Below are 115343 nucleotides of genomic sequence, written 5' to 3' on the forward strand. Positions count from 1 at the left end.
CAACAATCGATGCCAGATTTATGTGATAATACTCGCCAATTCCCTCAAGACAAGGTTATAATAGCGCTTTTTTTAAAGCGTCAGATCAAATAATGCCTAAAAAACTTTTTATCAAAACCAATGGTTGCCAGATGAATGAGTACGATTCATCGAAAATGGCGGAAGTTTTACTGCAGTCTCATGGATTGGAAAAAACCGATCAGGTTGAAGAGGCGGATGTTATTCTGTTGAATACCTGCTCGATTCGAGAAAAAGCTCAGGAGAAAGTTTTCTCCCAATTAGGGCAATGGCGTGAGTTCAAGAAAAAAAATCCCCACGTCGTAATTGGCGTTGGCGGCTGTGTTGCCAGCCAGGAAGGCGGCGATATCATCAAACGCGCCCCCTATGTCGATCTCGTATTTGGTCCGCAAACCCTGCACCGCTTGCCAGCGATGCTTGAGGAGCGTTTCAAGTCGCAAAAACCGGTTGTTGATATCAGCTTCCCCGAAATTGAAAAATTTGATCATTTACCGGCTCCGCGTGCGGAAGGCCCGGTGGCCTTTGTTTCAATTATGGAAGGATGCAGCAAATATTGCAGCTACTGCGTGGTTCCGTATACCCGCGGTGAGGAAATCAGCCGTCCTTTCGATGATGTACTGGTTGAATGTTATCAGCTTGCGGCGCAAGGCGTGCGCGAAATTAATCTGCTTGGCCAGAATGTTAATGACTACCGCGGCCAGATGGAAAACGGCGATATTGCCGATCTTGCATTGTTAATTCACTATATTGCCGCTATTGAAGGCATAGGCCGGATTCGCTTTACCACGTCGCATCCGCTTGCCTTTTCCGATAACCTGATTAATGCCTTTGCCGAAGTGCCTGAATTAGCCAATCATTTGCATTTGCCGATACAAAGCGGCTGTGATCGTGTTTTGGCAATGATGAAACGTGGCTATACTGCGCTGGAATACAAATCAAAAATCCGTAAACTCCGCAAGGTGCGTCCTGACATTCGTCTGTCTACAGATATTATTGTCGGTTTTCCAGGCGAAACCGATAAGGACTTTCAGGATACAATGGATTTGGTTCACGAAATCGGTTTTGATACCTCATTCAGTTTTATCTATAGCCCGCGCCCAGGCACGCCTGCCGCCAATCTGGCTGATGATACCCCGATGGAGGTCAAAAAACAGCGCCTGCAGATTTTACAAAACCGTCTGACGGCCAATGCCGCCCGTTATAGCGAATCAATGATCGGCAGTCAGCAACGAATTCTGGTGACTGGTAAATCAAAGAAAAACCCAAATCAATTGGCTGGACGTACTGAATGTAACCGCGTTGTTAATTTTGACGGTCCGGAAAATCTGGTTGGCCAGTTCGTTACGGTACAGATTAACGAGGCCCTGCCTAATTCATTGCGCGGCCGGCTCGCCGAAGAGTGTCAGGTTACTGTTTAAGATGACTGCTCCCGATAAAGAAATTACTGTTCCGCGCGAATTGCACGGTCAACGAATCGATGCGGTATTAGCCCAGCTGATACCGGATTATTCTCGTTCCCAGCTTACAAATTGGCTTAAGCAGCAAAAAATTACCGTTAATAATCGCTTGCTGAAACCCAAAGACAAGGTAAATGGCGGTGAAACTATCCAATTTGCCGTTGATTTTGGCAATCTGGATAATAAAATGGAGTCTTGCCAACCAGAAGATATCCCGCTTGATATTGTTTATGAAGATGAATTTCTTCTGGTAATTAATAAACCAGCCGGCCTGATTGTACATCCTGGCGCTGGCAATCCCGCGCATACACTGGTAAATGCCTTGCTCCATCACAGCCCTTCCCTGCAACAGATTCCCCGTGCCGGCATCATCCATCGTCTTGACAAAGATACAACTGGTTTGCTGGTTATCGCCAAAACACTGGCAACACACACCAGTCTTGTCCGCCAGATGCATGATCGGGAGATACAACGGCGTTATATTACTCTGGTACAAGGTCATCTTGTTTCCAGCGGCACTATTGATACTTTTTACGGCAGACACCCGCGTAACCGCTTGAAAATGGCTGTCTGCGAACATGGCCGGGAAGCAATTACCCATTATTTCATCAAAAAGCATTATCAGGCATTCACTTTATTAGATGTTCAGCTGGAAACCGGACGTACTCATCAAATCCGAGTACACATGGCCCATATTAATCACCCGGTAATTGGCGATCCACTCTATGGCAGAGTTCGTTTTCCTCGTGAAGCGGCTCCTGAACTGATCAATGCTTTGCAAAATTTCCGAAGACAGGCTCTACACGCTCATACCCTGGCGCTGGTTCATCCCGAGACCGCCGAGCACTTGACTTTTGAGGGCGCTTTACCGGATGATTTCCAGACCTTGTTAACTTGTCTGGATACCTATCTTGTTTGATTTACCTGCGAACTGGCCTGCTCCGGCCAACGTCAGAGCTTTGACGACCACTCGGCAGCATGGCGTTAGTCAGGGCAATTATGCCAGTAATAACCTTGGGCTGCATGTTAATGATAATGCAGAACACGTATTCGCTAACCGTGCTTCAGTGATTCAGCGGTTAACATTGCCATCGCCGCCTGCCTGGCTTGATCAGATTCATTCAACCAAATGTGTTTTGCTTGAACAGGACAATGAGCGGCAGGCAGATGCAGCCATCACGCGAAGCGCCGGAAATGTCATTGCTATTATGACTGCAGATTGTCTGCCCATTCTATTATGCAATCGGCAAGGCACTGAAATTGCTGGTATACATGCCGGCTGGCGCGGTTTGGTCAATGGCATTATTGAAAATACCCTGACCCGGCTCTACAGTAATGCAAGTGATATGATCGCCTGGATTGGTCCATCTATTTGCGGAAAATGCTACGAAGTGGGTGATGATGTGCGCAATGCCTGTCTCAACCATTATGCTTTCGCCGCTGATTATTTTATGCCGCATGGTAATAAATGGCTTGCGAATATGCCTGCAATTGCTGAAGCCGTACTTAAGCAAAATGGCATTGGATCGGTATACCAGTCAGGCGCCTGCACATTTGAAGAGATTAATCACTTTTATTCCTACCGCCGCGACCAACAAACAGGTAGAATGGTATCGCTGATTTGGTTTAATTAAAAACAGGATTTACCTATGCAGACAAATTTACGTTCACTATTCAGCGGCGCTCTATTAGCCTTATGCTCTGTGTCATTCGCAGCTGAGACGCCGCAAGCCCAGCCTACCCTGGCCCCTATTCTGAAACAAGCCATGCCTGCTATTGTTAATATTGCAGTCCAGGGCGTTATCCAGGCTCCTGCTATTGCTCCGCAATCAGAAGAGGATGAAGGAGAAGAAGCGCAGGATCACTCGCAACTTGTTCCTGAGAAACCTCGCAAATTTCAAAGCATCGGCTCAGGTGTTATTATCGACCCCAAAAATGGCATTGTTATTACTAATGATCATGTCATCCGAAATGCAACATCCATTACTGTGACTCTCAATGATGGCCGACGGTTAAAAGCCAAAATGATCGGCAGCGACAGTGAAACTGACCTGGCAGTCTTGAAAGTCGAAGCCAAAAATCTGAAAAGTCTGCCTATTGGCGATTCTGATAAAGCAGAAGTCGGTGATTTTGTTGTGGCAATTGGTAACCCGTTTGGTCTGAACAGCTTTGGTAACAGCCAATCTGCTACCTTCGGAATTATCAGTGCCATGCAACGCAGCGATTTAAATATCGAAGGCGTAGAAAACTTCATCCAGACTGATGCCGCGATTAATCCCGGCAACTCAGGCGGCGCTCTGGTTAATACCAAGGGCGAACTGATTGGAATTAACACTGCCATCATTTCCCCTTATGGCGGAAATGTGGGTATCGGCTTTGCTATTCCTATTAATATGGCTAAAGAAGTTGTCGTACAATTAATTAAATATGGCTCTATTCACCGCGGCCTGATGGGAATCTATGTTCAACACCTCACCCCTGAACTTGCTCAGGCCATGGGTTACAATGAGAACACACAAGGCGCATTAGTTTCACAGGTTAATGAAAACTCCCCGGCAGAACGCGCTGGTCTGAAACCTGGCGATATTATTACCCAGATTAACAATACTAAAATTACCCAGGCAACGCAGGTAAAAACAACTATTGGCCTGTTACGCGCCGGCAGCGATGTCAAACTTGTTGCCCTTCGGGATGGTAAAACCCTGACATTAAATTCGGTAGTTACTGATCTTAAAAAACACGAGCAGCAATTACAGGCGCTTAACCCCTTCCTTTACGGTCTGGCATTGAAAAATTTCGAGCAAGATTCGCCGCTCCATGGCCATATCACTGGCGTACAAGTAGTCGGCGCTTCTGAAAACAGCGCAGGCTGGAGAGCCGGTTTACGTCCGGGCGATGTGATTATCAGCGCGAATAAACAATCTACCTCCAATGTGAAATCATTGCAGACAATCGCGCAGCAGAAAAAACCTCAGCTTTTACTGCAGGTTCTGCGAGGAACTGGTGCACTGTATATATTGGTGATCTAGGATGAATGAATGTTGGGTCTAACGACCCATATCCGTTCGGCCTGAGGAAAATGCGAAGCATTTGTCTCGAAGGCTTGGCACCGTGCCACAGGCTTCGAGACAGCGCTAAAGCGCTTCCTCAGCCCGAACGGTTTTTTGAAACGGGTACATTAATTCCTTTTAAACATTAACCATCTTCTGCCGAACACTTGGCAAACATTCCGGATAATTTTTCACTATAAAATTAACCAGCTTTTCACGTACTTCACAACGGAGATCCCAAGCTACTGAAGGACTTTTGGCGCTGCATAAAATACGTAACTCCATGACTTCCGCTTTTAAATCGCTAACCTGAATTGTGCTTACGTTCCCATCCCATAATTGAGTATTTTGTAATATATTTTTAAATTCATTACGAAGTTCATTAACTGGTAACGTGTAATCTGCATAAAGATAAACCACCCCAATCAGATTAGAAGATTGCTCACGGCTCCAGTTTTGAAACGATTTTTCCAGAAAGTAATTTGTGGGCAATACCAGGCGGCGCCAATCCCAAAGCTTGACAATAACATGGCGAAAATTGATTTCCTCTACGGTACCGAATTCATTTTCTACTACCACAGCATCACCAATTTTAATTGGCTGGGTCAAAGCAATTTCAAGGCCGGAAAACAAGCTGGTTAATGAGCGTTGCGCAGTAAAAGTCAGTAGTAAACCGATAACACCTGCTGTAGTTAATACGCTAGCGCCCAGCGCACGGACATTATCAAATAACATCAGGATGGCGCCCAAAGTCAAAATCACAAGCAGCGCATAAGCAATACGTTTTAAAATCAGTATTTGGGTATACATTTTCCGGGCTGTCAGCTCGCCCGCTGTTTTGGCTGTGTAGTAGTGCAAAATCAACTGCTCGGCAATATTAATCAACTTAAACAAAATCCAGGATATTGCACTGATAATTAAGATCCCACTGGCTTTCTCCAATAAAAATGACAGTTCTTCCGGGAGTCCGAGATAAGGTAAAACTGCGTTAATAATAATTAACAGTAAAACGGTTTTAATAACAGTCGAAATGAATGGTAAAATAATATTTGTGATCTCATGATGACTGAAATAAGAAGTGCGCATTAAATAATTAGTGGATTTATTGATTATACGAATAAACAGCCAGTAAATACTCAACGCAAATCCAAACCATGATACAAAATTAACCAGCAAATTTAGCCTCGGTTTATTTTCAAAATGGTAAAGATAAATAAGATAATTATTATAAAAATAATTTGCTGAAATTATTATTAATAACCCCATTAATGGCGGTAAAATTAATTTTATAGCCTGATTATTTAATGCCGGACTTGTTTTAAACACCATAATTGTACCTCTTTGATGATAATAAGAGCATCAATTATAGTGAAATAATGAGACATCCATTGTCAATAATATTGTGACAAATAGTTTTATTAAAGGAGTGTTGGGCTTCACAGCCAACACTCCTTTTAAAACGATAATTCCACAGGTACCGCATCAAAATAGCATTTAATCATCGTTTCACTGATGTCTTCCAATCTCTTAGGCTGCCAGCGCGGTGATTTGTCTTTGTCTACCAGCAAGGCGCGTATCCCTTCATAAAAATCATGTCCAGCCATAAAATGGTTAACCAGACGATAATCCATGATCAGACACTCAGCCAGCGAGAGTTTTTTTGCCCGCTGAAGCTGTTCGCAGGTCACTGCCATACTGAGCGGCGACTTTTGCTGTATGGTCCGGCTTATGTTAATTGCCCATTCATCCTTACTGGCAGCCAGCTTCTCCGCAATCGTCCTGGCGTTGCTTTCAGAAAAATAATGATTAATATTATCCATTGCATTCAATATCGGCGCCTGTTGTGCCGGTTGAGAAAACTGATTCAAAAATTCGCTGACGCGCTTATGGGCATCACTGGTTAAATCCAGTGCGACCAGACCAGTAACTACCTCAGCCAGGCTTTCTGAATCAATGCAATGTCTGACCAACCCAAGGGCTAATGCATCCTGATTATTTAATCGATTTCCGGTCAACCCGAGATAATTCCCGCTTGCGCCAGGGCAGCGAACCAAGTGATAACTCGCGCCAATATCAGGAAACAGACCGATCCCCGTTTCAGGCATGGCAAAAACAAAGTTCTGCGTTGCAACCGGATGCGAACCATGGAGAGAGATTCCAACCCCTCCCCCCATAGTAATGCCGTCCATTAAAGCAATATAAGGCTTGTTATAATGATGAATACAAAGATTCAAACGGTACTCATGCCAGAAAAATTGCAACTGTTGCGGATCTTTTGCCTGTCCAGCATCGTATATTCGCCGGACATCGCCGCCGGCACAAAAAGCCTTGCCAGGCTCAGCCTGAATAATTACTGCATGAACAGTTGAGTCATCCTGCCATTGCAGCAATTGCGCCTGCATGGCCTGAATCATTGCAAGCGTCAATGCGTTCAAAGCCTGTGGACGCGCCAGCGTAATGATTCCCAGATGATGTCTTCGTTCAAAAACTATATCCATCAATCAGGCTCCTTTAAATTGCGCTTTACGCTTATTTAAAAAAGCGTCTACCCCTTCATTTTTGTCAGCGGTAGCGCAGGCCATTGAAAAATGAACCGCTTCCAGATGCAAGGCATCAGGCAACGTCAGATCGTAACCGCGATCTATCACTTCCATGGTGCTGGCAATCGCAATGGGCGCCATATCAAGAATTGTTTGTAAAATATTTTCTCCCTGCTCGATTAAAGCCTCGGGTTCGAACACTTGCGTGACTAATCCCCAATTTAAAGCGGTTTCAGCGTTAATGAAACGTCCGGTCAGGCATAGATCAAGCGCCCTTCCCTTACCAACAAGCCTTGCGAGCCGCTGTGTGCCGCCATAACCGGGAAGTACGCCCAGTTTTACCTCTGGTTGACCAAACTGTGCTGTTGTTGCAGCAATCCGAATCGTTGCCGCCATTGCCAATTCACAACCGCCGCCAAAAGCAAAACCATTAATCGCAGCCAGCGATGGTTTGCCTAATGTTTCCAGTTTACGGAAAATCCCCTGGCCCTGACGAGCAAACTCATAGCCAGTCTGGGCATTGCATTCCGCCAGGCGTGAGATATCAGCGCCGGCACAAAATGCTTTACCCGCACCTGTTAAGAGAATTGCCTTGATTTTGTTATCGCTAGCCGCCTGGGTAAAAATTTGATCCAGGCCATTTAATACATCATTGTTCAGTGCATTTAATTTATCTGGCCGACTTAAAGTAACCCGTAAAATTCCCAGGCTGTTAAGATCTTGTTCTATTACACTCATTCTTTTGCTCCTGCTAGTCGATTAAATATTCACTGTCCAATGCGGTTTTAGCGATAATTTCACGCATAATCTCATTTGTGCCTTCCAGAATCTGATGGACCCTGAGATCACGAAACAAACGTTCAATCTGGTAATCATGCAGATAACCATAACCGCCATGCAACTGCATTGCTTTATCGCTGATTTTGAATGCAGTATCAGTAGCCAGGCGTTTTGCCATGGCGCAGTACATAGGCGCTTTGCTATCATTTTTATCCAATGCATCGGCAGCGCGGTACACCATTAAACGGGCTGCTTCGAATTCGGTTAGCATATCTGCAAAATAAAAACGCAAAGCCTGCATTTGCGTCAGCGGCTTGCCGAATTGTTCTCGTTCACGCATGTAGTTGCTGGTCAGGCGTAAACAGGCCAGCGCTCCGCCTAATGAACAAGAGGCAATATTAACTCGTCCGCCGTTTAATGCGGTTAACGCAATTTTAAAACCAGTTCCCTCATCACCGACTCGATTGCTGACTGGAACCCGGCAATTTTCAAAAAACAGCATTGCCGTAGGCTGGCTGCGCCATCCCATTTTCTTTTCCAATTTCCCAAAACTGAGTCCAGGGGTGTTTTTTTCAACCAATAGGCAGGAAATACCATGATGAGTCTCATCGCCAGTTCTTACCATACATAAATAAGCATCGCTTACCGGTGCGCCAGAAATAAAAGCTTTGGTACCATTGATGACATAATGATCACCGTCCACGACCGCCCGGGTTTTTAACGCAGCGGCATCTGATCCTGACCAAGGTTCAGTCAGACAGTAACTTGCAAGCGCCTGCATTGAAGTCAGGCGCGGCCCCCATGCCGCTCGCAAGCCCTCATCAGCGAAGCGGTCAATCAGTGTGGCCACCATGTTATGAATTGAAAGATAAGCGCTGGTTGTAATACAGCCTGTGGACAGTTGCTCAAAAATCAGGGCTGCATCTAATCGTGACAAGCCGGCACCGCCAATATCCTCGGCAGCCACTATCCCTGCCATACCTAATTGCGCAGCTTCCTTAAGCGTCTCAACAGGAAAATGGCTCTGTTCATCCCATTTTTCCGCATTCGGCGCTAATCTGTTACGGGCGAATTCAGCGGCCATTTCCTGGAAAGCCAAATGTTCCTCATTTATTTTAAAATCCATAATTCTTTCCTTAGCGTCTTGCCATTGAAAATATATTATTGCCAATTTTTAGCGTTCATGAAATACAAAAAGCAAAAAACTCATGGAAACGGCACTGAACACACTATTTATTGAATCATGCAAACCGGCAGGATTGCATCTTCCACGACCGGCAGCTGCTTAACCTTAATTTGCCAGTGTTCTGCTAGCTCGCTTTTGATTCTATTAATTTCTCTTTCCCCAAAGCCATGGGTTATAAAATATGCTTTTCTCAAAAGTTCCTTAATAATGTATTGCTCACGCTCGTTAAGATCATGGTTTGATGCATGGTAATTTAGAATGGCGCCAACAATGTCGCGGATAGACTTGGCACCGGCAATCGCCGACCTTAAGTCTTGCGTTGATTGCTGTAAGGGGAACGTACTGGTTTTATAAGAAAATATACAATCATAGCCCCCTTTTAAATAGATGTAATTAAAAGCCATGGCCATTTCACTTTTAAAATTTTTCAAGTGAACCGCAACGCGTGTTAGCGTAGCTTGATGTATTCGTTCGCGCTGGTTATCATGCAGCTGCTCAGGCTCATCTAATTTAATAGAGACATAGCCAAGATAAGTTTCACTTCGGATTTTTAATTCCCATAAAACTGCATCATACAGAGACATAAATCGATTCTTATACTCTCCAAACGGAAGAGGAATAGCGTTATAAAAGCGCCAGGCCTCTGTTGCCAGAACATCAGAAAAATAGTTACATTTCAGCAGCATCACTAACAAATGACCTTCTGAAGTGCGGGATGCTACTAAGCAATCGCATAGAACCGCGTTTTGATCCGGCATTACACGAAACACCGCTTTTAAATCCGGTACATTTGGGTAGGATTTGTTTACAGCATCTCTTACACAAGCGGTAAGCCCATCCACCCAATCTTTGGAGGAACCGCGTTTAAATAAATATTGTTCAGAATCTGTTAATTGCAGGCGTGGCGTTAAACAGTAAATCATTACCTTTGAGCCTTTATCGATTATTAAGCTGTTCACTGTTGTTTTTAACGAAGTAAAGGCAGTATAAAACCCTGCACCAATATCAAAATTATTCCCAGCCAAATCAAGTATTTCTAATACAGGCTGTTTTAAACCGGCTAATAAGTCGCTGAACTGCGAGGGGGTAAGCTTTTCCAGTTGATTATTAGCCAATGACAGTTTACGGATGTCAGGGTGTAAAGAGGGAATGGCATTGATAAAATCCGGTTCCTCGCCAAGCTGGTTATGTGCCAGATCAACATCAGTTACCCACTCAGGCACAGCTCCAAACACCTGAACTATTGCCTCTGGGGGGTTAAATTTACAGTTATTGATAATTAAAGATTTAATACGTTTATGCAAGCTCGGTAAACCAGTAATTAAATTTCTGGTTTCGTCCGGGTTTAAATCATAACCATCAAGTATGAGCGCTGTGATCCGATGAGGTATGTTTTCAACCAGTTCTTTAAACGATACTTGCGGATGGGAAAAAACATCGCCAGTTAAATTCAGGGAGTTCGCTGGTGTTTTCAGGGAACGAAGATGCTCAAGAATAACTTCTTTACTCCATAACCCGTTAACAATAAATTGTCCGTTTGACATTAATATTCCTTTGTTATTATATCACGGGCTATTATTATAGATAATGACATTTATATCAACATATTAAGCAGATGATAGCCAATTACCCAGGCAGAATTTATAATTCTTTCCTTAGCGTCTTGCCGATGAAAATGATATTATTGCCAATTTTTAGCGTTCGTGAAATACAAAAAGAAAAAACACATGGAAACCGTCGCAAAACCCGCTATTTTAGGTAAACAACCCGCACAGGCATTAAAGAAATTTTTTGGTTATGATGCTTTTCGCGGCCTGCAGGAAGGCATTATCAATGATGTGATTGCCGGTGAAGATTTATTAGTGCTGATGCCCACCGGCGGCGGAAAATCGCTTTGCTACCAGATACCTGCTTTAATCAGACCCGGCGTTGCCATTGTGGTATCGCCCCTGATCGCCTTAATGGAAGATCAGGTTGCTGCCTTGAAATTGCAGGGTATCCGTGCCGCCTATTACAACTCTACCCTGTCCAGTGAAGAATCAAGACACGTTCTGGCGCAATTACATAATGAACAGCTGGATTTGCTCTATATTGCCCCGGAAAGGCTGGTCAACCCGGCGTTTATTGAACGCCTTAACGAATGCCGGATAAGTCTTTTCGCCATTGATGAAGCACATTGTATTTCCCAGTGGGGGCACGATTTCAGGCCGGAATACGCTGAGCTTGGCCGTTTAAAACAGGCGTTTCCTGACACGCCGGTTATTGCCCTGACTGCAACGGCTGACAAGCAGACCCGGGTTGATATAGTCGCCAAATTAAATTATCAGCCCAAAGTATATCTGGCATCTTTTAACCGCCCCAATATTCACTATCAGGTAGTTGCCAAAAACAATCCGTTCAAACAACTGCTGCGGTTTTTACAAAATCAGAATGGTCAGGCAGGCATTGTTTATTGTGGAACCCGCAATACGGTCGATACCGTTGCCGAACGGCTGCGGAATGAAGGCATCAATGCACGAGCCTATCATGCCGGACTGCCTCATACTGAACGCAAGGAAGTACAATCATTATTTCGTTATGATCGGGTTGAGATTGTAGTCGCTACTATCGCGTTTGGAATGGGTATTGATAAGCCTAATGTCCGCTTTGTCGTTCATTATGATTTGCCAAAGACAATCGAAAGTTATTATCAGGAAACCGGCCGAGCCGGCCGTGATGGACTGCCGGCACGGGCGTTATTGCTTTATGATCCTGCAGACAGCGCCCGTTTACGCAGCTGGGTTAATGATATCAATGATTTAACAAAACAACGCATAGAATCAAGCAAGCTTAACCATATGGTTGCATTTGCCGAAGCAAGCCATTGCCGCCGCCAGATTCTGTTGAATTACTTTGATGAGTCCAGTGAAACAGCCTGTTCTTATTGCGATATATGCGACAGTCCGCCGGTTACTCATGATGCGACCGAAGACGCTCAGAAATTTTTATCCTGTATTTATCGCCTAAAACAAAATTATGGTTTTGCTTACACTATTGATGTTTTACGCGGCTCAAACGCAGACAAAATCAAACAGGCTGGCCATGATAAGTTAAGCACTTACGGCATCGGTAAAAACCAGTCAGCGGCCTATTGGAAACAATTAGGCTGGCAATTAATTCATCGTGAGTATTGTTATCAGGATTTAAATCATTTTAATGTTTTGCGGTTATCAGAAAAAGCAATTATGGTCTTAAAAGGTCAAGAGACCGTAATGCTAGCCATACCAAAAACTGAACTGTTAGAAAAGCCGGTCAAGGTTAAAGAAAAAGGCAAGCCGACACCAACTGATGATCCGTTATTTAATGAATTAAGGATTTTACGGCGAAAAATTGCTGACGAGGAGAATAAACCGCCGTTTATGATTTTCAGCGACAGCACGCTTTATGATATGGTTTATAAAAAGCCGCGAACACTGGATGAAATGCTTGATGTCTCCGGGGTTGGGCAGCATAAGCTCAGTCATTATGGTCAGCAGTTTTTAGACGTGTTGTTACGGCAAAAAGCGGATGTTTGACGTGAGATTGTGTGTTGGGCTTTTCAGCCCATAGCCGTCAAGCTAAGCCCCGATTCCTACGTGCCGCGGCTTGTCCGCGGCATCCATTGGATACTAAATTACGCACTCTGCATCATGGATACCGCGGACAAGCCGCGGTACGTAGGGAATTAGTTTAGTATAAAAATGTACAAAATTCCTTAGCTTGACGGCCATGGGCTTTACAGCCCAATCTACGCTGGTTTTAATTTTAACAGTTCAAATTATGGTAGAGATTCCTGGGCTTTGGCAATTGCCTTGCTAATCGACTTTGCCTCTTTACTGTCTGGCGGAAGCTGGATTAATAATCTGCGCCAATACTCCACTGCTTCGGAAAAATCCTTTCTGTCGTAAGCATCCATAGCCAGCATGGCCAGGGCATCAGGTTGCTTCTGATTAGCCTGCAGTATTTTTTTAATAATGCTTCTTATTTCATCATTAAATTGCTGCTGGTTAAGCTGCCACAGGCTTTGGGCATAATTGACTGCCGTTGCCTCATCTTCGGGTTTCAATCGCATCGATGTAGCAAAGGCTTCGCTTGCCTGTTGCCATTTACCTTCACCGGCATAAAGACGGCCAAGCAAGTACCATCCTTTAGCGCTAGCCGGAGTATTGTCCAGGCGTTGGCGTAATCGATTGATTAACTCATCAGGCGATTTCATGTTCGCCATAATCGCTCGCGCTTTCTCCCGCTGTGCCAATACGGTCTGATACTTCATCCAGGCTGGCCAGGAACCCCATTGGGCGTAGGCTGCAATGAGGAAGGCTGTCAACAATGGCATTACCCAAAGCGCTTTAGCAATTTTCCGCCTGAATGGATACAGGATAAGCGTACCGGCAATAATCCCCAGGCAACCCAAACCGGCTGGTAATAATAAATAAGTCATGTTTTAACCCGCTTCTGACATGTCCGCCAGAAAATTAACAGCCCAAGCAGTAAAAATACCCCAGGCCCAAACCATAACAAGCCAGTTAATGCCTTCACCGGCGGCTTGAAAAGAATAAAATCACCGTAACGCGCGGTCAGATATTGGATAATTTCCGTATCACTCTGGCCTTCCTTAACCATGCTATATACCTGGGCACGCAGATCTTTGGCCAAGCCAGCATTAGAGTCCGCCAGATCCTGATTTTGACAGACCAGACAACGAAGTTCTTTCAGTAAATGATCAAACTGTGCCTGCTGTTTTGCCGTATCGAGAGGATAAAGGCTTTCGGTCCAGCCTGGCTGAATAAAAAACATTGTCAGTAACAGCAATAAAACTCTCATGACCGCTCCTGTAACTCTTTGATTCTGGGCGCAAAGTCTCTTTGCCAGACGTCTTTGCTCAAAATACCGACATGGCGGAACCGGATCACACCCTGTTTGTCGATTAAAAATGTTTCCGGCGTTACATAAACACCCAGGTCAATCGCGGCGTTGCCCTTGCTATCTTCGCCTATTGCCCGATAGGGGTTTCCCCACTCTTGCAACCATTGTAAGGCATTATTTCTATCATCTTTATAATTTAACCCAAACACCGGCATGCCGCTTTTTGACAGCTGTAACAGAAAAGCCTGCTCTTCGATGCAGGCTTCACACCAGCTTGCCCAGACATTGAGTATGCTGATTTCACCCCGCAGTGATTCTGAGGTGAAAATCTGTTTGGGGCCTGTTAACACTGGCAAGCGAAACTCTGGTAAACGGTGACCTAGTTGAGTTGAAGGCAGCTTTTGCGGATCAAGCGATAACCCACGCCAGAACAGAGCTGCCAGAATGACCAACATGACTACCGGTATTGCACGCCAGAGATATTGTTTCATGTACTCACCCTGGTTCTATAATAACGGCGATCAGTCAAGGCTAATAATCCACCGGCAAGAATCAAAAAACCGCCGCCCCAAATCCAGCGAATAAACGGCTTATAGTACAGACGTACTGACCACGCAGTTTGCTGAAGCGGCTCACCGAGCGCGATATAAATATCACGCCAGGGATTTACATCGATTGCTGATTCAGTCATTGCCATCTTGCCGACATTATAAACCCGTTTTTCAGGATAAACAGTTTTGGTTGTATTGCCACGAGTAATAGTGAACACTGTCTGCGCGCCATCGTAATTAGGCCCTTGCAAAGACTGTTCTTTAACAAATTGTATCGTGTAACCTGCAAGCGCGGTTTTGTTACCCGGCGCCAGTTTTACATCGTCCTGAATACCGTATCCGTTTGAAACAGTAATACCAATTACGGTAACAGCAACCCCGCAATGCGCCACAACCATGCCGAACATGGACTGGCTTAAACTGCTCCATCCGCCCTGCCGTACTTTTACGAAGATAAACATCAGCATGGACAGCAACAACCAGGCAGCCAGCGTTAAACCCAGCACCGTATACCAGTTTATTGCGTTAGCAGAAACCACAACAATAATGACTGGTAAAATAATGCTTACAGCAATCAGGGGCATCAAACGTTTAATAACTCGCCCCAGATTATCGCTTCGCCATTTCAGATGAATACCAAGACCCATCATAATCAAAACTGGAATCATCAACGGCACAAACACTGTATTAAAATAGGGCGCCCCAACGGAAAGCTTGCCCAAACCAAGCCCATCAATCAGCAGCGGATAAACAGTCCCCATTAATACTGTCAGCATAATGACGGTCAAAAATACATTATTCAGCAGCAAAGCGCTCTCGCGCGAAATCAAGCCTGGATTTTCCTGTTGCTGCAGATTATGAGCGCGAGCAGCAAAAAGCAGCAACGATCCGCCGATAACGGTTAATAAGTATGCCAATATGTAACTGCCGCGCAGCGGATCAACAGCGAAAGCATGAACCGAAGTCAAAACCCCGGAGCGAACCAGAAAAGTTCCAATCAAACTCAGTGAAAAAGCGGTAATTGCCAGGAGTACAGTCCAGGCCAGAAACTGACGGCGTTTTTCACTCACCGCCAGCGAATGGATAAGTGCAGTACCGACGAGCCAGGGCATAAAAGAAGCATTTTCTACCGGGTCCCAATACCACCAGCCGCCCCAGCCCAGTTCACGATATGCCCACCAGCTACCGAGAGTAATACCTGCGGTAAGGCAACACCAGGCAGCAAGCGTCCACGGCCTTGTCCATTTTGCCCAGGCCGGTTCAAGCCGGCCTAGCCATAATGCAGCAATAGCAAAAGCAAAAGCGACTGCAAAGCCGACATAGCCCATATAAAGCATAGGCGGATGAAATAAAAATCCAAGATCCTGCAGTAACGGGTTAAGATCGCGCCCTTGAGTATCCAGTACTTCAAACTGCCTCGCAAACGGGTTTGAAGTCGCAAGCAAAAACAGGATAAACCCTATACTCAATGCCCCCAATATAATCAGAACCCGTGTTTTGAATGACTGCTCAATATTGGAGCTTAAAAAGCACACTGCCAGCATCCAGGCACTCAATATAGCAACCCAAAGCAACATCGAGCCTTCATGCCCGCCCCATACCGCGCATATTTTATAAAACCAGGGTAAAGAGATACTGGAATTGGTTAACACGTAAATGACGCTGAAATCGTTAGTAATAAAACATACGGTCAGACAAAGCCAGGCTATCGCAATAAAGACAAACTGACCGACGACATACACAGGCGCCGCCTGAATCAGGGTTTGGCTATTTTTTTTCAAACCAACCATTGGTACCACCACTAACAGGCAGGAAAACACCAAAGCGGCAATTAATGAAAATAACCCAAGTTCCGCAATCATGATATTTTTCCTGTCTTGCGTAAGGCATCTTTAACCTGCGGCGGCATGTAATCGGCATCATGCTTGGCCAGTACTTCACTGGCTTTAAAATGGCCGTTATCTGTCATTTGCCCGGTCGCTACTATTCCCTGCCCTTCCCGAAACAAGTCCGGCAAGATACCGTTATAATTCACGATTAAAGTATGATCAAAATCGGTCAATGCAAATTGCACCGCCAAACTGTCCGCACTACGCTGAACACTGTTTTTGACAACCATTCCGCCTAAACGGATAGTCTGATTGTTTTGAACTTCACCCTTGGCAATCTGGGTCGGGGTATAAAACAGGCTGATGTTCTGGCGCAAGGCATACATTACCAGTCCACTGGCTAATCCAAGAACAGTCAGAATAAACAGCAGTAAACTCAATTTGCGTCTGCGAACCGGATTCATCATTGTTTTTTAAACCATTGTTGCAATCGTTTTATTGTACTCTGGCGTTGAAGCCTGATTCCCAGTAAATTCATAACCAGCACTACCGCTACTAACCCATATGCCGGCCAAATGTAAATTGAATAACCACCCATAGCAAGACAGTTTAAAATTTTGGTCACAATTGTCCCCCTTCATATATTTTTCTTACCCAGTTTTGCTTTTTCTCTCGAATTAACAAAGTGTTGCCAGCCCGGTGCAAAATCAGCCAGAAGCAATATAAAGCAAAGCCTGTGAGCGTAAGAAGCAAAGGATAAAGCATCGGTAAAGCAATTTTGGGTTTGGCAAAGGCAGTGAGGGTTGCGCCCTGATGCAAGGTATTCCACCAGTAAACTGAATAATGGATTATCGGCAAATCAATAACACCAACCAATGTCAGTAAAGCGACAGCTTTATCTGACTGATTACGGCCCTGAAAAGCGCTGTTGACAGCCATAATTGCGGCATATAAAAGCAAAAGCACTAATTCCGATGTCAATCTGGCATCCCAAACCCACCAGGTTCCCCACATTGGTTTACCCCACATACTGCCTGTTAGCAGTGCAATAAACGCCATACTCGCCCCTATCGGCGCACTGGCACTCAATATCAATCCGGCAATTTTAATTTGCCATACAATAAGCAATAAGGCGCAAAAAGTCATTAGCGAGTAGATTGCCATCGACATAAACGCCGCTGGAACATGAATATAAATTATCCGAAAGGCATCACCCTGCTGGTAATCAGGCGGGGCAAAAAATAATCCCCAAACCATACCAGTCAGCAATAACGCTATTGCAGCTATCCCTAAACAGCGTAACCAGGACTGGGTAAGCCTGAAAAATGATTTTGGCGATGCCATTTGATATAAAAATTTCCACATCGGAAAGATAACTACCAGAAAAAAAACGGTGATTTTACCATGCATTAATCCGCAAGGCCAATGCGAATAATACCCGTGATGGCAAATGGTAAAAAAGCCGTTGCAATTAATGAAAAAGCCGCAAGCAGGCAAAGATAACCGGAAACGATCCCCCCCTGCAACTGGATACTGATTACCCCGCTGCCAAAAATCAGAACCGGCAGCGATAACGGCAACAGAATTAACGCCATAAATACGCCGCGTTGCTGAACGCCCGTTCCAAAAGCCGCCGCCAGTGCGCATAATGAAAATAACGCCGGCGTTCCAAGCAATAAAGCGGCAATCAACACTAATGTAGTCTGCCAATTGAAATGAAACAGAATTGCAAATAGCGGACAAAACAGGATAAGCGGAATAATTGTCATCACCCACTGCGCGAGAATTTTGGCGCTGATGACAAGATTCAGCGACGGGGCTGAAACCAGCCATTGTTCAATGATACCATCATCATAATCCTGCTGAAACAAACGTTCGGAAGCCAGTAAAATAGCCAGCAGAACAGCCATCCAGATTAGCCCGGGCGCAAAATATTGCAATAAACTGTTATTTGCCGGGATAGTCAGCGGAAAAAAAACAATAACCATAATAAAAAACAGAATCGCATTAACAAGCAGACGCGGTTGTCTTATCTGAGTGAGAAACTCTCTATGCAACTGGCGCACAAAGCACTGACGGGCAGTGATCATAATACATACTCCATACAATCAGCCAATTCCTCTGGCAGATCCTGATGTGATGTCATTACGATCAATCCCCCCTTTTGCAAATGATTTAACAGACATCCGCTGAGCAGTGTTACCGACTGCTGATCGAGGGCAACCAGCGGCTCATCCAGCAGCCATATTAAAGCATCAGTCATTGCAATCCGTAACAATGCCGCCCGCCGCCTCTGGCCTGCCGAAAGCTGGTAACAAGGTTTATCAGCCAAGGGCAGCAGATTGAAATTAATCAACCAACGCTCGATATATTGCCTGTCAGTACAGTGCCAATCGAAATAGCAATTTTCTCTTATGGTCAGGTGCAGATTAAGTCCTGGTCTATGACCTACATAACAAACCAGTTTTTGATACGCAGGCAAATTATCCCTGATCACCTGCTGACGCCATACAATTTCACCGCCTGCAGGTTCCAGCAATCCAGCCAACAGCCGAAGCAAAGTAGTTTTCCCTGCTCCGTTTCCACCGCGCAAGTGTAATAATTGGCCTGCATTGATGCTGAATGAAATATTACTCAGCATTGTTTGCTCAGGATAATCAAATGACAGGTTGCGGACTTCAAGCATTGCGATGAATTTGTAATAAAAATGCGAGCCTATAGCGATTTTATCTGATTGGCAAGCTTTAATATTAAGCTTCGTTTCGTAAAAAATTCAATATGGGTTGATCTAATGATAATACTAATATTGAAATATATAATACATAGTACTATACTACAGTGTAACAAATGTAATGGAAATTGATTTGAAACATTATAAAATAAAAAAATTTACACGCGAGGCAAAAAAGGAATTGGTTAACGATGCTCTTTTAATAGATACCATAAACGATTTTTTGAATTTGGATACACAGAACCAAAATCAATATTCGTTAGGTTCAGGACTATATAAGCTTAGACTTGCAACTAAGGAAGGGAGAGGAAAAAGCGGCGGCTCAAGAACCATTCTTGCCTATAAAGCAAATAATAAAATAATTTGGCTACATTTGTTCTCAAAAAATGAAAAAGGTAACGTCACTGCAAGTGAGCTAAAAAAACTAAAATTATTGTCCACTATTTTACTAAACCTTTCTGAAACTGATATTCAGAGCATGATTAATATGGGCGAGCTGTTGGAGGTAGATAAAAATGTCTAATTTACAAGATACCATTAATTCCATTGCTGAAGGATTACACCGGGCAGAGCTTATAGATATAAAAACGTTGCGGGAATTGAGCGTTCATGACTTGCCAGAATTAATTGAGTACACAGGCGAAGAAATTCAGCAAATACGCAAAAGACAAAAAGTAAGCCAGGCCGTTTTTGCCAAGTACCTCAACGTAAGCGCAGCCATGGTTCGTAGTCTGGAACAAGGTAAGCGCCATGCTCATGGGGCTATTTTAAAATTACTCAATATTGTTGATCGGCACGGAATTGAAGCATTAATTTAGCATGGGCTATAAAGTATAAAATGAAAAAAATGTTATAAATTTTCACCTGTTAAATTGGTAAATAATCAATTTAATTAAATCATCATCGCAAGGTGTTGCTCAATAAATCAAAGGGCTAAAAATTCAGATTTTCCCCATCATCAGGAATTCATCTTGTTTCGTTGAAAAAGTTGCATATATAAAACGCGTGAATCAGGCGGTGCGAGCAAGCCTTGACTCGTCCGCAGCCTCACAGACGATGTTTTACTCCACGCTTGGCGCACGGTTTGATCATGCCTTCCAGCCCAGCGATAATCTTGCGTTTAATCAAAAACTGCTGCTAGGCTGGCGTCATGCCTATCAGGCGATTACGCCGCAGCAATCGACCATGGCCTTCAGCAGCGGCAGTCTGGCTTTTCTGATTAGCGGCACCCCGGTTGCCAAAGATGCCCTGTTGCTTAATGGCAGTCTTGAAGTCACTCAGTTAGCCCGACATCTGCAATTAAGCCTTGCTTATGTCGGCGAATTCGCGCCCGATGTCAATGACAATGGTTTTATGGCTAAACTGGCCTGGCAGTTTCATTAAATAAGCAGGGTCTGTTGACATTTGAAGGCACGAGCATAAAATCACGATGCATTTCTATTTTGAGGATCCAGGATGAATTTTTTAAGCCAATATGGTTTATTTGCTTTAGAGGTATTTACGCTGGTTATCGCTGTCTTGCTATTGGTTGCCGGCATTCTGGCCATGGGTAAGAAGCCCCGCCCCAAGCTCGAAGTTGTTTCATTGAATAAAGATCTGGAAGCGATCAAGGAAAGGATGTGGGAAGAAATAAAAGGAAAAAAGCCTGAAAAAACCAAATTAAGCAAACAGGAAAAGAAAAAGGAAAAAGAAAAACCTTCACTTTATGTTATTGATTTCAATGGTGATATTAAAGCTTCACAAGTCGAGCAATTACGTGACTCAATCACTGCGGCATTGACAATTGCCAAACCGGAAGATGAAATTGTAATCCGGCTTGAAAGCCCTGGCGGTTCGGTTAATGGCTATGGCCTTGCCGCATCGCAATTGCAGCGTATCCGGGATCGCAATATCCCTTTAACGGTTTGTATTGATAAGGTTGCAGCAAGCGGCGGCTATTTAATGGCCTGCGTTGCCAACCAGATTGTCGCAGCCCCTTTCGCTTACATTGGTTCAATTGGCGTTGTAGCGCAATTACCCAATTTTCATCGTTGGTTAAAGAAAAACAATATTGATATTGAAATGTTAACTGCGGGTGAATACAAGCGCACCTTGACTATGTTTGGTGAAAACACTGATAAAGGCCGTGAAAAATTCCAGGAAGATCTGGAAAAAATTCATACGGCATTCAAGGATTATGTTCTAAAGTATCGTAAAGACATTGATATTAATGCTATTTCTACCGGCGAACATTGGCTGGCAATTGATGCTCATAATATGAAGTTGATTGATCTGATAAAAACCAGTGACGATTATCTCGCAGACAAAATGGCGGATTATAATGCGTTTGGAATTACCAGACATGTTAAACAATCTTTGGCAGATCGTTTATTGAAACCGGCTGCCAACATGCTGCAATCGCTACGTGCGGTTTGATTTTGTTGGGTCAAAATGACCCAACCTACGCTTTTTCCGCAACAACGATTAATTCTGAACCTTCATCGTCATTCAATTTCTCATTCACTACTTTGGCAACACAGGAATCAGACCAGACATTCAATGCCGTCTCCAGCATGTCGATTAAGGTATAAAATGGCAAGATAATTCCCATCAGAGTAATAGGTATATTCATGCTGGCTAACAGGCTCGCACTGAGGAAAAAACAGCCCATAGGCACACCGGCGTTACCGATGGCGGCAATAGTAGCTATGATCACCCACAATCCCATCATTGGCAGTGAAACAGCTATGCCATGGTTTTGCATTAAATAAATAACTGTGGCAAAAATAAACGCCGCGCAGCCATTCATATTAAGACTTGTGCAGAGCGGAAGGACAAAACGGCTGATTTCAGGCCTTACATTAAGATTTCTCTCAGCCGTTTCCATCGTCACGGGTAAAGTTCCAACTGAGGATTTTGAAAAGAAAGCAACCGATAATGCCGGTAACATGCCCTTCATTGCTGCAAACGGCCTGATGCCCTGGGTTTTCAGCCATAGCGGCAAGACGACAAAGCCCTGAATAAGGTTAGCCAGAACAATAATTAACAGATACTCCCCTATTCCCTTAATGGCCATTCCATGTTGCAGCTGTACCACTGTCGCAGTGATAAAACCGTAAAGACCTATTGGAATAATTGCAATTACCCAACCGGTAATTACCATTAACAGACTGTGCAATCCCTTAAAGAAAGCAGTAACTGCCTGTCGTGAGTCCGGATCAGGGATAAAGCGGATAGCAATACCAAAGACAATACCAATTAACAGAACGCCCATTACCTGATTTTCAATAAAGGGAGAAAGCATGGTTGTAGGAATCAGGCTGCTAATATGCTCAAAATAACTGAACTGCCCGGCTTTAGGCGCTTCCACATGCCGGTTAATCACCTCAACCATGCTGGGATGAATAAAGATATATAAAAGACAGCTAATCATCGCCGCAACCATGGTTGTTCCCAGCGTATAAGTCATAGACCGCCGCCAGACAGTACCCATAGTACCGTCAGTCTTATAGTTAGATAAGGTCACAATGATTGATAAAGCGATAATCGGCAAACTGATGCATTTGAAAATACGGATAAACAAATCAGAAATAAAAAGCCCGAAAGCCTGAATGAATCCTATGTTAGATAAACCGCTGGCAATACCTAGCAGGATCATTACTGAATATAAAAAGAAAGGATTAAGCCATAGCCTTGGTTGCCGCCTGGTTTGTGCGCACATAATTTTATACCTGTAAAATATGGATATTTGCAATTAAATCAAAGGGAAATGAAAAAGATTAGCAGCAACAACAGCGAGAACAATAATTAATGGAGGGAATAACGAAACTGTTGGCAGGATAATACGCACTATTCATTAGATATGCCTAATTATTGTTCAATGGGATATATATTTTATCATACAGGGATTTAAAAGCAAGCCAAAAAAATTTGTCGTCCCCGCGAATACGGGGAAGCTCTCGAAGGCCAAACCTACGCCAATTCGCTTTGTGTCTGCTTCAATCTGGCAATACGCGCAAACGCCTGCTCTATCCTGCTGACCGTAATCACGCCATCATTGACCAAATCAACGATTGTGTCAATCACTTCCGGAGCGCTAATCTCTCCCAGTTGATTGGCAATAATGACCATATCAGCGCCGGCATTAATAGTCATTGCCAATGCTTCTTTCAGCGGGTAATGATCACTTATAGCCTTCATTTGCAAGTCATCGCTGATAATGACGCCATCAAAACCCAATTGCTGACGTAGCAGACCTGATAAAATCGGTTTGGATAACGTTGCCGGCAGCCCGTCTGGATCAAGATTACGGTTAATGACATGCGCCGTCATTATCATGGCGGTAGCCTCATCAGACTGTGATAATGCCGTATAGGGAACCAGTTCATCTGCATCAAACGTATCGGTGACATCGACAAATCCAAGATGCGTGTCCCCGCTGGCGCTGCCATGGCCAGGGAAATGTTTATAGCAGCAGGTAATACCGAGATCAGCGAAAATTTTTACAAACTCGTTGGCATTTTTCACCACTTCCTGGCTGCCAGCGCCAAAACTTCTTCCTAAACGGCCAATAATGCCAGACTCGGTGGTTAAATTAAGATCGACAACTGGTGCAAAATTCAGGTTAAAACCAAGAAACTTTAAGGTTTCGGCCATTTCCAGCCAATACGCATGTTTTTGGCCTGAAGGCAGGTTAGCAGCTTGTTCCGGTGATTTGGTCTGCATGCAACCTTCAATTTTGGCGAGGCGATCAACCGCGCCGCCTTCATAGTCGATGGCAATAAAAAGCGGCAGTTGTTTACCTGTTGCAGAATTGTGGGAAAAGTGATTCAACATGCGGTTAAGATGAATAATTTGCATCTGATTTACCAGATTTTTTCCTTGCCGAGCATTAGCAAGATCATAATCAAAAAGAATGACGCCGCCTAATCCATCGTTGAGCAACCATTGGCTTACAGGACTGGACTCATTAATTTCAGTACCATTAAAGCCAATAAGAAGCATCTGCGCAATTTTTTGTCGTAAACTAATCACCTTAACACCCACATCTTGTTGCTTTCCTCAAGCATACACCCTTTTGCCGTTAAATCATAATGGAGGAACAGGTGGAATTGCCTTGAAGTCGCAGGTACAAGAGCTGATTGCCGTAGGCGGTAAAGGAACCTGGCCAAAATCACTTGCGAAACAGATAGGAACCACCCATGCAGAAATGGGACCTTTGATTTTATCGGGCAATGACCAGAATTGGAGTCCAGTATATTTCATATCCTCCTGCCCCTGCCAGATAGTTGGAGAGAAGGTTGCAGTAAACTTTATCTTCTGTGAAGGTTCGCAATCGAATGCCTGCCTGTTCCATTGCTTGCCTTTAGGAATCTGGATAGTCGCTAATATATCATCCGTTTCAGCATCGCTGGCAACAACCGTCACTTGATAATTAGTCCAGCAATTATCCTTTGCCAAAGTAAAAAAACACTGGAAAGCCATGACAGATGTAGTGAATACAACCAGAGTAAACAATAATAGTATGCGCTTAAACATCGTCCATCTCCTTTGGGCTTGATTATACAATTATATACACACTGGATAAATTGTGCGAGCCGTGGCCCGCATTTAAAGTTTTGCATCAATAAAAGATTGATTTTTTTATATCAACCCGTTATCCTTGCGGCGCTGGAGAGGTGGCCGAGCGGTCGAAGGCGCACGCCTGGAAAGTGTGTATACGGCAACGTATCGAGGGTTCGAATCCCTCTCTCTCCGCCAGCATCTATTTAATTCCCCCGTTGATTATTATACGAATATCCAGTTTAGGTAGTAGCCTTGATGGAGCGAAGTGAAATCAAGGTTTTCCCCTCTTCCCTGGGGGAGTAAGAACCAGTACCAATCTCTCCAGTAATCCCTTTCCTTTAAAAGCTCTTTGCACACCCTCTGATGCCAGGGATAGCATCTGGTAGCGTCAGGATGATTTCATGCGTGTTTGCAAAAAGCCTATACCTTGATTACGCTTCGCTGCATCAAGGCTACTCCCTATTTTTCATTAAAGTAGGCTTGAACTCAACCTACTGGTTTTGAGTACGCTTTTCATTGTACACTCATGCCACTCTTTGCCAACATTGATTTATTGTGGAAATTCAATCTGCTCAACCAAATTACCTTACTGTTTCGCAACTCAATCGCCAGATTCGGTCTTTGCTTGAATATGATGTGGGTGAGGTACAGGTTGCCGGGGAATTGTCGAATCTGGCGAAACCGGCTTCGGGGCATCTGTATTTTACTTTAAAGGATGATCAGGCTCAGATACGTTGTGTCTTCTTTCGTAACCATCATACCCGGGAAACGCGCCAGTTTGATAATGGACAGCAAGTAATCGCCAGAGGGAGATTGAGCCTGTATGAAGCACGTGGGGATTATCAATTAATTGTTCAGGAATTAACCTCGGCAGGTTTAGGCGAATTGTATCGGCAATTTGAATTGCTGAAAGCCAGACTTGAACAACAGGGCCTGTTTGCTCAGGCGCGTAAACGCCCTATCCCTCGTCTTCCTTCAGCCATCGCCGTTGTTACCTCGGCAACCGGCGCGGCAATTAAAGATATCCTTAGTACACTCGCCCGCCGTTTTCCAATAGCCCATGTTTATGTATATCCCACTGAGGTACAGGGCAAAGATGCAGCCGTGCGGATTGCCAAAGCAATTAATCAGGCTAATATCGATGGCCTGGCAGAGGTGATGATTCTGGCACGCGGCGGTGGCAGTATTGAAGACTTGTGGGCTTTTAATGATGAACAATTGGCATTAACCATTGCGAACAGCCGAATACCGATAGTATCGGGCGTTGGCCATGAAACTGATTTTACCATTGCCGATTTTGTGGCTGATTTACGGGCAGCTACTCCAACAGCTGCAGCCGAAACAGTAACGCCGGATAAAATTGAGCTGCATGATTGCTTTTCCGGGTTGATAAATCGTATTCAGACTGCCATGGCGAGCAAAATCAGGCACCAACAATTTATTTTATCGCATCAGCTAGCCAAACTCACATCACCTGAGCATATCATTTCAAGCCACTGGCAAACACTTGATTATCTTGAACGGCGCCTGCATCAGCAATTACAGGCTCAAATTAACCGCAATCGCCACCGTCTGCATCTGGGCAATGCTGCTTTACATGCCAAAAATCCAATTGTCTGTCTTCATCAGGCTCAGGCCCGGATTATTCTGCAACAGCAACAACTGGTTCAGGCAATCAGACACCATTACGAAACCGCCTCCCATCATTTCCAGAAGCAACTTGCCAAACTCCATACTGTCAGCCCGTTAGCCACGCTTCAACGCGGATACAGCATTGCAACACATAATGACAGTGTCCTTTTTGCAGCAGATCAGGTTGAATTGAGCGACACTATTGATTTACGATTAGCCAAAGGCCGTTTGAGCTGTAAAATAATTGGTAAAGGAGTATAAAATTTATGATTACGCTGGATGAATTAAATTCAAGTATGGTTGAAATCATTCATCATACCCGAGAAAACTACCCGGTTCTGGCTGGTATACTTATTGTACTCTGGGGCGCTTTTTTTCTGGAAGCGTTATCGGGCTATCGCCTGCTTTATCTTGGTATACGCCCGCGACATTTATCAGGTTTACCGGGAATTGTGTTTGCGCCCTTGCTCCACGCTAATTTTAATCACCTGTTTTTCAATACCATTCCGCTTATCGTTTTAAGTAATTTTTTGCTGATTGATGGTTTAAACTATTTTCTGGCAGTAACTGCGGTGATCACTTTAATCAGCGGAGTTTTAATCTGGTGTTTTGCCAAACCCGGCGTTCATGTTGGTGCAAGCGCGGTTATTACCGGGTATTGGGGATTGCTGGTAACGGATGTTTACAATCAGGGAACACTTACCGCCCTTATTCTCGGCGCAATTTGCATTTACTACTTTGCCGGTATTTTTCTGGGGATTTTTCCACGGGCAAAAGGTGTGTCCTGGGAAGGCCATTTGTTTGGTCTTGCGGCAGGAATAGCAGCAAGTTTTATCGTTACCGGGAATAGTTTACCGTTTTAAGAAGATAGAGAGTGCCGGGCTTTACAGCCCAGCCTGCACCTATTATGCGAAATAATCTATCATGCCGTTGCCTGATTTAGGCAAGCTTGTTTCGCCCAGGACATGGTCATCATCACCAATCTGGAACGCGCTCTGGCTGTTATTACCGCCATTGCCGCTTTCCTGCTGCTGTGAAGCCATCTGGCGTTGGTTAGCATTGGACTCGACATTTACGTTTGCGAGGTTTACCCCCTGATCGTTCATCATATCTTTTAGACGAGGGATAGCTTGCTCAATCATATCACGCACCTGATGGGTATGGGCGGTTATATTCAGTTGGGCATTATTATCCGCATTAACATGAATTTTGACCTCAATAGGCCCCAGATCCTGTGGATTGAGCTTAATTACGGCACTGTCAATTTTCTGTTGCCCCATCCAGACAATCTTCTGGTTAAATTTGTCGCTCCAGTCGCGTGAGGAAACATTGGTTGGGATTTCAAGCTTTTTAGGCTCTGACGCTTGTACAGGCGCTGTTTCCTGACGATTCACCGTTGGTGCGGCAACCACTGGCTGGCTGGATGTCTGGGTATCAAGCGACAATTTTTTGTCGCCTTTATCAGCGCTCGCCATTGCAATCTCATCAGCGACTACAACATTCTCAACCACTGTTTTTTGAGCAGCTTGAGTTACGGGCTCTTTCAATATTTCTGCTTTGGCATCCGCCGTCTTTGGCAAAGCAGCATCCACAGCCTCTTCAAGCGAACTCGCCTGACTATTATTCTGGCTCAAAGTTAAATCGGCATCTGTATTTGAATTAGCCTTTGAATTTAACTTGTTCAAAAGTGGGTTGACTGTTGTTTGTGCCGGCAGCTCCTCAATAACCTGCTGCTGTTCGGTGTTGACCTGAGCAACAGATTGTTGCTGTACCGGCTGTTGTTCATAATGGCTCATTAGCCATACCAGAGAAGCGCTTTCCTGCGGGGTAAGCTCTAAATCCTTGCCGTCATCCTCAGTCGCCAACCCGGCCTGATCACTGACTAACTGAATAGCTTCATCCACCAGGTTTTCTTCGCCTGACAGGGTTAATTGTTCGTCAGCCGTTGTTGTACCGAGCAAATTTTCACCCTCTTTACCTGATTCTTCCTGCAGCAACTTATTCATTACGCCTTTAAAAGGTAATGCATCAGTTCCGGCTGCCTCAGCATCCGAACCTGAGATTACCGATGCATTTTCGGCGGTTAGTTTAGTTATTGCAGCTTGGATCAGATTAATCATAGTCACACTCCTTTAGTATCACCAATGCACAGCAAGAAGTGTGCCAGGTTGGCGATAGCAAAATCGCGCCAATACAAAAACAGGCATAATCTTTAAAGTCTAGCAAAGGTTTTAAATTTTGCTTAATTTTTTACCAAAAAAAATAATTTTCTTTAAATTGCCCATTGAAGCCCATGAATATTTACTGATTTTAGGCTATGATAAATCTTTTGATTCCAGGAGTCGGTTATGAAAGTAGGTCAAGACAGCCTGTCAACTCAATGCCAATTACAAGTGGATGGCAAGACATATCATTATTACAGTCTGCCAGAGGCTGAGAAAAAACATTTTAAAGGGATTTCACGCCTGCCTTATTCACTCAAGGTGCTTTTTGAAAACCTGCTTCGTTTTGAAGACGGCAATACAGTTACAACAACTGATATTAAAGCGATTGCTCATTGGCTCGAGACCAAAACCTCACAACACGAAATTGCCTACCGCCCTGCCCGTGTTCTGATGCAGGATTTTACCGGTGTTCCGGCAGTGGTTGATTTGGCGGCCATGCGTACTGCACTGGAAAAAATGGGCGGCGATGCCCGAAAAATTTCTCCTCTGTCGCCTGTTGATCTGGTCATTGACCATTCAGTAATGGTTGATAAATTTGGTACTGCTGACTCCATGCAAATCAATACCGAAATCGAGATTGAACGCAACAAGGAACGTTATGAGTTTCTGCGGTGGGGACAGAAATCATTCGCCAATTTCCGCGTAGTACCGCCCGGAACAGGAATCTGTCACCAGGTTAACCTTGAATATCTGGCCCAAACCGTCTGGAGCAACGAAGAAGACGGCAAACATTATGCTTATCCCGATACACTGGTTGGAACTGACTCGCATACAACGATGGTGAACGGACTTGGCGTATTGGGCTGGGGAGTCGGCGGTATTGAAGCAGAAGCTGCCATGCTTGGCCAACCGGTATCCATGCTGATTCCAGAAGTCATTGGTTTTAAACTGACCGGCCAACTGCGTGAGGGCATAACGGCGACTGACCTGGTATTGACTGTTACCCAAATGCTCAGAAAAAAAGGAGTGGTTGGTAAATTTGTCGAATTCTATGGCCCCGGTCTGGCTTCTCTGCCGTTGGCTGATCGCGCAACTATTTCCAATATGGCGCCTGAATATGGCGCAACCTGTGGATTTTTCCCGGTTGATGGTGAAACCTTACGCTATCTGCAATTAACCGGACGTGATGAGCACACTGTCGCGTTAGTTGAAGCGTATTGCAAAGCACAGGGCATGTGGTATGACGCGCATTCCGAAGAGCCGGTATTTACCGATACGCTTGCGCTTGATCTCAATACTGTCGAACCCTCTCTGGCTGGCCCAAAACGCCCGCAGGATAAGGTAAATCTTGCTACACTGACTCAGGAATTTACAAATTTCCTGAAGGAGAGCGGCAAAGAAAATGAAAGCGATCGTAATTTCCCGGTCAAAGGCCACGATTATGACCTGCGCCATGGCCATGTTGTTATTGCAGCGATTACCAGCTGTACCAATACCTCCAATCCAAGCGTATTGATGGCTGCCGGTCTGGTCGCCAAAAAGGCCGTTGAAAAAGGCTTAACCCGTAAACCGTGGGTAAAATCGTCCTTGGCTCCCGGTTCAAAAGTAGTGACTGACTATTTGAAAAATGCCGGCCTCCAGACTTATCTCGACAAACTCGGCTTTAATCTGGTTGGTTACGGTTGTACAACCTGTATTGGTAACTCTGGCCCATTGCCTGACGCAATTGCCGCGGCAATTAATGAACACGATCTCGTTGTCAGTTCGGTATTATCAGGCAACCGTAATTTTGAAGGCCGGGTACATCCGCAAGTTCGGGCTAACTGGCTGGCTTCTCCGCCACTGGTTGTTGCTTACGCCTTATGCGGTACGACAACTATCGATCTCGGTAAAGAGGCAATTGGCAACGATCAGGACGGCCACCCGGTTTATCTGAAAGATATCTGGCCCACTAATGCCGAAGTAGCAGCCGAAGTGGCAAAAGTAACGGGTTCAATGTTCAGAAAAGAATATGCCGAAGTTTTCAAAGGGGATGAGCAATGGCAGGCTATTAAAGTCGGTACCGGGACTACTTATGAGTGGAATCCGAATTCGACTTATATCCAGCATCCGCCCTTTTTTGAAAATCTGCCGGAGCAACCGGAGGCTATCAAGCCCATCAAGGATGCCTTTATTCTTGCCCTGCTTGGCGATTCCATTACTACTGACCATATTTCACCAGCGGGTTCAATCAAAGCGAATTCACCCGCGGGCCTTTACTTGAAATCGAAAGGCGTCAGCGAAGCAGACTTTAACTCTTATGGATCACGCCGCGGCAACCATGAAGTGATGATGCGAGGCACGTTTGCCAATATCCGTATTCGTAACGAAATGACGCCAGGCGTTGAAGGCGGCGTCACACGCTATGTACCAACTGATGAAGTCATGTCTATTTATGATGCTGCCATGCGCTACCAGGCCGATCGCCAGCAATTGGTAATCATTGCCGGTAAGGAATATGGCACTGGCTCCTCACGCGACTGGGCCGCCAAAGGTACTAACCTGTTAGGCGTCAAGGCAGTAATTACTGAAAGCTTCGAACGTATCCACCGCTCTAACCTGATTGGTATGGGTATTCTGCCATTGCAGTTTGAAGACGGCACAACCCGTAAAACATTGCAATTGGACGGCAGCGAGCGAATTAGCATTCCGGTTAGCGATCAGTTAAAACCAGGCGCGAAGATTCCACTGGTGATTACGCGTCAGAATGGCGATCGGCTGGAAATCAATGTGTTATGCCGCATTGATACTGCCAATGAGCTAGAGTACTACCGTAATGGTGGAATATTACAATATGTGTTGCGTAATCTGGCATAATCTATAAAATACAGCCTTTCAGGTTCTACGAAAGTAGACTCGAATACCCTGATAAATAATATTGTTGGGTCGAAACGACCCAACTTATGTTGGGCTGTATTTCCTTTTGTTTATCCGTGCAGTCCCTGAATTTAGTTACATAAGGATTTTTAATGCAGCCTTCGAAAAAAGTTCTGTCAGTCTTTTCTCTGGTTATGATTAATGTCATAGCTGTAGATAGCCTGCGCACCTTGCCTATCAGTGCAAAGCTCGGTTTGCCGCTTATTTCGTATTATATTATTGCTGCACTTGCTTTTTTTATTCCGGTTGCGCTGGTAGCCGCTGAACTTGCCACCGCCTATCCCAATACCGGCGGGCTTTATGTCTGGGTAAGAGAAGCATTTGGCCGGCGTGCCGGTTTTATTACCATCTGGTTACAATGGATATATAATGTTGTCTGGTATCCCACGATTCTGGCTTTTATCGCCGCTACCCTCTCTTATCTGTTTGCACCGGAACTGGCCAACAATAAATTCTATCTGCTATTCACTGTGATCAGTTTATTCTGGATTTTCACTGTAGTTAACTGTTTTGGTATGAGATTATCAAGCCTGGTCAGTATAGTTGGCGCCATTATAGGTACTATTTTACCCATGCTGGGTATTATCGTGCTTGGCATTACCTGGATTAGCCAAGGTTATCCTTTGGCAATAGATACCACAACAAGCTGGCTTCCTGATTTTAGTTCCTTTGCAAATCTGTCGCTGTTTTCGGTGGTCCTGTTTGGGCTTATCGGTATGGAAATGTCGGCTGTGCACGCTGAAGAGGTAAAGAATCCGCAACGTGATTATCCACGCGCCATTCTTTATTCAATTATCCTGATTTTCGCAACGCTGGTATTCAGTTCGCTTGCGATTGTTATTGTTGTACCCAATAGTCAGTTAAGTGTCGTATCTGGTCTTGTTGACGCTTTTGCCGTATTTTTTAATGCCTATCACATGCCCTGGATGACCAAAGTGATTGCCGTTTTAATTATTTTAGGTGGTTTAAGCGGCGTTTCCGCCTGGATAATTGGCCCGACTAAAGGCTTGCTGGTTTCAGCGCGTGATGGTTCCCTGCCTCCTCGTCTTGGTCAGGTGAATAAACATGGCGCACCTGTTGCCATTCTTGTGTTGCAAGGCATTATCTTTACCCTGCTAAGCACTTTATTTATTTTATTTGATTCAATTAACGCAGCCTATTTGCTATTAAGTGATTTGTGCGCGCAAATGGCATTGCTGGTGTATGTCTTTATGTTTGCTGCTGCAATCAAATTACGTTACAGCCAACCCGACCAGCCTCGTGCTTACCGTATTCCAGGCGGCAACTTTATGATGTGGCTGGTTGCAGGTACCGGATTGATCTGTTGCCTTGTTGCGATGATAATCGGTTTTGTTCCGCCTGCTCAGATCCCTGTAGGCAATGTAACTATTTATGAGCTGTTTTTAGCGGGTGGTTTAATAGTATTTGCCGTTATTCCCTGGTTTCTGGCCAAGAAGCATTAATGGTAATGGTTAGGCGAGTTATTGCAACTCGCCTGTTAGATCAGCTCGAACAATAAATACTACTGGACAATGGCACAACTGATATCGTCAGAAACATGCTCCAGAAGTCTTAGCCCAATACCGAGATTCCCTATGACCATTTGCGCAATGTCATAAACATTACCATCGTTGTTTCCAATACCCAATTGACCAGCAACATTTTCTCCCCAACATTGCATCTGACCGCTACTGAGTAATGCGCAGGCATGGACAAGACCCGAACTGACCCCGATGGCACCGGTAATGGTACTGCCGTCAAGCCCAACAACGAAAGTCGGCGTTGAATTATCGTTTGGAGCATCACCGTTACCCAATTGGCCCACACCATTTATTCCCCAGCATTTGATTGTTCCGTCATTTATCAGACCACACACATGATCACCACGACCACTAATAGCCTTAACATTAGAAAGAGCAATTACATCGACTGGTACATTGCTTGAAGCTCCGGGTACAGGAACGCCATTACCAAGCTGGCCCTGAGCATTGTAGCCCCAGCACTTCACAGTTCCAGTGCTTAACAGTGCACATGAGGTATTTGACGCTGAGGTAACAGCAATCGCATTGTCAATTCCTGTAACCTGTACAGGCACCAAACTGGGATTATTAGAACCGTCGCCAAGTTGACCCTCGGTATTTAGTCCCCAGCAATTAACCTGGCCGGTAGCCAAAACAGCGCATGTATGCCCTTGACCAGCACTAACATCGATAGCATTCGTTATATTGGAAACAGTCACTGGGAAAGCGCTGGTAATTGTCGAATTATTACCTAACTGCCCGTCAGTATTTTGTCCCCAACACTGGACCTGACCACTCGCCAGAACCACACAGGCGTGGTTTTCGCCCGCACTGATCTGAGTAGCGGTCGTCACACCCAGCACTGAAACTGGCGATGCACTGTCTGTACCTTGTTTATTATCTCCTAATTGACCAACGTTATTAGCTCCCCAACATACGCTGGTACCTGATGTAGCCAATGCACAAGCGTAACCTGTTCCTGCACTAATTTCAGCAGCGTTTGTTAAATTAACAACCGCGATATCGGGCGCGTAAAGCGGGGACGCTGGCGGTGTTAGACTACCTATTCCCAACTGGCCAACGGTATTACTTCCCCAACATTTTACGGAACCAGATTGTCGTTGATAGGTCACATTCAATACGCCAGACACTGCCGGTTGCGAACAAAGGAATGGATCAGGCTGACTATTTCCCGAGCCGAAAGTCTTACATACAACTGGCCCCCCATTAATATTGCCAGTCATTTGACTGCCATTGATCCGTAGACTTAATGTGCAGCTTTGATGTGGAGCTAATGTGAAAGGACTACTGCAATTCCCTCCGCCAGTTATCTGAGCAACGCCGGTAATTGGCTGAATAGTCAATTGTCTGGTTATTTGCGTGTTATTGGTTACCTGATAATTAACCACTGCTATATCACTCTGAGATACCCTTAGGGTAGTAGATGTTAGCGGGGTAATCGTAAATTTTGGTGTTGCCGTTGCATAAGAACCGCAGCTTAGCATCACCGCTGAAAATCCTGTTATTATTCTGATCAAGTGCATTACATCATCCTTAAGTAAGTGTAAAATTGCCTGATTATCTTATAATATTTTTTCTGATATGCCTAACAAGTATTATCAATCGTGGCGCTGCATGGAGGCTCTAAAGGTTATATTGACAATCGTTTTTTAATTGTGTGATAGTTTTAACTATAAACCTGTTTAATACATACGATGCCTATGAAACATAAACCATTATCGTTTTATACTCATGTCCTGCGCAATACCTTGATTGGATTTGGTATGATCGCCGGCGCCTTATTTATTGGCATGCTTGGTTATCATGTATTTGAACATATGTCCTGGGTGGATTCATTTCTCAATGCATCGATGATTCTATCAGGCATGGGCCCAGCAGATTCAATGGCAACTACCGCAGGAAAAATTTTCGCCGGATCATATGCTCTGTTTAGCGGCCTTGCATTTATCGCCATTGTTGTTATTTTACTTTCACCAGCTATCCATAAATTTTTTCGCAGGATTCATCTTGAAACGAGGAAAGATGAGCGTGATTCCAGGTAGAATAATGAGTTTTGGGCTTTACAGCCCATAGCCGTCAAGTTAGGAATTAAATTTCTACATTACACAACATCGTTCGGACGGAAGGAAGCTGTCATTCCCGCGAAGGCGGGAATCCATCTCTCAAGTTGAGTCTTTCCCTTGTTTGATGGATGGATCCCCGCCTTCGCGGGGATGACAAGTTAGCATAGTAAATGTACAAAATTCCTTAACTTGACGGCTATGGGCTGTAAAGCCCAACACTCCTTCGACCCGCAAAAAAAAATTTTAATTCTTATTTGTAATTTTTTGTTTTGATAGTCTATCTTTAATTGACCGTTATTCGAAAAAGGATTTTCAAAATGCGATCAACTGTCAAATTCTGTTTAAAAATCATTCCATTAGTTGCTTATTTAGCAATATCAATTGTTTATAGCAGTATGCTGGTTTTATAAGAATGAGTACCGCGGCAAGCCGCGGTACGTGGGATTTTGTTCAGATATTATTTCAGATAATTAAATGCGGTCAGACCTTGAATTCGGGCAAAACTTTGCTGTGCCGCCTGCAGATAGATAATTTGCAGGTTTAATTTTACTGCGGCATCTGCCAGATCAGTATCTTGCAGTGAACTTAAGATAGTTTTACTGGTTTCAGTAACATCTTCATTAATATTTGTCGCAACATCAAGCTGATTCATGCGTGCGCCGACACCTGCCTGGAAGGTCAGCAAGTTATCAAGAGCGCTATCAAGTTGAGCCAGAATCTGATTATTTTCGGTAGTAACAGCTGCACGTTCAGTAGCAGAATCAAATGGTTGCCTTAAGTTCTGAACCATTCTGGAAACGGTTGAGAAAATTGACTCATTAGTCGAAGGTTTGATTGAAAATGAATCGCCAGGTTGCGGATCGCCATTAATGGTCAGCTGAATACCATTAAAATTAACCCCTGCCCCAGCCTGATAAACAGGCGCATCGTCCGGGTTGCCGGAAGGCGGCAGCACAGAACCGCTGTTTACCCCAGTAACCATAACCACAACCTGGTTAGAGGTATTAAGAGTAAAGCTTAAGGTATAATCATCTTCAACATAAGCGGATTCATCATAAACGCTGCCGGTTGTCAAAGCAGCGCTGCCCACATTGGGTGTCGCTGTCTGGCTGATCGTGAAACGGCCATTACCATTAGGAATGCGCATAAACAAATCAGAACCAGTGTCGCTGGTTGCAACGGTTAAACCGCTGGTTACAATCTGATAACGCTGAGTATCATCACCGTTATAGATATAATTTCCCGCATTATCTTTGGTGATGGCTTCCACACCAGTCTTGCTGCCGCTAAACAGGTAAAAACCATTGCTATCCTGAGTATTTGCCAAGCCCTGTAACTGATTTAACAGTTCAGCAGCCTCTTTACCTATTGCCTCTCTGTTTTCCTGCGACAATGCGCTATTGCCAGCATTAACTTGTAATTCACGAAGACGCTGAACAGTCAATACCAGATTGCTGAGCGCACTTTCCTCAAATTTCAAAGCGCTTTCAGAAGCATCAGTATTTGCCTGCAGACGTTCTGAGGAGGAAATGCGCTGCTTCATTAAATTAATTTTTGAAGCGGCAATCGGATCATCAGAGGGCAAACTGATTTTTTTACCAGATGATAATTGCTGCTGCAATTTTAAGACTTGCCCCTGCTGAGACTGCATGCCTTGCAATCCACGTAAATAAATCTGTTGGCTTGAAATACGCATTATGCCCCCATTGCTGAATATAAGAATTGCATTATCTGGTTAGATACAGCCAGTAATTGCCCTGCAGCCTGGTACGCTTGCTGGTAGCGTAACAGATTTGCAGCTTCCTCATCCAGGTTGACTCCGCTCTTGCTTTCCCGGTAGTCCACAGCCTGATTATTTAGTATATCGGCAGCATCGCTGCGAATTTTAGCCTGATTTGTCTGACTTCCCACCTCTCCAATCAAATTGGAATAACGATCAAAGACTGTTTCTGATCCACCGGCAAAAAATCTGCTTCGTTGCAGGTTTTCCAAAGCTAATCCGTTCCTGTTATCGCCAAAACCGCCATTGTTATAGGCGGAGGTGAAAACGTCGCCCGTTTTAGGAATACCGGATAATACAATCGAATAGGATGGAGTAGCCGAATCGGGGATCATTACTTCATTATCAGCATTGGGTGTAAATGTCATAGGCCCGGTCGTTGTGGAATCAGTCACATTGACCAGGTTATATTGCGTATCAGAAATAAATTCTATCCGATATTCTTTATTCACCCCGCTGGTATCAAATATCGAGCCTAATGCAATTGCTCCTGTACCTTTATTGGCAATATCAGCCTGCGTACGAACCGGGGATGCAAAAGCAATCTCGCGCGGATCTGTGAGCTTCACCTGCAGCTTATTGGCAGCGTCACGGAAAGGATCAACAGTGAATTTATCACCGTCAGCAAGGTTTGCGATGTTATCCACGTCAATGGTCAGACCATCAAAGGATATCCTTCCTGCAGGCGGCGCAGGAGGCGTATCAGCCCAGTTCATCATGGTGACCTGGCCATCTGATTTTCGCGTTACTCTGATCTGATTGGTTGCAGTATCTGTTACAGTGATATCGTAATCGCTTAACTGAGTCTGGCCTATATCAGAAATTTCCACTGACAGCACGCCGGTTCCGATATTATCAAGCGCTCCAAACGAACGGGATAATTTCATGCTGGCGCTGTTATAATCCGTAAAAAAATTCTTGCCGATCTGATTATTCATATCCAGACCAGTAGTATGCTGAGCATTAAAAGTCAGCGCAAACCCTGCCGCCATCTGGCCCAGGACTTTACCAGCCTGTTGCAACACCACCTTGTCATAATCGATCATACCGCCAATCATGCCGGACTTCATGCTACTGGTAATATCAATACTGCCTGAGTCTGTTTTAATAACAATCTGTGGACTGTTTGAACCATCAGGATTAACCGTGACGCCCAGATCGCGTTGACGGCCGCCGCTTACCAGCACCTCGCCGCTTCCTACACCAACGCTGACTGTACCATCACCCTGATCAACCACAGTCACTGCCGTATATTCAGAAAGCTGTCGCAGTAATTCATCCCGGCGGTCAAGCAGTTCGGGCGAATTTCGTTGCTGCGTGATCTGTTGATTCAATTCAGCAATATTTTTGGTAATCGCATTAACCTGAGCAACAGCCTGCCCGATTTGATTAACGTTATTTTGCTGGTAATCATTAAGTCGGGTTTGCATGGTTTTAAACTGTTCTGTCATCAGCTGACTTTGCTTTAACAACAGATCGCGTGAAGTAATGCTGTCTGGCGATTCATTAAGCTGGCTCATGGAGCTGAAAAACTTTTGCAGACTTACTGCAACACTGGTTCCGTCCTGAGAAAGTAAACTGTCGACCTGAGTTGCCTGATTATAAAACACGTTATATTGTGCTTTTACTGTTGTTGTTTCCCTGACTTTCTGGTTTGCGAACTCATCGACATTGCGGTAAATAGCGCCAACCAAAACCCCGCTGCCAATAAAGCTGCCAGCATAACGTTGCGATGTGCGCGGACTGAAATCGATAGATTGGCGAGAATAGCCAGAGCTATTCACATTAGTAATATTATTACCGGTCACTTCAAGTGCCCGCTGGAATGCATTTAAACCTGATGACGCAATACTTAATATACCTGCCATACACCTACTCCTTATTTAAGGGCTTGGGTGGTTGAGTCATTTGACCCAACATTCCTGTGGTTTATTAACCTTTTATTGAGCCGAAACGACCCGGCCTACAATTTGGTTTAATTCATCGCCATTATAAATCGACATAATTTTGCTGGCGTAGTCTGGATCAGTCGCATAACCTGCCTCATGCAGAGCTTCAACATAGCGTTTTGGATTATCTGCATTCGTCAAAGCATCCTCATAACGGCTGTTTCCTTTTATTAAAGACACGTAATCGTTAAAACTGTGTCCAATTGTTGGATATTTTTTAAAAAACGCCGACAACTTGATAGGTGTATCGGCAATAAACTCCGTTGTCTTAATTTTAACCGAATTATTTTTTTCCTGATCGGTCGCTTTAATATTAAAAAAGTTATTACTGGTGCTGCCATCACTGTCTTTAGCAACGTATTTACCCCAGCCAGTCTCAAGGGCCGCCTGGGCAACCAGCAATTTAGGATCAAGTCCAAGCATACTGGCAGCCTGTTTGGCATAAGGCCAGATTGATTTAACAAAGTCAGTAATTGTCTGACTCACCTCAACCGGCGCTACCTGAGCCGCATCTGTTGCAACTTTATTCACAGCAGGAACTGCTGGTTGCGATGCAAAAGTTATGCCAGTTTTTTCCGGCATAGCGATTTTATGACTAATTTCAGTCTCAGCCGCTTTTTGCGTACTCTCAACCTGACGCGTCAATTGTTTTACCAGGGCAGAAGCAAAACCAATGCCTTTGCCGGAAGCAATATTACTGGCATAATTATCATCAAGCATGTCCTGAAATGTTTCGGCATGTTTACCGCGAAAAGGACTGCTTTGATCAATAAAATGTTGCCCCATCCTCATGCTTTTCATCATCGATTGTAAAAAAATCGTCTCAAACTGTTTGGCAACCTCGGGTAAAGCCTTTTTTGCATCCACCTGAGCCTGCCGCTTTAAATCATGCAACCCGCTAAAGTCACCTACGGCAATTCCATTAATAGCCATAATCGCCCCTGTTATTCTTATTATATAACCATTAGTGAAGCATTGATTGCACCAGCTTGTTTCAATGCCTCAAGAATAGCAATCACATCCCCAGGCGTCGCGCCAATAGAGTTTAAAGCCTTTACAATCTCCTGTAGCGTTGGACCCGGATCAAACACAAAGTTACGCGCATTGGTCTGGTTTAACTCAATATCAGTCTGCGGCGCCATTACTGTTTCTCCGCCGCCAAAAGAATTTGGCTGACTGATTAACGGATTCTGGCTAATAGTCACCACCAGATTACCATGGGATACCGCAGCAGGTTTAACTCTGACAAGCCGGTTAATAACCACTGTTCCGGTACGCGCGTTAACAACAATTTTAGCTTCTGCTTCAGCAGGCGTAAATTCAATATTTTCCAGTACCGAAACATAATCAACGCGTTGTGATACCACCCTTGGAGCGGTAATTTCTACGGAGGCGGCATCAACTGCATGGGCAGTTCCAGGCCCCATAGTCTGGTTGATCGCATCGCTCATTCTGCGCGCAGTGGTGAAATCCGGTGTATGGAGGTTATAAGTTAATTGTTTTGAAAAATAAAAAGGATTGGGAATATCAGCCTCAACGGTCGCACCATTTGCAATTCGTCCTCCGCTGGGCACGTTAACCGTAATATTATTACCATCACTGCTGACGCTTAAACCAACAACTACAATATTGCCCTGCGCCATGGCATAAACTCGGCCGTCGCTTCCTTTCAAGGGAGTAAGTAGCAATGTGCCGCCACGCAAGCTCTGCGAATCGCCGATTGATGAAACATTAACATCAATATTCTGGCCTTTTTTCATAAAACTGGTCAGTTCGGCTGTTACCATCACTGCGGCAATGTTTTTTGAGTTTAATTTGGTTCCGGGTGGAATATTAATTCCAAGCTGAACAAGCATATTGCGGAAACTTTGTTCAGTAAACGCGGTTCCGGCACGGTCGCCAGAACCATCAAGGCCGACAACAAGGCCGTATCCTACCAGCTGGTTGACGCGAACGCCGGCAAGCGTCGCAACATCTTTAATCCGCTCGGCATTCGCCTGAACTGCAAACAGGCCAAAGCACACAGCAATTATTACTACCAGCCTATTCATTTTGCAACCCTGCCTTTGTTCTCATATTTATACTATATCAGATAACTATTCCAACACCATATATAACTACCGTCAAATTCTGTTTTGTTGGGTCAAACGACCCAGCCTGCTTAACTGAAATATAATGGTCCCCACAGGAAACGGGATAGCCAGCCCTGCGCGTTGGTATTATTAAGCTGACCAGTTCCGCCATAATAAATCCGTGCGTTGGCAACCCGATCTGAAGTAATGGAATTATCTGGTTTAAGATCCTGGGGTCTGATAATACCGGATAACCGAACAAATTCTTTACCCTGGTTAATCTGAATCCATTTTTCGCCCTGAATCACCATATTGCCGTTAGCCAGAACTTTTGAAACGATTACAGAAATGCTTCCGGCCAATTTATTGTTCTGTACTGATTGCCCGTCACTATCAAACTGACGGCGGGCATTAATATTCATATCCAGACCATAGCCGCCGCCCAGCTCAACGGGTTTACTGAGAATAGTCGGAACAGTGACATTAATGGTGTCATTTTTACGGCTACGGTTAGTCGCCTGTTTCTTGGCATCGGTTTTTTCAACCAGTACCACAGTCACTATATCACCAGGATGTCGTGCACGCGGTGTTTCAAACAGAGGCAAAGCAGTTTCCGCATTATAAATGGCGCCATTAACAAAGCGCGACTCACGCGTATCGGGCATGACAGGATAAGTTGGTGCGAAACTGGGATCCTTATCAGGTGCAGGCGGATGAAGCGCCTCACACCCGATAAGTAAACTGATCAGACTACAGCCTATAGCCAGACGAAATAAAGTCATTTCAGTCTCTCATTATGTGTTTTGGATCAGGAACTGTATCATGGAATCCGCGGTTTCAATACCACGAGCATTAAGTTCGTAACTGCGCTGCGCCTGAATCATATCCACAAGCTCTTCAACCACATTAACGTTTGAAGCCTCGAGTGAACCCTGAAGCAATATCCCCATACCTGCGTTGCCCGGGTTATCGGTTTGCGGAGGCCCGCTTGCCTGGGTTTCAAGGTAGAGGTTCTGACCAATCGGCTGTAAACCGCCGTTGTTGATAAAGTCAGTCAGCTGGATGGTTCCAATCTGCGCCGGGATTGCACTGCCGGAAAGCACAACCGATACAGTACCGTCATTACCAATAGTCAAGCTTTGAGCCTGCTGGGGCACAATAATGGGCGGCTGGAGCACATAACCATTAGAGGTAACAAACTGGCCCTGGGAATCAAGCTGGAAAGTACCATCGCGAGAATAAGCCAAATCGCCGTTTGGCAATAATACCTGGAAAAAACCCCTTCCACTGATTGCCACGTCAAACGGATTTGATGTGTTCTCGATGTTACCCTGGGTAAAAATTTTCTGAGTAGAGGCTAACCGCACACCGGTACCGAAATAAATACCTGTTGGAATTTGAGTATTCTGCGTAGATTGAGCACCAGCCTGACGAACATTCTGATAAATCAAATCTTCAAAATTGGCTCGCCCCTGCTTATACGCTGTCGTATTGACGTTTGCCAGGTTATTGGCAATCACATCAATATTCTGCTCCTGCGCGTCAAGCCCGGTTTTGCTAACCCATAACGATGCTAACATGCTTATTCCTTAATCTTGGTTAACTTCTCAAAAACTACTCTTGCAATATTTGTGCCAATTGTTGCGCGTTATCATCGGCAGTCTGCATGACTTTGATTTGTCCTTCAAATTCACGGTTAGCAGCAATCATATCGATCATTTGTTCAACGGCATTGACATTACTGCCCTCAAGCGCACCTGAAACCACGGTAAGATTGGGATCAGGGGGTACATTGCCGCCCTGCTTGGTCTGCATTAAACCAGCCGCGTTCTTATAAACCTGATTAGGTTGCAGGCTGACGAGTTTAAGGCGATCAATAATAACCACCTCAAGCGGAGTGCCTCCCAGCGGAACAATAGAAATAGTTCCATCGGTACCTATATCAACTTTCTGAGCGGGAGGAATAGAGATAGGGCCGCCATCGCCAAGAACAGGCAAATCGTCCGTTGTAGTCAACAGGCCATTTGCATTAAGTTTAAATGAACCATTACGGGTGTATGCCTCTGTACCATTGCCGGTGCCGACCGCGAACCAGCCATTAACCTGGCCAACGGCAACATCAAGATCACGCCCGGTAGTCATAATGGGTCCCGGAGAAACACTGGTATTATTAGGTTCTTCAACAACCAGCGCAACGCCAGTATCAAGTCCTTCAGTATTGGTGAGATAGACAGATTCAGCAGCGAAGATATCTTCTTTAAACCCTGGCGTATTAACATTAGCCATGTTATTGGAAGATATCATTTGGCGGCTCAAATCTGTTTGCGCACCATTCATTGCTGTATAAAGCATTGGCTCCATAGTTGTACCCTGTTTTTAGTCAAGCCCTTGTGCAGGGCTATTTTATTATTTTATATTAATATTTATTACCTGATATTAATAATAGTCTGGGTAACAGCATCCGCTGTCTTAATCGTTTGAGCATTAGCCTGGAAGTTGCGTTGCGCCCCAATCAGTTTGACAAGCTCTGACGTTAAGTCAACGTTGGAATCCTCAAGTGCGCCAGACTGAATTTTACCCAGACTGCCAGTAGCAGGATTACCAACAATCGCCGCACCTGAAGCGCCTGTTTCAGCCCAGTTGGTATCTGTCAGGTTCTGCAGACCAGCCAGGTTGGCAAAAGTTGCAATCTGAACCTGTCCCATCAGACGTGATTCACCATTGGTATACCGTCCAAATAAACCGCCCGTCTCATCAATTTCAAGGCTGTCCAGGCGGCCGGTTGTGTAGCCATTAGGATTATTGGACTGCACGGCAAAAGGGCTGCCAAACTGGGTAGATGGCGACAAATCAACATTAAAATTAAGCGGGTTTGAACCATTATTCAGCGTTACTGCAAAAGGCATCAGATTATTGGTAAGCGGATTGCCAGCCACATCTTCTGCCCCGGCAAATGATCCGTCCGGGTTGAAATTAACCCGATAAAGGTTATCGCTATTGGTTGCACCAACGTTCGCCGGTAAGTTCTGATTATCCAGCTGAAAAGCAATATACCATTGATTTTCTGTTCCTGGAGGAGCAGAAGCATTAGGAGCGCCAGCTGCTGCAGTAGAGTCTGCCTTAATAAAATACATTGATAAAACGTGTGAGTTACCCAGACTGTCATAAACAGTGGAAGAAGTCACATTGTTGTAGGTATTGGTTGCAGGAGTAGCGCCGCCTGTCCATGCTATGCCTGGCGGTACCGCGTTGGCAAACATGTTCAATCCCATTTCAACATTGGTTGTAGCAAGCGGCGGAATGTTGGCAGTGCTTACACGCATATCACCGCTGATACTGCCTAATGTACCGCTGGCATCTGCCTGCAAGCCGACCAGGCGCTGATTGGAACTGTTTACAATATAACCTTCATTATCGATGCCAAAAGCGCCGGAGCGGGTATAGATACGCGATCCCTGACTGTTAAGGACAAAAAATCCTGAGCCGCTGATTGCCAGATCGAGGCTATTATTGGTATAGGTAAAGTTACCTTGCGAATACAATTGTTGTACGCGGGACAGACGCACCCCGGTACCAACCGACGTCTGCCCGCCGCCTGTGGCATACACGTCGGAAAATTGGGAACGTGAACCTTTAAACCCGGAAGTGGAAGCGTTAGAGATGTTATTTCCTATGACTTCCAAATCTTTTGTTGCAGCCTGAATACCGCTAACCGCTGTTCCAAAAACCATAATAACCTCCAGAATTATCTAGCAGCCATTTATTAAAACCATGCACTATGCACTAATCTGTCTGACCTGATCCAATGACACCGAGCCAACGCCCGCTACATTGAGCTTAATACCATCACCATTCTGACCAAGACTTACGCTATCAACATTTGCTGCGACCAATGTTTTAAGTGCAACTTCCTGACCGCCATAATTTCCACTGACTTTTACTGTGTAATTACCAGCGGGTACACGCACACCGCTTTGGTTTGTTCCATCCCAGCTAAATTCAAACAGCCCGGCATTTTGAGCGCCTAATGGAATCTTGTTAATCAGCTCACCAGTTGAAGAATAAATTGAAGCAGATAAATTACCGACTGCAACCGGCAAATCAGCCGTTGCCTTAACACTGCCTTCTGCACCCAACTGCATAGTATTGCTGCTTACCAATACTTTGCGTCCAACTAACGCAGAGGCCTGTAGTGCCTGATTAGATTGCAGTGAAGTTGCCAATGCATCCAGGGATTGCTGCATTTTGGTAATACCGTCTGTCGCACTGAATTGAGCCATTTGAGATAAAAATTCGCCGTTTTCACTGGGTTGCATGGGATCCTGATTTTGTATTTGTGCCACCATCAGGCGCATAAAATCCTCTTGCCCCAATGTTTTTTTCGTTCCGGAATTGGAAGGAGCCGAAATATAATTGCTGGATGATGTAGCACTATTAACCGGATTCATTACCATTTCCTATGCCTCCTACTGACCTAATTGTAATGTACGTTGTATCAGTTGTTTTGCTGATGAAATTATTTGCAAATCCATCTGATAAGAACGTGAAGCGGAAATCATATTTGCCATTTCCTCAACATAACTGATATTCGGTACGTAAACATAACCATCTTTATCCGCGACAGGATTATTCGGATCGTATCGCATAATAGGCTGAGCATCGCTTTCATAGATGCCTGATACCACTACCCCTGCTTCAAGCTTGGTATTGATCCATTTGTTCGCATCTTCCTGAACAGCCTGAAAAACAGGATATTGCGCCCTGTAGGTATCACCTGCATTGCTGCTTTCCACATTGGCATTAGCCATGTTGCTTGCGCTGGTAGACATTCGCCTTGACTCAGCAGTTAATCCTGAACCGGCAATATCAAGTACAGTATTTAAAGACATGCTTATTCTCCTTTTATTGCCGAACGCATCTGCAGAATTTTGCTATTGAGAAACGACAGAGTGGCCTGGTAAGCCAGGCTGTTATCCACATATTGTGTTGTCTCAACATCTTTATCCACTGTATTACCATCTAGCGAAACCTGCTGCGGCACACGAAATTTTAAAGGAACTGTCATTGGTGCCGATATCCTAATATGATCGGGATCAGTTGTGACCAATCGCTCGGTAGGCCCTGTGACTACTTCGCGTAAAGCTTCTTTAAACTCAACGTCCTGGGCTTTGTAGTTTGGGGTATCAGCATTGGCAATATTATTCGCCAATTGCGAGGCGCGTTGATCTCTAATGATCAGCGCCTTGGCGTGTATGCCAAAATAACTGTCCAAATTTACTGCCATGTTAACTCCTGTTACTTTACTCGCTTTAAGTTAAGCAAGTCTCGTGCCAGTTTTTGCAAATAATTTTAAATTTATCAATTTATTAGGTTGCGGTTAAATACAGAAAAAATCTTACAGTGTTAAAATCTTTATTGATTTAATTGTTGATTAACGCTGCTGCTTTCAAAACAGTATAGTAGAATATTTGAAATTTGCTAATTTTATAGTATAAAATATGAACTATTTAAACAATAATATGCCTGAAAATGCAGTTGAAATGGTAAAAAGCTATTTGCTAAACCTGCAACAGGAAATATGCGGCGCCCTCGAACTAATTGATTCAAAAGAAAAATTTATCATAGACTCGTGGATTCGAAAAGAAGGCGGCGGCGGAATTTCACGCGTACTGGCTAATGGTAAAATTTTTGCAAAGGCCGGGGTAAATTTTTCACATGTTACCGGGAAACAACTACCGCCGTCCGCAAGCGCTCATCGTCCTGAACTTGCCGGAAGAGACTTTAATGCCCTTGGCGTATCTTTGGTTATTCATCCTGAGAACCCTTATATTCCGACTACGCATGCGAATGTACGGTTTTTTGTCGCTGAAAAAGAAAATTGTGACCCCGTATGGTGGTTTGGCGGCGGTTTTGACTTAACGCCCTATTACGGCTTTGAAGAGGATTGCCGTCATTGGCATCGAACCGCTTTTGACGCCTGTCAGCCTTTTGGCAGTGACGTTTATCCACGGTTGAAAAAATGGTGTGATGATTATTTTTTTCTCAAACATCGCCAGGAAGCGCGCGGGATAGGCGGCGTGTTTTTTGATGATCTCAATCAGCAAGGTTTTGACCGCAGCTTCGCATTAACCCGGAGTATAGGCGATCATTTTCTGAAGGCTTACTTGCCTATTGTTGAAAAGCGCCAATACACCGTTTACGGCGAGCGGGAAAAAACGTTTCAACGTTACCGCCGCGGCCGCTATGTTGAATTTAATCTTGTTTATGATCGCGGTACGTTATTTGGCCTGCAATCGGGCGGACGCACCGAATCCATTTTAATGTCGCTGCCGCCGGAAGTTGAATGGCATTATAATTGGCATCCCGAGCCAGGCAGCGCTGAAGCCAGACTTTATACTGACTTCCTGCCGGCACGGGAATGGATTTAAGCAGTCTTTGCCGGCCTCAGCGTCAAAAGCCATAGAGCTACAGACGCGATAGTATTCGATATCGCCATAACCAGAAATACCACTGCGATGCTCAATTTTAATTTGAGCATCAGCATCACTAACAGACTGCCAATAACCATAGCCAGCGCATTGCAAATATTATTAGCCGCGATGGTGCGTGCCCGTTTATTCTCTTCGCAACTGATCTGCAAATAGGTATACAGTGGAACAACAAACAAGCCGCCGCAAACTGAAAATAGAAAAAAATCCATGGTAATTCTGAGATTATCCAGATTGAACAGAAACTTTGGCAGGCTGAGCAAGGGTTCTGTTATAGGTTGTACCGCAGGCGTTGCCCAGAATAAATCCATGGCAAATACTGAGAGCAGCAACATGGTAAAGGGTACATAAGTAATGGTTATCCGCCCTTTCAATAGCAGACTGATTGCCAGCGACCCGCCAGCGATGCCGATAGAAAAAAGCGCCAGGAATAATGCAAACACCGTAGTATCAGCCTGTAGAACATAGTGGGTATAATCAGGCAGTTTGGTCAGCATAATTGCCCCTATAAGCCAAAACCAGGAGATGGCAAATACTGCTGGATACACCTGACGGTTTTTAATTACATTATCAAGCATATTGCGGGTTGCGTGCCACAGATGCCAATCAACCTGATGCTCACTGGGCTGTGGATTGGTTCCGGGAATGAACCAACTGGCGACAAACCCAATCAAAGCCGCACTATTAATCAATAATACAGCCACGCCAACACTGGCTTGCTTACTACCTACAGCCAAAGTTCCTAAAATAGTGCCTAAAAGGATTGCCAGAAAGGTACTCGCCTCAATTAAAGCGGTTGCGTTTAATAATTCCGAGCGTTGCAGATGATCAGGCAGGATGGCATATTTAATCGGGCCAAAAAATGTTGAATGCACACCCATACCGGTTAAAGTCAACAGCATCAGTACAATGCTTCCCTTATATAAAGCCAGACTTCCTAGCAGCATTAACAGGATTTCGGCAAACTTGACCAGGCGGGTTAAAAGCGCTTTGTCGTATTTATCGGCAAGCTGCCCTGCTGTCGCAGAAAACAGAAAAAATGGTAAAGTAAAGAGCGCACCGGCCACAGCCTGATAATGCTCTGATTGCGATTGAGTTTTGCTTAAGTGATAACTAATCAAAGTTAACATAGCCAATTTAAAGGCGTTATCGTTGAATGCGCCAAAAAACTGGGTAAGAAACAGCGGTAAAAACGTTCTTTTTTTCAAAAGATTATACATTGACTCGTTTTGTTTCATTAAAATGGAATCTCGCCCGGAATCATCAAATGGCAAACGTTAATCAGAAATTGAGCTATTGTCAAACCAGGAATACTGTTATTTAGCCAAATCAGCGCTATATACATGATTTTTTTCGCAAACTGATTTAACTGAAATCATTTTTATGATTTACTACCCATCTTTAAATGCCAGGGCGCGAGACATTGTTATGGGAAGAACGCAAGGTTTATCAATGGATGTGGATGGTTGTTTTCTTGGACCCTCTTATATAAATAATAAGCCGCTAAATGTTATCAAAGCAAACCAGCGGATACTAAATGAAATCAAAGCCAGAAGCAGTCAATATAAAGTAACTGAACTCTATGTCGGCTCCAATCGGCAATCAACGGTTTCTGATCATGGTCAGGCCTATAAAAACAAAAATGGCTGTGCCTATAGCGCTCTTCAAAAAATAGCTGACTATCTGGGAGCAAAGCTTAAAAAAATGCTGCTCTCAGATGTTTTCCATGATCAACCGGATGGCTCCGCATTTTTCAAGGCATTCGAGTGGCTGGAAGAAACTCAATATAATTATGATGATAACAAAGTTCCACCCAAGTCCCAGCAAAAGGAGTGGCTGCATGACGACAGCAAGCTACTTATCCTGTATGCCCAGATTCATCAAATGGCCTGCCAGTATCCCGACGATGAGATAGATTTTTATTTTTATGATGATAACGTGGAAATTCTGAATAATTTATACAATTATTTTAAAAAATATCCGCAATTACTACCGCACAATGTTAGTCTCCATTTAGTGCATTATCAGAGTGAATGTAACGAAGACGGTAAACTTATAGAGCCTTTAACCACTAATTATCCAGTTATCAGAGGTACAAGCCCTGCCCCGGATAGAGACTATCGTTATACGGTTAAAACAATGGCCGCAGTCGCAATTGAATCGCCTGAATATCAGAAAACAGAGCCGATGTATCAGAATGGCTCACAACGGGTATTAAACTATATCGATGCAAAAAATAACCTGTTTGATCTTAATCCACTGAAATGTATTAGAGATTATAGGCCTGGGATGTTACCGAAGGTTATGCCTCCCCGGCCTCAGGCGGCTCCCGGTTTTTTTGCAACATTAGCTGCCAGTACCTTTAATAGTTTATATAACCTGTTTAATCCGCCGCCAGTTGACGTGGATGTCAGCGAACTGGTCTCATCAAGCAGCTCTTCTTCCAGTAGTAGCAGCAGCTCCAACCTTCAAAAGTATGGCTCATGGCGTATCTCGTCTGCCAGAAACACCCCAAGTGGAAATAATCTCGTCAGCCAACATCGTAAACCGTCTTCTGACTCGCCTCCGGTTGTGTCTGAGATATCGACGCAAGGCCCATAACTCTTAGAAGAGATTTCAGGTATGAAACAAACCGTTCGAGCTCATGAAAAATCTTTAAGCTAACCTGCTGTGCAAGGCTTCGAGACGGCGTAAACGCCTCCTCAGCCCGAACGTTTCTTTTAAACCTAAAAATTTCTATATTATCCGGTCAGGCACAATCCGTAACAGAGGCTCGCCGGCTCAATGATGCCACAATTTTCTCCAGGCTATGCTGATGAGGCTCTGTCTGTTCAACAATAGCCTGACTGCGGCTGGCGCAGTAGTCTTTTACTTCCTTATCAGGCAAGATATAAAAATTGTTTTTTTCGACTTCGGCAATAATATGGCTGGCTACATCCTCAGCCGGCCTGCTCCTGCCAATCAGCTCACTTAACATGCTATGTAAACTGCTATTGTGTAATGGTGTGGAATTAGCCAGTAAGTTGGTGTTTACAAAAGAGGGGCAGACCACTGAAACATTTACCGGTTTCTCCAGGCGGCGTAAATCAAAATACAATGATTCAGATAGTGCAACCAGAGCGTGTTTAGACATACTGTAAGCGGACATCATTGAGCCGCTGCATAAGCCATAAAAACTGGATATATTGATAATATGAGAGTGATGAGTCTGCTTAAACATAAACGGCAGAAATGACTGAATGCAGTATATTGCTCCGTACAGGTTGATTTCCATCACCTTATGGATATGTTCGCTGGTTAGCTCCCATAAAGGAGCCAGATGGCCGCTGATACCGGCATTATTAAACAGCCAGTCAATACGGTTAAAGCGTTCTATTGTCTGTTTTGTCAGCTGTTTGACACTGTCTGGCCTGGACACGTCCGTGACGACGCCCAAAACTTCAACATCGTATTCGGCGCTTAGTATTTCGACCTGATCACACAGGTCTGTAACAGCATGATCTGCCATTACTACGTTGATGCCAAGTTCCAGACATCGTTTCGATAATGCTAATCCTATCCCGCTCGCTGCGCCTGTTATGACAGCTACTCGACCCATAAAATCCATTCTTGCCCCTCCTACAGGTTATTTATTCAGGAACCAGCAGAATAAATTGTTTCGCCATGATATCGAGTAACGTCAAATCAGGTCAAGCCTTCTGATAATTATGTGCGCTCTTCTATAAGCACAACATCATGAGCTTTATAGCCTTTCGGTCCTTTATCAACCCGAAAAGCAACCTTGTCATTCTCATGCAGGGTTTTAAAACCGGTGCCTTGAATATCTTTATAGTGCACGAAAATATCATCGCCCCTTTCGTTAACAATAAATCCAAATCCTTTTCTATCATTGAACCATTTTACCTGGCCAATCTCTCTCTCAGACATTCAAATTCCCCTTTAATTCAAACATACCTCATTTGCCTTGCATGGCAAATTTAACACGATTAATATTCAGCTTAACCAAGATTTGATCTTGAACGTTCAAATTCCGGTTAAAGTGAACAAGTTCTTATGCTGTAAGTACAGAACAGTAAGATTAGAATAACAGTTTTTTATTGATTGTTAAGGATTTTTTTTATTTTTCAGGAGTTTTTTGTGCAAACCAACATTCAAGAATCTTCGATTCAATATTCGAGCGATGCGTTTATTGAGCTCGCCATGAGTTGCGGCGTTTTACGTTTTGGCAGCTTTACTTTAAAATCAGGCCGGCAAAGTCCTTATTTTTTTAATGCCGGGCTTTTTTATCAGGGTAGGTCCTTAATGGAACTTGGCCGCTTTTATGCCAACGCCTTGATTGCGTCCGGCATTCAGTTTGAGCATTTATTCGGACCTGCCTATAAAGGACTCCCGTTAGCAACAACAACGGCCGTAGCCCTGGCTGAACGTGGCGTTGATGTTACCGTTACCTTTAACCGCAAAGAAGCCAAAGACCATGGCGAGGGCGGTCAGTTAATCGGTGCGCCCTTATCTGGAAACACTGTTATTATTGATGATGTGATTACAGCAGGAACCGCGTTTCGCGAAGCGCAATCGCTTATCAAAGAGAATGGCGGACAACTAACGACTGCTGTTATTGCTTTAAACCGTTGTGAACGGGGGTTAGGTGAAAAATCGGCGATCAACGAGATCGAAGCTCAGGGTATCCAGGTGTTATCGATTATCAGCTTATATGACCTGATTGAGTGGTTGGAAAAAAATAACCGGCAGCAGGAACTTGAGAGTGTTCGCAGCTACCAGCGTGAATATGGTGTTTAATGCTAGCTGGATCCCCGCCTGCGCGGGGATGACAAGGGGATTTTCTTTAATAAGCAGCAATATCAATTGTTTTCATTTTATAATTAATTTGCTTGCCATTTCTCTTAATAGTAACCGTAATCTGTTCGCCAACTTTAATATCGGTTAACAGATTATAGAGAACATCATAGTTTTCAACCGGGTGGCCATTAATCGCGACAATAATATCACCTAACAGAATCCGACCCCATTGATCACGATGCGTACCTCTCAAACCGACCGTTGCTGCGGGTGTTTTTGGAATAACGTTGGCAATCAGAATACCGCTCTTTACTCCAAGACTTGCAGCACTACTGGGATCAACCCGTTGAATTCCGATACCAGCGAGGATTATCCGGCCGTTTTTAATAAGCTGGGGTACAATCCGCTCGATATCATCAGCAGGAACAGCGAAGCCTATACCGGCAGAGGAACCTGAGTTCGAATAAATCGCTGTATTCAAACCAATTAAGCGGCCTTTGCTATCCAGTAACGGTCCACCGGAATTACCGGGATTAATTGATGCGTCAGTCTGAATCATTTCACGGATAGTTACTCCACCAACTCCTGGTACCTGCCGCCCTAACGCGGAAATAATACCGACTGTAAGGCTATGATCGAGACCGAAAGGATTACCGATTGCGATTGTTTTCTGGCCAACCAGCAAATCTTTAGTATGTATCAGTTGGAAGGGCACAAAAGACTTTAATTGTTCAAGGGCTTTGGGATCAGTAATAGCCAACACAGCCAGATCCTTACGCGGCTCTGCTCCGACAACACGGGCAGGAACAGTAATTTTACCGATGCTTACCGCAAGCTCTTCAGCGCCATTGATAACATGGAAGTTGGTAACGATATGTCCTTTGTCATCCCAGATGATACCTGAACCGGCCCCTGCCGTAACATGCATCTTGTTATACTGCCTGACAACAGTGGCCAGCCGGTGGACATATACTACCTTGGGCGAGAACTTCTGAAAAATTTCTACCGTATTTCTTTCATTAGGCAACAACTCATCAAGATTTGCCGCTAAAGCCGGTAAACTTATCAAACAGGCAAAAACGCTTGCCAATAATCTCATTTTCATTCAAAACTCCACATCTGATAAACCAGATAACAACCGATTGCAGGCCAAGATACTTAGCCTGCAATCAGCCCACTTTCACATACAAAGTGAGCATATTCTACCCTGTTTACTATTTTATATATATATCTAAATCTCACAGCTGTGAAAATGTTTGTGCAAATTATTGCCTCAAGGCTTAATTATTTAAGCGTTCAGCAACCAGCACTGATTCTTTTATCAAAGTTACATTTTTCTACTGCAAACTGATAAAAACTAAAATTCAGGGTACTTCGTTATTACTTCAGGTGAATCAACTGCGTGTGTATTTCAACGGTAAAATATTGGTTAAATGCCTGATATGAATCCAGTTTTGGCCAAAACTCCGCCTTATCGCACATCCGGGCCATCTCAGCTTCATAAAGCGGCTGGTAGTGTGCCTGGACAAACTCGTCGATAGCAGCAATCTGATCAAAATTTTTAATAATCACCGTTGCATTGTCTGCCAGGTGCGAAACATCAATTTTTTCCAGCACACTGTCAATGCTTGCCTGTTCTTCAACAGCGGCCCTTATTCGCTTTAGCAGTACTGAACGCGGCTTTATCCGGAGTAATTGTTTTCCCTGGTTAAAACTCTGTTCCAGCACAGCGACATGAGAATGCAATTCAAATTTAAAGCAGCATAGAAAATCCAGAAAACTGCCTTCAATCCTGTTATAGGCATTTTTTCCAACTGCGCGATGAATTTCATTTTTGAACATAAAAGCAAAATGCCGTTCTATTTCATTTAACGTTTCCTCATCGTTCACTTGCTTTTTGATGGCATAAGCAGTGTTATCGATTTGTAACTGTTTTAATGACGGTATTTTTACTTCTGGTAATTGTGATGCCAGAAAAGTTATAAATGCCCGGGTGGGCTTTAAAATTATAATCTCCCATTCATGTGGTTGCATGACGCTCTCCTGTGATTTATTCGACTCATCCTGAGTACAGCTATAAAGCTAAATCAACGTCTTGATACACCCTTTTACAGCTCCCTTTTTTCTAAGGGAAGACTATCAGGTTAACTCCCTCTGCAACCAAGATCAATAGATTAATTCATAATTTTTTATAAAGCTTGACACAAGTACAAGAAACGTTATGCTTGTACTTTTATCCAGCAAACTGCAGTATGAAAATTATAAAAAAGTTAATTGTTTGCCTGCTCGTTCTCTTTTTAGCATTTACTACTTTTTTAGGGATTCTTTCAAAAACAATAAGCCCTGAAATTGTTCGGAAATATGTCAATACCGAACTGACTGCCCTTACCTCACAGCCAGCGCAGATTAACGGCGATATTAGCTGGCAGTTGCTCCCCCTGCCTGGAATCAGACTTTCAGGAATAGAAATCGGCAATACCAACAATAGTAAAAATTATTCTGTTGCTATTGAAAAACTGTTATTTAATTTAAAAATCGCTCCTTTATTACGCGGCAAGCTGGTTTTTAGCGAGATTAAGGCGAATGGTTTTAAGATTGAAATTAATTCCGACCTGCCCTGGTCTTCAATTCCCCCACTGAAACCGGAAGAAGAACCAAAACCGGCAGGAATCAGGCAACGATTTGATATCGAAAGGCTGATTCTCAGTCGCGGTCAATTTGTTTTTATTGAAAACGGCAAGACCGTTAATCTGTCAGGAATCCAATTGTCTGCGGAAAACATTAATCTGAATCAGGACTCGGTTCAACTGCACCTGAAAACCAGGCTTCATTATCTTAATCCCGGTCAACATCAGGCGCATGGCAGCCTGCTCTTCAAAGGTTGTGCCAGCCTGAGTAAAGGCGTACTTGACAATCCAAAAAGCTTTTTACATTTAACCTCGCTTGATGGTCAGCTTACAGTCCGGGATTTGATTATTGACAAGGTAAGGATTAACAAGGCGAAGGCCGTCACTTCCTTTAAACACGGAATTCTACAGCTCAACCCGGTCACTATAGGGTTTTATCAAGGCGAGGCGATTGGTGATCTGCGTTACGAACCGACAGATAAGAACCTGCAATTAAACTTCGCCGCCAGCAACTTAAATAGTGGTTTGTTAACAAGCGATTTGTTTGACAGTGCCCTGTTAAAAGGAAAGCTTGATTTTTCACTGCACACCCAAAGCGTGTTGCATAAGGGATCCTGGCTAAACCGCACTGCGGGCAATGGTAAAATCAGTATTCGTGATGGTGCGCTAAGCACAGTTAATCTGCATAGTATTATGCAAAACGCCAGCAATACGCTTGGTCAGATTACCGGTTTAACAAAACCTGAACAAAGAAATATTAGTCAGGCGTTGTTAAACGTTTCAGCTGCAAATCAGGGCGAAACCCCGTTTGAGATCGCGAGCATGCAGTATCAGTTAAATAATAACGTTTTGCGCAGCGATAACCTGTTTTTAAAAACCGCCATCCTCAAATTGAAAGGAAACGGCCAGCTTCGGCTTGACTCTTATAACCTGTCAGGCGCTATTCTGGCTTATGTAATAGCGCCAGATGCCAACATGAATCAAATCCAGCAACTGCTTGGCGGTTATTTTCCTCTCACTGTCAGCGGAACGTTAACTCAACCGGTTATTTTGCCTGATTTAAAAAAAATTAACCCGACGCTGACTCAAATGTGGTTAAAGGAGAGGTTAACCAAACCGGTTATTAAATTGAAGGAACAATTAAAGGCACTGTTTTAAATGACGAATACCCCACTTTCTTTTAGCAACAGATTGCTCGACTGGTTTGATCTCCACGGCCGCAAAAACCTGCCCTGGCAACATCCGCGCAGCGCTTACCGGGTATGGATTTCAGAAATTATGCTCCAACAAACCCAGGTGCAGACTGTCATCCCCTATTTTGAACGCTTCATGGCGCGCTTTCCAACTCTGCAAGTACTGGCTGACAGTGATGAAGATCAGGTTCTGGCTTATTGGTCAGGGTTGGGGTATTACAGCCGGGCCCGTAATATTCATAAAACCGCACAATTAATCTGCCAGCAATGGCAAGGAATTTTTCCTGAAACCATTACAGGATTAACAAACCTGCCCGGAATTGGCGAAACTACCGCAGCAGCTATTCTCTCGCAGGCATTTAATAAACCTGCCGCGATTCTTGACGGCAATGTCAAACGGGTTTTAAGCCGTCATTTTATGGTAGACGGTTTTCCCGAGCAAAGTGCGGTGAAAAAACGGTTATGGCAGTTGGCCAGAGAATCGATGCCAGAGCAACGTTGTGCCGATTACACTCAGGCCATTATGGATCTTGGCGCGACTTGCTGTACTAAAAAACCTGACTGCGCCAGCTGTCCGTTGAACCAGACCTGTCTGGCATACCGGGAGCAAAAAGCCCATCTTTACCCTTATAAAAAAGCTCGTAAGGCTCTTCCTGAAAAGCACGAACAGTTTTTACTGCTCTACAACGACCAGCAGCAAATTTATCTTGAAAAAAGGCCGCCAAGCGGAATCTGGGGCGGGTTATGGTGTCTGCCTGCAATCGATCAAAGGCAGAATGCAACTGAGTTCGTTCAAACACAATATGGCTTGTCAGCAACTAACACCATTGCCCTGACCGAAATCAAACATACCTTCAGCCATTTTCACCTGTATATCAAAGCAATGGCGTTGAAAATTACATCCAACGCCACTGACAGAGTTTGCGAGAGTAAAGGCAAATGGCTGGAAATAACGGAACTCGAAAATCTCGGACTCGCCAAACCGGTAAACGACGTTATCACCTGTTTTTATCAAAATATTTCAAAATGATACTGATGCAGCAGGGAGCTGATCCGGTGACACTGCCATTACCAAAAACTGCTGGCTATCTGGCGGGTTTTACAGTAGTTTATTGCTCTTAAGCAATTTTCTTCTATTTTCATGGCACTGTTAATTTTATTATTAAGCCTGATTGCCTTGATTTGGGCATCGCATCAACTCATCAATGGCGCGGCGGGGATCGCGAATTATTATAATCTGTCGCCTATGCTAACCGGCTTTACTCTGGTGGCGCTTGGAACCTCCACGCCGGAGATCATGATTGCGATTAATGCGGCTATGGATGGGGTTAATGATATTGCGCTGGGTAATGCCATTGGTACCAATATTGCCAATATTGGCCTGATTCTTGGAATAATTGCCTTGCTTCGGCCGTTGAATATGCAGTCATCGTTTTTACGCCGTGAATTCCCGCTCTTGTTTATTGCGATGTTGTTTACGTATTCGTTAATGCTGGATGGTTATCTGGGGGTTGTGGACAGTTGCCTTTCATTAGCAGCCTGTGTCGTGTTTATCGGCTATATTCTTTATATCTCTGCCCCTAACCAACTACAAAAAAAGGTAACCGAGAGCATTCGCCAGGCCGTGATGAGCAGACATAGCCTGAAAAGTTATGTGTTGAGCTTTGTAACAGGAATTATCGTGTTATCGCTCAGCGCTGATTTGTTAATTAAAAAAACAATGCTGATTGCCCATACCCTTGGCCTTGACGAACTGTTTGTAAGCCTGACGGTTATTGCATTGGGTAGCAGCCTGCCGGAGCTCGCCACTGCGCTAATCGCTGCCCGTAAAGGCGCTGATGATATTGCGATTGGTACTATTCTTGGTGCAAATTTATTTAATCTGATCGCCGTGATGGCGTTTCCAGGCATTATCCATCCCTCAGCGATAAGCCATGCGATTTTATGGCGCGATATGCCGGTTATGTTTATTACAACGTTTATTCTGTTCTGGATTAATGCCCGCCGTGCGCGCAAAATCACACGTTGGCATGGCGGCTTGCTGATTCTGGTTTATATTTGCTATATGATTTCACTCGTTGTGTGCGCGATTCATTAATTGCCCTGGATATTCCGGGGTTCTTTTTAATATTTTTAGTGCCTGGATTGCCTCAGGTTGGCCTGCTTTGGCTGCCTTGCAAATCCAGAACCAGGCTTTTTTGCGGTTTTCTACCACCCCTTGCCCGTAATAATACATATACCCTATTGCATATTGCGCATCCGGCTGCCCTTTTACCGCTTCAGGTTTTAACAGGACGAATGCGCTGCGATACTGCTGGGCCCGGAAGCAATTAATCCCCTCGACAAAATTATGTTGTTTGACGCAACCTGTCATTATGGCAAGAAAAACAATCAAAAAAGTTATTCTCAGCACGCTTTTCATAAACTCAGTCTCCATTTAATGGCTGTGCAGGCCTGTCGAAAATCAATTCGTTTTTGGGCAGGCTCAGGCTTTCAAGCGCACCATTGTGTAAAACAACGATACCGTTTTCGGTAATCCGCTTAATCACAGCTCCACCAGGTACTGTATCGCCAATAACATAGGTTTTTTCCTCGCCCTGCGCTGCTTTCAGCAGAACCTGGCTCTCGTCTTCTTTTTCAGAATACATAATCCCCAGCACGCTTAGATCGAGCCTGGATTGTTTAATATCAGCATTATTAATGTCAGGCACATAGTTACCGAACAGAGGGTTAGTAAAAACAGGCGAGTTCGCGGAAAGAGCCGCCTCCTGTTTGCTAACGGTTACCGGACTTGGCGTTATCGGCACGCTGCTATCCTGCCTGACAAGCTCAAATAACTGGATTATAAACAAAATCCCTGCAACGACAATAACCGCCAGCGCAATCATTTTGCCGGGATCATTGATTGAGGTTAATAATAATTTATTGGCTTTCATCAAACTATTCGTTATAAATTAGCAGTTAACGTTAACACGATTTGGCATTATTAGGTATATCATAAATAAGGATTGTTAAAATGCAAAACCCGATGGAACAACCGCATATTCAGCTGGCAATCATGTCGCGCTGGTATGTCGTCTCGCGCGCCATACACACTGTAGCTCAGTTAGGGGTTGCCAATCATATGGCAGATACGCCTGTTGCAAGCGAAGCGATTGCCAGGCTGGTTAATGCCAATCCGCAAATGCTTGATCGGCTGTTACGTTTTTTAAGCGCTTACGGTATTTTTAGCAGGCACGGCAATAGCTACGCGCTAACCGCATTATCAAAACCATTACGGGATGATGCGCCGAATTCTGTTCGAGATGTTATCCGGATGGTGGATGACAGCTGGTGGCAGGCTTTTTCACAATTGGATAAAGGTCTGCAACAGGGAGAGTCTGCTTTCAGCTTACAACACCATGAAGATTTTTTCAGTTTTCTGGCTAATCACCCTGAAAAGCAAAATAACTTTGATCGTGGAATGGCGAAATTATCGACTTTTGATGATAGCGCAGTCAGTAAAGCAGTTGATTTTTCCCAATGTGAAACCATTGTTGATATGGGCGGCGGCCGCGGCGGTTTAAGTAAAGCACTTGCCCAACATTATCCCTCGCTGCAAGTTACCCTGTTTGACAGCCCGGCAGTAATCAACCAGTTGTCTGCCAGTGATTTTCCGGCTCAAGTCACCTTACAGGCCGGGAACTTTTTTGAGGCTATTCCACAGGCTCAGGCTTATATTTTTAAAGGGGTATTGCATGATTTCAGTGATGAACTGATGCATAAAATATTATCCAACTGCGCAGCCCGCATGCCTGCCGATGCCCGGTTATTTATTGCGGAGCAAGTTATGCCTGATGATGATAAACCGCACCCGAATAAAACGATGGATATTGTAATGATGGCATTACTTAACGGCCGGCAGCGAACTCTGACTGAATGGCAGCAAATTATTGAGCCATCGGGGTTTCAGTTTAAGGCGGCTTATGTGACAGATACATTGTTTACGGTTATGGAATTTCTGCGGGCGTAAAAGAGGGCGACTTTACTCCAGGTCGTCTCCGCAATGTGAAGTATCTCAATAATAGTGAAGGTCTTCAGGCACTAGAGATACTTCTGCCTCGATTGAAAAAGCTCTTATAACACTATTGGCATTAATTAGTCAAGTAACCAGCCAACGTCCCTGAAGTTTTTTTAAACATCATTTAATCTGAATTGAGCATAGATTTTTCGATTTCACTTCGATCTGCCCCCTCTCCCGCGAAAGGAACTTGAATAATTTACTGATGATCCTTCGCGGGAGAGGGTTGGGGAGAGGGAATGTCACGAATGGTAATAGATGATGCGCTTTGGACAAATTTAAAAGAATTATTACCAAAGCCTAAAGGGAGGTATGGGACAGATGATCGCTTATTTGGAAGCTGTTTGCTGGCTCCTTCGAACAGGGGCTGCCTGGCGTGACTTACCATTAGACTATGGCATTGGAAAAGTGTTTACAATCGATATAACAATTGGTCTAGAGTAATCGGCTAAACCCAATAGAGCATGATTCACATATCTATAAAAGGTAATACCATAGATGCTGCTCTGTAAGGGTGCTTTGCCTACGTAACTTCTTTGCGCGTTGCCTCAGTATCAATTTGTCCACTTCCCTCTCCCCAACCCTCTCCCGCGAAGAACCATCAGTATACTATTCAAGTTCCTTTCGCGGGAGAGGGAGCAGATCGGGATAAATTTAAAAATCTGTGCTTTAAATAAACAAAAAATAACTCTAGGAACGTCACCTAGTAAAACACTAAATTTACGTTTTTTTATTGTGTAATAATGAACAGAATATCCCTTGCGGATCTAATTCTTTTTTTAATTCAATCCACTGTTGATATCGACTGCCGAAATGGCGTTGCCAGTACTCTTCCGATAGTTTGTCGCCGAGATAGCCGGACAAATAGCGTTTTCCGCCGGCATCGAGAAAACGGTTGTCCAATAGTTTTATCGCGTCGAGGCTGCCGGGTATTAATGCTTCGGTAAGGCCTGGGGTCAAGATCATGAGGGAGTAACAGTCACTGCCATCAGGCAGCATAAAAAAATTGCTGTGCTTTAAATCGGCGACTGGAACAACTTGTACTACAGTCGCATAGTAAAGCGGAAGGCTGTTCAGTACCTCATCGAGATTGTCTCCCAATTGCCGGCGGCTGATAAAGCACTCATACCAAGGGTGGGCCTGTTCCCATTGGCCAGTCATTTTCATCGCGGCAAAACGGGAATCGTGTCGATGCATATAGGATTCTATTGTTTCATCCTGAGTATACAGAATTTTCCATGGCTCAGGGTTGGTATTAAATTCAGCAAATTCTGGTGGATTTTTATCAAACTCTATAGAAACATGCAGAGCATAAAACCACTGTGCAAAAGGCAACCGTCTATCGCCGGCAAGTTTTGCCCCTTGTACCGCCGGTGAGCAGAAGGACTCCATATAGTCAGCTTTTCCTTTAAACTGCTCAATTGCATTAAGCCAATTGTCTTTATCCAGATAGAGTAGAAAAAAAGTCCTGACATGGGATTTACAGGCTCTAAGAGCAATATTGGCTTTGGTAATGATTCCAAACCGCCCCTGACCGCCAAGACAGGCCTGCATAAGCGGAGAGGTTTCGTTAACTTGCTGCAGTTCGCCGCTGGCAGTCATTACTTCCAGCTCATTGACATTGGCAACCGCACTGCCATAACGAAATGATGCCGCCCCTACTCCACCGGCTGACAGTACGCCTGCAACAGACAGATTGCAATTATATGGTACCACCTTTGGCACCAGCTTCTGCTGCATGGTTTTAGCCAGCAGATCGGCCCATGATGCATTGGCATCAACCCAGACAGATTGCTGTGCAGGCTCATCGACCCGGTTAAAATTGCTCATGCCGATTACCAGACCATTTGGCAAAGGCAAAGATTGTCCGCATTGACTCATACCATTGCCGCGGATAGTAACCGGTAGTCCGTGCTGGTTGGCGTAGAGAATAATCTGCTTGAGTTCTGCCGCATCGGAAGGAATAAAAACGGCAGCCGGCTGGCTGCTTTTTAAATGGCCGAAATCATGCTGGAATGAAACAGGCAAATGCTCGCCATTGAGCATTGCCTGATTCAACAGTTGATTACACTGCCTGATCTGCGACGTATTCCACTGCGTTTGCTGCATCTTTTTGTTTCCTTAATCGAGCCAGTTCCAATCGTCTGTTGCATGCAATCAGTAAACCATCAAACATTTTGCTGAATGCATCATAACAGCGCTCTATCATTTTCAATGCTTCACGTCTAACGTCAACCGGCACATGACGCTCAAACAATTTCTTTTCCATCTCGTCTTCAAACAGCGCATGCGCCATTTCCACTTCCAGATGTGAGCTTGAGAAATATTTCAAATTATGATCTTCACCGGTTTTCTTCACTTGTTTTACCACTTTTTCAAAGAAAACATGACCTGAAGATTCAAGGGTTAATAACAGGGCAATATTTAACAACTCATTTTCCGCTTTGTATATTTCTGACATGATAGAGTAAGCGGCATCGCGAGTAATCTGTGTTTCCTTGCTATAAAGCGAGGCAACATCATCATTATTGCATGAACTATCGCCGCTGGCAGCGCCCATATATTTTTTATCATGTAAAAACCACTTTTCATGACCGGCATCTTCCAGTCTGTGGTGCCTTGCTACTTTTTTAAGGTAGGGATCTGTAACCCGCTCTTCGTTGATCCGTAAAATATCCTGAAAAGTCATAGCCCAGAATGTTAGTTCAGGCACAAAATAACTTATTTCTTCCAGGCTTTCCAACCCTTCTAATACTGCAAAGAAAGGATGATTCATAAACTCGTTTTGTTTAGAATCAATGTAGTCTTGTATAGCTTTCATGGCTGCCTCCGTGGCAAAATCATTCGTCAGATAGAATCTTGCAGAAGGTATGCCAACTTTTTTCACCAAATGAAGCCTAAAAAGCTATTTTGAAGGTGTTTCGGACTGCAATATTAAATTAAAGGCAGCATAAAACCTCAGAAAGCGACAAAAAAATGCCTCTGATGACAAAAATACGGCAAAAAATTAATCATTTACGTACTTGTTTTTCTTAAAAAAAGCTCATGTTGCTGATAAATTCGCCAATTTTTTGTCGTAATTTTTAATAAAACTTGTTACTGTATTCCAATTAATCTCCGTTATAGAGTTGGTTGTCTCACATATTTGGTTTAATAATTGTTCCTGTATTTCTCCTATTGCTTCTGCTTCTGCATACGGGGTGTTAGTAAACATGACTAAAACGTGCTTTGAGATATAAGTTTCGGGATAGCGCTTCATTAACTCCATATTGAGGCGTTTTTTAAAATTAAATTGCTCGTTTCTGATATTACTTTGAATTTCATGGTAATTATCCATGGACATCTTCGCTACCGCTTCGGTATTTTTCTTCCGGAGCTCAAAAAATGCCGGCATCACTTTTTGCCAATCATCGTGATACTGATCAAGTAAGCCATTTAAAACTCTGCAATCTTCAAAAGCGCAATTCATCCCCTGGCCAAAAAACGGCACAATCCCATGCGCCGCATCGCCAATGAGCAGACAGTTATCCTGATAGTACCAGCGGGAGCAGTTAATTGTGCTCATGGTACCGGTTGGATTGTTCAGGAATTCGTGGGTTAAATCTGGCATGGAATCATAGACATCGGCAAAAGCCTGACTAAAAAAACGAGTGACCGCCAACTCATTATCAAGCTCGGCAAAACTGTTTTTCCCTTTATGCGGCAGGAATAACGATCCGGTAACCGAGTGATCGCAATTAGGATTACCCAATAATAAAAACGAATCCCGCGGCCACAGATGCAAATGTTCATGCGCCAGCCCATGCGGTGATGCGCCGCTGATTGATAGTTCTTTATAGCCGTGCGGCATATATGTTCGGGTTGCAGTAATCAGATTTTCTTTACACAGCGTCTCTCTGACAAAGGAATTGGAACCATCCGCGCCAATGAGCCGTTCATATTGCCTGACTAACGGCTCACCGTTATTCTGGCTGAAATAGAGTGTTTTATTATGGACGTCAAGCTTTGTAAGCCGGGTATCAAAATATAAATTGACAGCAGGATTTAATTCCAGCTCATTGAGTAATAAGGCATTTAAGTCATTGCGCTGAACCGCGTTAATATACTCATCATTATGCCGGCCAAAGGGTTGATATTTAATCTCCCCGCTTTCTTCATGAATGGCGCGTGCACGCATCGGAGCTAAAATATCAGTCACTTTGGCGCGCAATCCAATTTCCGTTAATCCTGTCAGACCACGGCAAGACATTGCCAGATTAATTGAGCGGCCAGCATCGATTGCGGCTTTTCGCAAATCCGGACGAGATTCATATAATTCAATATGATAGCCCCGGCGCGCCAAATATAAAGCGAGCAGGCTTCCAGCCAGACCAGAGCCGATTATAGTTACGCCTTTCATTTAAGCTCCTTTTTTAAGGCAAAATAAAACCTGGGGTAAGCCTTTACCCTTTTGATTTAAAGATGTGATTTGCATAATTTATACCAGGAATGGAGGTAAGAACCATTACCAATCTCTCCAGTAATCCCTTTCCTTTAAAAGCTTTTTGCAAACCCTCAGATGCCAGGGATGGCATGGGAGCGTCAGGATGACTTCATGCGTGTTTGCAAAAAGCTTTTAAAGGAAAGGGATTACCCCGCTCTGAACTTGCAAGGCATAAGTGTCTAAACGCGTGACAGAAACCTTGATTACGCTTCGCTGCATCAAGGCTACTCTTTATTCAACAAAGTTAAATTAATGCCTAATCATTACTCATCATCAAATCCATTAAACCATTTGTATGGTTAATAGCTTCCATATAAGCGTCAGAATAATCATCCAGCTCAAGCTCGGGAATCATCAGTTGATCAAATTGCGCCTGCTCATAATAAATAACTGCCTGTAACAGCTCGCCAAGCCATCCTTTCCTCTCAAGAAGAGCAACATTGATTTCTTCACTCAGCGCAATACGGGCTAATAATATTTCTAACGGTTGGCTGAAGATATCGCTTAATGAAGAAAACAACCCGACAGTATACGCCTGATGAGAATGTTTGGGCTTGATCCGGTAGGATAATATTTCACACATTTTAGCGCGAATCAGGCATCGCTCTAACAATTCGATTGAAAGATCATCAAAACCCGAGATTAACAAAATGCTTATCCAATTGCGGATTTCGAACAAGCCAAGATGGATTATTGCCTCAACAACAGAATCATATTTTCTACCGCGATATAACAAAGCCGAATTGGCAATGCGCAAGATTTTATAACTCATTCTGGGCATATACCGGATAGAATCGGCAATATCGTCAATTGTGCTTTTGGGATTATTGAATTTATCAAGCAGATTAAGCAAATTGGTTCTGTTTTCCAGAAGCATCTCGCCATGAACATCATGCGGCCGGTGTAAAAAGAACCCCTGGAATAAATGAAAACCTTTCTCGACGCAGAACTGGAATTTTTCGTAGTTCTCTACTTTTTCAGCCAATAGCTTGCCTTTGAAAGATTTTAAAAATCCTAACTGCTGCTCAATCACCTCATTACTCAACGCCAACACATCAAGTTTGATGATATCAGCTGCATCAACCAACGCCTTTAAATCATCCCGATAAATAAAATCATCCAGAGCAATCTGATAACCGGCTTTTTTAAAATCCTTAATGCATTGTATTAAGTTTGAATCGACTTTTACACTTTCAAGAATCTCGATAATAACTTTATCTTTAGGCAATAATTTGGGAACCTTACTGATCAAAAGATTACGGGGAAAATTGATAAAAGCGCGGTAGCGCCCGACTACGGCTTCGAGATCAAGATCAGTAAATAAATTGGCTAATACCCGCGAAGTCGCAATATCGTTTGATAAGGCGTCGTTTCCGTTAAATTGGAAATTTGACCCAAGATTATTGCGATATAATAACTCATAACCATATAGGTTGAAATTTTTATCAAATATTCTTTGTCTGGCCAATAATGTTTTCATTTAAATGCTTTTTCACTGAACCCGTTGTTAGACCACGAACACAAAGCGCCTTATTCTTTAAATCTAGCCTAAATCTGATTAACTGTCATGCTAACATGGAAAAAAATGTGTTATTTTTCTGAATAATAATTTGCCAGGAAATCTTCCAGAACATCAGGTTTTGCCGGCGGACTATAAAAATATCCCTGAGCAAAATCGCAATTATGATTGAGCATAAAATCGCGCTGGACTTCAGTTTCAACGCCCTCGGCAAGCACCTCAAGATTTAAACTGTGGCCAAGATTAATAATTGCCTTGGCAATCGCCGCTTCATTCGCATCATTAATCAATTCAGTCACAAAAGAACGATCAATTTTCAACTTATCAACCGGAAACTGCTTTAAATAAGATAAGCTCGAATAACCGGTTCCAAAATCATCAATAACAAGTTTTAACCCCATATCCTTCAGTTGATACATAGTATCAAGCGCATGTTGAACACCCTCTACCAGCATGCTTTCCGTTAATTCAAGCTCCAGATATTTGGCTGAAAGATTATTTTGCTTCAATGTATCAGCAACCTGATCCGCCAGTTTTCCCTGCCGGAACTGCCGGCCAGAGATATTGACTGCCATCGTCAGATCGGGGTAACCCTGCTCATGCCAACGCTTTATCTGAGCGCATGCTTCATGCAGCACCCATTCTCCTATTTCAACAATCAGACCATTTTCTTCAGCAATGCCAATAAAATCAACCGGTGAAACGGGGCCCAGCACGTGGCTATGCCAACGCAATAGCGCCTCAAAACCTGTAATCCGGTTTTGCTTCATGTCAATCAGCGGTTGGTATACCAGATAAAATTCATTTTTTCTCAACGCATCCCGTAACGCATTATCAAGCTGCATGCGATTAATGATCCGTTTATTCATTTCCTGATCAAAAACCTTAAAGTTATTACGGCCGCTATCTTTGGCATGGTACATAGACAGGTCAGCGTTTTTCATTAATGACTCATAATCCATCCCATCTTTAGGGTAATAACTTATTCCTATACTGCCGGTTATTTTAAGGCTGTGCTGGTCAATCTGAATGGGCCGTTCTATCAGCCGCAGAATTTCTTCCGCGATTGTCTGAGCTTGCCGTTCACTTGTAATATCCTGCAGTAAAATAACAAATTCATCGCCGCCCAAACGAGTAACCGTATCAAAATCACTGGTTGCAATCAGCAGGCGATTGGATACAGCCCGGAGTAACTTATCGCCTACGCTATGCCCCAGAGTATCATTGGTCATTTTGAAACGATCGAGATCAAGGAATAAAAAGGCAAGCATGGAACCTTTTTTCCTCGCCAGCAGTATGGCCTGATCAACCCGATCCATCAACAGAACGCGATTGGGTAATTCTGTGAGCGAATCATGCGTTGCCTGCCTTACCAATTGCTCCTCCATTTCATGCCGTTGAGTTACATCGTTCATAATGCAGACATAATGCCTGACATTACCAAACGAATCGCTTACTGGCGCCACGCTCATTTCACACCAGAACCGCTCGCCGTTACGGCGGAAGCTCTGCATTTCCACAATTTCTTCACGCTGCTCACGAATCGCCAGGGTAATGCGGTGCCTGTTCGCATCCGATTCGTTTTCTCCCTGAATAAAAGCCATGTCTTTACCCAAAACCTGTTTTTCACTATAGCCGGTAATTCGCTCGAAAGCCCGGTTAACATAAATAATCGGCATGCCGGGTTTGGTAATATCAATTATTATCACACCGTGCGTACTGGCTTCTATCGCACGCTCACGAATTCTTAATTCGTCATCAGCCATTTTTTTCTGGGTAACATCACGAAAACTGTAGACGCGGCCTACAATTTCATTACCCACACGTTGCGGTTGGGTAAAGCGTTCAAAAATACGGCCGTCTTTAAAATGCAATACCGGTAACTCACCTTGCCACTCAGGATTTTGATATAAATACTCAACGTCTTTCACAACTGATTCGGGATTGCTTAATTGCGCTAAAATATATTCAAAACCGATGCTTTCTGTGCCAGACTCAAGCATATGAGAAGGAATGCGCCACATTTCGACAAATTTCTGGTTCCAGTCAACCACTTGCCCTTTGCCGTTTACCATCATAATTCCGTCAGCGGTAGACTCAAGGGTTGCACGTAGCAATGACAGTGATTTTTCAAGTTCAATATTTTTTTCAAGGATATTGGTGGTTTCAATTTTAATATTATCTGAGAGCGGTACATTGATTGAGCGTTGGAATTCAGGTTGTGAGTGATACCATTTCTCAAGGAGCGAGGGTAATTCTGGCGTTAAGGCGGGGATACCCAAGACTTCGCAAATGTTGGTTAAAGAGGGATCTTTGCCCTCTTTTTTAACTTTCTCAGCCGCCCAGGCAACCTTGAGATAGTCTATTTCTTGCCTATGCATCGATCCCTCACTAAAATATCCTGTCTTGAGTTACAACTTTCCAAAACCTTAAACTGAGGTTACGCAAGAAAAGTAGTGTCACTTAAATTATATACATAAATTGCGCTTTTTGCTTAATTTATGATTTGAGTGGCTTTTAGGGGTGTTTTTAATTTGTTGGGTCAAAACGACCCAACCTGTGAAAGGGATTTTTATTATGAATAAACTGCATTTTGATACCAGAGCAATTCACGCCGGCCAGCATGCCGATCCGTCAACCGGTGCGGTAATGACGCCTATTTACACCACATCGACTTATAAGCAAACCGCTCCCGGCATACATCAGGGATATGAGTATTCCCGAACCCACAACCCTACCCGTACTGCTTATGAGCAATGCCTGGCAAGTCTGGAATCCGGCCAGCGCGGATTTGCCTTCGCTTCCGGGATGGCAGCAATCAATACCGTTGTTGATCTGCTGAATCATGGCGATCACGTTATTGCCATGAATGATCTGTATGGCGGCACATTCAGATTGTTTGACAAGGTAAAAACCCGCACCTCGGGATTGTCTTTTTCGTTTATCGACATGACTGATATTAATCATCTTGAAGCAGCGCTTACCCCAAAAACAAAAATGATCTGGCTGGAAACGCCTTCCAACCCCATGCTCAGGCTGGTTGATATCGCAGCAGTAGCCAAATTTGCCAGACAGCATAATTTAATCACGGTTGTCGACAATACCTTTGCCACACCCTGGATTCAAAAACCTTTAGAGTCAGGAATTGATATCGTTGTTCATTCTGCGACCAAGTATTTAAACGGTCATTCTGATATAATCAATGGCGCAGTCGTTGTCGGCGATAATGAGGAGCTAATTGAAAAAGTGGCTTTTTTGCAGAACTCCTGCGGAGCGATTGCAGCGCCTTTTGACAGTTTTATGGTATTAAGAAGTTTAAAAACCCTGCCATTACGTATGGAAAGACATTGCAGCAATGCGTTGGCCCTTGCACAATGGCTTGAAAAGCATCCGAAAGTGGACAAGGTGATCTATCCGGGTCTTGAAAGCCACCCGCAGCATCAACTGGCCAGGAAGCAAATGCATGAGTTTGGTGGTATGATCTCGCTGGTTTTAAAAGGCGATCTTGAGTATTCCAAACGGTTTTTATCCCGTTGTGAATTATTTACTCTGGCTGAAAGTCTGGGGGGAGTAGAAAGCCTGATTGAACATCCGGCGATTATGACCCATGCTTCAGTACCTGCTGAAACGCGCAGACAGCTGGGGATAGTTGATGGTTTTGTACGTTTGTCTGTCGGGATTGAATATATTGATGATTTGATTGCCGATCTTGACCACGCGCTTGAATAAATTTGGAGTTTGGAGTTTTCATGAGTAATCAAAAAAAGAGTGGCGGTGAAATCAAAGCAGCGTTGGCGCTTTTGCTGCTGATTGTATCAACCGTGATATTTTTTATTCCTGTTCTGTGCCTTGGGTTATTGAAACTGATTCCGGTAACCCGCTGGCGTGTCGGCTTAACCAGAGCTATTGATAATGTTGTTGAATATTGGGCGGAGGTCAATAATATTGCGATCCGCAAAACCCAGAAGGTATCCTGGCAGGTTAATGGCCTTGAGCATTTAAAGCCAAATGATTGGCATTTAATTATTGCCAATCATCAGAGCTGGCTTGATATTGTCGTTTTACAATATATTTTTAACGGCAAAATACCCATGCTCAAGTTTTTTATTAAAAACTCACTCAAATGGGTGCCTTTATTGGGCTTTGCATGGTGGGCCATGGGTTGCCCGTTTATGAAACGCTATTCTCGAGAATATCTCAGAAAAAATCCATCCCGGCGCGGCAAAGATCTCGAGGCAACCCGTAAGGCAATGGCGTTATTTAAGTATAGCCCTGCCAGTATTACCAATTTCGTAGAAGGAACCCGTTTTACGGCCAGCAAAAAAGAACTACAGCAATCGCCATATCGCTATTTGCTAAAACCTCGAGCTGGCGGTATCAGCTTTGTTATTGGCGCTTTAAATAATTCGATTAACCGTCTGATTGACGTCTCTATTGTTTATTCTGAAGAAAATCATTCCCTGTGGGATTTTCTGTGCCACCGTATTGACGTTATAGCTGTTGATATTCGCGAAGTTGCTATCCCGGCAGAGTTTTCCAACCCGGATCTGGTTAATGACGAAGAAACACAGTTGCAGTTCAGGCTTTGGCTGAATAACTTATGGCTTGAAAAAGACAATATTATTCATGAACTTAAAAAAACCTGCGCGCTGGCGGCAAATAAACAGTCTATTGATAATACTGTCGATACCATGCGACAAAACGAGCAATGCCTTCCTGAAAATTGATAGATGGCTGATAAGCCATCTCTTCCTTCATTCGAGTTGTATCGGCATGCGTTGACAAGGGATCGGTTCCTTGCAGGGGTAAAAATTCCTTAACTGCTTTTTTACCCAGCGCCAATTCAAGCGCGGCAATATAATCCATCAGGTTTACCGGTGAGCTGCAACCTATATTATATACGCGATAAGGCGCTTTGCTGCTTGCCGGATCAGGCTCCATACCATTCCATTCAGGATCAGGAGCGGCTATTTTATCAACCGCCGCAGACAGGCCTGTTACAATATCGTCTATATAAGTAAAGTCCCTTTCCATTTTGCCATGGTTATATATTTGAATTGGTTTGCCAGCAAGAATATCCCGGGTAAAGGAGAAAAATGCCATATCAGGCCGCCCCCAGGGACCATACACGGTAAAAAACCGTAAACCGGTCGTTGGCAATTGGTATAAATGACTATAGGAATGGGCAATCAACTCGTTAGCTTTTTTGCTGGCAGCATACAGGCTCATTGGATGATTAGTCATATGATGCTCGCTATTGGGCTTTTGAGTATTGGCGCCGTAAACAGAACTGGTAGACGCATAAACCAGATGTTCAACCTGATGATTACGGCAGGCTTCAATAATATTGGTAAAGCCGACAACATTTGACTGAATATAAAGATGGGGATTAATTAATGAATAACGCACGCCAGCCTGAGCAGCAAGATTAACCACACGTTTGGGCTGGTGTTTTTGAAACAGATCATTCATCTGTGCAGCATCGATAATATCTGCCTGATAAAAACTGAATCGGGGATATTGTTTCAATAATTCCAGCCGAGCAAGTTTAAGATTCACATCGTAATAGTCATTCAGGTTATCAACTCCAATGACAGCATCTCCCTGTTCCAGCCGTTTTCTAGCCAGATGAAAGCCAATAAAACCTGCTGCTCCGGTTATCAGTAAACACATGCGCCATTCCCCCTTTTTTGGTTGCGATTATATCTGATCAGCCTTGCTAATTCATCACTTAAAGACTATAAGTTCAGTAATTGCTCAACAATTAAATTAATGGCATAATATGCCCATTATTTAGACCGGGAAAAGTAAAATGGTGCAAAAAGTACTGCTTACAGAAGCAAACGGCCATCGCGAATTTCTTCAGCAAAAACAAGCTCAGTATGAAGAATTTAAAACACCGCTACTGCTGGTTATCCAACAACCGGTTACGCCACCGGTACTTTCCGAAATTAGCGAATATTACCGGCAATTAAACGATAATTCCGTATTTAAGCGAATTCAGCTCAAACTGACTCCGGAAATTGTCAAAACACAGGAATTTGCGGCATTTATAAAACAACTGAATCAGGCAAAAATGATTGCCGTTGATTTGATATTTGATCAAAAAGACTTTGAGAACAATGATTTTCTAACCTTAGCCGATCAAAGTATTGCCGATGCGGCGCTCTTCCCGATAACCCTTAACTACCTTGATCCAAATGGTAAACTCAAACGGGATGAGAATGAAAAGCTACACCTTTTCGCTGAAAAAATGATGAAGAAATTGCTGGAAGCAAGCAACAGTATAGCCTCTGTGGATAGCGAACCACATCCTGAGATGCAACTCGTCAGCCCTGATGATGACTACGCCTCAGCGCCGATTAAACTAAAAGAATTAATCTCCCGCAGCCCAAATTCTACCATTAATTATCATGACCACCTGAAACTTGAAGTCCAGTACACTGAAAATGAAGACGTCGAGGAGGCTGTTAACGAAGAAGTGGACGAAACTACAGACGTTCAGATTGAAGCCCATATTGATTCAAATGTGCAGGATATCACTGTTTATCAAGGCGAGCTGGTTGACTACGACAAATTTGCGCAGCTGGCTGCCAATAAACCCCAAAAATTACTTACCCTGCTGCAAACCGAATGTTTTGCCAATTTGCCTAACGCCATCAAATTCATGACGCCCGATGCGGCAAATATGGTTAAAGAGCATCTTGAAGCTTTAGTTACTCTCAATATCAAGAGTTTGCCCCAAGGATTTACATTAAGAAAAACGGTCAACGGCGAATTAATTCTTGATTATGATGAGTTTGCCGATTTAACCCCGTTTAATCCGTTTACGCCAACCCTGGCTGTTACCAATTTCAACAACGATGAGCCGCCGCTGTATTTTCCTGGCTCACTAATCCATGCAGATGTTAATTCACGCAATATTAATCTGGGCATCAGGCATGGCGAAAGCAAAACCGTTACTTTTCACCAGCAGATTGAACAATTAAACCAGAAAAATCCCATTCTTGGCGTTATAGTCACTGATTATCTGGACAACTTCAGCCATCTTGATCATCTGGCTGATAACACGCTATTTGCAGACACATTGAACAAATTGAAGGATTATAATCAGGATAAATCAAAATGCCTCAGCAAGTTCTTAGAAAATACCGGCAGTTCGCTCTATGATTTACCCGCTACTATTGTTGCATTTGAGGCATTCTGGTTTGAATTAAGTGTTTTATGCGATAAAAACCGTGTTGATATAGCCAAAATTAATTCTGATTGGACAACGCCTGAAGGCGGACACCCTGCCGTGTATATGGAGCGCCTGCTGACTATCCTTAAAAATGCCAGAAACCTGGATGAGCAATTAGTCTGTTTAAAGGGGTTAAAATTAAGCAATTATGGCGCTTACTATGCATCAGAATTTGGCCACTATAAAACCGTATCGAAAACAATGCGGCATGGATATAATCCAGCGCACTCAAATGCAAGGGAATTTGATATTAACCAGAAATATCATCATGTTTCCCTTGAGCAACTGAGCGAGTATTCCAAAACAAGTCATTATAGCGAATATTTTATTAAAAATTGCCTGTTTATTGAAACAGATAAAATTAAATTAACACTCGAGGAATTTCAACAATTATCAGAGCAAGGCAAGGTACATCCCTACAGTAAAAAACGATATGAAGAATTTAAAGAAAATAAATCAAAATATCTTCCTTTTTACCGTCATGACGGCAAAAATGCCGCAGTTCGGACTTTTGAACCTTTAGGGCATCGCTTTGATGAAAACTCATATACCCGTTTTATGCCAGGACAACAAATCAGTCGCGCTGATCTGCTGGCGATTGCATATCGCTTCCTGGGATTGCAGCAATCCTCGATAAGAGTAGATGCATTTGAAAAATTATTAGAAAAGCTAAATGATGAATATCAATTTTACAATGGCATCATTTACCCGGAAAAACTGTTCGCGCTTCTGTTTGCTGTATGTCACGAGAACTACGATCCTAAAGCAGATCTGCTGGAACTGTTTAGCCAGATTATGTCTATGCAACAGGATGATTTGGCATATTTAAACACGACTCTTGTAAAACTATATAGCCGCGACATTAAATTTAAAACCGATGATCTGTACACTCTGGTCAGAATGATTGGCGGAATGAATTCAGCCGAATATGAGGGTTTTGAAGGAAGGCATAACAAATCGGATTTTACCGCCAAACATATTATTGATCGGGTTGCGCAGGCAACATTGAAAAATAAATATGCTGTGTTTCGAACCCTGGAATGGCGGCGGAAGTATGGCTCATTAAAATGGCCGCTTAATTTCGCCATGGATAGCGCAGACTCCCTTGTCCAAAATCCCGTGATTGCAGCCAATTACCGTGATGACTTATTGTTGTTCTGCACATTAATTAATGGCAATAATGGCGTTTACTATCAAGGTGATCGTCGAGGTTTTGACTTCATCCCTCTTGAAAAAACTGAAGGCTATCTAAAAAAAATCAGTGATTTTTTATGCTCGGCAGCCCAGCAAAATAAACCGAATAATTTTGATTATTGTTTCAGGTTATTATTGCAATCAAATGATTTTATTAGAATTGATAGTCTGACTGAAGTCATTGATGAAGTTTCTCAATTAACAGAATTTTCAACTCAAAAGGTCGAGGCAATTCTTCGCAAGCATCACATCGACTACAACGCCGCTGTAATGGATTTTGTCTGTTACGACAATTACCAGGTCAAAGCTGAGCTGATTAATCTGTTGTTGGCGTTAGATGTCTATCAACAACAGGGAGCGGCCGCTTTTCTCCAGTTTGTTATGACAGACTCCGAGGGCAATCCTGATGCCAACCGGTTACATCAGCTGTCGATTGCTGAACTACAAACTCAATTAAATACCAAATGGCAAGAGTCAGGCGCGCTTATTGTTGCACTTGGTTCGACCTTTGTAAAAGATACTATAAATCGTTTAAAAGACTACCATATCCAGTCTACATTTTCTGGCGACAACCCAGTAATTGAAGTCATTGGTAAAAATATCAGAAAACTGCCTGATTTTGCGGATATTGATGATTTTGCCAAACTAAATCATATCATGGCAGAAGTAGAACAACTGGCAAATATGCTGCGTGAAATTGTGGACCACAGTCATGTTACCGCCAATATTCAAGAGTACGCGAAGGCGTTCGCCAGACTGAATTTTGCCGATCTAACGTATGAAACTACCGCGCCGCTGTTCCAACTGTTGCTTCAGATGCCCCAACGAAACGCCCTGGGTATCATTAACGGGTTAATAGACAGTCATATTATCGGGGATAAAGAGCGTTGGCTCTCGGCAATTGGCCATATTAGCCGTTTAAATAGCCACAATTTACCAACAGCGATGATTGAGCAGTGCGTCAAAATAATTAACAAGGGTTCTGCTGATGAATATGCTTTATTTATAACTAACGTGATCGATATGTATCTGCAGGATAGTAAAAATCCTGCCCTGACCTTTATTTTATCTTGTACGAATTTACCTTTGGCGACATCGGTACAGCTCATGCAACACATCAAACTGGCAGGTACGCATTATCAATCGCTTGCCCAGATTTTAGACCGGCTTTCTTCCGAGCAAAAACTGACGCCTTTTGCAGATAAACTTGGTCGGCACCAGGAAAAAAGCACTTTGATTTTACACATATTATCACGGGCAAACGCCAATAATACCAGCACAGCAGATGACTATCTTGCCTTGACTGATGCATTGTTAACTATGCCTCTTGCACAACTCGAACAGCTCAATCAATTTTATGATAGCTCGATTATTAATGCGCCTATCCTGCTGAATGCGCTAAAGTACCGTCCTGCAAATGCCACTTTCGAACAATTTTTAACGGATCTTGAAAAACAGCCATTCGGCAAACGTAATATCAGTGAACAATTTGATACCAGCCAGCTCAAACGTGTAGTCAATAATCTACGTGATTTATCTAATGGCAGCACCTATACTTTTGAGTACCGGCAACAGTTAATGGAAGCATTTCAGTTTATCAATGAAGCTGGCCAGAAATTGGCTGTATATCAAGGAAAACCGGCGTGTGGGTTAACCAACCAAACCATTCGCGAAGAATTTAAAGCAATTAAAGACGGCAAGTATAACCACCTTAACCAATTCCAGCGTCAACTTTATACCCTGGGATTGGTTCGAGAAGCAATGTTCCGTGCAACCGGCCAATTTCCAACATCTACCCAGATGATAGCGGTAATTGACTCCATGATGCACCAGGGTGATGTTATTTCCAATATTGCTACTGGCCAGGGGAAAAGCCTGATTGATATGATGAAGGCAATTGTGCTTTGGATAGACAGCGACCGGGTTGATGTCATCACTTCATCGCAGGCCGATTCAAACCGTGATATTGAAAAATATGGTCCATTACTGAAATTCCTGGAAATTCCACATTCAGAACAAGCCATCACTTCCCAATCGCCTTTTGATCGTTTTAAAGCGACCGGGATTAATTTCAGCACTCCGCAGCTGGCGTTATTTTTTGCCCGGGCAGAAGCGCAGGGTATTGAACTTGAAAACGGTCATCAAAAAATATCTGCCGTGTTAAATGAATCTGACCATATTATTCTTGATGATAAAACCGTTTATCGCAGCGCACGGACAAGCAATCTGGGTATAAGTCCAGAGAAAGAATGGATATATGATGCGATTAACCAGTTTGTGACTTCCTCTGACTTTGTCAATAGTGCAAATGGCCAAAAAACATCTCAGAAAGAAGATATTGAGAAACTGCGCAACTACCTTATTGAGAAAGCTAAAATCCATAAAGTTTCACCGCGGTTTATCGCACGATTTGATAATCAGCAGCTGTTAACCTGGATTCAATCAGCCATTCTTGTTAATTACAAGCTTAAAGAAAAAATTGATTATGTGGTTAGCCCTGAAACAGAAATGGTCAGGGTTAATAATATCGCTCATCAGAGCCATTTAATTAAAATTTTAATGAAGGATGGCAAAGTCAGCGAGGATTCAGAATACGGTGATGGCGCCCATCAATTATTATGCGCTAAATTAAATGCAGAAAGTAATGGCAAACGGTTTGTTATCAAACCTGAAACAAAAACCATTACGTCCAGCATCAACCTGAATTTCATAAACTATTATCGCAGCAAAGACGGCATCATTTGGGGCTCAACAGGAACACCCGGCTCAGAAAATGAATTGAAAACCCAATTTGCCATCTACGGTATAGAGTTTTCAGAAATCCCGACTCATCAGGAAAGAAAGGCGGTTGAACATCAAGCTGTCGCTTATTTCGATCGGAACCAGCAGCAAGCCAATATTCTGGATTTATTACAGAAAAAAGCGGCAGCCAACTCGCAACGTCCTATTGTGATTTTTTGCAAAGATATTCCTGACGCAGAAAACCTGTTCAGAGAACTTTCGGCAAAGGGGGTTGCTCACATTCAATTATATACTGGAGTCGGCGATGAAAAAGAGGTTGTCGCAAAAGCAGCAGCTCCCGGCTGTGTAACCATTACAACCCCGGCATTAGGCAGAAATACCGATATCACTTATGATCGCGCTATTGGTATGGATATTGTACATACAACGGTCGACAGTGTCCGTAAACAACAACAAAAAAGCGGACGTACTGGCAGACAAGGCTCACCAGGCGATATTTATTATTTTCTTAATGCACAAGAGCTGGGCGGAAAAGAAATTAAAGATGTTGTTCTGGAAATTGAGACAGCCAGTAATAAGGAACGGGCATATAATGAAGAATTGTTTGCTTTTCTTGGCTATTGCTATAATCAAATACGTCAGACGCCTACCTGCCGGTTTACAATCGATAAAGCTGCATTCATTAAAAATCATTGGTCAGATTTAAGCCGAAATATTGAAAACCTGTATCGCCAGCAGCGTAGCAATAATGATTATAATCAGGCCCGATTTGCTGACATGATAACAGCGCAGTTTAATCGGGTAATGACAGCTTACGTTAATGGCTGGCAATCCCTTAATGCGCAAACCATGCTCAATACTATAACAGGCAGGCATCAGCAGCCTGAAACGTACAGTCCTTATTCAGCCGAAGTGACTACGGCAGATTGCATTCCACCAGGTGTTATTGCTTATCACTTTACCGGTACAGCGCAAGCGCCGGTTGATGCGCAGTCAGTTAAACAGGCGGTTAAAGCGCAATTAACCAGTTTGTTTGCTAAAACGGATACTAAAAAAGTCGGGGAAAATACCTTGACTTATGTTAATTATCTGTTGCAAAACCCCCAGCAGCAACAGCTTATCCGCGAAGCGCATCAGGAATTTATCAGTGAGAAACTTAAAACAGCAGAAAAAGCACGAGGATTTTTTGATCGCCGGAGCCAGTTAGGTCAAATTGCTCAGGACAGCAATTATCTGCTGTTATTTAAAGCCATGCACGATGCCAGTGGAAATGAGTCCATGGTGGATGCCGCGCAATTAAAAACCGCTGTTACAAAACTGCTGGAAGACTATTTACGTCATAGCTGGTTTATCAGCGGCCGCCGGCGCAAGGAAGCAGTGTGCTTACAACGGCAGCTCCAGCGTACAGAAACAATTGGTGAAATGATCAACCTTTTGTCTAAAGCACAGACTACAATTGCCGCCAAAGACATTAACCAAACCAAAGAAAGTTTCCTGAACTGGCCTGCGCTTAACGCCCGCGGCAGCAGACTGCAGAAAACCTTATCAGCGGCTTTGAACCTGACTGGCAGCCTGACGACAGTAGACAATCAAAAATTAGTGGAATCGCTATTGACTGTCTTGCCAGACACCCTAAAGAATAAAATTGATTTAAAAAAGGAGAAGGTTACTCCGGATGTTGTCAATAAAATTTTAAAAGAAGCGCAAGTTAAGGATAAAAATAATTTTCAGGTACTCAAAAATAGCCTTGAAAGCCTGTTAGGAATCCGAACTACAAAACCCGCTTCAGTAATGATAGGAAGACATAATTTGTTTAAGAAGGAAGAAAGCAGGCCGGACGAGACAAGAAGCCATAATAACCAACCAGGACAACCGTAGGTAAATTTATTGCCGTTAAGTTAAGGATACGGTCATTCCCGCGAAGGCGGGAATCCATTTTTCAGGTTGGCACTTACCTTGTTTGATAGATGGATCCCCGCCTCCGCGGGGATGACAATTTTCTTAAATCAATGGCAAGTGCCTCTGGACCAATGGTATGAGTAATAGATTATTTTAATAGATTGAGTATACTGAATACTTATTTTAACAAACCGGTTACATCATACCATGCATCCATTACAAACCGTTATAGAACAAGCATTTGAAAACCGCTTGCAAATCACTCCTGCTACTGTTGATCGAAATTTGCTTGACGCAATTGAAGAAGTATTGCATAGCCTTGATCAAGGGCAACTGCGAGTTGCTGAAGAACTTAATGGCGAATGGGTAGTCCATCAATGGTTGAAAAAAGCCGTGCTATTATCGTTCAGAGTCTACGACAACCAGAGCATCGATGCCGGTTTCAGCCAGTTTTATGACAAAGTACCTTTAAAATACAGCCATTATAGCAACAGCGACTGGCAAAGTGCCGGTGTCCGGGTTGTTCCCCATGCCATTGTTCGCCGCGGCGCTTTCATTGGTAAAAATACGGTGTTAATGCCGTCTTATGTCAATATCGGCGCTTATGTCGATGAAGGCGTTATGGTTGATACCTGGGCTACTGTCGGCTCCTGCGCCCAGATTGGCAAGAATGTCCACTTGTCTGGCGGTGTCGGGATAGGCGGTGTTTTAGAGCCACTGCAGGCCAATCCAACAATTATTGAGGACAACTGCTTTATCGGAGCACGCTCAGAAGTGGTCGAAGGCGTTATTGTTGAACGCGATTCCGTATTATCCATGGGCGTTTACCTAGGCCAAAGCACTAAAATTTACAATCGCCTGACTGGAACAGTAAGTTATGGCCGAATTCCAGCCGGCTCTGTAGTCGTACCGGGTAACTTACCCAGTGATGACGGCTGCTACAGCTTGTATTGCGCGGTTATTGTAAAACAGGTAGACGAAAAAACCCGCGCCAAAGTCAGTATTAATGAATTGCTGCGGGATATTAAATAATATGGCCGCCATCAAGGACTTGTTAGCAAGGCTGGTTGAGTTTCAATCGATTACCCCGCATGATGCCGGGTGTCAGGAATACATGATTGACTTTTTTGAGCAGCATGGTTTTATTTGCCAGCGTTTTAATCACAAACCAGTGGCCAATTTTTTTGCCCGTTATGGCAATAAAGGTCCCCTACTGGTTTTTGCCGGTCATACCGATGTTGTTCCGGTGGGCGATCGCCTTAAATGGCGCTCTGATCCATTTCAACTCACCGAGCAAGATGGTCTGGTATATGGTCGCGGCGTTGCCGACATGAAAGGCAGTCTTGCCGCTATGATGCAGATGGCCGCACGCTTTGTTTCTGATTATCCGGATTTTGACGGCAGCCTTGGCTTTTTAATAACCAGCGGTGAAGAAGGCGACGAGTTTGATCTGGGCACGCCTTTGGTGATGGCGGCCTTAAAACAGCAAGGAATAGTGCCTGACTATTGTATCGTTGGCGAACCATCAAGCAGCGCCAGGCTTGCTGATGTCATCAAAACAGGCCGCCGCGGTTCATTATCCGGCAAACTGACTCTGCAAGGCAAACAAGGACACGTCGCCTATCCTCATCTGGCCGTCAATCCTATTCACCTTATTAGTCCGGCACTGGCTGAATTGACAGCAATGATTTGGGATAATGGTAATGCGCACTTCCCCCCTACTTCGCTGCAAATCACCCATATTAACAGCGGCGGTCATGCCGGCAATATTATTCCCGGCGAACTGGAGCTGGCATTCAATTTCAGGTATTCAACCGAACAGACAGCAGCAGGTTTGCAGCAATCAGTCACTGAATTATTCAATCGTCATCAGCTATACCCTGAAATAGTCTGGCGTGTAAACGGCGAGCCTTTCCTGACCGCTCAGGGTAAACTGCTTGACAGTTGCATAACCGCAATCACGGAAACGATGGGATGCCAACCTGAATTATCCACCAGCGGCGGCACATCAGATGGGCGATTCATTGCCCCCTATGGGGTCGAAGTGATTGAATTAGGGCCGATTAACGCCACGATACATCAGGTTAATGAGTGCGTCAGTATGGTGGATCTTGAAAAACTTGGCGAGCTTTATTATCAGATTTGCCGTTTGTTACTCTTGGCATCCCGTTGATGGAGTGTTGGGCTGTAAAGCCCAACACTCAACCAGTTATTTTATTTCACATATCTAAGCTTCTACTGACATATCATCATGTCGCGAGATATTTTTTCTGCTTTTACCAGCGGCTTTTACTTTCTGGCAATGCAGCTCCTCATCGCTGAAATCGTCAACGGCAATGATGTTCTGTCTTGCAATCTCGGCTTCTGTCATTTGCTGAGCTTCAGCCTCCGTCACAATACCAGCCTCTTGCGCTTCAATTATTTGCTCAAGCAGAGTCAGGGAATGGATTTTATCCTCACGCACCGCTTTGGCAATCTTACGCTCAATTGGATCAGCAGCATGCAGTTTTTTAAAGGCTTCTTCCACCCGTCCAAGCGGACAATTAGGCAGTGCTTCGGCAAATACAACGTGAGTCAGGCGATCGCGGACTTCACCTGGCTCAGTCATTAATTTTGCCAGCTTCTGGCCTAATTTGTCAGAAGGCGTAGCGCGTTGGCCGCCGAAAGGCTGTAATAACAGTTTTAACACAATGCCGCCCCAACGATACGGGAAATTGGAAATAACCGCGCGAAACGCCAATTCACTCTGGTGAAATAACTCCTGACAGCACCATTCCACAATTGGCAATTCCTCATCCGGCTCCCCTTCCGCATGGAAGCGTTTTAATACTGCCGAGGCAAGATATAAGTAGCTTAAAATATCGCCCAGACGAGCGGATATTTTTTCTTTACGCTTCAACTCACCGCCAAGCACCGCCATACAAAAATCAGAAGTAAAGGCCAGATTCGCACTATAACGGTTAATCAGCTGATAATAGCGTTTGACTTTGCTATCCGGCGCTTTGGTAAAATGGGCATCCGTCAATGCATAAATCAGGGTTTTGGAAAAATTAGCCAATACAAAGCTGATATGGCCCCAGAAAGCGCTGTCAAATGCCTCCAGGTTATTGGAGCGCACACTTTCCAATTCTTTATAAACATAAGGATGGCAACGGATAGCGCCCTGGCCGAAAATAATCAGGCTGCGGGTCAAAATATTTGCCCCTTCTACAGTAATTCCAATGGGTGCGCTCTGGTAGCCGCGAGCCAGATAATTGTTAGGCCCAAGACAGATTCCTTTACCGCCGTGAATATCCATAGCGTCCAGACCAGTCTGGCGTGCGCGCTCTGTCGTGTGGTATTTCAGAATCGCGCCAGCTACAGAAGGTTTTGCTCCGTTATCAATAGCTGAAGAAGCCATTGAAAGACCAGCACCGATTATATAGCTGTTACCAGCAATGCGGGCTAATGGTTCTTCAATCCCCTCAAAATTACCGATATATTGATTAAACTGCTTACGCACACGTGAATAAGCGCCGCAAGCTAGCGCAGCTGCCTGCGTACCGCCTAATGCACTGGATGGCAGAGAAATAGCTCTGCCCGCGCTTAGGCATTCCATCAGCATACGCCAGCCACTACCAGCCATATTCGCGCCGCCAATGAGGTAATCAATGGGAACAAACACATCTTCACCCTGGGTAGGGCCATTCATGAAAGGAATATTTAACGGATAATGCCGGCGGCCTTTAATAACCCCCGGAGTATCAGCCGGAATCAAAGCGCAACTGATTCCAACATCATAGCCTTTACCTAACAGATTATCCGGATCAAACATGCGAAACGCCAGGCCAATCACTGTTGCCACCGGGCATAAGGTAATATAGCGTTTGTTCCAGGTCAGGCTAATTCCCAAAACCGATTTGCCGTTAATCTCTTTCCGGCAGACAATTCCCTTGTCAGGAATTGAAGCCGCATCTGAACCGGCATTGGGACCTGTCAAGGCAAAACACGGAACTTCGCGGCCATCAGCCAGACGCGGCAAATAATAATTTTTTTGCTCTTCAGTACCGTATTTTAACAGCAACTCGCCTGGGCCAAGTGAATTGGGTACAGAAATCGTGGTGGCAGCAGTCACCGAACGGCTGTATACCCGTCCTAGAATCTGAGTTTGAGCTGTTGCTGAAAAATCAAGGCCGCCATACTCTTTAGGAATAATCATTCCCAAAAAGCCTTTTTCTTTAATAAATTGCCAGATTTCCTGCGGCATATCCAGGCGGTTATGAGTAATATCCCAATCATCCAGCATACGGCAAAGTTCATTGACTGGCCCGTCAATAAATGCCTGCTCTTCTGACGATAACTCGGTCACAGGTAACGAAAGCAATTTTTCAAAGTCTGGCGAACCACTGAAAATATCGCCTTCCCAGCTGATAGTACCAGCTTCAAGCGCCTCTTTTTCAGTTTGAGACATCGCCGGCATAGTCTTGCTGATTATCTTAAACAAATGACTGGAAATTAAACGGCTGCGCAAAGGCTTGATTGTGCAGACTGCGAGTGCCGCAAACACAGCCAGCATAATAACTTCAGTAACGATTGACGGTGAACCATATTGTAATACCAATAAGCCAAATATTGCATAGCTAATCGTCCAGACCGCTATTGATGCCTGTCTGCTGAACAGGAATAACGTTGCTGCCAGAAACGCAATGATTATGATACCTGATGACACAATCCTCTCCTTTTCATAATAAATCCGTTTAAACGAAAGAGCACAAACCTTATAATACACTATTGCCAGATTCTGTGAACGAATTTATTGTGAGCTCCTGGCTTTTGACCCCACACTAAAGTATAGCATCTAAAGCAGTAAAAATTTGTTGGGCTGTGCCTTGCGGGTCCTCCATTGGCAGCAAATGCGTACCTGGCATTTTAAAACATTTAATCTGGTATTTTTTAGTCATATAACGTACATCAAAACCATCTACCACATCACTATGATCACCATAAATTAAAGCGGCGGGCAGATCGAGTTTGCCCTCATATTTTGGTAAATGGTGCGGTACGGTACGATAAATCATGTATTCAATCGAACGTTCAAAGCGCAATGAGTAGCCATTTTCATCTTTTTTGCAGCCATATTCGATATAATCTTTCAAACAGGCATCGGAAAATGTTTTGAATAACGGCCTGTCGCGCAAATAAGCCTCCAGCTGCTCATACGTTGCCCAAGTCTGCCGCCGTCCACGGGTACGGTAAGCCGGTGTTATACGGTCAATAAATCCCAGTTTTTTTGCAAGCCGCACGATCCGCGATTTAAACCGGTTCAGTAATGGCGAGTCAATCATAACCACTGCCTGAAACAATTCGGGTTGTTTAAGCGCAGCAAGGTAATTCAGTGCCCCGCCCAGTGAATGCCCTAACCCAATAACCGGTTCATTATATTTCTGCCGGATGCTGTCAATCAGTTCATCGACCAGGTGATGCCAGTTTTCAGTAACCGGATAGCGGGGGTTATGCCCTACCCGGTCAATGTAACCAACCTGATAACGCTCTTCAAGCGCTAAAAAAAGCTGACGGTAGCAAGGCGAGGGAAACCCGTTGCCATGAGCAAAATGAATATTTGGTTTCATTTAAACACCAATTTGTTGCTCGCCCTTTTCAAGGAAATAATTGCATAGCATAGATACACTGCTACCAACGCTGTCAGCAGGAAGCCAATACCGGTAAACAGAATCATCCAGGTCAATACGATCTGCAAGGCAAAGGCATGCGGCGTTGACGATACAATCAACAGACGGCATGCCTGTTTATAGGTAATTTTAAACTTGAAAAACAGCATCGCTATTAACTGCGCCATCATGGCAAAAACTAATGACAATATCAGATGAATAACGAAAAACATCATTGCAATCATGGGGTAAATGATAGCCACTGAAACAAGTTTTAAACGGCTAAAACCATTATTAGCCACCCATTTGCTGCCATTAAAAACCTCATTGGTCGCCGGGCTTAGCTCTTGAACATAAATTGCACTATGAGAACTATCAGTAATTTTTTTGGTAAAAAAGAAATTAGGTGACGGCAGTCTGAAAATAAACTTGTTTTTGGTGATTAGGGTTGTCATTTGAGGATATTGATTACTCATGGCATTAATACTGCCAGTGGTATCAATAGCCGCAACAACTTGTCCCTGATCGTTTTTCACCAGATAAGGCATGGGCTTATCGAAGCTTACTTCACCATTCTGGACATAAAAAGTCGGCATTTTTTGCAAAGGTTGAATAATCTGCTGATCAAAAAAGGTATTAAAATCATGCGCAATTCTGATACTCAGCGGAATAGCGACAATAAACATAAGCAACAGCAGATAAATAATAGCCAATCCCCTCCAGCGTTTACCCACATCGACATATAAGCGCTGGCTGAAAAAAGACATAATTATTGCTTGCAAATAGCCATAATGCGGCGTATCGATATCCGTTAATACTGTGTTTTTTCTAGCCACACCACCCTCCCAGGCGTAATCCGGTTTTCTGATGATATAAATTTGCTTTATCCAGACTCAATTGCACTGCCAGATTGTGTTCGCTGATTTCCTCATCAGCGGCGACCCGTACAGAAAGCTGCTGGCGTCCGCAAAGACTTTGAACATGAATTAATTTATCCGCACCCATGTCGTCAATAAAACGAATCTTTACTGACAAGGATTGCGGCTGGTTTGTTGTTGTCAGCTTTAAATGCTCAGGGCGAATCCCAAGCATAACGCCATCCTGATTCGCTACCTCGCCGGATAACTCAGGCAAGGGAATTGCCAACCCCCATTCGGTAACCATTGTTTTCTGCGTCAAATCAAGCCGCGCAGGAATAAAATTGATTGGATAATGCCCGGTAAAGCCGGCAACAAACAGCGAGGCTGGCTGTTGATATAAGGTTTGTGGTGTACCCACCTGCTCTATTTTACCTTTATTCAATACTAATACGCGCGACGCCATAGTCATTGCTTCAGTCTGATCGTGAGTCACGTATAGGCAAGTGGTATTGAGTTCCTGATGCAATCGTTTAATTTCATGCCGCATTTCGGTGCGCAGCTTGGCATCCAGATTTGACAAGGGCTCATCAAATAAAAATACTGCAGGCGAGCGGGCAATTGCTCTGCCCATGGCTACCCGTTGGCGCTGACCGCCAGACAGGTCTTTAGGCTTGCGTTGCAGATACTCGGACAATTGAAGCATTTCAGCCACTTCTGTTACTTTTTTAGTGATGGCCGATTTTTTAAAGCCGCGCATTTTTAAACCATAAGCCATATTATCAAAAACAGACATATGGGGATATAACGCGTAGCTTTGGAAAACCATGGCCATATCCCGGTCGGCTGCAGGAATTTTATTGACGCACTGATTATTGATTAATATATCGCCGGAACTGACTTTATCCAGTCCGGCGACAAGTCGCAGTAAAGTGGACTTACCGCAACCCGAAGGACCAACAACTGCAACGAATTCACCTGCCTCAATAGCCAGGCTGACCTGATCAAGGATGATGTGTTCGCCGTAATATTTACTTACGTTAACAATATTAACCGCAGCCATTAATTGATTAACCCCTTCTCGAACCAGCGTTGCATAGTAATTACCATAATACAGGGCGGCAACATTGCCAATAGCGCCACACACATTATAAGATGCCATTGCGGAACCTGATCAGCAACCCCTGCCAGATAACGTATGCCCATTACAATAGTTGTCATACTGCTGTCTGTGGTAATAATAAGCGGCCATAAGTATTGATTCCAGCCATATATAAAAAGAATAATAAACAGCGCCGCAATCTGCGTTTTGCTTAATGGCAACAGAATATCACGGAAAAAACGCCAGGGGCCGGCACCATCAAGCTTTGCGGCATCAACCAGTTCGCCAGGAATAGTCTTAAAGAACTGGCGGAATAGAAAAGTAGCGGTTGCAGAAACCATTAGCGGCAATGTCAGGCCGCTAAATGTATTCAGCCAGCCTAATGACGCAACAACCTGGAAAGTCGGCACAATACGTACTTCGACCGGCAGCATCATAGTTGAAAAAATGAGTGCGAAAATCGTTTTTTTAAAGGGCAACTCAAAATATATCAGCGCAAACGCCGATGAAATCGCCAGCACTATTTTGCCAATCGCAATCAATGCCGCCATCACAAAACTGTTTACCAGCATTCGCCACACCGGCTGTCCGCCCGTAGCGGCAATACCCTCAGTCAGAACCGTTTTGATATTATACCATAAATAACCGCCCGGGATTCTCGGTAAAGGCGATTGCATCATCGCGGCGCCATCATGGCTGGCAGCAACAAAAGCCAGATAAAGCGGCAAAAACAGGATGGCAAGCATTATCAGCAACAGCGTGTGATCAACAACTCGTTTGAAAAGGTTCATGTGTAGTGCACCCGGCGTTCGACATATCGGAACTGCAACAAGGTTAACGTACCGACCAGGATCATTAATATCACTGACTGGGCAGCAGAACCGCCGGGATCCATGCCAATGAATCCATCCTTGTAAATTTTATAAATCATGGTTGCCGTACTGCTGGCCGGTCCGCCGCCGGTCAGCACATCAATCACGCCAAAAGTATCAAAAAAGGAATAAATAAAATTAATGATTAACAGAAAAAAACTGATTGGCGACAGTAACGGAAAAATTATCTGCCAAAACCGCTGCCATACCGACGCGCCATCAAGTGTCGCCGCTTCAAGCAATGACTGTGGTATTGCTTTTAATGCAGCAAAAAAGAATAAAAAATTATAGCTTAACTGCTGCCAGCTGGCGGCAATAATAACAACAATAAGAGCCTGTTTCGGATTATTCAGATAATTAAATTCATACCCGAAACTACGGCAAAACTCCGCGAGCCAACCAATAGAGGGTTGACACAAAAATCGCCACAACAAGGCCGCGACTGCAGGCGCTACTGCATAAGGCCATAGTAACAGGGTTTTATAAACGGGCTGGCTTTTTTTACGGTTATTTACCAGCGCAGCTAACAATAACCCCACAGCCATTGTGATAAGCGTGATAAAAAAAGCCATAATGAAGGTCACTTGTACGGCTTTGAAAAAACCGGGATCCTGAGCCAGATCGATAAAATTGCCCAAGCCGGCAAAATGCCGGTGCAGGCCAAAAGCATCCGCGTAATAAAATGACTGGAGCAAAGCGCCGCAGGCAGGCCAGATAAATAAAACAAGCGTAATAATCAACTGGGGCGCAATAAAAGCGTACGCTATTTTTTTATTATGGGTAAATTTAGACATCCAGATTACCGTATAGCAGTTTACGAAAGTATCTCTCCAATCTGAGTATATCTCTAACCTGTCTGATTAAGCGAGAGTTTTCAGGAAAATTCTGATTGTGCTACTCTACTCAGATAGTCTGAACCGGAATTTAAACTATGCGAGCCGTTTATATTAATAACCCAGGGCCAGATAGCGAATTACAATTTGTTGAACAACCAATGCCAGAAATCTCAGCAGATGAAATTTTGATTAAAGTCGCCGCAACAGCGGTTAACCGTGCTGATCTGATGCAGCGAGCCGGCAAATACCCGCCGCCTGCAGGCGCAAGCGCCATACCGGGTTTGGAGGTAGCTGGCGAAGTCGTTAAAATCGGGCATCTGGTAACTGATTTTCAAACGGGTGATCGTGTTTATGGTCTGGTTAGCGGCGGCGGTTATGCCGAATATTGCCCGATTAACCAGCATCTGGCCTGCAAAATTCCCAACGATTGGAGTTTTGTTTATGCCGCAGCGATTCCCGAAGCGTTGACCACTGTTCATGCGGCCATATTTATGCTCGGCAACCTGCAATCAGGACAAAATCTATTAGTCCACGCCGCAGGCAGCGGGATTTCGTGCATGGCTATTCAAATGGCAGTTTATTGCGGTGCATTTGTTTATACCACAGCCAGCAACCAGCAGAAAATTGCAAAAGCGGAAGCACTTGGCGCCGGCAAAGTTATTAATTATAAAGAAGATGATTTTGAATCGATTATTGGCGCCAATCAGGCGGATCTTATCCTTGATTTTATTGGCGGTAATTATTTCGGCAAACATTTAACCTTGTTAAAACCATTAGGCAGGCTAATCCAGATTGCCTGTATGCAAGGTCACAAAGTTGAATGTGATCTGGCGTTATTGATGCGCAAGCGTCTGCAGATTAATGGCTTTGTACTGCGTTCGCAAAGTACAGCGGAAAAAGTCCAGCTGTGGCAATCAGCGCATCAACGCTGGTTTTCTGCGTTAGCGGAAGGGAAAATCAAGCCGGTTATTGATTCGGTTTATTCGCTGGAGGATGTTGAGGAGGCTCATCAGAGGATGAAGGGTAGCCAGCATTTTGGGAAGATTGTTGTGCAAGTTGGATTATAAATTCCCTCTCCCTAGCCCTCTCCCGATACGGGAGAGGGGATCTTTATCGGGCGCAAAGCCCCTCTCCCGTATCGGGAGAGGATCTTTATCGGGCGCAAAGCCCCTCTCCCGTGTCGGGAGAGGGGTTGGGGAGAGGGCAAAACAGCCTTCACAAAGATGCCATCTTCAAAGTACGATGCAGCAACTGCGTATAAATCGGCGCATTCCGCGCAAGCTGAACTATTGTTGTCGATGTCAGACAACTCACCATTAACGGCAGAATCAAAGAATAATTCTGCGTCATCTCAACCACCAGAATAATCCCGGTTATCGGCGCCCTTATGGCAGCTGAAAATAATGAACCCATGCCGGCAACGGCAAACATGCCCGGATGTACTGACATATCGTCAAACACCCAGGAAAACATTTGATAACACCCTAAACCCAATAAGGTACCCAGAGCCAGCATAGGGGCAAAAATACCCCCAGGCACACCGGTTGAATAGCACAACATTGTCAATACAAAACGAATGACTATCAAAATAACCAGCGTGGTGAAACTGGGAAACATAGTCAGTGATTGTTCAATAATCTGATAACCGCCGCCTGCCAGCTCGGAATAATAAATCGCCAGAAAACCAACCAAAGCACCAATTAAAATAACATATACCGCCCGGTAACGCTTACTGATTTTATCAGTCGCCCGCAAGGTGAACATTAAAAACTGGTTGAAAAACAGGCCAACTATACCTGCAATAATACCAAACAGAAAAAACAGCCAGAGCGAATTCAAATCCGGCGCGTCAAAGACCGCCATAGGAATTGCCGGTGCTGAACCAACCAGACATTGGGTAGTTATTACAGCAAAGATACAGCAGATAGCAACTGTTTTAAAGTTGATAAAATTGAAATTAAACTCGTTGCGCATTTCCTCGATTACAAACAATACGCCTGCCAAAGGCGCGTTAAAAGCCGTAGCCAACCCCGCTGCCGCGCCCGCCGAAATCAGAGTTTTGCGCCGCTCATGCTTGAAACGGAAAATCTCTCCCAGCATATCGCCAAGGTTACCCCCCATCTGAATAGTCGGACCTTCCCGCCCAACTACCATTTTTGCGCTGATAACCAAAACACCGCCAATAAATTTAACCGGCAGAAGTCTGCGCCAGTAAATCTTGCGTTTATTCAGCAACACGCCTTCAATTTCCTGAATCCCGCTACCTGCAGCCTCCGGCGCATAAGACACGACCAGCAACCAGGCTATAAAAGCCATAACCGCCGACACAACCGCCGATAGCAGGAACGCCGAAACACCATTTTCATGCATATAGTGATAAAAATTAGTCAGGATACTATCAACGCCATGTATCGCCATCTGGAAAAATGAACCGATTATGCCAGTTAATATTCCCAGCAAAATCGCTACGCCATAGACTGTCAGTATTTTTTTAGCCATGTTTATTTACGAGTTCCATCACGTTATTAATAATTCGCATCCCGGCCTGCTCATGTAACGATAAAATAGTTTCAGGATGAAACTGAACCGCATAAACTGGCCATTGAGTATGAGAGATAGCCATAATAATGCCGTCATCCGTTTCAGCCGTTATTTTTAAAGTTTCCGGCATTGCCTGCCTGCGGGCGTATAAGGAATGGTAGCGTCCGGCAATGAATTTTTCAGCAAAACCAGCGAATAAATCACTATTATTCAGCACCTTAATTTCGGATGCCTTACCATGCATGGGATAATCCAGTGTATCCAGCGTCCCGCCAAAATACTCTACTATTCCCTGCAACCCAAGGCAAACGCCAAACAAGGGAATTTTTCTGGCAAGTACCGCCTGAATTGTGTCAGCCACTTTAAAATCGTCAGGGCAGCCCGGTCCAGGCGATAAAACTACCAGATCAAAATCATTCTGCTGTATATACCCGACTGCAAATTCGCTGCGAATAGTTTCAACCTCCGCCCCCGTCTGACGAAGATAATTTGCCAGGGTATGAACAAACGAATCCTGATGATCAACCAATAACACCCGTTTGCCCAAACCATTTTTTGGCTGGATGTAAGTCGATGCAGTTTTATTAGCCGCCGCTTTGAGAATATCCAGAAAAGCGGACGCTTTGAGCCGGGTCTCCTGTTCTTCCGCCTCAGGTACAGAATCATATAACAGCGTTGCGCCCACTCTGACCTCGGCAATTCCCTGCTTTAACCGGATTGTCCGCAAAACCAGACCGGTATTTAAATTACCGTTAAAACCAAACCAGCCTACTGCCCCGCCATACCAGCGTCTTGGCGATTTTTCATGTTGTTCAATAAATTTCATAGCCCAGAGCTTGGGCGCACCCGTGACAGTCACTACCCACATATGGGTTAAAAATGCATCAACCGCATCAAATCCTTCCCTTAGCGTACCTTCGACATGATCCACGGTATGGATTAACCTTGAATACATTTCAATCTGGCGCCGCCCTACTACTTTGACGCTGCCGGCCTCGCAAATGCGTGATTTATCATTGCGATCGACATCGGTACACATGGTTAATTCCGATGATTCTTTTTCTGAGTCAAGTAACAGCTGAATATTTCTGGCATCCTCAATGGCATCGGCACCTCGTTTGATGGTGCCTGAGATTGGGCAGGTTTCGACTCTTTTTCCAGTAACCCGTACATACATTTCCGGAGAAGCGCCGATCAGATATTCTTCCTCGCCCAGATTAATAAAAAAACCATAAGGCGACGGATTACTGGCCCGCATACGCTGGAAAAGTTCCGCCGGTTGCCCGGTATAATGCTCAAAGAAAGTCTGGCTGGGTACAGTTTCAAACAAATCGCCGCAGGCAAAGCGTTCTTTAGCCTGTTCAACCAGCCGGGCGTATTCGCCTGGCTTATGATCACAGGCTTGTTCCGGCTTTCGCATCGGCTGATATGGCTTAGGAATGCCCTCGCGTGAGAGTCCGCTAGTCGATTTGCCCTGAAAATTAAAATCATAACGCCTGACAAATGCTTCTTCTTTACGGTGGTTCACGATGTAAATTTCATCAGGCAGATAAAGAACCATATCACGCTGATCATCAAATCGCGGTTTATGCGTTTCCAGCGCTTCAAACTGGAAAATCAAATCATAACCAAACGCGCCGTATAACCCGAGATAAGGTTCATCGAGTTTGAAAAATGTCAGTAATTCCCGGATAACCGAGAATACCGAGGGCTGCCGGCTGCGCTCTTCTTCACTAAAGATTCCGCTTTGCGGTTTGATATAAACCGTAAATTGCTCTTGCTGACTATTTTCAATACCCAAATGTACGGATTTGCTCAAAGCCAGCTCAACCATTGCAAGCAAAGCCTGGCCACGCTTATTTAAAGCTTGAACCAGGATTTTCTGCTGACTTAAAACAAAGGCTAACGGCGGATTATAAAAACCAATGTCCCAGCAAGTGTATCGCCCTGGATACTCATAAGAAGAAGTATACAGTGCGCCGCGTTGAGTATTAAGCTGCTCAATCAAAGGCTCAATCGCCCCCTGATAGGCAAGCGCCTGCTGCTCGAACTCAATCGTGACACCGCCAGAGGTTCTGATTTGCTGCAACATTTAATAGCCCTGTTATATAATGTAGAGCCATCTTAGCATCAGCATTCGACAATGCAACACCTTATTCCTGCTTAATTATCCCCCCCTGTTCAGCTCCCAAGCTCACAGTTGATTGCTGCTGTGCTGGGAAAGCCCTTATTGGTACTGGGCAAAATATCGTATAGCGATTTCTTCCTGTACCTTCGAGTTACCTCAATATTAGCTTCCTGCCATGCAATAAATGTTTGCCTATATAATTGGCACCTTATGTGATTACCCGATTCCATTACTTGGCATACCGCAATCCTTATCTTCTGCATTATCGGTTAATCTGCAAACGGGGCGCTTCTCCTTAGGAATGCCTTTAAAAAACGCAGCGTATTGATACTGACTAAGGAGAGAAAAAGCGTTTGCACCAATTAGCGTATCCAGTCGTATTTTTTCAGCACTCTTAACAGGCCAATGCGTTCTAAATCCAGAAAAATGTCCTGGACTGTTTTCTGAAGTGATGTTTCCAAAGGTCTCGGGCGGCATATCAAAATCTATTAACGAAGGAGGAGAGAGATCAGGACATCTTCTGACTTCATCTTTCCTGGCTATGGATGGAGGGTTATATTTTGTGAGTAACTTATTAATTAATTTAAAGCATTCCAGATAAGCAGGATCGGGAGGGATTTTCTTAAAGCATTCAGCGTATTTTTCCCCTACAAAATAGCAATATTCGTCGGCATTTATGAAACCCGGTGGCGCGTCGAATGGAAAAGGCACAGTGGTCATTCCAGCATATTGAAGTTCGCCGCAAGTTAATTCTTTTAGTGAGTTTATGTCGGCTGACTCAAGCGCTGTTGCCAATTCCTCTTCATCATTTGCATAATCCGATAATATTTCCTGGCATCGTGTCAAATCGCCTTGTGAAACTGCTATTTTGAACGCCACTACTACAGTACTTTCTATTTTCTTAGTCATTCATTCTCCTGGAGCAATACTAAACACCTTTTCAGTCGTATTAAATGTAGAAGCAAATTGCTCTATCACCAAATTTACATCAGGATCAACCATAAATGAAGAATGGGGAGTAGGCACAGGATGATTGTAAAGTGCTACGGGCCCGACACAAAACAGATTTTCATGCACCTTTCCATGTGTATCGATCACTTGATAATGATCCGTTAAATGGATGCCGCCATAAGACTTCGTACTTATTAATCCAGCTTGTGCCAGCTTGTCTAATAACATTGGCTTGACACTATTGGGGTCTGGTTTGTAACGATATCCTGTTGCGTCAATAAGAATTGAGGCATATAAAACCTCGCCTGATGTAAATAATAATTGGAATCTGTGCTCTACTTCATCATAACTTACAGAAACCAGACCTTGATGCTCAATAATTCTATTTTTCTCATAGAGATGAAGCATGATCCTAGCATTCACTGGTGTGATGCCAGTCAAATAAGCCATTAAAAGTGAATAGAAATATTTTAGAAATTGTTCTTTGCCTTCAACATTCAAGCTTTGCCACATGTGGGCATAACAACCACTGAAATAAAAAGTTTTAATAAATGCCCGTAGCTCATCAATATTACCCGGTATGGGATTACTTTCCGGCAGATGATCAAATTTATTCATTTGATAACGTAAAGTCTCAAGAGCCCCGGGAAGACGGGAAGGATCGACAGGATTTTTAGCATCCTCTTGATAGGCATTCCAAAATAATGTTTTTGCTCCGTAAAAGGTTAAACTGTCCGGAGGGCGTTTTTGTAGACTATTTGATAATTCCTGTTGTTTTGTAGTGTTACAAGTATCGGTATTGCCTTTTGTTGTTAATATATTAGGATTTCGCGTGACACTGTGTATTTTTCCTGAGTACTGCTTTTTCATAATTAACCAAAGTGCGGCATCAACAAATGCTGCTTGACCGCCAATGATATAAACATCATCTTCTAAATCCACTGCATCCGGATTTCCTGTTGTGTTTTCAAAACGGAGAAAACCTGGCTGATTCTCGACAGTATGAGAAAAAGGATTTGTTAAATGTCCAGTGGTTATAAAAAGCCTATCAGCGATATAATTTTGATCCATGCATGCTACTTGATAACTCCCTTCTTTTAGCGGACGAATATCAGAGATTGGCAAAAAAATTTCTTTGACTGTTATTCCTAGTGATTTAGACAGTGTTTTATGCTTTTCATATTGAGCGCGTAAATAATGACCCACTGCCGCCCGAGGAATATATTGCTTGTCGCTATGCGGATAATGCTCTTGGAGCAAGTCTGGATTGGCCTCTATCCATTCCGCCAGGCTATCAGTAGTAGAAATAAATTTGAAACTATCAGCTGCATTATTTAAAGTCCAAAATTCCGGGCTATCAATAGAATAAGCGAAGCCTGTAGCAAAGTATTGCGGATTTTGCTCGAAGATTAAGATAGTAAAGTCATCGTCACAATACTTCACTGTTGCAAGCAGGTGAATTAATCGACAAAAAATAGCATTTCCACAGAGTCCCATTCCGGCGATAGCAATTACTTTTGGCATTTATGATAACATTCTGAATAAATTGTTTTTTATTTAAATTAACCAGAAATAAATACATGTCAAGCCTTACTTTTTAAAATTAATCTGTTAGAATTGCTTTCCGGATAGTTCTATCCGTTGTTATTATGTTGTGGATAAGTTTTTTCTCTCACGCACATTCAAGACGTTACCTAAACATCGACTCATACTGAAACCCTTATCACTTCTACATTTAAAAACGTTGTGACACCCTATCTTATCGTTCAGTTATCCACAAATTCTGTGGATAACCTTGTGCATAGCCTGATAATTACCCTGCGTTTTCCGGTTCTTTGGTTGTTTGGCTGATTGCTACTCAACGTGTTCTTCGTAGGCTTAGCGCTACGGAGCTTGCTGAATTAACCCGTTTGAGACATTGCAGCATCAATGGCAAATGTTTGTGGTAATGGTTTTAGTAGAGGGCTTCTAAATCTTCGTCTTTAGATCTTCGGTCTGAGCCTGCAGCACCAAATTCAAAATAAACCAATTGGCTGCTAAATAGAATTATAGTTACAATTGAAAAAATATTATTCTGTTTCAGATCTCGAATAATTTTTAACTCTTATATGTTCTATTTGGAGTATTTACCATTAAATTCTGGTCGCCATTTCTATATAACGGAGAATTTTACCTGTTAAATCATCTTGATGAATTTAATTGGGAGTTTATTCAGCCATCAATTAATGATAAGCCAGAGAAGCGATATAACTTCATTATTGCCTTTGGTTTACATTGCTTTACACGCGGCCTAAATAGCCATATCCAGGAAACCTGGGAAGCCATAGAGAAAGATCTTATATATTCTGACTCTCGAGAACAGCGTATTTTTTGCTTTTCTCGTTATCAATTATCTTTTCTGTTACCAGAAATTGCTAAGCAGCTTGATCATCGCTCTTGTTTCCATACCGGCAAAGGTAATTTTTTTACCATTGAAATATCAAATGAACAGGAGTATGAGGTATATTTTAAGGTTTCAAAATCAGGAAAGGGATTGTTGCGTTTATTCATTGAAAGCGCTTATGTGCGGGACAAGCAGCACGCATCATCGCGCCCGAAAAAGACAAAAGTATCATTTTTTGTTATAGCTCATAATGTACAATCGAATAAGCCAATAAGATTACCGCCCAAATAAAAAACCCTGTATAACCAGGGTTCTTTAAAAAATTAACTAGGCTCGCTTTATAATCGCTCTTGGGCAGATACCGACTATACATCGGTGGAGGAGTGCATGGCTTTCACCATCCCGTTCATACACTCTGTGATATAATTATGACAGCTTATTATTCAATTATCAAATTATTTCTTTTAACTTTGCTTCAATATCAGGAGCGCTCTAATTCTATTTGATTTCCCATTTCCTGGTGAATCTTATTCGCTTATCGATAAGGGCGTATCTTTCCATGTGTATCTACACTTGATAATAATCCGTTAAATAGATGCCGCCTGTAGCAAGGTTTTGTGGATTTGGCTCGAAGATTAAGATAGTAACATCATCGTCAGAATACTTCACTGTTGCAAGCAGGTGAATTAATCGACAAAAAATAGCATTTCCACAGAGTCCCATTCCGGCGATAGCAATTACTTTTGGCATTTATGATAACATTCTGAATAAATTGTTTTTTATTTAAATTAACCAGAAATAAATACATGTCAAGCCTTACTTTTTAAAATTAATCTGTTAGAATTGCTTTCCGGATAGTTCTATCCGTTGTTATTATGTTTGTGGATAAGTTTTTTCTCTCACGCACATTCAAGACGTTACCTAAACATCGACTCATACTGAAACCCTTATTACGCCTACTTTTAAACACGTTGTGATACCATGAACTCTCGTTCGGTTATCCACAAATTCTGTGGATAACCTTGTGCATAGCCTGATAATTACCCAGCGTTTTCCGGTTCTTTGGTTGTTTGGCTTATTGCTACTCAACGTGCCCTGTTGCCTCCTTTGCACAGGACAATTTTTTTGTATTACGCGTAGGTTGGGTCGTTCCGACCCAACATTACCAATCTTCAATCAGTTTTCAGATCCTGAGTGTTTGATAAATGGCTTGTTGGGTCAAACGACCCAACCTACAAAAATTGTCTGGCACAAAGAATGTATCCTGTTGCCTCCAAAAACGCTCCCCCTTTAATAAAACCTTAATGAATTGAGCTTATAATTAACATTATTAACTTATTTCTATCCAGAAGCTTGCTTCGATACATTGGGGAAAAAGGGAGCCGCAGATGCCAAAACAGGGTGATGAAATTGAAATTAATTTGGATGATGAGGTAACGGCTCCAATCCCAATAAATTCTTATTTGGGTATGCCGATAGAAATTAAATTATTAATTTTTGAAAAATATTTATCTCAAGCCAACACGGTAAAAGAACTTTTTAAAGCAGCGCTTGCTTTTCGGCTATTAAATAAAGAGCATAACCAGCTCGCTCTCTCCCAACCAGCATTATCGTTTTTTGCACAAAGATTGAAGCATTTTTCCAACTCGATAACTTTCCAGGACGATATTAATGAAATCGCTTTCGAGGCAGTGAAAAATCAGTCCATTTTTTTACTCAATTTAGCGGCTAGCTGTGGTGCCAATGTTAACCAATACATTATTTACGACTCTAAAATACCCGTGGAGAAACAGCATAAGTTAGTTGCAAAGAATTATTTTTCAGCGAACAGTTATCCTGGCGCTAGCGATTTTATTGTTGAGGATGGGAAGGTTAATAGGGAAAATAATCGTGCATTCACTTTATTACATTTCGCCGTTAAGCAGGGTTGGCAAGAAGGAATCGAATCGTTAATCGCACATGGCGCTGACTTGAACGCGTTAACTCTTATTAAAACCTACGGAGCCATAGGTACTTATGGTAGATGTGTTTCAATAGGTGATGTGTGGGAAAAGTTTGACAATGCCGTTCATGTGGCCTTGGATAATGACCATTTTGATCTGGCTCCCGGATTAATTGCTAAAGGCTGTCAAGTTGAAAACAGCGCTACGCTATCTCCTCTTGCACAAGCTGTTCGTGATAATAAACCTGAAGCTATTGCCCTTCTCTTTGGTTTTCATACTGAAATGGCAAGAAAAAAGGCAATGCGTTATGCTCTTGGGCAACAAAATCTGCCGGCTATTAAGCTACTCATAGAGTTGGGCGTAAAAGCAAATAGTCAACTTGAGGACGGAAATACTTTATTGCATATTAATTATTCTAATAATGACATTATTGATTATCTCGTACATGCAGGCGCTAATCTTACCGCCGAAAATAACCAGCAAGAAACCCCATTACACTTGGCGCTCAAATATAATGCAATTCAAGGCGCGCTATCTATTATTGAACAACTTGCCTCGAATCCTGGCGCAGACATTACCGGCAGAAATCCTCTGCATTATGCCTGTAATATTGATAAACCCTCTGATTATTTAACGGTATTAGAAGCGTTCACTCAAAAATTTGATTGTTCATATTTACTGGAATCAATGGATAATAATCATCAACTACCGATTCGCACGGCATGGAATAAAAAGAATTTTGCAGCATTTATAAACTTTTTAGAGTTAGGCTCAAAAACAAAATCACCATTACTCGCCAGTGAGTATAATCATCTTTTACGTGAAATTCTTCAAAATGCGCCGCCTGTTAAATATAACCATTTTATTCTGGCGTTGATTGATAAAGGTGCAACCATAAACACAAAGTCCATAAGGTCAGAATTTTCACAAGCACTGCAGAATCAACACCATAACCAAACTATGATGGACAAAATCAGGGCTCATATTGATTATCTTGAGAAAAGCTTCCCTGGCCACCCGTTAACCGCTGCAAAGATAGCTATCTTCAAAGACCTTAATGATTTTATTGCTTGCCATCAAAGTGAGGCAGCTGACAAACTTCTAGTTAACTGGCTAGCCAGTAAGCCCTATAATGTGTTTGAGATATTAGGCCAACATAGACGGCAAAGTAGGTTTAATTATGGATATACCAGTTCAATAAAGCTGTTGTTTGCTTTTGCTCATAATGACAAATCATACGTAAACCGGTTGTGCGGCATACAGGCCAGCGGACGAAAGTCGTTTAAACAAACCGTAATTGATTATGCACATTCGCAAAACCTGGTGATACCCACTTACACGACTCAACATATTATCCTCAATGATCCGGACATCAAGCTTCTTCTGTCAAAAGACATACTATCAAAGAAGATGGCATTATCGCTGAGCAAAGAGCAACTAGCCATTCTTAAAACAAACAAAATTAAAAATTTATTATGCGAATCGTTACTCAAGATTGAATCTGCAGTTACTTTAACTAATGAGCAAATAGCCAGATTATGTCAAAAACAAGTAATCCATTTATTTAAGTCAAAGAGTATTACTGCTGAGTATTTTCTTCAATTAACCTTAAATCAGCAAAATAGATTATTAGAAGAAAATATATCAAATCTGATTATTAATAAGTCAATAAAGCCAAGAGAGGCGATCGATTTATCACCTCAGCAAGCCCAGGCATTAAATAATTTTTATGTTTTCGCATTAATCTACTACAATTATTTTGGCTGGAAAGAGCTGGTTGAAATGGATGATATGCATGTAGGCTATGCCGCAAAGTATGAAATCTACGATTTATTAACCAGCAAGATACTGACACTCAATGACTTTAAACAACTTTCTCCAATTCAGCTTGATTATTTAATAAGCGACAAAATCCTGCCAATGATAAAGGATAAAAAAATTACCTGGCAGCAAGCGCTGGACAACCAAAAACAAGTATATAGCCCAGGATTTTTCAATAAAAAAGAAAGTAGTAATACTAACACTGATCATTTAAAAATTAATTTTGAAAGCCCGACTAAACAGCCTGGATCTTAAAATGGTTTATCGTAAAAAAGATCACTATAGTCGTTCTCTCGGACGGGTTTAGCCTTTGAGGAGCAACGGAACAGCCAACTCACTTACAAATCATTAGCTCCTTACCACAGTAGCTTAAAGTGATTTGAAATCAACATCTACACGAATTCGAGAGAGCATTTCATCTTCGACTCAATAACAATTGACTGATGTATATATGAAGCAGGTTTCTTTTTCTTCGCGAAATCCCGCGCAGCTAATCGAGAAGCCAACTATCTTTTAGCTAAGCAATTATTAGCTGAATTAGAAAATGGGAATACATCTAAATCGCTTTTTTCACAAAACATGCTTTTTCTTAACCGTAATTCAATTATTGATAAAAATAAAATTTGGCAACGAGACGGTTATGTCAAGCGAGATATTCACAGCAGTGAGCTCAATGATATTATTAGTTTTGCCAATAAACCTTGAAGGGTGTGTTCATATAATCAAGAAAAATGACCGCTAGCACTATTAAGATGGATTTTGCAAAACTAAATATATCCCTGTCACTAGCTTCTTTAGATTCATAGGATGGAGAATCGTTTAATGATGAATTTGAATATTTAAATTCATGTATGTTTGCAAAAAGCCTTTAAATAAAAGGGATTATCCACTCTGCACTTGCAAGGCATGAGAGCCTAAAATCACGACAGAAACCTTGATTACGCTTCGCTGCATCAAGGCTACCCTATACACTCTGGCATTTTCAGCTTTATTGAGTATACTTGTTATTTTTTAAGAGATTACGCTAATGACACTTTCTGTCGATGAATTGCTAACCATAGAAAATCTCGCCTGTCTGGAAAGCGCTCCGGAACAGCGTTCGTTATTAGCCGACGAAATTAACTCTATTCTTGATTTCGTCCAGCAATTACAAACCATTGGTACTGAAAATACAGCGCCTTTATTCCACCCGATGGAGTTACGGCAACGATTGCGTGCGGATGAACCTGATGAGCGGAATTGCGCTGCGGAACTTGCTGAATTAACCCGTTATTTCGACGAGGGTTTTTATCTCGCCCCCAAAGTAATTGATTCGGAAAAATAATCATGATGGACTCCCTGCGCTCAACCATACAGGCACTTAGGCAAAGGCAGATATCAAGTGTTGAACTGACAAATTATTATCTGCAGCGGATTGATCGTTATCAGCATCTGAATGCGTTTATTTCACTCGACCCGGATTATGCCTTGCAACAGGCGCGTCTGGCGGATGAAGCCTTGAAGAACAACACAGCGCGACCATTAACTGGTATTCCTGTTGCCCATAAAGATATTTTCTGCACTCACCGCTTGCCGACCACTTGCGGTTCGAAAATGCTGGAAAATTTTAATTCGCCTTATCAGGCAACCATTGTTAACAAACTGGCTGACCAGGGCGCTATCACTCTCGGCAAAACCAATATGGATGAATTTGCCATGGGCTCAGCTAACGAAAACAGTTATTTCGGTGCAGTTAAAAACCCCTGGCATATCAATTATGTACCTGGCGGTTCTTCTGGCGGTTCTGCGGCCGCAGTAGCTGCAGGTCTTGCAGCTTTTGCCACCGGTTCAGACACTGGCGGCTCTATCCGGCAACCAGCCGCTTTTTGTGGGATTTCAGGCATTAAGCCGACTTATGGCCTGCTGTCGCGATTTGGCATGGTTGCGTATGCATCAAGTCTTGATCAGGCAGGCCCTATCGCCCGCAGCGCTGATGATCTGGCTATTATTCTGCAGGCTATGGCGGGCTTTGACAGCAAAGATTCGACCTCAGTCAACAAACCGGTTCCTGATTATAGTCAGGCTTTGCAACAACCGGTTAAAGGCATGCGCATTGGCTTGCCCTCCTGCTTTTTTCAGCAAGGCGTTGACTCAGTCATTCAGGAAAGAATCAGAGAAGCCGTTACCGTTTTTGAGCAGGCAGGGGCTGAGATTATTGAACTTGATCTGTCTCTCCAGCCGTTGTGGGTACCCTGCTACTACGTAATTGCCTGTGCCGAAGCGTCCTCTAATCTGTCACGCTATGACGGCCTGCGTTTCGGTTATCGCAGTCAGAATAGCGGTTCAATCCGCGAGTTAATCACGGCTTCGCGCAGTGAGGCCTTTGGCGAAGAGGTTAAACGCCGCATTTTAACCGGTACCTATGTCCTGTCTTCCGGTTATTTTGATGCCTATTATTTAAAAGCACTGAAGGTCAGGCGGCTAATTCAGGCGGAACTGCTCGCCAATCTGGCCAAAGTCGATGTCATCCTTGGTCCAACCACGCCTGATTGCGCATTTGAATTGGGTAACAAACCCAGTGATCCGGTACAAAATTATCTGGCTGATGTTTTTACGGTTGCTGCCAATCTGGCTGGTTTACCAGCGCTTTCAATACCCGTTGGCTTTAAAGGCCGGTTACCCGTGGGCATGCAGTTAATGGGAAATCACTTTAGCGAAGCTGCATTATTAAATCTTGCCCATTATTATCAGCAAATGACTGATTGGCATTTGGCAAAACCTGTAGAGGATAAGGCGTTATGATGTGGGATACCGTAATTGGCCTGGAAGTGCATGTTCAGTTGCAAACCCGGTCGAAATTGTTTTCTGGCTCGGCAACCGGTTTCGGCGCTGCCCCTAATTCGCAAACTTCCTTTATAGACGCGGGCTTACCCGGAGTTTTACCGGTACTGAACCAGCAGGCCGTCAAGATGGCTATTCAGCTTGGTATGGCTATTAATGCTGAAATCAATGATTTATCTTATTTTGAACGCAAAAACTACTTTTATCCTGATTTACCTAAAGGCTATCAAATCAGTCAGTATCAACGCCCTATAGTCAGTAACGGGGAGCTGGCGATTGAAACCGCCAATGGCATTCAGAAAACTGTAACAATCGTGCGCGCCCATCTTGAGGAAGATGCCGGTAAATCAATTCATGACGCTCATGCCGATTATACCGGAATTGATTTAAACCGGGCCGGCATGCCGCTGCTCGAAATTGTTACCTCGCCTTGCCTGTATTCCGCTGAAGAAGCGATTGCCTATTTAAAAGCTTTGCATCAGTTAGTACGGTTTTTAGGGATCTGTGACGGCAATATGCAAGAGGGTTCATTTCGTTGCGATGTGAATATTTCGCTGAAACCGGCAGGCGCAAGCCAGTTGGGTACGCGTACTGAATTAAAAAACCTGAATTCGTTCCGTTTTATTGAAAAAGCAATCCGTTATGAACAGGCACGGCATCAGGATTTGCTCGAATCCGGGCTTCGGGTGGCTCAGGAAACACGGTTATTTTGCCCTGATACCGAAACAACGCAGGTTATGCGTTCAAAAGAAAACGAGCATGATTACCGTTATTTTCCTGATCCGGATCTATTACCTATCGCCATTGATTCAGAGCTTCTGACTCAGCTTAAACAGACTTTACCACTGTTGCCATGGCAAATTAAAGAACAATTAATCAATCAGGGTCAGTTAAACGCTGACGATATCGCCTTTGTGCTTTCCTCCCCTGCCGCTTATCAATTTTTTACAGCGGTAAGCGCCAACAGTGAAAGTGATCAGAAAACAATATGTAACTGGTTAAAAGGCGCCTATGCCGCAGCTTTAAACAATAGTAATCTTGGTTTTGAAAATGCGCCTGTACCCGCAAGTGTGATGGCTGATTTGCTCAACCGTCTGCAACGTAAGGAAGTTACTGCGGCCATTGCGAAGAAGATTTTTGTAAAATTATGGGAGCAACAAGGCACTATTGATGAAATTATCAAACAGGAAAATTATAGCCAGTCAGTCGATGACAACCAGCTTGAACCATTAATTCAGACGATTGTTCAACAACATCCTCAGCAAGCGGCCGATTATCGTAATGGTAAAGATAAGTTGCTTGGCTTCTTTGTGGGATTGGTGATGAAGCAGACAAAGGGTCAGGCTGATCCGGAGCTTGTTAATCAATTGTTGAAGAAATATCTGGCAGGATAACCCTTTGGATACCGCGGACAAGCCGCGGTACGCAGTTGGGTCATTTTGATTCAAGATGCATCTTAACTATAAGGCTTAACAATTACGGTAGTGCCAATATCAATAAAGTTCTGATTCAACCATTTCGCAGCGCTTGGCAGAACACGGACACAGCCATGGCTCGCATTATAGTTAGGAACTTCATAAGCAGCGTGAATTGAATAGCCGCCATGGAAATGCATGCAATATGGCATTCTGGCTCCGCCGCCTGTTTCTATAGGATAAATACTGGATGTACAATCCTCACCCTTTTTCGAATAAACACGGAAAGTACCGGTAACAGTTCGGCAGCCGCGGCCAACATCTTCGCAGAAATCCTTACCGCCTGACGCACTACCGGTCTGAACCAGATTCCCCTGCGCATCATAGGCGGCCCAAGCAGTTGCTTTCGGGTCGAAAATAAATACTTTTCGGCCTGTCGCCTGCCTTTTACCGGGGAAATAACCTTGTCCCTTATTGTCCGCTGTATAGTGAGCTGTATAGTGGGTATACCCACCATCATCCACGATAGCAACAGAACGATCCATTGAAGCACAAGCAGCTGTTAACGCACACAACGGTCCAATGATAAGTTGTTTTTTCATTGGTGCATCCTCCCTCTTTTTTTTATGTTATCGGGAGAATTCTGAATAGGTTTAGGCTTTTTTGTAAATTTTTTTAACTCTATGTATTTTTTAATGATTCTTTGTGTTCGGAGGTTGGTTTTTCAATTTTTGGCAACATTGATTCAATTGCAAGCATTAATTGCTCGTCAGTGCATTCAAAACAACCACCACGTGCAGGCATTGCACCATATCCATCCACTGTATGCTGTAACAGCAGCCCAGTACCCTGTTCAAGCCGAGGCAACCAGTCCTTAGCCAGGCCTATTTTAGGCGCATTAAGTTCTATATCCGGTTTTATAGCATGGCAAGCCGCGCAAAATTCTTTAAAAATCAGCTGGCCTTCATTTTTCTGACCACGGATACTATTTAAAAATTGTTGCGGATGATGGCTTGCACCCCAAGAGGTAATACAGTATAAAAGTGCTAAACAAAAAGCGGTATATTGGTACATATTAAAATCCAATAATTTTGCAGGTTGGGCCGTTTGACCAGTAAAAATGGGATACATTATAACAGGGAATACCTATGTTCAGTCGTTTAATTTGCGGAATTTTATTAGTTTTAACTGCAACACTATCATACGCCGAAGAAGAGGAACAGCAATCACTAAGCGTTCTTAGCGCTCTGGTTGAACAACATCTAATGCAGGAACTGGCAAGCCAGAATGCCAATAAAATCAGGATCAATACCGACAAAATTGACCCAAGATTGCAATTAAAAGCCTGTGCTGACGACAAACTGGAAGTATTTAACCCTCATCAGACCACTGCTCAGACCACAACTATGGGCGTTCGCTGTACTGAAAAAGAAAATCACTGGACGGTATATATTCCGGTTAAAATCACTATTATGAAACAGGTTATTGTCGCAAACCGCGCCTTGACCAAAGGAGCCATTGTCAGCCCGCTGACCATTGACTTGCAGGAAGTTGATGTAAGCCAGTTAAAACAGGGATATTTTACCGAAGTTGATGAGGTACTGGGCATGTCCTGTAAAAGCCAAATCCAGTCAGGAACAATATTAACCCCAGCCCAACTGCAAAAACCTCTGCTGATTCATAAAGGCGAGCAAGTTACGATTCAGGCGCTTAATGAGGGGTTTAAAGTGAGCATGAGTGGAGTTGCGCTTGAAGATGGCTCAATCGGCGAGCACATTAATGTTAAAAATATTTCTTCAAAAAAGAGCATTGAAGCCAAAGTTATTGCTCCAGGCCAAGTGCAGGTTATTTTATAATGGTACAAAAAAACAACTTTTTGAAAAAAAAATATGTGACTTTATTGTTCAAATATGTTAAAAATAAGTTTCGGTTAAAAAATAACCGAAATCACCTAAAGATTTTGTCAAGGGAGCCGATAATAGAGATGGGTGTTCTTGAGGAAACTGTTATGGTTAATTCCATTAATAATGATGCGGGCAACTTCAAGCGGGTTGACGTGGCGGACAATAGTAGTGTAGCTCCGCGTCCCCAGCCAGCAGTTAAACGCGAAAGTTACTTGCCGGAGACAAGCAACGTGAGTTTGAGCAATGCGTCGAAAGAAATTTCCGCCTTAAAAGAATTGGTTTCAAATGCACCAGATGTTGATGCAAACCGCGTTGACGATCTGAAAAAGGAAATTGAATCTGGCCATTACCAAATTGACAGTAAAGCGATTGCTAGTCGAATGATTACTGACCTGATTAAGGTTGATTAACAGGGAGTTTTTATGCCTGAAAACAAGTTCGCACAATTAAGCAGCCTCTTACAAGGTGAAATTGCGATGGTAGAAACGATGCTTGAGATTTTGGCATCGGAAAAAGAGGCATTAATCAGTCGCGAATATGAAGCGCTGGAAAAACTGGCTAAAGACAAGGAAGATTTATCTGCAAAGCTTGAAACGAGTTGCAAAGCACGTATTGAACTGCTGCAACTGGGGAAGCATGGCTCTCCGCAACAGGCATTGCAGACCTTTCTTGCAGACGCATCCCAGGTGGAAACTGATCAGATCAGACAGCTTAATATGCAGCTGATTGCAACCCTGGAAGACTGCCGCGAGAAAAATATTGTTAATGGCCAGGTGATTGTATCCAATATGAATACAAGACAGGAACTGGTCAATCTCTTAAGCGGCCAAAGCGGCGAAGCCGCAGTTAATGTATATACATCAACCGGTGACGTCAAACAGGCACCCGATAAGGGACGTCACGAAGAAGCTTGATTTTTCAAGGAGTGTTGGGCTTTACAGCCCAACCTACGCTGGTTTTTATATATGTAAGTGCAGCCTAATACCCTTGCGCTGGTTTTCATTCAGTTAACGGGGCAAAAAAGTTAGTAATATCTTGCTCGGTTATACCAGCCATACTATTGGCATTTTCAGCTAATATCCCATCAAATAATTGACGTTTTTTCTGTTGCATAGTCAAAATTGCTTCTTCAACGGTACCAGAACTAATTAATTTATACACAAAAACCGGATTTTTCTGACCTATACGATGGCTGCGATCAGTAGCCTGATCTTCTGCCGCCGGATTCCACCAGGGGTCATAATGAATTACGGTATCTGCCCGGGTTAAATTTAATCCTGTGCCTCCAGCCTTCAGGCTGATAAGAAACACAGGAATATCCCCCTGCTGAAAACGATTGACAATCTGCTGCCTGTTTTGAGTTTGGCCGGTCAGTTTGACATATTCATAATCCCTGGTACTCAACTCTTGCTCAATCAGCTTTAACATCGAAGTAAACTGCGAAAAAATCAGGATACGGCGGTTTTCCGCAATTAATCCGTCAAGCAATTCCATTAATGCTTCCAGTTTGGCGGAATTGCCATGAGCAATTTCTGCTTCAGGAATGGTTAACAGCCTGGGATCACAACAGACCTGACGCAATTTTAATAAGGCATCAAGCAGAACAATATGGCTTTTACCCATACCTTGCTTTGCAATCGCGTCACGGACTTTCTTTTCCATGCTCATTCGGATAGCTTCATACAAATCCCGCTGATTACCAGACAATTCAATTAGCCGCGTCATTTCAGTTTTTTCAGGCAATTCGCTGGCAACCTGATTTTTGGTACGTCTTAACATAAATGGCTTAACTCGATTTGCCAATAAATGCCGGCGATCATTATCGCCATTCTTCTCAATCGGGACTCGGAAAAAGCGACGGAATTGCCGAGTATCTCCCAATAAACCCGGCATTAAAAAATGAAACAGCGACCATAATTCCCCCAAATGATTTTCCAGCGGCGTTCCAGACAGGCACAAACGGTGTCTGGCCTTAAGCTGCTGGATGATCTGCGTGGTTTTGGCGCGGGCGTTTTTAATCGATTGCGCTTCATCAAGGATAAGATAATAAAAATCATACTCAATAAAACGTGCTTTATCACGCTGAATCAGGCCATAGGTTGAAATAATCAGATCATACTCTTCAAAATTGTCTTCATGCCGATCCGTACCATGGAAAACCAGAACCTTTAACTCTGGTGTAAAGCGTTTTGCCTCTTCCTGCCAGTTTCCTACCAGGCTTGTCGGGGCAACAATCAGGCAAGGTTTATGCAGCCTGCCCTGCTCTTTTTCCAGTTGCAAATGCGCCAGAGTCTGTACGGTTTTACCAAGGCCCATATCATCGGCAAGAATCCCGCCAAAACGGCATTGGCGCAGAAACTGCAGCCAGTTTAAGCCCTGTAACTGATAGTCTCTGAGCGTCGCTTTTAAGCCAGCGGGGCTATCGTATTGTTTGCAGGTCTGCATATTGACCAGTTGCTGCAATTGGTTACGCAACTGCTCGCCGCCATGCCATCTGATTGCGGTAGCCGCGATGGCTTGCTCGGTTTCCTGCATTAGAATTAATTGATACCGGCTGATTTCCAGTTGCTGCTCATTATTAATCCGCCGGCTGCCATACTGCAGCAAAAAGCGAATCAGCGGCTTAATCCGACCCATGGTAAGCTGCAGGCGTTTACCGCCAGGCAATGCCAGACTCACGAGTCTGGTATCCGGTATGTCATCCAGGGCATTACTGTCGATTTTAGTAATTAACTCGGCAACCAGAGGAACAATACTTACTGGTTTGTTATCAACCAGAATACCAAGCTTATAACTGAAAAAGTCATTACCCTGATCCTGAATGTCGGCAAACCATTCGACATCATCCGCCAGCAGTGTTTCATCATAAATCGGGTGTTTTAACTCTACTACCCAGCCTTTATTTTTCAATTCAGGAATAATGTGTCGGGTAACCGGCAATAAATCCATTTCAGATTCAACATTCATCAATACATTCACATTATTGATGTTCTGATGAGTGAGCAGCTTTTCATGCACGGTTGGCCGCCTTACGGGCAACAGTTTTGAACACTCATCCTGTTTTCTGCTTTCATAAATAAAATCACGTTCTGTTTTAATTAACCTGCCATTATTTTTATGGACAATAAACGGCGTGGAATCACCCGGCCTGACTTCGCTGCCCTGATAATTAAAAACAATATCGCGGATAAACAGGAATTGCTCCAAATCCTCATCGCTGAAATCATTTACCCTATCATCCAATTCGACTGCATCCAGGCGTAAAATGGGGGTTGGATTTTCTCTCCCGGCCTGTTCAACCTGATAAATTTCCGGCCGAGGCAAATCCGGGCTTGTCGCTGCCATCGACTCAGCGACTAAAGCGGCATGGCTTAATGGAACCGGCGGGGCCTGTAACAAAGTTTTTAGCTGATTATGATCATAAGGCAGATTCACCATGCCAAACGTTGAATCGTCCTGATTGTAATACCATAATTTATCCAGCAGAATCGTAGTAAGCGCATGCCCGTTGCTGTCAAGCACAATGCGTTGAGTACCATCAAGTTCAAGGTGCCAAAGCAATTTCGCATTTATTTCCGAGTTCAGGATCAGCGGATCACCGTCTTCCTGGTCATAGAGGTATGCCCTGTTAGTCGCCAGGATTTTTTCAAATAGTTCACTGTTTCGGATCGGCAACCGCTCAAACCAGTTACCAACATTACATTTAAACAACAAAGCAGAAACCAGCTCTTCATCCTGAGCGGTAAAATACTGTTTTCGGCTGGGTGTTAAAGTATTAAAAATACTTTTTTTCCCTAATCCACCCCGTTTGAGCCTTTTGGCCAACGCGAGCCTGATAGTAATTCGATGCTCATAGGAATTAAGCTGCGGTTCGATTAAATAAACCAAAACCTGTGTTTTTTCAGAAGTGCCTTGAGTAGACTGCTTTTCCCGCAACGTATCCAGCCAGGCATGAAGCGTTTCTTCATCCGTGTTCCCGGCTGGCGCCGGAATAACCAGGTTTTCCTTCGCCTGCAAGGCAAACAGACTGGCTGCGGCATGCTTGCAGTTCATGTTATAGGGACAAGTGCAGTGCGCTGGCTTTGCCGGCCAGTTTTTCAAGTCAATATGGATATCGTAGATATGGCTCGAACTGCCTTTAACACGAGCTTTAAGCAAACCATCACTCAGGCGGATGCTCAATACATACCCTTTTTGCTGATAGTCCTGACCTCTGATTAATACGGCAGGTAAAAACACATCAGCCATCCGCGATAAGGCTTCTTTTAGCATGTCAACCGGATTTTTTGATAAATAACCCGCAAGTATACCAAGGTTTGCTTTATTTGAATATAATGATTAGGGTATAGATATAAATCATCTTTGTAGTACGTGTAGGTTGGGTCGTTCCGACCCAACATTACCCATTTTCATTCACTTCTCAGGCTCAGAGTGCTTGATAAAAAACCTTGTTGGGTCAAAACGACCCAACCTACACTTAAGAGAATTACATGACTAAAAAATTAACTCTTTTAATGGCTCAAATTAACCCTTTGGTCGGAGCCATTGAACAAAACGCAAAAAAAATTATTACAATCATTACTCAACATCAGGATCAGCATGATTTAATTATTTTCCCGGAGCTGGCCCTGACCGGGTACCCGCCAGAAGATTTACTGCTGCGCCCGTCCTTTCACCAGAAGGTTACCAAGGCACTGGCGGATATTGCCGATACCATCGAAAACTGCCATGTGATTATCGGCCATCCTCATCTTGAAAGCGATTTACGCTTTAATTCAGCCAGCCTGTTTTTTCAGGGTAAGCAAATCGCCCTTTATCATAAGCAAAAACTGCCGAACTATGCAGTATTTGATGAGGATCGTTACTTTACTCCGGGAGATCAGCCCTGTGTATTTAATATTAATGGCTACCGGCTTGGGCTGTGTATTTGTGAAGATATCTGGAATGACGAGCCAATAACGGCGCTAAAAGATGCTGGGGCAGAAACGGTTATTTGTATCAATGCTTCACCTTTTGATTATCAAAAATACCATTTACGTGAACAACTATTACAGCGTCATGCTCAGAAAGGATTGGCTATTGTTTATGTCAATCAGGTGGGCGGGCAGGATGAGTTGGTATTTGATGGCCTATCGCTGGTTATGGCGGAATCAGGCGAAGTGCGCGCTCGAGCCAGGTCATTTACTGAACAACTAAGTACCGTTGTATTGAATGGCGGTGATATCAGCGGCGAAATCACCCCGCTGCCCGGCCAGGATGAATTAATCTATCAGGCTTTGGTTTGCGGTTTACAGGATTATGTGAATAAAAATCGTTTTCCTGGGGTATTGCTTGGGCTGTCAGGCGGAATTGATTCTGCCCTGACTCTGGCCATTGCTGTTGATGCCCTTGGCGCTGAGCGAGTCCATGCGGTTATGATGCCTTCACGTTATACGGCTGATATCAGCGTTGTTGATGCTGAGCAGCAGCTTGCAACATTAAAGGTGAACAGTTCGCTGCTTTCAATTGAACCGCTTTTTAAAAGCTTTTTAACAACACTCGCCCCGGAGTTTGAGGGCTTAAAGCCTGATACTACCGAAGAAAACCTGCAAGCCAGGATTCGGGGGGTATTGTTAATGGCGCTGTCTAACAAAACCGGCAAAATGGTGCTGACAACCAGTAATAAAAGTGAAACCTCCGTGGGTTATGCAACACTGTATGGTGATATGGCCGGCGGCTTTTCAGTGCTGAAAGACGTACTTAAAACGCAGGTTTATCAACTGGCGCGTTACCGCAATAGTGTTTCACCGGTTATTCCGGAGCGGGTAATAACCCGGGCGCCGTCTGCCGAGCTGGCCGAAAATCAGAAAGATCAGGACAGTCTGCCTGAATATGATGTTCTTGACGCGATTATTGTTGATTACATGGAAAAGAATGTATCAGCCGAGGATATTATTGCCAAAGGGTATAATTCCAGTGATGTAACCCGGGTTATCCAGTTAATCAAACGCAATGAATACAAAAGGCGGCAAGCCGCCCCAGGAGTAAAAGTCAGCCCCAGAGCCTTTGGCCGTGACTGGCGGCTGCCTATTACCTCTGGTTTTGAAGAGTAATCCGATAATTTGTAGGTTGGGTCGTTTGACCCAACATTACCAACTTTCAAACTCGGAGTGTGTAAAAAAAGCTTGTTGGGTCAAAACGACCCAACCTACAAAATTGTTCTGTGCAAAGCTTAGCCATCTTTATGGTGTACAGCCCTTCTTTATTTCACCAGTCGCGGGCGGGGCAAATTGCGGCAGCGTTTTAAAGATTGTGTAAACATCCTTACCCAGTCTCCCCGGCCTGGCCTCTTCCAGATCCGATTCAACCTTGACCTCTATCGTCTCCGCTTGCTGCGGCGCACCCTCTGCTCCTTTTGCCAGTTGCCTCTTCAACATTTCCTCAATTGCCTTATAATTTTCCTTGTTAATGCTGCTTGTTGTTTTAATATCTTTTAGATAGATATCTTTCAAATGAGGACAAAGGCTCCGCAGCATGTCATTGGAAATCTGCTCAACCCCTACTTTCCAGTCCCAAATCATCTTTCTTACTATCGGGTAATGAGCCAGATCCAACTCCCGCGCCCTGGATACTCCATTGATATAGAATAATTGCCATTGCTGACCATTGTGGCTTACCACAAACGATCTCGGTGGGTATTCACGAGTATTATCAGGATTAAAGTTTTTTACCGCCGCACAATTAGTCAATGGTTTTTTAGTGTTCCGGAAATACAATAGTTTTGCTAACTTATTCAATTCATCTGCGGGAAGCTTCTCCGGTACGCATTTTTCATTGTCGCTTAAAATATCTATAATTTGAAAATTGAGTTCACAAAGCTCAATTTTTTCTCTAACCCATTTATCAGTATCATCTTTTAATTGTTGATAAAGCGCCCAACTTCCAGTTTCTGATTGCGGTTCTTTGGTTAGAATATAAAGCCCTTTTTGCTGAGATTGAAGGCGGGTCAGGTTTTCAAAACTATTTTTGGCACACAGCGGAGCGGTTTTCACGGTTGTATTAAACAGACCCGATACAACCTGCTTCTTCTCCAATCCCACTTCTTCTGAAACATCAACTGGCAGTAATAAGTTTTTAAGAGCAAAACTGTCTGGATCAATCTTTTTTTGCTGGCTAAGCCATTTCTTCAGTTCAGGATAAGCATTAACGGCAATTTTCTTCTGATTACCCAGGCTGCTGTACCAAACGATTGTCATGCTGGCGGATTTAAGAACAAAAGTTGATGACAAATCAGGCGGAATTACCTGTGGATCAATCAACACATTTATTGAATCCAGAATACTGGTTTTTAAACACGAGAGGCATTCTTTTTTAGCATTTCTGGAATTGACGAAGGAACTCTCGCTCCCAGGTCTGGATAATTCTTTAGTCAGTAATTCGGTTAATTTTAAAGGATGCTGTTTTCCCGACTGACTTACCCAGATTAATTGCCCTTGCTTATCGGCCGTCCGCGGTTTCAGGCAAAAAGCCATATGGGATGGATCTTTAGCCGCATAGCCAGCGGCTTCGTCAACGCTCTTAAAAAGAGAAACCGGCACCTCGGCATCTGAAGGCAGTCTGGTTATTAAATCGCGCTCATCGTCCTTGTTTGTCTTGCTTACAACGCCCTGGTGGAAGGATTTGCTCTGATTATTGATGGCCTCACACAATGACACTACAAAAGTCGGGAAAACATCCCTACATAAAATAGCATCATTTAATTCATCTTCTGTACGCTTATAACCCCGACCCTCAAGCAATGCAAACATCAGACTGCTATTAGCAGAGTTTGGTTTCCATCTATTCCTTTTTTCACCCGCGAAAAATATTGCAATTTCCAGCGCTCTGTTTAATGAATCAGGAAGTAAAGGCAAACTCTCCAATAAGGCCTTAAACTCTTCTTCTCTTTTTCCCGCACTGTGCGCAACATATTGGTTATATGCCTTGGTTATCATATGCTGCATTTTCTTAAGCGACGCAGTGCAAAGGAACTCAGCCAATGTTTCGGCATATTCGCGTGGGTTATATTTAATTCCCTTTGGCATTTGGTACTCCTTTTCCATATTTTACAGATCACATTATTACTATACCCAATAAACCTGAAAATGCCATGCTTTTCTGGCTGAGGTCATGGCATAACCCTGGTTAAACCTTGATTACGCTGCGCTGCATCAAGGCTACTTTGGAGATATATTTCCTAATCAGTCAAATGCCACTTGAAAAAATCAGACAAATGGTTAACATGAGGTTAGCAATAAACAATAAAAATAATTTAAGGGATGCCATGAGAATTGCTTTTTTATCAGCAGCTTTACTCGCCTCCGGCGCAGCAGTAGCCGCAACGCCAGTCGATGGTTTATATGCGAGCGTTTTTGGCGGTTATACATTCATGCCGGCTAACACCAGCTTTACTACTACCACGGGTATATTAGTTAACGGTACATCGTATGACTCGGGGTATAACGTCGGCGGCAGATTCGGCTACAAAAGTACCCCCCTGCGTTACGAGGGTGAAATAACCTATATGCAGGCTGATCTCGACAAATTCTACATCAATGGCATCAGACAAACCGGTATCAGCGGCCAGACTTCGGCAACAGCCGCCATGGCTAATGTTTATTATGATTTTCCCGATATGGTGCCCTGTGTTTCGCCTTTTGTCGGTGTGGGCCTTGGCTTTGTAGGAGTTGATGCCAAATTAAATAGCGCTGGACCTAATGGCTATACCCAGTTCCGCGGTTCAAATACCGTTTTTGGTTACCAGGGTACTGGCGGCTTTACCTTTAATTTCAATGAAAACTATGCCCTGAATATTGCTTACCGCTACATGGCAACCGATAAAGTTGATGACCTGGGTAAAATATTCCAGGCGCATATGGCTTCAGCTGGTGTTATTTATCGTTTTGATGAAGCACTTTATAAATAAGGACATTACATGCATTTCAGCTCTAAAATCAGCATGGCCGGCCTGATATTAGCCAGCTCTGCAGTGTTTTCGGCAAATCCTGCCGAAGGTCTTTATGCCGGCGTTATGGGCGGCGGCAGTTATATGCCAAGCATTACCTTTTCCACGCTGAATTTTGACAGTAATTATTATCAGTCAAGCGGGAAGCTTACCTATGACGGCGGCGGGACCGCCGGCGTCCAAATCGGTACCCGGATCGAGCAGTTTCG

At 43.6% G+C, this 115343-nt stretch carries 95 protein-coding genes and 1 tRNA gene (1 of these 96 running past the window's edge); 38 read left to right on the forward strand and 58 right to left on the reverse strand.

The annotated features are described in order from the left end of the window. Positions 1-92 precede the first annotated feature (92 nt). The 4 genes from miaB to ACFORL_RS01315 are packed head-to-tail and all read left to right on the forward strand — an operon-like array spanning position 93 to position 4504. On the forward strand, positions 93-1436 hold the full coding sequence (miaB, locus tag ACFORL_RS01300; protein WP_382340333.1) for a tRNA (N6-isopentenyl adenosine(37)-C2)-methylthiotransferase MiaB: 1344 nt from the start codon (positions 93-95) through the stop codon (positions 1434-1436). Position 1437: 1 nt separating this feature from the next. After that, positions 1438-2394 carry a 23S rRNA pseudouridine(1911/1915/1917) synthase RluD gene (gene rluD / locus ACFORL_RS01305; RefSeq protein ID WP_382340335.1) on the forward strand — a complete coding sequence of 319 codons (957 nt, stop codon included), beginning with the start codon at positions 1438-1440 and terminating at the stop codon, positions 2392-2394. Further along, positions 2387-3109 (forward strand): peptidoglycan editing factor PgeF, encoded by a 723-nt coding sequence (pgeF, locus tag ACFORL_RS01310; RefSeq protein WP_382340339.1) that lies wholly within the window; start codon positions 2387-2389, stop codon positions 3107-3109. The genes rluD and pgeF overlap by 8 nt, the downstream gene beginning before the upstream one ends. Positions 3110-3124: 15 nt before the next feature. Further along, the gene (locus ACFORL_RS01315) at positions 3125-4504 is read left to right on the forward strand and encodes a Do family serine endopeptidase (protein ID WP_382340341.1); all 1380 of its coding nucleotides are present in this window, start codon (positions 3125-3127) and stop codon (positions 4502-4504) included. A gap of 159 nt (positions 4505-4663) precedes the next feature. Here ACFORL_RS01315 and ACFORL_RS01320 read toward each other — a convergent pair whose 3' ends face one another. From ACFORL_RS01320 to ACFORL_RS01340, 5 genes are all read right to left on the reverse strand, one after another. Next, positions 4664-5854: a mechanosensitive ion channel family protein gene (locus ACFORL_RS01320; RefSeq protein WP_382340343.1), complete on the reverse strand. Its 1191-nt coding sequence runs from the start codon at positions 5852-5854 to the stop codon at positions 4664-4666. A 125-nt stretch (positions 5855-5979) separates the two neighbouring features. Then, a complete protein-coding gene (locus ACFORL_RS01325; RefSeq protein WP_382340345.1) occupies positions 5980-7023 on the reverse strand; it encodes an enoyl-CoA hydratase/isomerase family protein in 1044 nt (347 codons plus the stop codon). 3 nt (positions 7024-7026) lie between these two features. Beyond that, positions 7027-7803, reverse strand: coding sequence for an enoyl-CoA hydratase/isomerase family protein (locus ACFORL_RS01330; protein WP_382340347.1), 777 nt, complete (start codon positions 7801-7803; stop codon positions 7027-7029). Positions 7804-7816: 13 nt separating this feature from the next. Next, a complete protein-coding gene (locus ACFORL_RS01335; protein ID WP_382340349.1) occupies positions 7817-8971 on the reverse strand; it encodes an acyl-CoA dehydrogenase family protein in 1155 nt (384 codons plus the stop codon). 107 nt (positions 8972-9078) lie between these two features. Beyond that, positions 9079-10575, reverse strand: a complete 1497-nt coding sequence (locus tag ACFORL_RS01340) for a hypothetical protein (protein WP_382340350.1) — start codon at positions 10573-10575, stop codon at positions 9079-9081. Positions 10576-10758: 183 nt separating this feature from the next. Between ACFORL_RS01340 and recQ the strand changes: the two genes are divergently transcribed. Then, positions 10759-12585 carry a DNA helicase RecQ gene (gene recQ, locus ACFORL_RS01345; protein WP_382340352.1) on the forward strand — a complete coding sequence of 609 codons (1827 nt, stop codon included), beginning with the start codon at positions 10759-10761 and terminating at the stop codon, positions 12583-12585. Positions 12586-12827: 242 nt separating this feature from the next. Here the strand turns inward: recQ and ACFORL_RS01350 are convergent, their stop codons facing one another. Genes ACFORL_RS01350 through ccmA form a run of 9 tightly spaced genes read right to left on the reverse strand, consistent with a single transcriptional unit; the run spans position 12828 to position 18981 of the window. After that, complete coding sequence (locus ACFORL_RS01350; protein WP_382340354.1) at positions 12828-13490, reverse strand: tetratricopeptide repeat protein; 663 nt, start codon at positions 13488-13490, stop codon at positions 12828-12830. After that, on the reverse strand, positions 13487-13873 hold the full coding sequence (locus ACFORL_RS01355) for a cytochrome c-type biogenesis protein (protein ID WP_382340356.1): 387 nt from the start codon (positions 13871-13873) through the stop codon (positions 13487-13489). The genes ACFORL_RS01350 and ACFORL_RS01355 overlap by 4 nt, the downstream gene beginning before the upstream one ends. After that, a complete protein-coding gene (locus tag ACFORL_RS01360; protein ID WP_382340357.1) occupies positions 13870-14406 on the reverse strand; it encodes a DsbE family thiol:disulfide interchange protein in 537 nt (178 codons plus the stop codon). Before ACFORL_RS01360 ends, ACFORL_RS01355 begins: the two co-directional genes overlap by 4 nt. Continuing rightward, positions 14403-16328, reverse strand: coding sequence for a heme lyase CcmF/NrfE family subunit (locus tag ACFORL_RS01365; RefSeq protein ID WP_382340359.1), 1926 nt, complete (start codon positions 16326-16328; stop codon positions 14403-14405). The genes ACFORL_RS01360 and ACFORL_RS01365 overlap by 4 nt, the downstream gene beginning before the upstream one ends. Further along, on the reverse strand, positions 16325-16759 hold the full coding sequence (gene ccmE / locus ACFORL_RS01370; RefSeq protein WP_382340848.1) for a cytochrome c maturation protein CcmE: 435 nt from the start codon (positions 16757-16759) through the stop codon (positions 16325-16327). The genes ACFORL_RS01365 and ccmE overlap by 4 nt, the downstream gene beginning before the upstream one ends. Beyond that, positions 16759-16893 carry a heme exporter protein CcmD gene (ccmD, locus tag ACFORL_RS01375; protein WP_382340850.1) on the reverse strand — a complete coding sequence of 45 codons (135 nt, stop codon included), beginning with the start codon at positions 16891-16893 and terminating at the stop codon, positions 16759-16761. The genes ccmE and ccmD overlap by 1 nt, the downstream gene beginning before the upstream one ends. 23 nt (positions 16894-16916) lie before the next feature. Continuing rightward, positions 16917-17705: a heme ABC transporter permease CcmC gene (ccmC, locus tag ACFORL_RS01380; protein WP_382340361.1), complete on the reverse strand. Its 789-nt coding sequence runs from the start codon at positions 17703-17705 to the stop codon at positions 16917-16919. Further along, complete coding sequence (gene ccmB, locus ACFORL_RS01385; protein WP_382340363.1) at positions 17705-18385, reverse strand: heme exporter protein CcmB; 681 nt, start codon at positions 18383-18385, stop codon at positions 17705-17707. The genes ccmC and ccmB overlap by 1 nt, the downstream gene beginning before the upstream one ends. Further along, on the reverse strand, positions 18382-18981 hold the full coding sequence (ccmA, locus tag ACFORL_RS01390) for a cytochrome c biogenesis heme-transporting ATPase CcmA (protein WP_382340365.1): 600 nt from the start codon (positions 18979-18981) through the stop codon (positions 18382-18384). Before ccmA ends, ccmB begins: the two co-directional genes overlap by 4 nt. Positions 18982-19159: 178 nt before the next feature. On the opposite strand from ccmA, the gene ACFORL_RS01395 reads away from it, so the two are divergent. From ACFORL_RS01395 to sohB, 4 genes are all read left to right on the forward strand, one after another. After that, a complete protein-coding gene (locus ACFORL_RS01395) occupies positions 19160-19549 on the forward strand; it encodes a type II toxin-antitoxin system RelE/ParE family toxin (RefSeq protein ID WP_382340367.1) in 390 nt (129 codons plus the stop codon). Beyond that, positions 19542-19844, forward strand: coding sequence for a helix-turn-helix domain-containing protein (locus ACFORL_RS01400; RefSeq protein ID WP_382340368.1), 303 nt, complete (start codon positions 19542-19544; stop codon positions 19842-19844). Before ACFORL_RS01395 ends, ACFORL_RS01400 begins: the two co-directional genes overlap by 8 nt. A gap of 199 nt (positions 19845-20043) precedes the next feature. Further along, positions 20044-20409 carry an autotransporter outer membrane beta-barrel domain-containing protein gene (locus tag ACFORL_RS01405; RefSeq protein ID WP_382340370.1) on the forward strand — a complete coding sequence of 122 codons (366 nt, stop codon included), beginning with the start codon at positions 20044-20046 and terminating at the stop codon, positions 20407-20409. A 72-nt stretch (positions 20410-20481) separates the two neighbouring features. Continuing rightward, positions 20482-21441: a protease SohB gene (sohB, locus tag ACFORL_RS01410; protein ID WP_382340372.1), complete on the forward strand. Its 960-nt coding sequence runs from the start codon at positions 20482-20484 to the stop codon at positions 21439-21441. Positions 21442-21466: 25 nt separating this feature from the next. Here the strand turns inward: sohB and ACFORL_RS01415 are convergent, their stop codons facing one another. The 3 genes from ACFORL_RS01415 to ACFORL_RS01425 all read right to left on the reverse strand — a co-directional run bounded on the left by ACFORL_RS01415 (position 21467) and on the right by ACFORL_RS01425 (position 24543). Further along, on the reverse strand, positions 21467-22726 hold the full coding sequence (locus ACFORL_RS01415) for a dicarboxylate/amino acid:cation symporter (RefSeq protein ID WP_382340374.1): 1260 nt from the start codon (positions 22724-22726) through the stop codon (positions 21467-21469). A 251-nt stretch (positions 22727-22977) separates the two neighbouring features. Further along, positions 22978-24039, reverse strand: coding sequence for a glycoside hydrolase family 3 protein (locus ACFORL_RS01420; RefSeq protein ID WP_382340375.1), 1062 nt, complete (start codon positions 24037-24039; stop codon positions 22978-22980). Positions 24040-24093: 54 nt separating this feature from the next. Continuing rightward, positions 24094-24543, reverse strand: coding sequence for a hypothetical protein (locus ACFORL_RS01425; protein WP_382340377.1), 450 nt, complete (start codon positions 24541-24543; stop codon positions 24094-24096). Positions 24544-24677: 134 nt separating this feature from the next. Between ACFORL_RS01425 and ACFORL_RS01430 the strand changes: the two genes are divergently transcribed. The 3 genes from ACFORL_RS01430 to ACFORL_RS01440 all read left to right on the forward strand — a co-directional run bounded on the left by ACFORL_RS01430 (position 24678) and on the right by ACFORL_RS01440 (position 27065). Next, positions 24678-24765 (forward strand) — tRNA-Ser (locus ACFORL_RS01430). 360 nt (positions 24766-25125) lie between these two features. Continuing rightward, positions 25126-26463, forward strand: coding sequence for an exodeoxyribonuclease VII large subunit (xseA, locus tag ACFORL_RS01435; RefSeq protein WP_382340379.1), 1338 nt, complete (start codon positions 25126-25128; stop codon positions 26461-26463). Positions 26464-26468: 5 nt separating this feature from the next. Further along, positions 26469-27065: a rhomboid family intramembrane serine protease gene (locus ACFORL_RS01440; RefSeq protein ID WP_382340381.1), complete on the forward strand. Its 597-nt coding sequence runs from the start codon at positions 26469-26471 to the stop codon at positions 27063-27065. Between the two features lie 42 nt (positions 27066-27107). On the opposite strand, the gene ACFORL_RS01445 is transcribed toward ACFORL_RS01440, so the two are convergent. Beyond that, positions 27108-28322, reverse strand: coding sequence for a flagellar hook-length control protein FliK (locus ACFORL_RS01445; protein ID WP_382340383.1), 1215 nt, complete (start codon positions 28320-28322; stop codon positions 27108-27110). Between the two features lie 228 nt (positions 28323-28550). Here ACFORL_RS01445 and acnA point away from each other — a divergent pair, with 228 nt between their 5' ends. Beyond that, positions 28551-31223 (forward strand): aconitate hydratase AcnA, encoded by a 2673-nt coding sequence (acnA, locus tag ACFORL_RS01450; protein WP_382340385.1) that lies wholly within the window; start codon positions 28551-28553, stop codon positions 31221-31223. A gap of 152 nt (positions 31224-31375) precedes the next feature. Then, positions 31376-32746 (forward strand): APC family permease, encoded by a 1371-nt coding sequence (locus ACFORL_RS01455; protein WP_382340387.1) that lies wholly within the window; start codon positions 31376-31378, stop codon positions 32744-32746. 59 nt (positions 32747-32805) lie between these two features. Here ACFORL_RS01455 and ACFORL_RS01460 read toward each other — a convergent pair whose 3' ends face one another. Further along, positions 32806-34347, reverse strand: a complete 1542-nt coding sequence (locus ACFORL_RS01460) for an RCC1 domain-containing protein (RefSeq protein ID WP_382340389.1) — start codon at positions 34345-34347, stop codon at positions 32806-32808. A gap of 177 nt (positions 34348-34524) precedes the next feature. On the opposite strand from ACFORL_RS01460, the gene ACFORL_RS01465 reads away from it, so the two are divergent. Continuing rightward, positions 34525-34866: a hypothetical protein gene (locus tag ACFORL_RS01465; protein WP_382340392.1), complete on the forward strand. Its 342-nt coding sequence runs from the start codon at positions 34525-34527 to the stop codon at positions 34864-34866. Between the two features lie 478 nt (positions 34867-35344). Here ACFORL_RS01465 and flgL read toward each other — a convergent pair whose 3' ends face one another. From flgL to flgB, 11 genes are all read right to left on the reverse strand, one after another. Further along, positions 35345-36583 (reverse strand): flagellar hook-associated protein FlgL, encoded by a 1239-nt coding sequence (gene flgL / locus ACFORL_RS01470; protein WP_382340394.1) that lies wholly within the window; start codon positions 36581-36583, stop codon positions 35345-35347. Further along, positions 36583-38535, reverse strand: a complete 1953-nt coding sequence (gene flgK, locus ACFORL_RS01475) for a flagellar hook-associated protein FlgK (protein WP_382340396.1) — start codon at positions 38533-38535, stop codon at positions 36583-36585. Before flgK ends, flgL begins: the two co-directional genes overlap by 1 nt. 72 nt (positions 38536-38607) lie before the next feature. Continuing rightward, positions 38608-39549 (reverse strand): flagellar assembly peptidoglycan hydrolase FlgJ, encoded by a 942-nt coding sequence (gene flgJ / locus ACFORL_RS01480; protein ID WP_382340398.1) that lies wholly within the window; start codon positions 39547-39549, stop codon positions 38608-38610. 20 nt (positions 39550-39569) lie between these two features. After that, positions 39570-40667: a flagellar basal body P-ring protein FlgI gene (locus tag ACFORL_RS01485; RefSeq protein WP_382340400.1), complete on the reverse strand. Its 1098-nt coding sequence runs from the start codon at positions 40665-40667 to the stop codon at positions 39570-39572. Between the two features lie 110 nt (positions 40668-40777). Next, positions 40778-41470 carry a flagellar basal body L-ring protein FlgH gene (locus ACFORL_RS01490; RefSeq protein ID WP_382340402.1) on the reverse strand — a complete coding sequence of 231 codons (693 nt, stop codon included), beginning with the start codon at positions 41468-41470 and terminating at the stop codon, positions 40778-40780. A 12-nt stretch (positions 41471-41482) separates the two neighbouring features. After that, the gene (gene flgG / locus ACFORL_RS01495; protein ID WP_382340404.1) at positions 41483-42268 is read right to left on the reverse strand and encodes a flagellar basal-body rod protein FlgG; all 786 of its coding nucleotides are present in this window, start codon (positions 42266-42268) and stop codon (positions 41483-41485) included. 34 nt (positions 42269-42302) lie between these two features. Further along, positions 42303-43049, reverse strand: coding sequence for a flagellar basal body rod protein FlgF (locus ACFORL_RS01500; RefSeq protein WP_382340406.1), 747 nt, complete (start codon positions 43047-43049; stop codon positions 42303-42305). A 65-nt stretch (positions 43050-43114) separates the two neighbouring features. Further along, on the reverse strand, positions 43115-44419 hold the full coding sequence (gene flgE / locus ACFORL_RS01505) for a flagellar hook protein FlgE (RefSeq protein WP_382340408.1): 1305 nt from the start codon (positions 44417-44419) through the stop codon (positions 43115-43117). 45 nt (positions 44420-44464) lie between these two features. Further along, the gene (locus ACFORL_RS01510) at positions 44465-45142 is read right to left on the reverse strand and encodes a flagellar hook assembly protein FlgD (RefSeq protein ID WP_382340410.1); all 678 of its coding nucleotides are present in this window, start codon (positions 45140-45142) and stop codon (positions 44465-44467) included. A gap of 12 nt (positions 45143-45154) precedes the next feature. After that, complete coding sequence (gene flgC, locus ACFORL_RS01515; protein ID WP_382340412.1) at positions 45155-45577, reverse strand: flagellar basal body rod protein FlgC; 423 nt, start codon at positions 45575-45577, stop codon at positions 45155-45157. Between the two features lie 2 nt (positions 45578-45579). Further along, positions 45580-45972, reverse strand: coding sequence for a flagellar basal body rod protein FlgB (gene flgB, locus ACFORL_RS01520; RefSeq protein ID WP_382340414.1), 393 nt, complete (start codon positions 45970-45972; stop codon positions 45580-45582). Between the two features lie 214 nt (positions 45973-46186). Between flgB and hemF the strand changes: the two genes are divergently transcribed. Then, the gene (gene hemF / locus ACFORL_RS01525) at positions 46187-47116 is read left to right on the forward strand and encodes an oxygen-dependent coproporphyrinogen oxidase (protein WP_382340416.1); all 930 of its coding nucleotides are present in this window, start codon (positions 46187-46189) and stop codon (positions 47114-47116) included. Here hemF and ACFORL_RS01530 read toward each other — a convergent pair. After that, positions 47113-48414 carry an MFS transporter gene (locus ACFORL_RS01530; protein ID WP_382340418.1) on the reverse strand — a complete coding sequence of 434 codons (1302 nt, stop codon included), beginning with the start codon at positions 48412-48414 and terminating at the stop codon, positions 47113-47115. The two genes, hemF and ACFORL_RS01530, sit on opposite strands and share 4 nt — an antisense overlap. Positions 48415-48559: 145 nt before the next feature. Between ACFORL_RS01530 and ACFORL_RS01535 the strand changes: the two genes are divergently transcribed. Beyond that, complete coding sequence (locus ACFORL_RS01535) at positions 48560-49777, forward strand: hypothetical protein (protein WP_382340420.1); 1218 nt, start codon at positions 48560-48562, stop codon at positions 49775-49777. Positions 49778-49925: 148 nt separating this feature from the next. On the opposite strand, the gene ACFORL_RS01540 is transcribed toward ACFORL_RS01535, so the two are convergent. Then, the gene (locus ACFORL_RS01540) at positions 49926-50783 is read right to left on the reverse strand and encodes an SDR family NAD(P)-dependent oxidoreductase (protein WP_382340421.1); all 858 of its coding nucleotides are present in this window, start codon (positions 50781-50783) and stop codon (positions 49926-49928) included. A gap of 98 nt (positions 50784-50881) precedes the next feature. Continuing rightward, the gene (locus ACFORL_RS01545) at positions 50882-51103 is read right to left on the reverse strand and encodes a cold-shock protein (RefSeq protein WP_382340423.1); all 222 of its coding nucleotides are present in this window, start codon (positions 51101-51103) and stop codon (positions 50882-50884) included. 273 nt (positions 51104-51376) lie between these two features. Here ACFORL_RS01545 and pyrE point away from each other — a divergent pair, with 273 nt between their 5' ends. After that, positions 51377-51973, forward strand: a complete 597-nt coding sequence (gene pyrE / locus ACFORL_RS01550; protein ID WP_449280254.1) for an orotate phosphoribosyltransferase — start codon at positions 51377-51379, stop codon at positions 51971-51973. A gap of 46 nt (positions 51974-52019) precedes the next feature. Here the strand turns inward: pyrE and ACFORL_RS01555 are convergent, their stop codons facing one another. Both ACFORL_RS01555 and ACFORL_RS01560 read right to left on the reverse strand, forming a co-directional pair. Continuing rightward, positions 52020-53078 (reverse strand): S1C family serine protease, encoded by a 1059-nt coding sequence (locus ACFORL_RS01555; RefSeq protein ID WP_382340425.1) that lies wholly within the window; start codon positions 53076-53078, stop codon positions 52020-52022. Positions 53079-53353: 275 nt separating this feature from the next. Next, positions 53354-54007, reverse strand: a complete 654-nt coding sequence (locus ACFORL_RS01560; RefSeq protein WP_382340427.1) for a hypothetical protein — start codon at positions 54005-54007, stop codon at positions 53354-53356. Between the two features lie 218 nt (positions 54008-54225). Here ACFORL_RS01560 and ACFORL_RS01565 point away from each other — a divergent pair, with 218 nt between their 5' ends. From ACFORL_RS01565 to ACFORL_RS01575, 3 genes are all read left to right on the forward strand, one after another. Then, on the forward strand, positions 54226-55758 hold the full coding sequence (locus ACFORL_RS01565; protein ID WP_382340429.1) for an AsmA family protein: 1533 nt from the start codon (positions 54226-54228) through the stop codon (positions 55756-55758). Next, positions 55759-56823, forward strand: a complete 1065-nt coding sequence (mutY, locus tag ACFORL_RS01570) for an A/G-specific adenine glycosylase (protein WP_382340431.1) — start codon at positions 55759-55761, stop codon at positions 56821-56823. 111 nt (positions 56824-56934) lie between these two features. Continuing rightward, positions 56935-57891, forward strand: coding sequence for a calcium/sodium antiporter (locus ACFORL_RS01575; RefSeq protein ID WP_382340433.1), 957 nt, complete (start codon positions 56935-56937; stop codon positions 57889-57891). On the opposite strand, the gene ACFORL_RS01580 is transcribed toward ACFORL_RS01575, so the two are convergent. Both ACFORL_RS01580 and ACFORL_RS01585 read right to left on the reverse strand, forming a co-directional pair. Further along, positions 57865-58167, reverse strand: coding sequence for a sel1 repeat family protein (locus tag ACFORL_RS01580; RefSeq protein WP_382340854.1), 303 nt, complete (start codon positions 58165-58167; stop codon positions 57865-57867). The genes ACFORL_RS01575 and ACFORL_RS01580 overlap by 27 nt on opposite strands. Positions 58168-58219: 52 nt before the next feature. Continuing rightward, on the reverse strand, positions 58220-58729 hold the full coding sequence (locus ACFORL_RS01585) for a type II secretion system protein N (RefSeq protein ID WP_382340435.1): 510 nt from the start codon (positions 58727-58729) through the stop codon (positions 58220-58222). A gap of 80 nt (positions 58730-58809) precedes the next feature. On the opposite strand from ACFORL_RS01585, the gene ACFORL_RS01590 reads away from it, so the two are divergent. Beyond that, on the forward strand, positions 58810-59805 hold the full coding sequence (locus ACFORL_RS01590; protein WP_382340437.1) for a methyltransferase: 996 nt from the start codon (positions 58810-58812) through the stop codon (positions 59803-59805). Between the two features lie 768 nt (positions 59806-60573). Here the strand turns inward: ACFORL_RS01590 and ACFORL_RS01595 are convergent. From ACFORL_RS01595 to ACFORL_RS01615, 5 genes are all read right to left on the reverse strand, one after another. Further along, complete coding sequence (locus ACFORL_RS01595; protein WP_382340439.1) at positions 60574-61962, reverse strand: FAD-binding protein; 1389 nt, start codon at positions 61960-61962, stop codon at positions 60574-60576. Next, positions 61919-62674: a hypothetical protein gene (locus tag ACFORL_RS01600; RefSeq protein WP_382340441.1), complete on the reverse strand. Its 756-nt coding sequence runs from the start codon at positions 62672-62674 to the stop codon at positions 61919-61921. Before ACFORL_RS01600 ends, ACFORL_RS01595 begins: the two co-directional genes overlap by 44 nt. A gap of 222 nt (positions 62675-62896) precedes the next feature. Continuing rightward, positions 62897-64252 (reverse strand): FAD-dependent oxidoreductase, encoded by a 1356-nt coding sequence (locus ACFORL_RS01605; protein WP_382340443.1) that lies wholly within the window; start codon positions 64250-64252, stop codon positions 62897-62899. Between the two features lie 340 nt (positions 64253-64592). After that, positions 64593-65816: an EAL and HDOD domain-containing protein gene (locus ACFORL_RS01610; RefSeq protein ID WP_382340445.1), complete on the reverse strand. Its 1224-nt coding sequence runs from the start codon at positions 65814-65816 to the stop codon at positions 64593-64595. A 110-nt stretch (positions 65817-65926) separates the two neighbouring features. Next, complete coding sequence (locus ACFORL_RS01615) at positions 65927-68236, reverse strand: sensor domain-containing protein (RefSeq protein ID WP_382340447.1); 2310 nt, start codon at positions 68234-68236, stop codon at positions 65927-65929. A gap of 196 nt (positions 68237-68432) precedes the next feature. On the opposite strand from ACFORL_RS01615, the gene ACFORL_RS01620 reads away from it, so the two are divergent. Beyond that, complete coding sequence (locus ACFORL_RS01620; protein ID WP_382340449.1) at positions 68433-69584, forward strand: cystathionine gamma-synthase; 1152 nt, start codon at positions 68433-68435, stop codon at positions 69582-69584. Positions 69585-69604: 20 nt separating this feature from the next. Further along, the gene (locus ACFORL_RS01625) at positions 69605-70582 is read left to right on the forward strand and encodes an acyltransferase (protein ID WP_382340451.1); all 978 of its coding nucleotides are present in this window, start codon (positions 69605-69607) and stop codon (positions 70580-70582) included. Here ACFORL_RS01625 and ACFORL_RS01630 read toward each other — a convergent pair. Next, positions 70524-71528 (reverse strand): NAD-dependent epimerase, encoded by a 1005-nt coding sequence (locus ACFORL_RS01630; protein WP_382340453.1) that lies wholly within the window; start codon positions 71526-71528, stop codon positions 70524-70526. The two genes, ACFORL_RS01625 and ACFORL_RS01630, sit on opposite strands and share 59 nt — an antisense overlap. A 139-nt stretch (positions 71529-71667) precedes the next feature. On the opposite strand from ACFORL_RS01630, the gene ACFORL_RS01635 reads away from it, so the two are divergent. The 3 genes from ACFORL_RS01635 to dapE all read left to right on the forward strand — a co-directional run bounded on the left by ACFORL_RS01635 (position 71668) and on the right by dapE (position 81103). Continuing rightward, positions 71668-78909 carry a preprotein translocase subunit SecA gene (locus ACFORL_RS01635; protein ID WP_382340456.1) on the forward strand — a complete coding sequence of 2414 codons (7242 nt, stop codon included), beginning with the start codon at positions 71668-71670 and terminating at the stop codon, positions 78907-78909. A 228-nt stretch (positions 78910-79137) separates the two neighbouring features. After that, positions 79138-79962: a 2,3,4,5-tetrahydropyridine-2,6-dicarboxylate N-succinyltransferase gene (gene dapD, locus ACFORL_RS01640; protein ID WP_382340458.1), complete on the forward strand. Its 825-nt coding sequence runs from the start codon at positions 79138-79140 to the stop codon at positions 79960-79962. A gap of 1 nt (position 79963) precedes the next feature. Further along, positions 79964-81103, forward strand: coding sequence for a succinyl-diaminopimelate desuccinylase (dapE, locus tag ACFORL_RS01645; protein ID WP_382340460.1), 1140 nt, complete (start codon positions 79964-79966; stop codon positions 81101-81103). A 54-nt stretch (positions 81104-81157) separates the two neighbouring features. Here dapE and ACFORL_RS01650 read toward each other — a convergent pair whose 3' ends face one another. The 6 genes from ACFORL_RS01650 to ugpA form a co-directional block, all read right to left on the reverse strand. Beyond that, positions 81158-83638, reverse strand: coding sequence for an acyl-CoA dehydrogenase (locus ACFORL_RS01650; RefSeq protein ID WP_382340462.1), 2481 nt, complete (start codon positions 83636-83638; stop codon positions 81158-81160). Between the two features lie 115 nt (positions 83639-83753). Next, entirely contained in the window at positions 83754-84539 is a 786-nt protein-coding gene (locus tag ACFORL_RS01655; protein ID WP_382340464.1) for an alpha/beta fold hydrolase, read from the reverse strand. After that, positions 84536-85414 carry a DUF1189 family protein gene (locus ACFORL_RS01660; protein ID WP_382340466.1) on the reverse strand — a complete coding sequence of 293 codons (879 nt, stop codon included), beginning with the start codon at positions 85412-85414 and terminating at the stop codon, positions 84536-84538. The genes ACFORL_RS01655 and ACFORL_RS01660 overlap by 4 nt, the downstream gene beginning before the upstream one ends. Then, positions 85407-86498: an ABC transporter ATP-binding protein gene (locus ACFORL_RS01665; RefSeq protein WP_382340856.1), complete on the reverse strand. Its 1092-nt coding sequence runs from the start codon at positions 86496-86498 to the stop codon at positions 85407-85409. Before ACFORL_RS01665 ends, ACFORL_RS01660 begins: the two co-directional genes overlap by 8 nt. Continuing rightward, a complete protein-coding gene (gene ugpE / locus ACFORL_RS01670; protein WP_382340468.1) occupies positions 86498-87328 on the reverse strand; it encodes a sn-glycerol-3-phosphate ABC transporter permease UgpE in 831 nt (276 codons plus the stop codon). Before ugpE ends, ACFORL_RS01665 begins: the two co-directional genes overlap by 1 nt. Next, entirely contained in the window at positions 87325-88203 is an 879-nt protein-coding gene (gene ugpA / locus ACFORL_RS01675; protein WP_382340470.1) for a sn-glycerol-3-phosphate ABC transporter permease UgpA, read from the reverse strand. The genes ugpE and ugpA overlap by 4 nt, the downstream gene beginning before the upstream one ends. Before the next feature lie 137 nt (positions 88204-88340). On the opposite strand from ugpA, the gene ACFORL_RS01680 reads away from it, so the two are divergent. After that, a complete protein-coding gene (locus ACFORL_RS01680) occupies positions 88341-89312 on the forward strand; it encodes an NAD(P)H-quinone oxidoreductase (protein WP_382340473.1) in 972 nt (323 codons plus the stop codon). Between the two features lie 148 nt (positions 89313-89460). Here ACFORL_RS01680 and clcA read toward each other — a convergent pair whose 3' ends face one another. The 5 genes from clcA to ACFORL_RS01705 form a co-directional block, all read right to left on the reverse strand. Beyond that, entirely contained in the window at positions 89461-90744 is a 1284-nt protein-coding gene (gene clcA / locus ACFORL_RS01685; RefSeq protein ID WP_382340475.1) for a H(+)/Cl(-) exchange transporter ClcA, read from the reverse strand. Beyond that, positions 90737-92878, reverse strand: a complete 2142-nt coding sequence (locus tag ACFORL_RS01690) for an anthranilate synthase component I (protein ID WP_382340477.1) — start codon at positions 92876-92878, stop codon at positions 90737-90739. Before ACFORL_RS01690 ends, clcA begins: the two co-directional genes overlap by 8 nt. 252 nt (positions 92879-93130) lie before the next feature. Further along, positions 93131-93823 (reverse strand): hypothetical protein, encoded by a 693-nt coding sequence (locus ACFORL_RS01695; protein WP_382340479.1) that lies wholly within the window; start codon positions 93821-93823, stop codon positions 93131-93133. Then, entirely contained in the window at positions 93824-95389 is a 1566-nt protein-coding gene (locus ACFORL_RS01700; RefSeq protein ID WP_382340480.1) for an FAD/NAD(P)-binding protein, read from the reverse strand. Positions 95390-96815: 1426 nt separating this feature from the next. Continuing rightward, complete coding sequence (locus tag ACFORL_RS01705) at positions 96816-96998, reverse strand: hypothetical protein (RefSeq protein WP_382340482.1); 183 nt, start codon at positions 96996-96998, stop codon at positions 96816-96818. Positions 96999-97636: 638 nt separating this feature from the next. On the opposite strand from ACFORL_RS01705, the gene ACFORL_RS01710 reads away from it, so the two are divergent. The 4 genes from ACFORL_RS01710 to gatB all read left to right on the forward strand — a co-directional run bounded on the left by ACFORL_RS01710 (position 97637) and on the right by gatB (position 104226). After that, complete coding sequence (locus ACFORL_RS01710; RefSeq protein WP_382340484.1) at positions 97637-100267, forward strand: ankyrin repeat domain-containing protein; 2631 nt, start codon at positions 97637-97639, stop codon at positions 100265-100267. 772 nt (positions 100268-101039) lie between these two features. After that, entirely contained in the window at positions 101040-101336 is a 297-nt protein-coding gene (gatC, locus tag ACFORL_RS01715) for an Asp-tRNA(Asn)/Glu-tRNA(Gln) amidotransferase subunit GatC (RefSeq protein WP_382340486.1), read from the forward strand. Positions 101337-101338: 2 nt separating this feature from the next. Further along, the gene (gene gatA / locus ACFORL_RS01720; protein ID WP_382340488.1) at positions 101339-102793 is read left to right on the forward strand and encodes an Asp-tRNA(Asn)/Glu-tRNA(Gln) amidotransferase subunit GatA; all 1455 of its coding nucleotides are present in this window, start codon (positions 101339-101341) and stop codon (positions 102791-102793) included. Beyond that, a complete protein-coding gene (gene gatB, locus ACFORL_RS01725) occupies positions 102790-104226 on the forward strand; it encodes an Asp-tRNA(Asn)/Glu-tRNA(Gln) amidotransferase subunit GatB (RefSeq protein WP_382340489.1) in 1437 nt (478 codons plus the stop codon). Before gatA ends, gatB begins: the two co-directional genes overlap by 4 nt. A 62-nt stretch (positions 104227-104288) precedes the next feature. Here gatB and ACFORL_RS01730 read toward each other — a convergent pair whose 3' ends face one another. After that, on the reverse strand, positions 104289-104849 hold the full coding sequence (locus ACFORL_RS01730; protein WP_382340491.1) for a L,D-transpeptidase: 561 nt from the start codon (positions 104847-104849) through the stop codon (positions 104289-104291). A gap of 79 nt (positions 104850-104928) precedes the next feature. Then, positions 104929-105321: a c-type cytochrome gene (locus ACFORL_RS01735; RefSeq protein WP_382340493.1), complete on the reverse strand. Its 393-nt coding sequence runs from the start codon at positions 105319-105321 to the stop codon at positions 104929-104931. A 74-nt stretch (positions 105322-105395) separates the two neighbouring features. On the opposite strand from ACFORL_RS01735, the gene flgA reads away from it, so the two are divergent. From flgA to ACFORL_RS01750, 3 genes are read left to right on the forward strand one after another with little or no spacing between them, the layout of a single operon-like run. Further along, positions 105396-106103, forward strand: a complete 708-nt coding sequence (flgA, locus tag ACFORL_RS01740; RefSeq protein WP_382340495.1) for a flagellar basal body P-ring formation chaperone FlgA — start codon at positions 105396-105398, stop codon at positions 106101-106103. Further along, the gene (gene flgM, locus ACFORL_RS01745; protein ID WP_382340497.1) at positions 106103-106561 is read left to right on the forward strand and encodes a flagellar biosynthesis anti-sigma factor FlgM; all 459 of its coding nucleotides are present in this window, start codon (positions 106103-106105) and stop codon (positions 106559-106561) included. The genes flgA and flgM overlap by 1 nt, the downstream gene beginning before the upstream one ends. Positions 106562-106573: 12 nt before the next feature. After that, a complete protein-coding gene (locus tag ACFORL_RS01750; protein ID WP_382340499.1) occupies positions 106574-107065 on the forward strand; it encodes a flagella synthesis protein FlgN in 492 nt (163 codons plus the stop codon). Between the two features lie 85 nt (positions 107066-107150). Here ACFORL_RS01750 and ACFORL_RS01755 read toward each other — a convergent pair whose 3' ends face one another. Further along, entirely contained in the window at positions 107151-110423 is a 3273-nt protein-coding gene (locus ACFORL_RS01755; RefSeq protein ID WP_382340501.1) for a DEAD/DEAH box helicase, read from the reverse strand. 218 nt (positions 110424-110641) lie between these two features. Between ACFORL_RS01755 and ACFORL_RS01760 the strand changes: the two genes are divergently transcribed. Further along, on the forward strand, positions 110642-112243 hold the full coding sequence (locus ACFORL_RS01760; RefSeq protein ID WP_382340502.1) for an NAD+ synthase: 1602 nt from the start codon (positions 110642-110644) through the stop codon (positions 112241-112243). A gap of 129 nt (positions 112244-112372) precedes the next feature. On the opposite strand, the gene ACFORL_RS01765 is transcribed toward ACFORL_RS01760, so the two are convergent. Then, a complete protein-coding gene (locus ACFORL_RS01765) occupies positions 112373-114214 on the reverse strand; it encodes a hypothetical protein (protein WP_382340504.1) in 1842 nt (613 codons plus the stop codon). A gap of 197 nt (positions 114215-114411) precedes the next feature. Between ACFORL_RS01765 and ACFORL_RS01770 the strand changes: the two genes are divergently transcribed. Both ACFORL_RS01770 and ACFORL_RS01775 read left to right on the forward strand, forming a co-directional pair. Beyond that, entirely contained in the window at positions 114412-115095 is a 684-nt protein-coding gene (locus tag ACFORL_RS01770; RefSeq protein ID WP_382340506.1) for an outer membrane protein, read from the forward strand. Between the two features lie 9 nt (positions 115096-115104). Then, positions 115105-115343 carry the 5' end (the start) of an outer membrane protein gene (locus ACFORL_RS01775; RefSeq protein ID WP_382340508.1) on the forward strand. It continues 454 nt past the right edge of the window, so 239 of the gene's 693 nt are visible here — the first part of the coding sequence; the start codon lies at positions 115105-115107; its stop codon lies beyond the right edge, outside the window.

It is taken from the genome of Legionella dresdenensis (assembly GCF_042649825.1).
In the GTDB taxonomy this organism is placed as follows: Bacteria; Pseudomonadota; Gammaproteobacteria; order Legionellales; family Legionellaceae; genus Legionella_C; species Legionella_C dresdenensis.

Excerpts from the sequence above, each read along its gene's own strand:
- miaB (WP_382340333.1), top strand. The coding sequence starts at position 93 with ATGCCTAAAAAACTTTTTATCAAAACCAATGGTTGCCAGATGAATGAG.
- rluD (WP_382340335.1), top strand. The coding sequence starts at position 1,438 with ATGACTGCTCCCGATAAAGAAATTACTGTTCCGCGCGAATTGCACGGT.
- ACFORL_RS01315 (WP_382340341.1), top strand. The coding sequence starts at position 3,125 with ATGCAGACAAATTTACGTTCACTATTCAGCGGCGCTCTATTAGCCTTA.
- ACFORL_RS01320 (WP_382340343.1), bottom strand. The coding sequence starts at position 5,854 with ATGGTGTTTAAAACAAGTCCGGCATTAAATAATCAGGCTATAAAATTA.
- ACFORL_RS01325 (WP_382340345.1), bottom strand. The coding sequence starts at position 7,023 with ATGGATATAGTTTTTGAACGAAGACATCATCTGGGAATCATTACGCTG.
- ACFORL_RS01330 (WP_382340347.1), bottom strand. The coding sequence starts at position 7,803 with ATGAGTGTAATAGAACAAGATCTTAACAGCCTGGGAATTTTACGGGTT.
- ACFORL_RS01335 (WP_382340349.1), bottom strand. The coding sequence starts at position 8,971 with ATGGATTTTAAAATAAATGAGGAACATTTGGCTTTCCAGGAAATGGCC.
- ACFORL_RS01340 (WP_382340350.1), bottom strand. The coding sequence starts at position 10,575 with ATGTCAAACGGACAATTTATTGTTAACGGGTTATGGAGTAAAGAAGTT.
- recQ (WP_382340352.1), top strand. The coding sequence starts at position 10,759 with ATGGAAACCGTCGCAAAACCCGCTATTTTAGGTAAACAACCCGCACAG.
- ACFORL_RS01350 (WP_382340354.1), bottom strand. The coding sequence starts at position 13,490 with ATGACTTATTTATTATTACCAGCCGGTTTGGGTTGCCTGGGGATTATT.
- ACFORL_RS01355 (WP_382340356.1), bottom strand. The coding sequence starts at position 13,873 with ATGAGAGTTTTATTGCTGTTACTGACAATGTTTTTTATTCAGCCAGGC.
- ACFORL_RS01360 (WP_382340357.1), bottom strand. The coding sequence starts at position 14,406 with ATGAAACAATATCTCTGGCGTGCAATACCGGTAGTCATGTTGGTCATT.
- ACFORL_RS01365 (WP_382340359.1), bottom strand. The coding sequence starts at position 16,328 with ATGATTGCGGAACTTGGGTTATTTTCATTAATTGCCGCTTTGGTGTTT.
- ccmE (WP_382340848.1), bottom strand. The coding sequence starts at position 16,759 with ATGAATCCGGTTCGCAGACGCAAATTGAGTTTACTGCTGTTTATTCTG.
- ccmD (WP_382340850.1), bottom strand. The coding sequence starts at position 16,893 with ATGGGTGGTTATTCAATTTACATTTGGCCGGCATATGGGTTAGTAGCG.
- ccmC (WP_382340361.1), bottom strand. The coding sequence starts at position 17,705 with ATGCATGGTAAAATCACCGTTTTTTTTCTGGTAGTTATCTTTCCGATG.
- ccmB (WP_382340363.1), bottom strand. The coding sequence starts at position 18,385 with ATGATCACTGCCCGTCAGTGCTTTGTGCGCCAGTTGCATAGAGAGTTT.
- ccmA (WP_382340365.1), bottom strand. The coding sequence starts at position 18,981 with ATGCTTGAAGTCCGCAACCTGTCATTTGATTATCCTGAGCAAACAATG.
- ACFORL_RS01400 (WP_382340368.1), top strand. The coding sequence starts at position 19,542 with ATGTCTAATTTACAAGATACCATTAATTCCATTGCTGAAGGATTACAC.
- sohB (WP_382340372.1), top strand. The coding sequence starts at position 20,482 with ATGAATTTTTTAAGCCAATATGGTTTATTTGCTTTAGAGGTATTTACG.
- ACFORL_RS01415 (WP_382340374.1), bottom strand. The coding sequence starts at position 22,726 with ATGTGCGCACAAACCAGGCGGCAACCAAGGCTATGGCTTAATCCTTTC.
- ACFORL_RS01425 (WP_382340377.1), bottom strand. The coding sequence starts at position 24,543 with ATGTTTAAGCGCATACTATTATTGTTTACTCTGGTTGTATTCACTACA.
- ACFORL_RS01440 (WP_382340381.1), top strand. The coding sequence starts at position 26,469 with ATGATTACGCTGGATGAATTAAATTCAAGTATGGTTGAAATCATTCAT.
- ACFORL_RS01445 (WP_382340383.1), bottom strand. The coding sequence starts at position 28,322 with ATGATTAATCTGATCCAAGCTGCAATAACTAAACTAACCGCCGAAAAT.
- acnA (WP_382340385.1), top strand. The coding sequence starts at position 28,551 with ATGAAAGTAGGTCAAGACAGCCTGTCAACTCAATGCCAATTACAAGTG.
- ACFORL_RS01455 (WP_382340387.1), top strand. The coding sequence starts at position 31,376 with ATGCAGCCTTCGAAAAAAGTTCTGTCAGTCTTTTCTCTGGTTATGATT.
- ACFORL_RS01460 (WP_382340389.1), bottom strand. The coding sequence starts at position 34,347 with ATGCACTTGATCAGAATAATAACAGGATTTTCAGCGGTGATGCTAAGC.
- ACFORL_RS01465 (WP_382340392.1), top strand. The coding sequence starts at position 34,525 with ATGAAACATAAACCATTATCGTTTTATACTCATGTCCTGCGCAATACC.
- flgL (WP_382340394.1), bottom strand. The coding sequence starts at position 36,583 with ATGCGTATTTCAAGCCAACAGATTTATTTACGTGGATTGCAAGGCATG.
- flgK (WP_382340396.1), bottom strand. The coding sequence starts at position 38,535 with ATGGCAGGTATATTAAGTATTGCGTCATCAGGTTTAAATGCATTCCAG.
- flgJ (WP_382340398.1), bottom strand. The coding sequence starts at position 39,549 with ATGGCTATTAATGGAATTGCCGTAGGTGACTTTAGCGGGTTGCATGAT.
- ACFORL_RS01485 (WP_382340400.1), bottom strand. The coding sequence starts at position 40,667 with ATGAATAGGCTGGTAGTAATAATTGCTGTGTGCTTTGGCCTGTTTGCA.
- ACFORL_RS01490 (WP_382340402.1), bottom strand. The coding sequence starts at position 41,470 with ATGACTTTATTTCGTCTGGCTATAGGCTGTAGTCTGATCAGTTTACTT.
- flgG (WP_382340404.1), bottom strand. The coding sequence starts at position 42,268 with ATGTTAGCATCGTTATGGGTTAGCAAAACCGGGCTTGACGCGCAGGAG.
- ACFORL_RS01500 (WP_382340406.1), bottom strand. The coding sequence starts at position 43,049 with ATGGAGCCAATGCTTTATACAGCAATGAATGGTGCGCAAACAGATTTG.
- flgE (WP_382340408.1), bottom strand. The coding sequence starts at position 44,419 with ATGGTTTTTGGAACAGCGGTTAGCGGTATTCAGGCTGCAACAAAAGAT.
- ACFORL_RS01510 (WP_382340410.1), bottom strand. The coding sequence starts at position 45,142 with ATGGTAATGAATCCGGTTAATAGTGCTACATCATCCAGCAATTATATT.
- flgC (WP_382340412.1), bottom strand. The coding sequence starts at position 45,577 with ATGTCTTTAAATACTGTACTTGATATTGCCGGTTCAGGATTAACTGCT.
- flgB (WP_382340414.1), bottom strand. The coding sequence starts at position 45,972 with ATGGCAGTAAATTTGGACAGTTATTTTGGCATACACGCCAAGGCGCTG.
- hemF (WP_382340416.1), top strand. The coding sequence starts at position 46,187 with ATGAACTATTTAAACAATAATATGCCTGAAAATGCAGTTGAAATGGTA.
- ACFORL_RS01530 (WP_382340418.1), bottom strand. The coding sequence starts at position 48,414 with ATGAAACAAAACGAGTCAATGTATAATCTTTTGAAAAAAAGAACGTTT.
- ACFORL_RS01535 (WP_382340420.1), top strand. The coding sequence starts at position 48,560 with ATGATTTACTACCCATCTTTAAATGCCAGGGCGCGAGACATTGTTATG.
- ACFORL_RS01540 (WP_382340421.1), bottom strand. The coding sequence starts at position 50,783 with ATGGATTTTATGGGTCGAGTAGCTGTCATAACAGGCGCAGCGAGCGGG.
- ACFORL_RS01545 (WP_382340423.1), bottom strand. The coding sequence starts at position 51,103 with ATGTCTGAGAGAGAGATTGGCCAGGTAAAATGGTTCAATGATAGAAAA.
- pyrE (WP_449280254.1), top strand. The coding sequence starts at position 51,377 with ATGAGTTGCGGCGTTTTACGTTTTGGCAGCTTTACTTTAAAATCAGGC.
- ACFORL_RS01555 (WP_382340425.1), bottom strand. The coding sequence starts at position 53,078 with ATGAAAATGAGATTATTGGCAAGCGTTTTTGCCTGTTTGATAAGTTTA.
- ACFORL_RS01560 (WP_382340427.1), bottom strand. The coding sequence starts at position 54,007 with ATGCAACCACATGAATGGGAGATTATAATTTTAAAGCCCACCCGGGCA.
- ACFORL_RS01565 (WP_382340429.1), top strand. The coding sequence starts at position 54,226 with ATGAAAATTATAAAAAAGTTAATTGTTTGCCTGCTCGTTCTCTTTTTA.
- mutY (WP_382340431.1), top strand. The coding sequence starts at position 55,759 with ATGACGAATACCCCACTTTCTTTTAGCAACAGATTGCTCGACTGGTTT.
- ACFORL_RS01575 (WP_382340433.1), top strand. The coding sequence starts at position 56,935 with ATGGCACTGTTAATTTTATTATTAAGCCTGATTGCCTTGATTTGGGCA.
- ACFORL_RS01580 (WP_382340854.1), bottom strand. The coding sequence starts at position 58,167 with ATGACAGGTTGCGTCAAACAACATAATTTTGTCGAGGGGATTAATTGC.
- ACFORL_RS01585 (WP_382340435.1), bottom strand. The coding sequence starts at position 58,729 with ATGAAAGCCAATAAATTATTATTAACCTCAATCAATGATCCCGGCAAA.
- ACFORL_RS01590 (WP_382340437.1), top strand. The coding sequence starts at position 58,810 with ATGCAAAACCCGATGGAACAACCGCATATTCAGCTGGCAATCATGTCG.
- ACFORL_RS01595 (WP_382340439.1), bottom strand. The coding sequence starts at position 61,962 with ATGCAGCAAACGCAGTGGAATACGTCGCAGATCAGGCAGTGTAATCAA.
- ACFORL_RS01600 (WP_382340441.1), bottom strand. The coding sequence starts at position 62,674 with ATGAAAGCTATACAAGACTACATTGATTCTAAACAAAACGAGTTTATG.
- ACFORL_RS01605 (WP_382340443.1), bottom strand. The coding sequence starts at position 64,252 with ATGAAAGGCGTAACTATAATCGGCTCTGGTCTGGCTGGAAGCCTGCTC.
- ACFORL_RS01610 (WP_382340445.1), bottom strand. The coding sequence starts at position 65,816 with ATGAAAACATTATTGGCCAGACAAAGAATATTTGATAAAAATTTCAAC.
- ACFORL_RS01615 (WP_382340447.1), bottom strand. The coding sequence starts at position 68,236 with ATGCATAGGCAAGAAATAGACTATCTCAAGGTTGCCTGGGCGGCTGAG.
- ACFORL_RS01620 (WP_382340449.1), top strand. The coding sequence starts at position 68,433 with ATGAATAAACTGCATTTTGATACCAGAGCAATTCACGCCGGCCAGCAT.
- ACFORL_RS01625 (WP_382340451.1), top strand. The coding sequence starts at position 69,605 with ATGAGTAATCAAAAAAAGAGTGGCGGTGAAATCAAAGCAGCGTTGGCG.
- ACFORL_RS01630 (WP_382340453.1), bottom strand. The coding sequence starts at position 71,528 with ATGTGTTTACTGATAACCGGAGCAGCAGGTTTTATTGGCTTTCATCTG.
- ACFORL_RS01635 (WP_382340456.1), top strand. The coding sequence starts at position 71,668 with ATGGTGCAAAAAGTACTGCTTACAGAAGCAAACGGCCATCGCGAATTT.
- dapD (WP_382340458.1), top strand. The coding sequence starts at position 79,138 with ATGCATCCATTACAAACCGTTATAGAACAAGCATTTGAAAACCGCTTG.
- dapE (WP_382340460.1), top strand. The coding sequence starts at position 79,964 with ATGGCCGCCATCAAGGACTTGTTAGCAAGGCTGGTTGAGTTTCAATCG.
- ACFORL_RS01655 (WP_382340464.1), bottom strand. The coding sequence starts at position 84,539 with ATGAAACCAAATATTCATTTTGCTCATGGCAACGGGTTTCCCTCGCCT.
- ACFORL_RS01665 (WP_382340856.1), bottom strand. The coding sequence starts at position 86,498 with ATGGCTGCGGTTAATATTGTTAACGTAAGTAAATATTACGGCGAACAC.
- ugpE (WP_382340468.1), bottom strand. The coding sequence starts at position 87,328 with ATGAACCTTTTCAAACGAGTTGTTGATCACACGCTGTTGCTGATAATG.
- ugpA (WP_382340470.1), bottom strand. The coding sequence starts at position 88,203 with ATGTCTAAATTTACCCATAATAAAAAAATAGCGTACGCTTTTATTGCG.
- ACFORL_RS01680 (WP_382340473.1), top strand. The coding sequence starts at position 88,341 with ATGCGAGCCGTTTATATTAATAACCCAGGGCCAGATAGCGAATTACAA.
- clcA (WP_382340475.1), bottom strand. The coding sequence starts at position 90,744 with ATGGCTAAAAAAATACTGACAGTCTATGGCGTAGCGATTTTGCTGGGA.
- ACFORL_RS01690 (WP_382340477.1), bottom strand. The coding sequence starts at position 92,878 with ATGTTGCAGCAAATCAGAACCTCTGGCGGTGTCACGATTGAGTTCGAG.
- ACFORL_RS01695 (WP_382340479.1), bottom strand. The coding sequence starts at position 93,823 with ATGACTAAGAAAATAGAAAGTACTGTAGTAGTGGCGTTCAAAATAGCA.
- ACFORL_RS01700 (WP_382340480.1), bottom strand. The coding sequence starts at position 95,389 with ATGCCAAAAGTAATTGCTATCGCCGGAATGGGACTCTGTGGAAATGCT.
- ACFORL_RS01705 (WP_382340482.1), bottom strand. The coding sequence starts at position 96,998 with ATGCCAAAAGTAATTGCTATCGCCGGAATGGGACTCTGTGGAAATGCT.
- ACFORL_RS01710 (WP_382340484.1), top strand. The coding sequence starts at position 97,637 with ATGCCAAAACAGGGTGATGAAATTGAAATTAATTTGGATGATGAGGTA.
- gatC (WP_382340486.1), top strand. The coding sequence starts at position 101,040 with ATGACACTTTCTGTCGATGAATTGCTAACCATAGAAAATCTCGCCTGT.
- gatA (WP_382340488.1), top strand. The coding sequence starts at position 101,339 with ATGATGGACTCCCTGCGCTCAACCATACAGGCACTTAGGCAAAGGCAG.
- gatB (WP_382340489.1), top strand. The coding sequence starts at position 102,790 with ATGATGTGGGATACCGTAATTGGCCTGGAAGTGCATGTTCAGTTGCAA.
- ACFORL_RS01730 (WP_382340491.1), bottom strand. The coding sequence starts at position 104,849 with ATGAAAAAACAACTTATCATTGGACCGTTGTGTGCGTTAACAGCTGCT.
- ACFORL_RS01735 (WP_382340493.1), bottom strand. The coding sequence starts at position 105,321 with ATGTACCAATATACCGCTTTTTGTTTAGCACTTTTATACTGTATTACC.
- flgA (WP_382340495.1), top strand. The coding sequence starts at position 105,396 with ATGTTCAGTCGTTTAATTTGCGGAATTTTATTAGTTTTAACTGCAACA.
- flgM (WP_382340497.1), top strand. The coding sequence starts at position 106,103 with ATGGTACAAAAAAACAACTTTTTGAAAAAAAAATATGTGACTTTATTG.
- ACFORL_RS01750 (WP_382340499.1), top strand. The coding sequence starts at position 106,574 with ATGCCTGAAAACAAGTTCGCACAATTAAGCAGCCTCTTACAAGGTGAA.
- ACFORL_RS01755 (WP_382340501.1), bottom strand. The coding sequence starts at position 110,423 with ATGCTAAAAGAAGCCTTATCGCGGATGGCTGATGTGTTTTTACCTGCC.
- ACFORL_RS01760 (WP_382340502.1), top strand. The coding sequence starts at position 110,642 with ATGACTAAAAAATTAACTCTTTTAATGGCTCAAATTAACCCTTTGGTC.
- ACFORL_RS01765 (WP_382340504.1), bottom strand. The coding sequence starts at position 114,214 with ATGCCAAAGGGAATTAAATATAACCCACGCGAATATGCCGAAACATTG.
- ACFORL_RS01770 (WP_382340506.1), top strand. The coding sequence starts at position 114,412 with ATGAGGTTAGCAATAAACAATAAAAATAATTTAAGGGATGCCATGAGA.